Consider the following 113,668-nt stretch of genomic DNA (forward strand, 5'->3'; position numbering starts at 1 on the left):
TTAGGCGTCAGCTGCGCGCACCGTCTGGCTGCGAGTTGCTGACAGCAATTGTTCGCGCTCGAGCGCGCTCAAATATTCGCTGGTACAACGCAAAGCGGATCAAGGTCTCCCTAGGCTCCCTGAGCCCGCTCGAGTACCGGCAGAGTCTTGGAATTGCGGCATAAATCAGTCCAAGAATTTAGCCGCACCCCAAATGAAGCGCGCCACCTTCCGCACACGCGGGGCGACGTCCGGCTCGCGTTCCGAAACGTGCCTCATGCCGAGCCGCTCGCAATCAACCGGTTCCTCGCTGAGTACACCAGCTACAAGAATGTCGGGGCTCACTGCTCCTCATCCGCAGCAGCAGGCTCGGGCTTGCACGCGCAGCTATACGCGGACTTCCCCCAATTGAAGAGCCGCGAAGTCTTTCCGATGCCCGGATTGAACGCGTTGGTCGGATCGAGTTCTTCGTAAAACGCACTGAGGGCCTCACTCGCCTTGTAAAGATGGCCGACATTGTGCTCGGCGGGATACTCGGCGCCGCGCGCATCGAGCAGCGCAAGAATGTCATCCTTGATGCGGTCGCAGTCGACGCCTTTCTTGACGAGATATTCCTGATGCAGCACGTGGCAGAAGAAATGGCCGCAATACATTGCGAGCTCGATGTCTTTCGTGATGCGCGACGGAAGCCGTTCGAACCAGTCGGTCGCGTTGCGCGGCAGCGCGATGTCGAGGGCGACGATATCTTCTACCGTCCTCGGATGAACGGCCCGATATCGAACCATTGCGCCACCGACGGCAAAGCGATTGAGAAACGCTGCCTTGCCTTCTTCTTCCGTGCACTCGAAGAAGTCGCCCTGTTTCGTTGGGAATCGGGATTTCAGGTAGGCGCGCGCCTCGTGCACGCCTTCGTTGCCCATCTTCAACAACAGATGGTGTTCGAATCGGTCGCGATAATCGATCAGCCGGCGAGGCAGATGCTCGGGCAGTAGCCGGCTCAATCCCTGCAATAGCCGATCGCTGACGGCATTGCCCAGGCCCGCCTTTTCGGTGATGCCGTCGAATCGGCTCTTCGCCGCAAACGCGCGCGGCACCTTGTCGGTGCCGAAGGCCTGTATGTACAGGAACATATCCTTGCCGTAGCGGCGGCTGATATCGAACGCGCCGCGGTGCATGTACTCGCCCGCGATCGGCAGGCTGGCGAAGCCGCCCAGAATGTCACGGCGTATCGTTTCCAATTCGGCCGGATCATTGCTGCCGAGATAGAACACCTGCGTATGTTCGTCCGCCGGAAAGGTATCGAGCCGCAGCGCAAAGACGGCAAGGTGTCCGGCCGAACCCGACGCTTCGTAGAGCCGGCGCGGATCGGCATTAAAACGCGCGGGCGTGGACGCGGTGATGTCACGGACATGCGTGCTGTACTCGCGGTCTGACGCCAGTAGCCCGGTGGCCGCCGGAATATCGTCGGGCAAGTCGTCCGCGTCGAGCCGGCCGAGGATGGCTTCGGCGGACTCACCGAGATCGATGCCCAGATGATTGACGAGTTGGAGTTCGCCGTCGGCCGTGATTCGCGCGTGGATCGACAACTGGGTGAACGCGGGGCCCCGGCGGATCAGCGAGCCGCCCGAGTTGTTGCAGACGCCGCCAGTCACCGAAGCGCCGATACAACTGGAGCCGATGACCGAGTGCGGTTCGCGCTTGAGCGGTTGCAGTTGCTTTTCCAGCTGATCTAGCGTCACGCCCGGCTGACAGATCACCTGCTCGCCGTTGCGAATCAGGTGGAGCCGCCGTAGACGCATAGCGTTGATGACGATAACCGGACGATCGTAGCCTTCGTCAGCCGGTGTCGATCCGCCCGTCAGCCCGGTATTGGCGGCCTGGCAGATGACAATGACGCCCGCGCGATGGCAGGCCTGCAGCGCACGCCAGAACTCGAGGAGCGTTCCGGGCTGAACGGCGGCGACGATCTGACCGCCGCCATAGCGATACCCCTGACGAAACCGTCGCGTTTCCGTAGCGCCCGTGAAGACGAACTTGCTGCCAACGATGTCGCCGAGCGACTGGATGAGTGCTTGCATAGTGGAAGATTCGATCTTGTGACGGTCTGCTGCGCCTTCACGCCAAGGCCGTGAATGAACCGATGGTCAAGACGGAGCACTACGCTCCCGCGTTCCCATCAATCTTGCTCGCGCGGATGTATGAGTCTTCCGTGCTGCGAATATGTGCACGCAGTTCCGTGCACGCCTTGCGCACGTTCCCGTCACGGATCAGACGCATGATTTCGGCATGCATGTCGTCACACGTGCCAACGGGCTTGTCGCCGACTGCAAGCCGCGCGCGCAACGCCTGAATCTTATCGGCAACGAGTTGATAGGCGGACTGCAGATATGCGTTGCCGCAGCATTCGAGAATCGCCCCGTGGAATTGAGCATCTTGCTTGCGATGGCGGCTGTCATCGTCGAGACTTTCTTCGCGGCCTATTTTCAGCGCCGCTGTCAGACGTTGTGCAAGCTCATCGGCGTCAAGGCGCATAGCCAGCTCGAGAGCCGACAGTTCGATGATCTCGCGAAAACGACAAATCTCGCGAACCTGATCCTCCGTCGGCTTGAACACCAACGTGCCGGACTGCGGAAGGATCTCGACCAGCCCTTCCAGCTTGAGTTGCAGCAGCGCCTCGCGCACCGGCGTTTTGCTGAATCCGAGCTTGAGCGCCAGCGCACTCTCGGACAACTGACTGCCGAACGGCAGTTCGCCATCGACGATCGCGTTGCGGATCATGTCCTTCGCGATGGCAGTCAATGACTTCGGGCGCTCCACCAGCTTTTCGATCTTCATGTTCAAGGGGCATCGACTATTGGTCGTATGACCGGGGCGGTGCTTGTTTCAAAGCACGGGCAGTTTTTAGGGATATTAGCACGCGCCGCTTGCACGCCCAAGAATTGATATCTAAGATATCAGTTAACGATCGGCGGCAGACGCGCGGCCGGGTCGTCCGAAGAAGATGAAGTCAACCGGAGGAGACACATGCGTAGCTTTCGCAATATCAGACACACGCTGGCGGGCGCCTTGGTCATAACGAGCGGGACGGTTTTCGCGGCGGCATCGTCACCGAACGTGGCACCCAGCGCGCCGCATATGGAAGTGGTGGCCGAGTGGAATCGCTTGCCTTATGACCTTGGCGACGCGCAAGCCGAACAGGCTTACGACAGCAACCAGACGTACAAGAAGGTGCTGCTGCAAGGCGTGAAAGTCGACTCGAAGGGCACGATGTACGTCAGCACCGCGCGCTGGGGCGGTCCTGACGTGCCCGCAACGCTGTCGAAGCTTGTTCACAAGAACGGCCGCTGGGAACTGCAGCCCTTCCCGAGCGCTGCAATGAACAAGGTCGGCGACCGTCAGGCGTTGCAATCCGTGCTTGGCTTCGAGATCGATCGGAATGACGTGATGTGGATTCTCGACCAGGGGCACATTGCCGGACAGCCATCGGCACAAGGTGCGGAGAAACTCGTTCTGTGGGACCTGAAGGCAGACCGCGAAATTCAGCGCTACGAGTTCAACGACGCCGACTCCGATAAGAAGTGCTCGTTCCTGAATGATGTCGTTGTCGATAACGATCGCGGCTTCGCGTATATCACCGACTCGGGAATCTTCTGCGACCATCTGCACGGCGGACTCATCGTGTATGACCAGAAGCACAATCGCGCGCACCGCGTGCTCGATCAGACCGTCTTCACGACCGACGAAGCCGACTTCCATTTCCGCATCGATAATGAGGCGGTGCTCAGCAAGACACCGATGCGCACAGGCGCCGACGGTATTGCGCTGTCGGGTGACAAGCGCACGCTTTACTGGACCAACTTGTCTGGCCATACGCTGTATTCGCTCGATACCGCGTTGCTGCGCGACTTTGATTCCAGCGAATCGACACTGCGCACCGCCGTCAAAAGAGTCGCGTCGTTGCCCTCGAACACCGACGGCATGATCGCCGACCGCAAGGGCAACCTTTACATGACGGCGCTCGAATTGAATGGTCTCATGTTCCGCGACGCAAAGACAGGCGCCATCTCAACCTACGCGATCCATCCCGAGATGGCGTGGCCCGATACGCTCAGCTGGAGTCCGGACGGGTCGCTTTACGTCGTGTCGGGGCATCTGAACAAATGGGTCGACAACGCAATGGATTTCGATAACCCGGCCGTGCCGAATTTCCGTATCTGGAAGGTGCAGGCGAACGGCCGCAGTTATACCGCGAAGTAGACGGCGAGCAGGACTCACTCGATTGACACCCGATGCATTTTCCCGGAATGCAGCGTCAAACAACCGATTAGGTGTACTACAAACGAAAGGAGCATGACATGGAACTGGCAGAGTTGATCAAGGGTTTCGAGAGTGTGGCGACGGCCTCCGTTGCCGATGCGGTGGATCAGATCGCAGGCGTTCGCGGGTACATGGATGAGTCGATCAAGCCGCGTATCAACGACAAGAAGATCGTCGGGCCCGCAGTGACGATCCTAGAAGCGCCGACGCACGAGAAAGTGCCGCCGCAGCACGCGCTCGACGCGATCGACGAATCGCCCGCCGGTAGCGTGATTGTGATCGGTATCTACGGCGAGACGAACGTCGCGGTGTGGGGCGGGCTGATGACCGCGGGCGCGGTGGCGAACCAGCACGTCGGCGCGATTCTCGACGGCGGCGTACGCGATCTGACGGAAATCCGCCGCGACTACGACTTCCCGATCTATTCGCGGTCCGTGTCGCCAGGCACGACGGTCGGCCGTTTCACGACACTCGCGGCGAACGTGCCCGTCGAGTGTGGAAGCGTGAAGGTGCATCCGGGCGACATTATCGTGGCTGATATCGATGGCGTCGTTGTCGTGCCGCGCGTGCATGCGGAAGCGGTACTGAAGCTCTCGCAGGAAATCGATGAGCGCGAACTCGAACAGGCACGTCTCATCATCGGCGAGAAGTCGTTGCGCAAGGGGCTGGCGAAGTATGGCCGCATCTGACATGGCAGCGGAAATCGTCGCGATTGGCGAGCCGATGATCGAGTTCAATCAGACGCAGGCCAATGCCCGCGACTACTTGCAGGGTTTCGGCGGCGACACATCGAACTTTTGCGTAGCGGCAGCGCGACAGGGCGGAAAGGTGGGCTACATCACACGTCTGGGAGATGATGCCTTCGGTCGCAGCTTCCTCGATCTATGGCGCAGCGAAGGCGTCGATACGAGCGGCGTCGCGACGGATCGAGAGGCGCATACCGGTGTGTACTTTGTCACGCACGACGAGCGCGGCCATGCGTTCAGCTATCTGCGCCGGGGATCGGCGGCGAGCCGTCTCTCGCCCGCGAACTTGCCACTGGACGTAATCGGCCGCGCGCGTTATCTCCACGTATCCGGCATCAGCCAGGCCATCAGCGAGAGCGCATGCGACGCGGTTCTTGCGGCCCTCGAGCATGCGAAGCGCGAAGGCATCGCGGTGACGTTCGATTTGAACGTGCGGCTGAAGCTCTGGCCGCTCGCGCGTGCGAGGGCGATCATCGATGCAACGGTGCGTTACGCCGACTACCTGCTGCCGAGTCTCGAAGACGCGCAAACGCTTACGGGTCTTTCCGATCCCGAAACGATCGTCCGGCACTATCTCGCGCTCGGTCCGCGAACCGTTTGCCTGAAGCTGGGCGGCGATGGAGTTCTCGTCGCCCAAGGGGAATCGCGCGTGCGCATCGAAGGGCACAAGGTCGATGTCGTCGATGCAACGGGCGCGGGCGATTGCTTCGACGGTGCGTTCGTCGCGCGTCTGGCGGCTGGCGACAGCGCCGAAGCCGCAGCGCGCTATGCGAACGCCGCTGCCGCGCTGTCGACGCAAGGCTATGGCGCGGTTGAGCCGATTCCGCGCCCCCACGACGTGCGGGCCATGCAGTCCGCGAGCTGATGCGGTGCTAGCCGGTCATTGCGTCTGCGCCGTGGCCGGCTTCTTCGATCAATAACACATCACCGATACCGCCACAGGGCAGGCGAGGGGACATGTCATGAACGACCATAACGACAATCTTGCACTCGAAAAGCGCACGATGAGAAAGGTGACGCGACGGCTCTTGCCGTTTCTGATCCTGCTGTATTTTTTTGCATTCCTGGATCGGGTCAATGTCGGCTTCGCCGCGCTGACGATGAATAAGGACATCGGCCTGTCGTCGTATGCGTACGGCTGGGCGGCGGGCATCTTCTTTATCGGTTATTTCATCTTCGAAGTACCGAGCAACCTTGCGCTCGCTAAAACCGGCGCGCGCGTATGGCTCGCGCGCATTCTCATCAGTTGGGGCCTCATCTCGGCATGCGGTGCATTCGTCACCGGCCCCACAAGCTTCATGATTCTGCGCTTCGTTCTCGGGGCGGCGGAGGCAGGCTTTTTTCCTGGGGTGATCTTGTATCTCACCTTCTGGTTTCCGTCGCGGTATAGGGCGCAGGTCGTGGGACTTTTCATGCTCGCCAACCCGATCTCGACCGCGCTCGGCTCGCTCGTGTCGAGCTTCATTTTGCGCATGGACGGCCTGTTCGGTATCGCGGGATGGCAATGGCTCTTTGTGATTGAAGGCCTGCCGTCGGTGCTGCTCGGTTTCGTGACGCTGCGCTTTCTTGCCGATTCGCCGCGTCAGGCCGTCTGGCTCGACGACGACGAGCGCCGCTGGCTCGATGCGCGTATAGCTGGTGAAGCCGCCGAACGCGAACTTCATCACAAGGCGAGCGCTTTGCAAACGCTCGCGAATCCGCGCGTGTTGCTGCTCGGTGCGATCTACTTTCTGATCGTCACCGCGAACAATGGGCTCGTACTGTGGCAGCCGCAGATCATGAGGATGCTCGGTGTGGCCGATGAATGGATTGGCCCGGCAAACGCAGTGCCGTTCGTCATCGGCGCATTGACGATGGTCGTGTGGTCGCGCGCCGCCGACCGGCGCGGCAAGTACCGCCTGGATCTCGCATGTGCCTGCGTGGTCGCGGCACTGGGCCTGGCCCTTGCCGCCACTTCCTCTTCGTTGCCAGCGATTTTCCTCGGACTGACGATCGCCGCAATCGGCGGTTATGGCGCGTTGCCCTCGTTCTGGGCGTTGCCGACAACCTTCCTCGGTGGCACGGCGGCAGCGGCCGGTATCGCGCTGGCGAATTCCATCGGCAATCTTGGCGGCTTCGCGGGTCCGTATCTGCTGGGGTATGTACGTTCGACGACTTCCGGATATGCGGTGGGGCTCGGCATCCTGGCGGCCGCTGCACTGCTCGCGGCGATCGTTACGCTGCTCTCGGGCCGTTCGCGCGAACGTCGGCAGGCATCGGGAATAGGCACGGACCCTGTCGAAGGCCGGCGCACGAACTGACAAGGGGACGACATGAACAACAGCGCTTCAAGCTTGGGCAAACCGGTGCCGCGTCGCCGCTGGTGGATCGGCATTTTCATCGGCATCGGCATTCTGGTGAATTACATCGATCGCGTGACGCTCTCGGTCGCCGCGCCGCAACTGAGCGAAGCCTTCAACCTGACGCCAGGCGATATCGGCATTCTGTTCAGCGCGTTCTCGTGGGCTTACGCGCTCCTGCAAATTCCGGCCGGGGTCGTCCTCGATCGTTACGGCGTGACGCGCGTGGGCCGCTGGGGGGCGTTTCTGTGGGCGGTGTCGTCAGTGATCACGGCGCTGGCGAGCGGCTTCGGCGGACTCGTCGCGGCGCGCTTTCTGCTCGGCGTCGCCGAAGCGCCCGGACTCGCCGCGAGTTCGAAGGCCACGGGCTACTGGTTTCCGCGCGGCGAACGCGCGCTTGCGACATCGATCTTCGACGCGTCCGCAAAATTCGCCAATGTGATCGGCGTGCCGCTGATCGCTTTCGTCGTCGTCACGTTCGGCTGGCGCTGGGGCTTCTGGGTATCGGCGATGCTGAGTCTCGCGTATTTCGCGGGCTTCTGCATCGTCTATCGCGATCCGTCGAAGGACGCGCGGCTCTCTCGCGAAGAGTTAGCGTACATCCAGCGGGGCGGCGCGACGCCGGAGGGACAACCGGCGTCGAGCACGGCCGGCATGCTGGGCTATCTGCTGACCAACCGGAAAGTCTGGGGGCTAACGATCGGCTATTCCGCATACGACTACGCGTTCTACCTGTTCCTGACATGGCTGCCGAGCTATCTCGTGACGACCATGCACATGAGCGTCTTGCACTCCGCGGGTTACGCGATGATTCCCTGGGCATGGGCGACGTTCACCGATGTATTCGTCGGCGGCTGGATCATCGACCGCATGATCGCCCGTGGTCACGACGAAAGCCGTGTACGCAAGGCGGTGCTGATCTTCGGCATGATCTGCGCGCTTGGCATTCTCGGCGTGATCGGTACGAGCGACCCGCGCTGGGCGATCGCGTGGATCTCAATTTCGCTCGGCGGACTTGCCATCGCGGGCGCGGTGACGTGGTCGATTCCTTCGCTCATCGCGCCGCGCGGCGGCGTCGGCACGGTCTCCGGCATCATGAACTGCGTCGGCAACGTAATGGGAGCGGTGGCGCCTGCGTTGACTGGCTTCATCGTGAGCGCAACCCATTCGTTCGAGAACGCGTTCTGGGTCGCGGGCATGGTGATCTTCGTGGGGATCCTCTCGATCGTCTTCGTGCTGGGTCGCATCGAGCCGATTCCCAGTCCGCCAGACGAGCGCGGGCAGGCCGCGGGTGCCGCGACTTGACGAAGCAGCACGACGCGGCGCGAGTCTCGCGCCGCGCAAGTCGGTCGAAAGTTGCGGAGAAGAAGGATCAGTCCACCGGATCGCCGTTTTGCGGACCCGGATAGCGCGCCAGCCAATACGCATATTGCGCGGGCAACAGCGACGACGACCGGGGCACGTTCAACTCCCGCGCCGCGCGGAACGGGTAATGCGGATCGGCCAGATGCGCGCGTCCCATCATCGCGATATCGAGCTGATGCGCGGCGATGGCGCGCTCCGCGTCAGCCGGATCGTCCATGCCCCACGCCGTCGCCACCGCAATTTGCGCTTCATCACGCACGCGCGCGGCGATCGGCGCCATGAACGCCGACGACCATGGCACCTTCGCCTGCATCGTCGAGAAGCCCATGCTGACGTTGAGCAGGTCGAGGCCGTCATGCTTCATGCGCCGCACGAGTTCGATCGATTCCGCGAGCGTTTGCTCGTCGCGGCCATCGAATTCGATCACGCCGAAGCGCGCGGTCAGCGGCAGGCGCTCGGGCCACACTTCGCGCACCGCACGCAGCGTTTCGATGAGAAAGCGTCCGCGTCCTTCGACATCGCCGCCGTATCGATCCGTGCGACGGTTTGCGTGCACCGAAAAGAAGCTTTGGGCGAGATAGCCGTGCGCGAAGTGAAGTTCGAGCCATTCGAAACCGGCATCGCGGGCGCGGACGGCGGCGGCTACGAAGTCGCGCTGCACGCGCGCGATATCGTCGAGCGTCATTTCGGAAGGCACCTTGTCGAGCTTGCCGCCGAACGCGATGGCCGATGGCGATATCGTCTGCCAGCCGCGCGCGTCACTGTTCGAGATGTGATCGTCGCCGTCCCACGGACGATTCGCGCTGCCTTTCCATCCCGCGTGGCCGATCTGGATGCCGGGCACCGCGTCCGCTTTCTTGATGGATGCGGCAATGCGCGCCATGCCCTGCGCCTGCGTGTCGTTCCATAAACCCGTGCACGCGGGGGTGATGCGGCCTTCCGGCGAAACCGCGGTGGCCTCGACGATCACGAGGCCCGCGCCGCCGCGCGCTAGGCCCGCGTAATGGACGTCGTGCCAGTCGTCGGTGACGCCATCGACCGCGCTGTACTGGCACATCGGCGGGACGGCGATCCGGTTGCGCAGGGTGATGTCCTTCAGTGTGAAAGGGCTGAAAAGCGCTGACATTGAAACCTCTCGAAAAAGGAAAGAAACCGCGTTCACTCGATCGACACGACTGGCTTGCCCGAGAACGCGCGATGCCTCAACGCATCGAGTTGCTGTGGCAAGGCATCGAACGGCGCGCTCAATATGTCTTCTGCGATGAAACGTCCGCTCGCGACGAGGCCGAGAATCTGCTCGCCGGCATCGACGAGGCGCGCCCAGTCGCGGTCGTCGCCATGAAGGTGCAGCGCGCCGAGCGCGACTTCGTGCAACGAGAGCGTGCGGCCGAAGGGCGCGCAGGGCCAGGCATCGGCGCGGCCCTGAATGCAGACGAGATGCCCGCTCGCGCAGAGCGAGGGTGCGAGACGCGCCGCGTGCGACCCGCTCACGCTGTCGATCACGGCGAAGAATTCGCCTGCGTGATCGTGCGACCACAGCGATGCATCGTCGAGCGGGCCTTCGAAACACATACGCGCCCCGAGCGCGCGCAGACGATCCCAATGCCGCGGATGACACATCACGCTGGCATCGAAGCCGCGAAGCACCGCGAGTTGCAGCGCGTAGTGGCCGACCGCGCCGCCCGCACCGCTGATCAACACGCGCGCCCCGGCACGCGTTGGCAACTTGTCGAGCGCGAGCCACGCCGTGAGGGCGGGGCACGGCATGCTCGCGGCCGTGGCGAGGTTGATCTCCGGCGGAACCATCAGCAGCGCGCGTGCCGCGACTGGCGTGTAATGCGCGAAACTGCCGGGCGTCGCGAGACTCGTGTGATAGGCGACGCGCTTGCCGAGCCATCCGCGTTCGACATCGCCGCCGACCGCCACGACCACGCCCGCGCCATCAACGCCGGGCACCTTGGCCGGTTGCCAGTCGACGAGATCGCCGCCGAGCACTTTCCAGTCGACCGGATTCAGCCCGATAGCCACGTTGCGCACGAGAACGTGTCCGCGTTCGAGCGGCGGCGCGTCGATGCGGTTCAGCGCGAGAGCCCTCGGATCGTCGCTGCCAGTGAATGTCCACGCGGGCCACGAGGGTGGAGGCGCATCGTGCGCCGGTGTCGGCGTATGCATCAGCGGTACGCGCCGGCGGAGTACGTCAACTCGTAACTATGGCTGTAAATCTCGACGATATTGCCGAACGGATCTTCCATGTAGACCATGCGATACGGCTTCTCGCCGGGGAAATATTCACGCACCGGCATGCGCTGCTTGCCTCCCGCCGCGACGATCTTCGCCGCGAGCCCTTCCACGTCCGGGTCTTGCACGCAGAAATGAAACACGCCCGTCTTCCAGTATTCGAAGTTGTTCTCGGGCTTCTGCGCATTTTTGAACTGAAAGATCTCGACGCCGATGCGGTCGCCTGTCGAGAGATGCGCGATGCGAAACGACTCCCAGCCCGCGCCGAACACATCGGTGCACATGACGCCGATCGCGCTGTCGTCTTCGTTGATGGTCGTCGGGGGCATGATGAGATACCAGCCCATGATGTCGGTATAGAACTTAACAGCGGCATCCAGATCGGTCACCGAAAGACCGATATGCGAGAAGGCGCGCGGATAGGGGGTGGACATGTTTCGTTAATCCTTTGGGTTAGCGAGAGGGCGAAGCTAAAACGCAAGCGCCGATCGCGAATCAATCGATTGGCGATCGGCTTCAAGACCGCAGCGAGCGGCGTCATGCCGCTGATTGCAGTGGACGACCTTCAGACGATCGCCTGCAAGGTCAGACGCGCGGCCTCTTCGGACGAAGCCGGATTCTGGCCAGTGACGAGGCGGCCATCGCGAATCGCGTGTGCGTGAAAGTCCGGCGCTTTGCGATAAAGCGCACCGAGTTCGCGCAGGCGATCTTCGAGGAGGAACGGCACGCTTTGTGTAAGGCCCGCTGCTTCTTCCTCGCTGTTGCTAAAACCCGTCGCCTCGCGTCCTGCGACGAGCGGTGTGCCGTTTGCGTCCTTGACGTTCACGAGACCCGCCGGGCCATGGCAGACGGCGGCAAGCACTTTCTCTTTCGCCCACGCATCGGACAACAGGTGCGCGAGCGTCGCGCTCGCGGGCAGGTCCCACATCGTTCCGTGACCTCCCGAGAGGAAAATGGCTGCGTAGTTGGACGCATCGGCGGCATCGAGCTTCATTGAGGCTTGTGCCTTTTGCATCGCTTCGGGATCGTTCATGAAGCGGGTCACGCTGGCCGGACGCGCCTCCCCGGCTTCGATCGAATGAGGATCGAACGGAACCGGACCGCCTTTAATCGAAGCAATCTCGACTTCAAGGCCTGCGTCCTTGAACACGTAATAAGGCGTGGAAAGTTCTTCGAACCACACGCCAGTAGAGCGCCCGCTTTCGCCCATCGTTGCGTGCGACGTCACGACCATTAGAATCTTCTTCACGATCATCGTCGTCTCCTTAAGAGCGGGCCACGCGCGCCGCCGCGATCATTCCGTCGAGCCATTCTTGATGACCGTTGATCATGGGATTGGGTCGCGTGGTGGCAAGCGCCTTTGCCGGCGCGCCGTTCTGCGTTTCCTGCGTGAGCACGCGCATGCGTCCTTGCGGAAGGTCTTCGAGCAACCATGCGTGATGCACATCCAGACGGGATTGGGCATCGCCTTCCACCCAGCCGTGCCATGCCACGCGTGCGGGCTGGCCTTCGACGGGTGGCACATATTCGGTCACTTCCGCTTCGACGGGAAATCCGAAAGTCGTAAAGCGAAAGCGTGCGCCGGCAGCAAGTCGCGGACCGTTGGCATCGTGAAACCGGATGTCGGCGCAGTTGCTGTAGTACCTCGGCCACTGAGTCGTGTCGTCAAGCATCGGCCAGACATCGGAGACAGACAAGCCCGCGACGATGACCTCGTTCGACGCAAAATTATCCGAAAGACCTGGAAGGTAGCCTTGCGGCCAGATGATGTCGTGCATGGAGTTTGGCGTTCGTTATTTGACGAAACAAATGATGCGCGTGCGGCTGCAATAAATCCAATCGCATGTCATGATTACAGTCATCATGCAGACTGATATCAAAACCGTCGATCTGAATCTGTTGCGCGCGCTCGATGCGCTGCTCGACGAGCGCAACGTCACCAAGGCCGCGCGGCGTTTGTCGCTGACACAGCCCGCCGTGAGCGGCATGCTCACGCGCCTGCGCGAGAGCTTCGACGATCCGCTGTTCGTGCGCACGCAGCGTGGCATCGTGCCGACTGCCCGTGCGCTGGAACTTGTCGGGCCGCTCAAGCAGGTGCTGGGCGAAATCGAAGCGATGTTGCGCCCGCAGGCGTTCGAGCCATCGACAGCGGACGTGACAATCACCATCGCAGCAACGGATTACGCGTTGCAAGTGGTGATCGTGCCGTTGCTCGCGCGATTGCGGGCGCTCGCGCCGGGCGTGCGCGTGGCGGTCGTGCCGGTGCGCAATCAAACCTTGCACGCGCAGTTCGAGCGCGGCGAACTGGACCTCGCGCTCGTCACACCTGAAACCACGCCCGCCGATCTGCATGCGCGTAGGCTCTTCAACGAGCGCTATGTTTGCGTGATGCGCAGCGATCACCCGGATGCACGAAGGCGCACGCTGTCGCTCAAGCGCTTCTGCGCACTCGATCATGCGCTGGTGTCGCACGACGGAGGCGTGTTTCGCGGCGTCACCGACGATGTGCTTGAACGGCTCGGCCACGCTCGGCGCGTCGCGCTGTCGGTGACGAGCTTTCTCGTATTGCCACGCATCCTTGCATCCAGCGATCTGGTCGCAGTCGTTCCGCGCAGGTTAGTGCAAACCGGCGACGGACTCGTAATCATCGATGCGCCGGTCGAGGTGCCTGGTTTTTCGAAGGTGGCTGCGTGGCACGAACGTACGCATCGATCACCGGCGCATCGTTGGATTCGCGAACTGCTGTCCGAGGTCTGCGCGAGGCTGGACTGATTGCGCGCGGGTTGCGGTGCGGCAGACATCTAGTTTCCCGTGACTGGACCGCCGAGCGATATTCCGTCGAAAAGCTCGGGCAGCACAATCGAGTAGGTGACGAAGGGCGCGGCCACGTTGGCTTGCCCGTGCGGCCGTGCGACGGGCTGTTTCACCGGGATATACAGCCGCCGATCGCGGCTGATGAACGAGCCATCGGGCCGGATCAATGTCGGATGCGACGCCAGCACCGCACGCTTGCCTTCGGGCGAAAGCACGGTGATGTGATGCGTCGCCGTTTCTGAGAAGTACATGTTGCCCCGTGAATCCATCGCGCAGCCGCCGGAGAAGCTGATTTCGAAGACGTGTTCTACGTGCGTGGAGAGTTGCGCGTCGGTGAGAGTCGCATCGCGGAGCAAACGCGTTTCGATGCGATAGAGCGGGCCGGTCGGCGCCGCCCAGAAGAGCCACTTTCCGTCCGCGGTGATCTCGATCAAGTCGCTGTTGGGCGGATGAAACACCTCGCCGCCCTTCACGTGCGCGAGGATCGCCGGCGGCTCGATGGAGGACGCCTTGACCTGCGGATATCCGGAGAGCCGTCGTAGGGTTTTGCCGTTCGATAGTTCATGCACGATCAGTCCGCCTAGACCCGAGTCGGTCAGATACATCGTCGAACCATGGAAGCGGAGGTCGTTAAGTTGCGCGCCGGCGGGCAGGATGGTGTCGTCGAAGCGCAGGACATCGAGCACGCGACCTGAGTGGGGGTCGAGCCGGATCAGCTTTTGCGCGCCTCGGTCGAGCGTCTCATTGACGTACGGAAAGGCTGCCGCGTTCAAGGAACCCTGATCGACACACCAGACGGTGTCGTCCGAGAAGACGTGCAAGGAATTCAGATAGACGAACGCGTCGCGGCCATCGTCGCCTGGCTTCCAAGCGTTCCATGCGTTGCCGGGAAAGGGCTGAAGGGAGCCGTTCGCTTCTCTGCGTGCGATGGACGGCGTCGGTATTTCACGCGCATATCGTGGCAAACCGAGGAACAGCAGATTGCAGCTCGTCAGCGCAACTTGATTCGCCATCCACGGCGAGCGCACGGCGACCTCGAGCGCAAGAGGCCACTGTTCCGCGCGAACTCGTGGGGCGAGACCTGTGCTGCTCGCAAGTGCCATTGCCAAAAAGATTCGACGGTTCATTAAAGGCATCGCCTTGGTATTCGAGGTGTCGAGCAAAAATTGTACGGGTTTTTTCTGATGCGTGAAGTCTGATGCATCAGGCATCATGCATCAATCAATTCACCGAAGCGCGTCGATGTCACTCAATTTCCGATCGCCCGAGGTCGTGCAGGCTTGCCGCAATCAACTCGGCGAGAGCCCGGTATGGGATGAGCGCACGCAGACTCTGCACTGGACCAACATCCACGCGTGTGAGATCTGGTCGTGGGAGGTGTCGGCGTCGGCGCCTGTCGTCCGCACAATGCCGGAGCGCATCGGCGCAATCGGGCTGCGTGAGGGCGGCGGACTGGTGATCGCGCTTGAAAGTGGCTTTGCTACGCTTAAGGCGGACAGCTCGCAACCCGTGCCGATTGCCTCGCTGCCCGATCCTGCCGCGCATACGCGCCTCAACGATGGCCGGGTCGCGCCCGATGGCCGCTTCCTCTGCGGGGGGATGAGCGAGGAACAGCCGCAACGCGCCAACGCCGCACTCTATGCGCTCGACGCCGATTCAAGCGTGCGCACGCTGTTGACCGACATCGCCTGTGCCAACTCCCTGTGCTGGAGCCCGAACGGCAGGACGCTGTACTTCTCCGACATGGCGACGCGCCGCATCGATGCATTCGACTATGCAGACGGCAAGATCGCCAACCGTCGCATATTCGCCGAGCTCACGACGCCGGGCGCCCCGGATGGCTCAATCGTCGACGAAGACGGCTTTCTGTGGAACGCGCAGTGGGGCGGCGGCAAACTGGTGCGTTACGCACCCGACGGATCGGTCGATCGCGAGGTCGCATTGCCGGTGTCGAACCCGACCTGCATGGTTTTCGGTGGACCTGAACTCGACATTATGTACATCACGACAGCGTGGTTCACACTCGATCCCGCGACCCGCGAAAAGGAGCCGTACGCCGGCAGTCTGTTTGCGTGGCGGCCGGGCGTGCGAGGTTTGCCGAGTCCGCGTTTTCAGGGTTGAGCGCGTGGCTGTGATAACGCCGCACGCGCAAACCAGACATATTCGAGGCTAAACAAGATGAAGGTTTTCGACAGAGCATCGCTCAGCGAGCAGGTGGAGACCGCGCTGAAGGAAGAGATCATCGGCGGGAAGATGCGGCCGGGGCAGCGCATCAACGTCAGCGATTTTCAGACCGCATGGAAAGTCAGTTCGACGCCCTTTCGCGACGCGCTGCGCTCGCTTGAAATTCAGGGCTTCGTGACCGTCGAAGCACGCAAGGGCGTGTATGTCGCGCCGCTAGACCAGCAAACCGTCAACGAGATATTCGACCTGCGCATCGCGCTCGAATGTATGGCCGTGGAACGCGCAACGCTCGCCGTACCTACCGAGGAGGCCGAGCGGGTTCGCGCCGCTTATCTGGGCGCCGCAGAGGCGCTACACAGAGGCGACGTGGAGCCGATCGCGCAGGCTGACCGAAAAGTTCATGAACTCGCGCATGTGCACTGCGGCAATGTGCGGCTGCAAAAAGCCCTGTCGTCACATATGGAACTCATTCGCTGGGCACAACGCGCCATCGTCGACAAGCTAACGGGCGCATACGAAATTGCGTTGCCTGAGCACATTGCCATCGTTGAAGCCGTGTGCCTGCGCGACGCGCAGGGCGCGGCGAGAGCCATGCGAGCGCATCTGGAAAACTCGCGCGACCGCTTGAGCGCCAACATCGATCTCGCGGACCTCAACTCCGAAAACTGAACGCTGACAACCTCAAATCACGACATGAAGATCAGGACAATTCGTTCCTACGTGCTACGCGTGCCGCTCGGCGACAAGCTGTTCTACTCGTCGCAGGCCGCGTTCCCTGAGCGCAATAGTTATCTCGTGCGCATCGAGACCGACACTGGCCTTGTTGGTTGGGGTGAAGGCGGGCAGTATGGCCCGCCGGAACCGGTCGCCGCGTGTATCGATCACGTGCTTGCACCGAAACTGATCGGCCGCGATCCGACCGAGCCGGTCCGCATCTGGGAGGAGCTGTACAACTTCTCGCGCGATTTCGGGCAGAAGGGCACTTACGTGGAGGCGATCTCCGCGCTTGATATCGCGCTCTGGGATATCGCGGGCCAATCCGCGGGGCTGCCGGTGTGGAAGATGCTCGGCGGACGCTTCCGCGACGCCGTTCCCGCGTACGCGACCGGCTGCTATTACCCACAGGATTTCAGCCGTCTGCCCGAACTGCTGCGCAGCCTCGAAGAAGAGGCGTCCGGCTACGCCGATGCGGGCTTTGAGATGCTCAAAGTGAAGATCGGTCTGCTGAGCCTGAAGGATGATATTGAACGCCTGAGAGTAATTCGTGCAGCCGTAGGTCCGGATATCGGCATGCTGGTCGATGCGAACCACGCATACAACGCGACGTCCGCGATCCGCATGGGCCGAATGATGGAACCGCTTGACGTACGCTTTTTCGAGGAACCGGTAGTGCCGGAGGACAAGGCGGGGTATCGCCGCGTGCGCGCTGAGAATCCCGTTCCCGTGGCGGGCGGTGAATGCGAGTTCACGCGTTATGGATTTGCCGAACTGATTGGTAGCGGTTGCGTCGATATCGCGCAACCGGATCTGGCGGTGTGCGGTGGTTTCACTGCATTCAAGCAGATTCTCGCGTTCGCGAGCACGCACGGCGTCGGCGTGATTCCGCACGTATGGGGCTCGGGCATCGCGGTCGCGGCGGCGTTGCAGGCCATCGCCACCATTCCGCCGATTCCGCACACGGCCAATCCAATCGCGCTGCAGAACGAGCCGATCGTGGAATTCGATCGCAAACACAATCCATTGCGCGACGACCTGCTCGATCAACGCTTCGCGCTGGCGGAAGGGAAACTCGCCGTGCCGGATGCTCCGGGCCTTGGCGTAACCGTCAACGAAGCCGCGTTGCAGCGCTTCTCTGTTCAATGAAGGAGGACTTCGTGAGTCGATTTGTCAACCAGCGTGTGATTATCACGGGCGCGGCGGCGGGACTTGGGCAAGTCATCGCGACGTCTTTCGCCCGGGAAGGCGCCGATGTTGCCGTACTGGATTTTCAGCGAGCCGATCAGACGCGCGAACTGGTCGAGAAAGAAGGACGCCGCTGCCAGGTGTTTCATTGCGATGTCCGTGATGAGCACGCCGTCGAAGAAGGCGTGAGCGCCGCCGCCCGATTTTTCGATGGGCGCGTGGACGTGCTCGTCAACAACGCAGGCTTCAACGGCCATTACAACCTCGTCAAGGACATGCCGCTCGCGCAGTGGCGCGAGACACTCGATATCAACCTCACCGGCACGATGCTTGTCACACGCGCCGTGCTGCCGCTGATGATCGCGGCGAAGCGCGGCACGATTGTGACGACCGCATCAAACGTTGCGCGGCGCGGATTACCGTTGCGCGCGGATTACGTCTGCTCGAAATGGGCGCTGCTCGGGCTCACGCAGACGCTCGCGCTGGAAAACGCGGAGCACGGCATCCGCGTCAATGCGGTGTGTCCTGGTCCGGTAGAAGGTGATCGCATTGAAGACGTGATGGCGCACCACGCGCAGAAGGAAGGCAAGAGCATCGCGCAGGTCCGCCGCGAATGGGAAAGCGCCGCACCCATGAACCGTTTCGTCACGCCGCAGGAAGTCGCCAACACGATGCTGTTCCTCGCCAGCCCGGATTCCAGCGCGATGACGGGACAGGCGCTGAACGTGACCGGCGGATTTTTGATGACCTGAATCGGGAACTAAGAATACCCAATCAAAGGAGACTAAAAATGTTAGTACGACAAATGAATGCCGCGCGTGTCGCGTTGTCGATCGCATTGGGCGCGGCCAGTTTGATCTTCTCGATGCAGGCCGACGCAAGCAAGGGACTTGTCGCAATGTCGCAATCGGGCATGGAGAACGAATGGCGCGTCGTCAACACAAAGGACATGGAGAAGAGCTGGAAAGAAGCGGGATACGACTTCGTTTGGACCAACGCGAATTGGGACCCTGCCAAGCAGCTTTCCGACATCCAGGATTTGCTCGCGCGCAAGCCCAAAGTGCTGATCGTGGAGCCTGTCGAGTATGAGCCCGCAGCGCCCGTTCCCGGAATGGCAAAAAAGGCGGGCGTTCCGCTCATCGTCGCGGACCGCGCGATGCCAGGGCAACCGGGCAAGGACGGCTGGATCTCGCTTTTGACCATCAGCTATGAAGACACTGGCGTGCGCGTAGGCAACGACGTCGTCGCGCAGATGACAAAGAAAAACGGCAAGCCGCAAGGCAAACTGCTGCACGTCACGGGCAATACGGGCGCGGCGCCGGTACTCGAAGAGCAGAAGGGACTGGACAGCGTCTTCGCAAAACATCCCGATATCAAGTTCGTCGCGAAGTGCGATGGTCGGTATAGCCGCGAGGGCGGCCGCAAGTGCACGGAAGACTTCCTGCAGTCCTTTCCGAAAGGATCCATCGACGGCATCGTGTTCGATAGCGACGATGAAATGATCGGCGGCCTCACCGCGATCAAGGCCGCGAATCGCGACGACCTGAAGGGCTACTTGTGGGGCAAGGACGGCACCGCCGACGGCCTGCGTGCGATCCTCGACGGCTGGGCGAGCTACACCGTGCAGACTCCGCCGACTTTTGGCGCCCTGGCGTTGAAAGTCTTCAACGACTCGCAAGCCGGCAAGCCCGTCGCGCCCGTCGTGTACTCGGACAAGAAGGAGTTCGATGCACATACGCCAGAGCATCGTGCGCTCATCGAGCAGCGTCTGAAAGAACTCAAGGCAATGGGCGTTGGCTGCTGCTGAAGCCGATGATGCCGCCTCATTCCGCTTAACGGAACGTTATTGTCATGAACCACGAGATTACGGTCCCGCTGCTGCGCATGTCGGGCATCGTCAAGTCGTATCCGGGCGTGCGGGCGCTCAAGGGTGTGGATTTCGATTTGCACGCGGGGGAGATCCATTGCCTGATTGGCGAAAACGGCGCCGGCAAATCCACGCTCATGCGCGTCATGTCCGGCGCGGAAAGACCCGACGCCGGCCACGTGTCGATGGCTGGACGCGAATTCGCCGCGCTGGACCCGGTGTTGAGTCATGAACTCGGCATCACGGTGATCTATCAAGAAACTGACCTTGTGCTGCCGCTCACCGTGACCGAGAACGTGTTTCTCGGTCACGAGCTGGCGAAGCGTGGCGGCCTGCTGGATCGAGCGGCAATGCGGGCGCGCGTCGTGGAGTTGATGGAGCGCTTCAACCTGCGCTTTCCCATCGATGAGCCGGTGCGCCATCTCGGCCCCGCGCAACGTCAACTTGTGCAGATTGTCAAAGCGATCTCGCGCGAAAGCCGAATTATCGTGCTCGATGAGCCTACGGCGTCACTGACGGACAACGAGATCGGCCACTTGTTCGAATTGCTGGATGTCTTCAGGAGGCAAGGGATCGGAATCGTGTATGTGTCTCATCGGTTGCAGGAGATCATCACCATTGGCGATCGCGTGACGATCATGCGCGACGGCACGCGGGTGGCGACGCATGACGTGAAGGACGTGAGCGAGGCCAGTTTGATTCAGGCAATGGTCGGCCGTCCGTTGGAAGACGCGATGCCTGCGCGGCCTGAGACGAAAGCCGGCGCGCAGGTCATCCTGGCGGCACGCAACCTGACAGTCGAAGGCCAGTTCGAGAACGTGAGTTTCGACCTGCGCCAGGGCGAAATTCTCGGTCTTGGCGGCCTGGTCGGCGCGGGGCGCAGCGAGCTGCTCGAGTGCCTCTTCGGCATCACGAAGCCGGATTCAGGCGAGATCATGATAGAGGGCAGGGTGGTATCGTTCGGCGCGCCGCGCGATGCGATTCGCGCAGGCCTCGGACTCGTGCCGGAAGAGCGTCGCGAAAGCGGCCTCGTGATTGGCCGTTCGGTAGAGGACAACATCGCCTACCCGATTCTTAAGCGCGTATCGCGTTTGTCGATGATGCGCCGGGGCCGCTTGCGCCAGATCGCAGAGGAACTTGTGAAGAGCATGCACATCAAGACGCCTTCATTGCAGCAGGCCGTGCGTACGCTCTCCGGCGGCAATCAGCAGAAAGTGGTGCTCGCCAAGTGGCTCGCGAACGATACCCGCATTTTGCTGCTCGACGAGCCGAGCCGCGGCGTGGACATCAACGCGAAGTTCGAGATCCATCAACTCATACGCAATCTCGTGGCCGAAGGCATGTCCGTGATCATGGCGTCCTCCGACATGCTCGAACTCCTCGCGTTAAGCGATCGCATTCTCGTGATGGCGGAAGGACGCGCGGCCGCCGTGCTCGAAGGCGAACACGCAACACAGGTCGAGGTAATGCGCCACGCGGTGCCCCGATCGAACGCATACGTGGAGGCCGCGGCATGAGTCACGCCACATCTTCATCGAACGCGGCGGTCTCGTCGCATCACGCGCCCGCGCGGCGCGACGTCAAGCGCGTGCTCGCGCGCTACGATGTCTACCTGATTCTGCTGCTCCTGATTGCGCTTGCCTGCGCGGTGAGCCCGCAATTCCTAACGGCATCGAACATCGGCAACCTGCTCACGCAATCAGCGGTACTGGGGATTCTGTCGGTCGCACAGTTTATCGTCGTGCTGACTGGCGGCTTCGATCTTTCCGTCGCGGCCGTCATGGCGCTTTCATCGATCCTACTCGCGCGTTACGCGGACACGAACATCGTGCTGGCGCTCGGCGGGGCGCTGCTCACGTCCGCGCTTTGCGGATTGGCAAGCGGTGTAGCGGTAGTACGCGGACGCGTGCAGCCCCTCATCGCCACGCTCGCGATGATGGGCGTCGCGCGCGGGCTCGCGTTCAGCGTCAGCGAGAAGAGTGTGCTGACCAGCAACGCGCTGATTCAATCGTTCGGAAGCAGCGGCGGTTTTCTTACACCGCCGACGCTCCTGTGGCTTGTCCTCGTGGCGGTGGCCGCTGTATGGCTCGCGCAAACGCGGTCGGGTCTGCATTGTTACGCCGTCGGGGGCAACGAGACGACTGCGCGTCTCGCGGGCGTGCGATCCGACCGGCTGAAACTCGGCGTGTACACGATTGCTGGGCTTATCTCGGGCGTGGCGGGCATCGCGCTGGTCATCCGTTCGAGCAGCGGCGTACCGAATGGCGGCGCCGGCTGGGAGTTGGATTCGATCGCGGCCATCGTCATTGGCGGAGTGCGTCTGTTCGGCGGCGAAGGACGCTTGCTCAAGGCGATGGCAGGTGTGCTCATCTATCAGTTGATCGCCAACGTGATGAATCTCACGGGGATTGATCCGTATTACCAGAGCATCATTCGCGCGGGGGTCATTGTGATCGCCGTGGGGCTTTCCGTGCTACGGCAGGGACGGCAAGGGCGCCGCACGCTCGGCAACAGGGGATGATCATGACGACCTTAGCTCAATCCGCACACGATCCGTGGTGGCGCTCGCCGGTGGTGCGCAAGAACGCCATCGTCTTCGTGTTTGCGTTGTTTCTAATCGTGGGGACGGCCGTCTCACGGGGTCGTCTGGTGGAACCCGGCAATCTCTCGAACATTCTGTTCCAGAGTTCGGTGATCGGCGTGCTCGCGCTCGGCGAGGCACTGGTCATGCTCACCGGAGGCATCGATCTGTCGATCGTCGCACTGATGGTGGCATCGGCCATTTTCATGGGCGGCGCCGGTTCCGAGTTGCAGCAGCAGATGAGCATGTCCAACGCCCTGCCGTATGTCGGCTTTCTGCCGGCCATCGCCATCGCGATGATCGGAGCGGCGGGAGTGGGCCTAATCAACGGGCTGATGGTAGTCGTGCTGCGCATTCCCGCGTTCATCGCGACGCTCGTCATGGCCTTGGTACTTTCCGGAGTGTCGATGCTCTTTACGGGTGGAGCACCGATCTACAACCCAGACGCATTCTTCGCGGACCTGGGAGCCACGCGCATCTTCACCCTGCCGGTGCCGGTCTACATCTTTTTGGTGCTGACCGCGGTGATCGGCGTGCTGCTCGCGCGCAGCAAGCTCGGCGTCGTGTTGTATGCGCTGGGCGGCAACAGTCGCGCTGCGCGTTTGTCGGGCATCGCGGTAGAGCGCACGACAGTGGCCATTTACACACTCTCGGGTTTGCTCTCGGGACTCGCCGGTTTCCTGTTTCTAGCGCGCACGGGTTCGGTCGCGCCGACCTCCGGCGACAACTTCCTGCTAGGAACGATTGCGGCCGTCGTAGTGGGCGGGGTCAGTCTCGCCGGGGGCAAGGGTTCGATACGCAACGCCTTCGTTGGCGTGTTGTTCCTCGCGACCTTGAGCAACTTCCTGAACATCCTGCTCGTGTCGCCGCACATACAAGATGCGATCAGCGGCGTCGTCATCATCCTCGCCATCGCGATCAACGCGCGGCTGGATCCGGATGCGTGAAGTCACCGTTGTGCCTGTGCGCCGCACGTCGCGCTAATGGGCACCACACGTGGAAAAGGCGGAGGCGGACATGACGAACTCTAGATGGCAGGGGAACGGCGGATCGCTGACGTTGGTAATGCGCGTCGCCTATCTCTATCGAACTACGCTTCGGGTTGGCCTGCAATTGATCGCGTAGGAGCGGGGATTCGCCGGCGAGCTCTTCGCGGTGAAGGAAGGCCTGGCGCACAACCATCTCTAGTGGGGTATCCGGTGGAATGTGCCGGGCAGCGTTCTGACGCACAGGTTCGATCCGAAGTCGCTGGTCATCGGGACCTTCGCGTTGTTCGGCTGGTCCGAGGAACCGGTCCCGCCCGAGGATCGCGAAGGGCATATGCAAGTGAAGCGCGCGCTATCGATTCCGGTCGCGGGCGGCGAGTGCTAGTTCACGCGCCTCGGCTTTCGCGACATGCTGATCGCACGAGCGCTCGACATCGAGCAGCCGACACCTGCGCGGCGCGCGGTCTGTCCGAGTGCAAGAAGTTTGCCGACATGGCGCAGGCTTTCAGCGTCCACTACAACCCGCACGTGTGGGGGCACGGGCATTGCGATGGCGGCAGCGCTGCAACCGCTCGGCGTGCTGCCGACACAAACGCCCACATCGCTCGCGCCCATCGAGCCGATGCTCGAATTCGATCGAACCGAACACCCGATTCGCCGCGCCTTACTAAAGAAGCTGATCGAGCACATGAACGGCGTCGTGCGCATTCCGGACGGGCCGGGACTCGGCATCGAAGTCGACAGGCACGCACTTGCGCGTTTGGCCGCGCAATGAAGCGGGCAGTACTGCACGATCAATAACACAATATAGAAGGAGATAACGATGACGCAATCGAAATGGTGGAGCATAGGCGGCTCGCTGATGCTCGGGCTGTGCGTGGCTTATCTGGACCGCACGACATTGTCCGTGGGACTGCAATCCGTCGCGCAGGAGATGGGCTTCGCGGGGGAGCGCTTCGCTGTAACCGCAAGTCTTGCGCTGACGATCTTTCTCGTGGGCTATGCGCTCGCGAACGTGCTCGGCGGCATCCTCACGCGTCGGTTCGATCCGAAGCCCGTCGTCATCTGGACTTTCGCGTTATGGTCCGCCGCGACGGTGTATGTCGGCTTCACGAGCTCGCTCGTCGTGCTGCTCGCTTGCCGGCTGATTCTCGGCGTGGCTGAAGGCATATACTGGCCGCAACAATCGCGCTTCGCGAAGGCGTGGTTCGCACCGGACGAACGTACAAAGGCGAACGCGATCATTCAGTATTATGGACAATATCTCGCGCTGGCATTCGGTTTCATCGTGCTGACGCCGATCTATCATGCGTTCGGCTGGCGTTCGATGTTCTTCCTGATGGGCGGTATCGGCCTGGTCATCGTCGTGCCGCTCTACATGGCGAAGCTGAAGCCCGAAAGCGAAGCGCCGTATCGCACGCCGCCCGCGCAATCGGCCGCGGCGGGCAAGCTCACATTCGCGTCGCTCGGTGGTGCGCCGTTTCTGCTGCTGCTTCTGAGCTATGTGACGCAAGGCATGCTGTTCTGGGGCGTCACGTTGTGGATCCCGCTCGCGGTGCAGTCGGTGGGCTTCACGGGCATGTCGCAGGCGTTCGCGAGTTCGCTGCCGTATATCGCTGCAGTGTTGCTCGCCTTGCCGATGTCGCGCATCAGCGACCGCACCGGTAAGCGGGTACTGATCGCTGCGCTCGGCTTGCTGATTCCCGGCGTGCTGATGATGCTTCTGCCGATGGTGTCGAGCGGTTATGCGAAGCTCGGGCTCATTACCGTAGCGCTGGGCCTTTATGCGAGCAGCTATACGCCGAACATTTGGTCGATCGTGCAATCGTCCATCGAGCCACAGGCGATCGGCCCGGCATCGGGCATCATCAATGGCATCGGCGCGGGTGGCGGCGGGACGATCGCGGGATTTCTGGTCGGACTGCTCTATCGTTCGACGGGCTCGTACATGTCGGGCTTCGTGGTACTCGGTGCGCTGGTGATACTCGGCGGCATTTCGTTGCTGGCGTATGGACGCGTGCAGAAGTCGCGATTGCATCGCGATCAGGCAGCTCGCTTCGCGCACGGAACGCGAGAAGCAAATTGAGCATGGACCGGCGCGCAGCGTGCCGATCCATCCTGCTATCAGTGTCTTGCGGTGAACGTCGCGCCCGACATCGACCAGGAAAGCAGCACATTAAAAGTCACGATTGCGTCACGGCAACTGGCGGGCGACAGCGGACCATAGAACGGGTGGGTGCGCGCATCGCTGCGCCGGTGCAGACGCATGAACTTTGGGAAGCAGTCGCCACCTTGGTGCCTTGCCACGGCTGCGCAGGCTGCGGCGGCGTCCAGCGCAGGGAGTTCGTGGGGCTGCTCGAAAAGGGCTGCCCTTGAAGAACGCGCCAGGGTCGCCGGGCGGCCGGGGACTTCGCGGTGCCCCTATTGCTTTTCGGTACAACGGGCGCTTCGCTGTTGTAAAACCCTGATGAACATGCTCGTGCTGCGATTGCGGATGCCAGCCCTGGTGCCATTGGCGCCTTCATATTCGATGGCCTGCCCGACGGAGGTCATATGTGTGGGCGCGAGCCGCCGGGCCGTACAGCATCCTTGAATTCAGACGGTTTCCCTCCAAGTGCCGCCTTGTCTAGCTGCTATCAGAAATGACGTGGCGGCAAGAAGTCTCGCCAAAAAGCCGATTCGTACTTAAGAGGAAGACGGCGCCCATCAAGGGACCCGACGCTTCGGACGGGCGTGATTTCGCCTAAGCAAAAATCTATCGCCAAGGCTGTTTTTGAATAACAAGGCGTAGTTCGCCCCGCCTACACTGGTCTCCGATCACTCGCTGAACTGCCGCGAAAGGCAAGTTTCACGCAACTCGAGGTCCCGCGTCGTGCAGTCCGCGTGGACACCGGAATAACAGAGATTGGAGACTCGAATGAAGAACCTGATGCTCGTCGGCACGGCGGCTACGCGCCCCGACGCACTTGGCACGATGTTCACGCTGCGTCCCGGCGGCGAATGGGAAACCGCGGACGGTATTCCTCACGACGCGTCCGTGCAGGCGATCACGCCGCATCCCGAACAGGAGAATCTGCTCTTCGCAGCCACACGTAAGGGCGTTTATCGCTCGACCAACGGCGGCCAGTCATGGGCGCGCTTGAACGTCACCGCCGAAAACGTGCAGTTCTGGTGTGTCGTCGTCAGCCCGCACGACCCGCAGACATTGTTCGCGGGCACCGCGCCGGTCGCGTTCTATCGTAGCAACGATGGCGGCGATACCTGGACGAAATGCAATGCGGATTATCCCGAGCGCTTCAAGATTTCGTTCGGGGCGTCGCGCGTGATGCGCATTGCATTCCACCCGACCGACGCCAACGTGATGTACGCCGTCAGCGAGATCAACGGCTTCCTGCTGAGTGAGGACGGTGGTCTCTCGTGGCGTGGCGAAAACGACGGCCTGATCGCGCTTTCGAAGCATGCGCACCTCAAGAGCAAGATCGAAACCGACGACGACGCCGAAGGCATGTTCGACGCGCACTCCGTCGTGACGACGCCCGCCGATCCCGACGCGCTCTTCTACATCTGCCGGCTCGGCATCTTCGAGAGCCGCGACAAGGGCAAAACCTTCAGGGACATCGAAGTCGGCAAATTCGCGCCGTTCGCTTATACGCGCGATTGCCGCTTTGTAGCGGGCATGCCCGAGAAGATGTACGCGTGCTTTAGCATCTCGTCGCGCAGCAACGCGGGTGCGCTCTACGGAAGCGACGATCTCGGCAAGACGTGGTATCGCGCGGATGCCGCCGTCGATCCGCAAAGCACGATGCTGGGCTTTGGCGTGCATTCGACGGACCCGGACGGCATCGTCACCGTGACGCGCGGCGGACAGGTCTTCTATACGCTCGACGGCGGGTCGAACTGGACCGAGAAGCGCCTTCCTCAACAAGCCGGCGACGCGTTCTGCGGCGCGATTCTCTAAGCGAGAGGAGGCAGGTCAGACATGGCAGAACGACTCAATGGCGTCATCCGCGCGCTGGAATCCGGACGACGCATCGCCTTCACGTCATTCATTCAGGCCGAAGTGGAGAACGCGGTCAGCTTCGCGCAATCCGCGAACGACGGCGTCGTCTTCGAGATGGAGCACACGCCCTGGGACATTCGGGCATTGCGTGAAGCGATGCAGTTCCTGCTCCTGCGCCAGAAGATCGCGCATGCCGGTTCCGTCGCGTGCCAGATGACGCCGCTCGTACGCATCCCGCCGAGCGGCAGCGAGATGAATCAGTGGTTCGCCAAGCAGGCGCTCGACCTCGGTGCATACGGCATCGTATGGCCGCGCATCAGCACGCCGGAGGAAGCGCACAACGCGGTGGCGGCATGCCGTTATCCGCGGCTGAAGACAGCGCCGCTCTACGATCCGGCCGGCTTGCGCGGCGACGCCCCGATGCCTGCCGCGCGCTACTGGGGACTGTCGCAGCAGGATTACTACAAGAAGGCCGATGTATGGCCGCTCGCGCCCGAAGGCGAAGTGCTCGTCGCGTTGATGATCGAGGATACGGCCGCCGTCGAGAACATCGAGGAGATCGTGAGGCGCGTGCCGGGCATCGGCGTGCTGCTGATCGGCGAGGGCGATCTCACACAGGAACTCGGTTGTCCGCGTCAGTATGACAACCCTGAACTGCTGCGCATGATGCGTCACGTGCTCGAAGTCGGCAAGGCATTCGATATTCCCGTGGGTCATCCGCATGTGACCGAGCAGAACGTCGAACGCGTAATCGAAGACGGGTATCGCTTCCTGATGACGTTCCCGAAGCGCGATTTCTCCGCGCTCGACATGGGTCGCAAACTCGCGGACCGCTGAACGACGCGAAACAGACGGAGCAGACATGGCAAAGAAACTGTCCATCGTGCTGGGGCGGCACGGTCAGGTCGCGGACTTGCGCAGCGGCGCGGTGCAGGTCGAAGGCTACGCGCTCGACTTCATCGACATCAAGCGCATGCCCGATGCCTATCGCGCGATGGCGCGCAGCCAGCCCTACGACATTTGTGAAATGGCGCCGACGTCGTATCTGATGGCTGTCGCCGCAGGCGCGCCGATCACCGCGCTGCCGCTGCCGATGACGCGCCGCTTTCGTCATGCGGGGCTGCAACGGCCGGTGTCGTCGGCGATACGCGAGCCGAAAGACCTCGCGGGGCGACGCGTCGGCGTTCGCGCCTATTCGGTGACGGCGGCCGTTTGGACGCGCGGCATACTCGCGGACGAATACGGTCTCGATCCCGAAAGCGTTACGTGGTTCACGGAGGAAGAGGAGAACGTCGAAAGCTTCGTGCCGCCGTCGAACGTGCAACGCGTCGGGCAGGGCAGGACGCTTGCCGGCATGTTGCGCGGCGGCGAACTCGATGCGGCTTTCGCAGGACTCGCGGGCGCGGGAGACGACGCGGGCGAACTCGTCGATGTGGTCGCCGATGCAGAGGCGAGAGAGCGCGACTGGTATCGCAGGACGGGCATCTATCCGCTGCATGGCGTGATCGTCGTGAGAAACGATGTCCTCGAACGATATCCATCGCTCGCTCGCGCGCTGTTCGAAGCGTTCTCTCTTGCGAAGGAAAGCTATCTGGCGTGCGTGCGCTCGGGCAGCGCGGCAGAGGCCGAAGACAAGCGCTATCTCGCGCTCGCTGAACTCGTCGGTGATCCGCTTCCCTACGGGCTCGACGAGAACGCGCAGTCCTTCGAGGCGCTCGTGCGCTATGCATATCGGCAGAAGCTGATTCCTGAATTGCCATCGCTCGAATCGATCGTGCATGACCCGCGCACGAAGGCCATCGCTTAAAAGGAGGCGCGCATGAACGCGACCGAAACCATTCACCTGAGCACCATGCTCGGGACTTACCCGAAGACGCAACCGCTGAAGGACGGGCAGATTCGCTCGCCGCTCGTCACGCTGGAGATCGCGCCCGTGGATACCGCGCAGAAGGCGTTCAAGGATGTCGTGCGCGGCCTCAAGTACGACGTGGCCGAACTGGCGATCGTCACGTTCCTGCAGGCCTATGAAGCGGGCAAGCCTTATCGCCTGCTGCCGTTCGTGATGAACGGCATGTTCCATCACAAGAGCGTTCTGTGCCGCGCGCAGGACGACCTGAAACCCGACGCGCTCGCCGGTAAGACCATCGCGATGCGCTCGTATGCGCAAACGACGCCCACATGGGTCCGCGGCATCCTTTCCGATGAAAACGGCCTCGACCTGCAAAGCGTGAAGTGGCTCAGCCAGGAAGGCGCGCACGTCGCCGAATATTCGGATCCGCCGTGGGTCACGCAGCAAACCGCGGCGCGTGGCCTGGAAGAGATGCTGCTGGCCGGTGAAGTCGACGCGATCATCGCGGGCGGCGCGTTGTCGGGCGATCCCGGCATTCGCACGCTCATCGACGAGCCGAAGGAAGCCGCCCTGCGCTGGCACGAACGGACGGGCGTGGTGCCGATCAATCACATCGTCGCGATCAGGGAAGACGTCGTGCAAACGAGCGACGAGCTCGTGCGCGAAGTCTTCCGCATGTTGTGCGAGAGCCGCGCGGCTGGTGGCGGTGAGACGCCGGCGGGGAGCATCGATTTGCAGCCCGTCGGTTTCGAGAAGTTGCAGGCTTCTCTCGATACCGCGATCCGGTACGCCTGCGAGCAGAAGCTCATTCAAAAGCGTTATACGGTGGACGAGCTCTACGGCAAAGTCGCCGACATTCTCGGCTAGGAAAGAATAAAACGAAGGAGACGGATGTGGCCTCACCCATCAATGGCATGGCATTTGTCAGGCTCAGTGCGCCCGATCTCGGCCGAATGCAGGCGTTCCTCGAAGACTTCGGGATGGTCGTCGCACACAGGGAGGACAAGCGCCTCTTCATGCGCGGCGTAGGCGATGCGCCGTTCCTGCATGTGACCGAGCTCGGCGATCCGGGCGTGCTCAGCTTCGGCTACGAGTTGCGCGATGCATCCCTGCTCGACGATATCGCGAAGCTGCCCGATGCGCACGGCATCGAAACGCTCGATGCGCCTGGCGGCGGCAAACGCGTGCGGCTGCGCGACCCAAACGGCTTCTGGCTGGAGCTTGTGGCCGGGCAGGAGCGTGCGAGTCCGTTGCCGTCACGCGTCGTCGTGCGCGGGCCGGATGGCGAGAGCCGGGCGCTCGGACCGGCGCGCGTCGTGCGTATCGCGCATACGGCCTACGCCACGCCGAATCTCGCCGACGTGATCGGCTGGTATCAACGCACCTTCGGTCTCTTGCCGACCGACGAGCTTTTCGTCGGCTCGCCGGACAACGTGATCGGCCAGTTCGACCGGCTCGACCACGGTGACGGACTCGTCGATCACCACGTCATCTTCCTGATGCGCGGACAGCGCGCGGGCTTGCATCACGTGTCGTATCAGGTGGAAGGCGTCGACGACATCTTCTTCGGCTTCGATCACATGACGCGCGGCACGCATGACCATGTGCGCGGCATCGGCCGCCACGCGCTCGGCAGTCAGATCTTCAACTACTGGATGAGCCCGTTCGAGCAGATGCACGAGCACTGGATCTCGCACGAAAAGATGAATGCGTCGAGCAGGTTCAACCGCATACAGATTGGCGAGGGCATGAGTTACGACACCGGCGAGCGGCCGCCCGAGCGCTTCGTGAAGCAGGTGACGCCGATCGTTCCGTGGCCTCTATAACGCATTCCATCCGATACGAACCAACGATACGACAATCATGATCATCGACTGTCACGGGCACTTCACGACGGTGCCGAAGACGCTGCACGAATGGCGGCGTCAACAACTGGAAAACGCAGGCGGTCGCTACGGCGCGCCGCTCCACATCTCCGACGACGAACTGCGCGAAGCGCTCGAAAGCAAGCAGCTCAACGTGCAGCGCGAGCGCGGCCTCGACATGACGCTGTTCTCGCCGATCGCGGGCCAGATGGGACATCATCTCGGCACGCTCGCGCACAGCATCGAATGGTCGCGCGTGTGCAATGACCTCATTCATCGCGTGTGCTCGCTCTATCCGGAGAATTTCGCGGCGGTGTGCCAGTTGCCGCAATCGCCGGGCGAAGAAATCGATGCCTGCGTGCGGGAACTGGAGCGTTGCGTGACCGAGCTCGGCTTCGTCGGCTGCAATCTGAATCCCGATCCTTCGGGCGGATACTGGACCGGCAAGCCGCTGACCGACCGCCTCTACTATCCGCTCTACGAGAAGATGGTCGAGCTCGACGTGCCCGCGATGATTCACGTCAGCAGTTCGTGCAATCCGTGCTTCCATCATGTCGGCGCGCATTACCTGAACGGCGACACCACCGCCTTCATGCAATTCCTGCTCGCGCCGCAACTGTTCGAGGACTTTCCGACGCTGCGCTTCGTGATTCCGCACGGCGGCGGCGCGGTGCCGTATCACTGGGGACGCTATCGCGGACTCGCGCAGGACATGGGCTTCAAGACACTCGCCGACGGCCTGCTCAAGAACATCTTCTTCGATACCTGCGTGTATCACCAGGCGGGCGTCGATCTGCTGACGAAGGTCGTGCCGCATCGAAACATCCTGTTCGGCTCGGAGATGATCGGCGCGGTGAAGGGCATCGATCCGGAGACCGGCCATCACTACGACGACACCGGGCGCTATATCGCCGCGACGCCGCATCTGTGCGATTGCCACCGGCAGGACGTGTTCAGCAACAACGCGCTCGATGTCTATCCACGGCTGAAGGCATTGCTTCCGGTCTGAGGCCGCGGGAGAAAGAACCATGGACTTGGGAATCGCAGGGAAGAAGGCGCTCGTATGCGCGTCGTCGCGCGGACTCGGGCTCGCGTGCGCCACGGCGCTGTCGCGCGAAGGATGCGAAGTCTGGATCAACGGACGGCACGCTGATGCGCTCGACACCGCCGCGCAGCAGATCGAAGCAGCGACGGGCAGGCGGCCGCACGTCGTTGTCGCCGATCTCGGCACCGAAGCCGGGCGCGCCGCGCTTCAGGATGCTTGCCCGGAACCGGACATCCTCATCAACAACAACGCGGGACCGGAGCCGGGAAGGATCGCGGACTGGTCGCGCGAAGACTGGCTCGCGGCCGTCGAAGGCAACATGCTCGCGCCGGTGTTTCTCATCAAGCATTACGTGCCGGGCATGCGCAGCCGCCGCTTCGGACGCATCGTCAACATCACGTCCGCGATGGTCAAGTCGCCCAGCGCGACGATGGGTCTGTCCGCCGCCGTGCGTGCCGGGCTCACGGCGCTCAGCAAATCCGTGCAGCGCGACTCCGTGATCGACAACGTGACCATCAACAACATGCTGCCCGAGCGCTTCGACACGGATCGTCAGCGCTACATGGCGGATCGCATGTCGAAGAAGGAGGGCATCACGGTCGACGAGGCGAAGAAGCGGATTGCCGCGACCATCGCCGCGAAGCGACTCGGCGATCCGCGCGAATTCGGCGATGCCTGCGCGTATCTGTGCAGCGCGCAGGCGGGCTTCATCTCCGGACAGAATCTGCAACTCGACGGCGGCTCGTACGCGGGCCTCGTTTAACACGCTACAAGGAGAATCATTCGTGAAATACGCGAGTTTCAGTATCGGCAATCGCAACACGTGGGGCGCGGTGACGAGCAATGGCGTCGTCGATCTCGGCAAGCGCTTCGGCGATCGCCACGCGAGCCTGAAGGCGTTCATCGCGGCGGGCCTGCCGCGCGAAATCGCGGAAGCGGCTTCCGGTGCAGCCGATTACCGCATCGACGAAGTGAGCTTCCTGCCGCCGATCGCGGACCCGGTGCATATCTGGTGTCTCGCGCTCAATTATCCCGAGCATCACAACGAAGTGCAGGCGGCGGGACGCGTGCAGGAGTTGCCGAAGTCGCCAGCCTTGTTCGCGCGCGCGAGCGATTCGCTCATCGGCCACGGACAGACGCTGCGTCATCCGCAAGTGAGCGAGCAGTTCGACTACGAGGGCGAGCTCGTCGTCGTGATCGGCAAGGAAGGATTTCAGATCCGCCAGGAAAACGCGTTCGATCACATCGCGGGATACACTGTGATGAACGAGGGAAGTGTGCGCGACTGGCAGTTTCATACGCGCCAGATCACGCCAGGCAAGAACTTCTATCGCAGCGGCGCCATCGGGCCGTGGATCGTCACGAAGGACGAGATCGCGGATGTCGATGCGCTGCGCATCAAAACGACGCTCAACGGCGAAGTCATGCAGGACGAATCCGTGAGCGCGATGGTGCACAAGATCCCGCGTTTCATCGAGTACGTGTCGAGTATCGCGCCACTCTATCCCGGCGATATTCTCGCGACGGGCACGCCGAGCGGCGTCGGCTTCTCGCGCAAACCGCCCGTGTTCATGAGACCGGGCGATGTGTGCGAGGTGTCGATCGAAGGCATCGGCAAGTTGAGCAACCGGGTCGCCGCGCAATAACGGAAGAAGGGCGGCGCTTCGAATTCAGATACGGGATCGCGATGGGAAAGGTCGAGCCGGCAGCCTGCGAGAAGATCGAGAAAGCGGCGCAGGAACTGCCTAGCATCTGGCAACTGAGAGTGTTCGAGGCCGTGGCTCGGCACGAGAACGTCACTCAGGCGTCGCAGGAACTGCTGCGCTCGCAGCCGGCGACCACATCATCCATCGCGGCGTTCGAGGCGCTGCTCGAAGTCACGCTGTTCGACCGCTCGACGACCGGAACTTGGCTCACGCCGGTCGGCGTCGCGGCGCTCGTGCGCGCGCGGCGCATTCTGCAGGCCGCCGAGGAAGCCGTGCTGTTGCTCGGCAGCACGCGCAAGGCGTCGCCGCTCGCGCTCGCAAGCGGCATCACGCGTACGCAGATTCGCTGTCTCCTCGCGATCGAGGAGCGCGGCTCGTTTCGCGCGGCGGCGCGCATGCTCGGCATTACGGAAGCCTCGCTGCAGCGCGCGGCGCGCACGCTGGAGCAGAATCTCGGCGCGCAGCTCTATCGGCATACGGCGGCGGGCGTCACGACGACGGACACCGGCAAGGCCTTCGCGCAGCGTCTCAAACTCGTCTGGGAGCAGATCGCGGCGCTCGTTCAGGCAGTGCGGGCGTATGAGTTTCCGAAGGAGCGCTCGGTCACGGTGGGCGTGCTGCTGCTCGATCCGGCCATTCTCATCGTCAATGCGATCCGCGCGCTTTCGGCGCAGTTTCCCGATACGCGCGTCACCGTATTGAGCGGCACTTACGAGGCGCAGCTCAACAAGCTTTCGCGCGGCGAGATCGATTTCATGATCGGCTTGCTGAAGAATCCGGGCAAGGCCTTCGATTTCGTCGAAGAGCCGCTGTATCGCGAACGCTACTTCGTGGTCGCGAGTCGCGATCATCCGTTGATGCGCGAGCGCGACGTGTCCGTCGAATCGCTCAGGCGGTATCAGTGGGTGTTGCCGCCGAAGGGCTCGCCGCGCCGCGAAGCCTACGAAAACCTCTTCTCCGAAGGCTCGCCGCCGCCCGCGAGCATCGAGACGTATTCGCTCTCGACCATCCGGATCACGCTGACCGATTCCGACATGCTCACCGTGCTCAGCTGGACGGAGATATTGAGCGAACGGCGCTTCGGCTTTCTCGCGCCGCTGCCGGTGGACGTGCCGTGGAAGGGTCCGATGTTCGGCATCACGTTACGGCAAGGCTGGACGCCGAACGAAGTGCAGGGCGCGTTCGTTCGCAACCTGAAGCAGAACGCCGCGGCGATAGCGGGGGATTCGGGCCCAGACTGAGATTTCATCTCCGATGGCCAAGGAAACAAGCCGATCATGTATTTCGGGATCCAAAATAAAATGCAGTAAAGGAGACATATCATGCTACAGGCGCAATTCGGGCGCAGCCCATTTCAGGATCAGGCCACGCTCTCAGGCAATCAACGCATGCTGATCGGCCTCGTCGGAATCGGCAGCATGTTGGAGTTCTGGGACGCGTTTCTCATCGGCTTCATTATGGCGTTCCTCATCAAGCCATGGGGATTGACCTACGGCATCATGGGTGCGGTGCTGCTGTCGTCGGGCGTGGGCGCGATCATCGGCGGCGTAGTCTGGGGCGCGATGGCCGACCGCTTCGGCAGAAAGCCCGTGTTCGTCGTGTCGCTACTGCTGCTCGCGGCGGCGAGCATCGGTCTCGCGTTCACGCCGGAGCGCGGCTGGCTCTACATGGCGGCGCTCAGGACCGTCATCGGATTCTGTTCGGCGGGATACTTCATCCAGATCGCGCTCGTGCAGGAGTTCACGCCTCCGCGCAGGCGCGGCATGCTGACGGGCGTCGTTTCGGCGATCACCACCGGCGGCCTGCTGCTGGGCGCGTTCAGCGGCGCGTGGGTGATTCCCGCGATCGGCTGGCGCTGGACCTTCGTGCTCGGCGCGGCGCCCGCGCTCATCGCGTTGATCGGCGCGTTCTACATTCCGGAGTCGCCGCGCTGGCTCAGTCTGCAGGGACGTCATGACGATGCGAAGCGGTCCGTCGCGTGGGCGCTCGGCAGCACGGATTTCGAACTCGAACGCGCCGTCTTGCAGCCGGCTCGCTCGCAAAGCTGGTTCGAGATCTTCCAGTGCCCGCGCCCGATGCTCACCTCGACGCTCATCAACATCGGCCTGATTTCCGGCTACTACGGCATCGTGCTGTGGGCGCCGACGCTGATGGCGCAGATCCAGCACATGGCGCCGGTGCACGCATCCAAGGTGATGATCGGCTTCAGCGTGCTCGGCATCGTGTCGCGGCTCGCGGCGGCGTCGCTCGCCGACAGGATCGGCCGCAGAAAGACGGGCGGCTGGTTCGCGCTCGCGGCGGCGGCGGCGCTCGTCGTGGCGGGCTATATAGGTCACGGGGATATCGGCTCGCCCGCGTATTTCTGGCTGCCGCTCCTGCTCGCGTTCGTATTCGCGGACGGCAGCCTTTCTGTCTGCGCGGCGTATTCGACGGAAATCTGGCCGTCGCGACTGCGCGGATCGGGCTCGGGCTACGCGGGGCTCGCAGGCTCCGTCGGCAAGATCCTCGGGCCGCTCGGCCTCGCGCTGACGGCGGGATCGAGCAACGTCGTGATGCCTTCCGCGACTGTCTCGGTGATCGTTCCCGCGTTCCAGTTCCTCGCCTTCTGCCTGTGCGTATGCGGAGTGACCTATCTGACGATTGGCATCGAGGCGCGCGGCAAGACGCTCGAATCACTCGACGACACCGCCGAGGACAGCGCTCCCGTGCTCGAAGAATCGCGCCAGCGCGGCTGACGCGCGTCGTTTGCGGATACAGCAAAAACATATGGCGACAGCGCGTTTCCGATTGGGCCTGCAAGCCGCGTCGCCATAGACTGATTTCGAACCTGGCAACACGAAACGAGACAAGAGGAATCCATGAAGCGTTTGCGAGTGGGCATGATCGTGCCTTCGTTGAACACCATCGCCGAGGACGATTTCAGGGCGTTCTGCCCGAACGAGGTGTCGTATCACGTGCATCGCATCAGGCTGCGCAAGGAGGCCGGCCGCGTGACGATGGACGCGCTGACGCGCGCGTATCTCGAAGCAGTCGATGAAGCCGGCTTCGTGAAGGATATGTCGCCCGATGCGATCGCTTTCAACTGCACGGGTGCGAGCGTCGCGCACGGCAAGGGTTGCGACGTCGCGCTGGCCGCGCGCATGAGCGAGCAGCTCGGCGTGCCGTCGACCAATACGATGGTCGCGATCAAGGAAGCGCTCGCCTTCGTGCAGGCACGGAACATCCTGCACGTGTGCCCGTTCGGCGACGAGTTCTCGCGCGTCGAACGCGCATCGCTGGAAGAAGCCGGATTGACGATTCAGCGCACGGTGTCGCTCGGCTTCACCGATGCGAAAGTGGCCGCGCACATGCCGCCGGGCGAGATCGCGGACGTCGTGATGAAACAGGTGGACGACACGACCGGCGCGGTTCTCCTGTCGTGCGCGAACGTGCGCGCCTTCGAGGCTGTTCAGGAACTCGAGGAGTCGCTCGGCATGCCGGTTGTGACGAGCAATCAGGCGATGCTCTGGTCGGTGCTTCAGGCGGCGGGCTGGCGCGGCAGTATCGCGGGCGCGGGCGGGCTCTTCGGCGACAACTGATCCGCTCATACGAATACAACGGACAACAACACTCATGCAGATCGTAGATGCTCAAGTTCACGCCTGGCCAGACGGAGAATCGACCGGGCACCATCGGCGCACGCCCATTACGAAGGACGTGCTCGAGTCCGAGATGAAGCAGGCGGGCGTAGCGCGCGCGGTGCTCGTGCCGCCGCTATGGGATGCGCGTCGCAATGCCTATTCGCTCGAACTCGCGCAAGCCGCGCCGGACCGCTTCGCAGTGATGGGCCTGCTCGACGTGCCGCCCGAAGACACAGAGCGCGCCGCGCAACGTTTGCGCACATGGCGCGAGACGCCGGGCATGCTCGGCATGCGCTTTCTCTTCAATACGAAAGAGCGCATCGCGCCCTTGCTCGACGGCCATTACGACGCACTCTGGCCGATCGCGGAAGAGACCGGCCTCGTCGTCGCGTTGCTGATCCCCGGCGCGCTCGCGGAAGTGGCGAAGATCGCGGAGCGGCATCCGAAGCTGCGGATCGTCGTCGATCATCTCGGCGTGCCGCGCGGCGCGACGGGGCCGGGCGCATTCGATCATCTGCCCGAGCTGCTCGCGCTGGCGCGTTATTCGAACGTGCATGTGAAGGCCGTCGCAGTCGGCGATTACGCACTCGATCCCTGGCCATTCCGATCGCTCGACGCCACGCTTCGCCGCGTCTTCGATGCCTTCGGCCCGGACCGCATCATCTGGGGAAGCGATTTGTCGCGGCTGCATCATCCGTATCGGCAGTGCGTCACGCATTTCAGCGAGAGTCTCGCGTGGCTGTCGGGCGCGGACCTGGAACGCATCATGGGCGGCAACCTGATTCGCCTTTTGGAGTGGAGGCAACGGTAGCGGCCGCTTTTTGAGTTTGATAAAACCATACGAGAAAATGAGCCGGCAAAAGACCGGCCATCCTTAGGAGACGAAGATGCTCACAGCCGGAAGCTGGCCCTGCATCATCCTGTTGTACATCTATGGCACCGTGGCGACGTCGCTCGTCACGCAGTCGGTGCCGGTCATCGGCGATATCGCCACGTATTTTCATCTTTCGCATGCGGCGTCGGGCTGGGTCATTTCGATACCGTCGCTGATCACCGCGCTCGGCGCACTCTTCGCTGGCTGGCTCGTCGACCGCATCGGCGACAAGCGCGTGATTTTCGGCGGCTCGGTGTTCGCGTTCGCGGGCAATCTCGGCGTGTTCTTCGCGCACGATCTGACCGCGCTCTTCGTGAGCCGCCTGCTGGAAGGCGTCGGCTATCTGTCGCTGACGGTCGGCGCGGTGACGCTCATCATGCGTACGACGAGCGGCGCGCGCCGTAGCATCGCGCTCGGGCTGTGGACGTCGCATACTGCGGTGGGCATCGGCATGACGCTGTCCTTCGTCGCGCCGCTCGCCCAGCGCGGCGAGATGTGGCGCTGGGCGTTCGGCGGCCACGCGATGCTGATGGCCGTGCTCGTCGCGCTCGCGTTCCTACTGCCGCGCAAGCACGCGAACACGCAGGACCGGCGTCTCTCCGACATCTGGCTCGTGCTGAGAAGCCGTGCGCCGTATCGGGTCGCGCTGGCGTCGGGCGCGTCGGCATTCATCCAGACGGGCATCATGGCCGCGCTGACCGTCTATCTCGCGAGGCGCTTTCAGATCTCGATAGCTTCGGCCGCGGGCATCGGCACGCTCGCCGAGGTGTTCGTCGCGATCGGCTGTCTCTCGGTCGGGCATTTGCTCAAGGCGGGCGCGAAGACGTGGATGCTGGCGATCACGGGCGGCATCGTGATGCTCGCGGGAGGCATCGTGATGTATCTTCCGGCGACGGCGCTCGTCGGCGCAGCGGTGGCCGTGTGCGCCTTCTCGCTCGGCATCGGCACGGTGAACGGCACCATCTGGACGATGGTGCCCGGCGCCGCGCCCACGCCCGCGACACTCGGGGCCACGAGCGGCCTCGTCTCGCAGGCGACGTATCTCGGCGTTCTGCTCGGGCCGCCCGCGATTTTCGCGAGTTTCTACGAAGGCGGCTGGACGGTACGCGTCACGCTCGTGGTCGTGGCGACCGTGCTGCAACTCGCGCCGATCCTCATGGGATCGCGCTCGAAAGACGCCGACGAACTTCCTTCCGGCGACGTGCAGGCGCTCGGACATCGCTGAGCCGCCGCACGGCGCTATCCACTCACTGACGCGCAGGTCATTTCCGGCGGCTTCGCCGGACGGGCAGGCGCACGCCCGAAAATATCGCGACAAAAAGCGGATTACATAAGGAGACAGAAGGTGAAGGAGATCACGCAACGATTCAATGCAAGCGCGACGCGCGCCATCGTCGGCATTGCCGGCGTGGCGATAGGGCTGTCGATCGCAGGAACGGCACACGCGCAAAGCAGCGTGACACTGTACGGCGTGCTTTCGACGACACTGGAATTCGTGAGCAACGCGAAGGGCAATCACCTGTACGCGCTGTCGAACGGGGGCATGATGCCGCCGCGCTGGGGCCTGCGCGGGGTCGAGGATCTCGGCGGCGGCACGCAGGCGATCTTCACGCTGGAAAACGGCTTCAACATAACCAATGGCGCGATGCTCGGCGGCATGTTCGGACGTCAGGCCTACGTCGGCCTGAGCAACCGGTCGCTCGGCACCGTCACGCTCGGCCGCCAGTACGAAGAGATGACGAACACGATGTGGTTTGCGACATCGGCGAACGTGTTCGCGGGCTACGGCGCGCACATCGGCGACAACGACAACATGTTCTTCACGAACCGTTTCAACAATGCGGTGCGCTATGCATCGCCGAATTTCGCGGGCTTCAGCTTCGCGGGAAGTTTTGCGTTCTCCAACTCGACGGAGTTCTCGAACAATGACGGCTACAGCGGCAGCGTCACTTATGCGCGCGGACGGTTGAAGGTCGCCGCGGCGTTCACGCAGTTCAACCGGCGCAGCAACGCGAATCCGTCTAATCTTACGAGCGGCGCGGTGGACAGCACCGGCTGGGGCTTCAGCTCGCCATTCGTGACGAGCCCGGGCGGTGCGGGTACGAACCAGCAGCGCATCATGGGCGTGGGCGGCACGTATGACTTCGGCTGGTTCAACGTGCTCGGCAACTACACGAACGTCCTGTTCAACTACTCGGATTCGACCGGTCTGCGTCTGCAGAACCTCGAAGGCGCGGCGTACAGGTACATCACGCCGGCGTGGGAAATGGGCGTCGCGTATGTGTACACGCACGGCGACTATTCGATCGGGCGCTCGACGCACTACAACCAAATTGATATCGCCTCGCACTATTTTCTGTCGAAACGCACGGATCTTTTTCTGATCGGCATTTATCAGCGCGCGAGCGGGCCGAACGCATTCGCGCAGATCTACACGACGAGTCCGTCATCGGGGAAGAATCAGACGCTCGTCGAAGCGGGAATCATGCACAAGTTTTGAGCGTCACGATGCCTACTTTCCGTGCCCGGACGCCTGACTGACAAAGGGCGCTCCGCCGAGCGCAGAGTCGACGGAATCGTTCACTTTCGACGCAGCGGCGAGTTGCAAGCGCCGCTGCGCTGCCTCCATGTTGGCCGGATAGGACGGATCGTTTTCTGAAGGCGTGTATCCCATTTGCTCCAGTTGCCGGAGCTCGGCCACAACCTGCGTGCGGTCGATAGTGCTGTTCCCGGCAGCGACGGCGGCGATCGGCAGGCCGACGGAAATGCATAGAGCGATGCGAAGAATCATTTTGAGTAGCGGCATAAGTCGCGAATTAAAGGGGTTTTCATTCTAGGGTTTTCCCTTAATCTGCATAGCAGCTTAAGCATTTATCGATCGCGTCGGGCATGGAATCTATGGTGCACGTCGCTTTTTGCGGGATCCCCCCTCTTGGATGCATCGCGTCCACGGACATAGATCTGGGTCTCACGGTGTAGGGGCGTGTAGGGTTTTTACTTTGAAATGCACGCTGTCGGCCGAGTGGGTCGCGACGCACGGGCCTCATTCGCCGCAGCCGATCTTCAGCCTACGCGTGGATCGGCCCTAGGCCGCCGATATCGAGGCATGCTATGCGAAATCACACCTATCCCATCTAAAACGTTTATCGGCTTCCCTGTCGAAAGAGACGATCAACTGCGGCCGAAAGGCCGGCGACTTGGAACTTGCGGAGCTGCGACGCGAGGTCGACCAGGTATCGCAACTGGTTAACCCCATTCTCTACCGTTAGGCCACTCAAGTTATGTTCTTGCATCAATGAAATCGTGCTCAGTCAGGGGAGGCCGTACAGATGCAAACGCACTCACATACGCCCGGCATCGAGTCATCCGGTCATCGAATTTCCACATCTGAATCGCCTGCGTCGATGCGCATGACGCTCCGTGCCGGTGCGGCCGGCGGCTTCGTCGGCGCCGTGATTATCTGGATCTACGAAGCGCTTATTTGGGTGGGCGTACAGCATCTGATGCCACTCGCGGGCATTCCACGAAACGCAACCGGCTTGGTCTTCGGGAAGGCGTTTCAAGAAGCGATCGGTATATGGTCCTATATGATCGGCACGAGCATTCACTTCGTATTCGCCGCCGCGTGGGGCATCTTGTTTGCGATGCTGTGGCCATACTTTCGTCGACGCGGATTTGAGGCCACCTTTATTGCGCTGTTCTATGGAATGTTCGCGTGGATCGTGATGCACGTCGCCATCATGATCGCGTCGACCAATCATCCGAACTACTACGACCCCAACGTGATCATTGGCGGCTTCATGTCGCATTTCTGCTTCACGGTGCCGCTCGCGCTGGTCGTCAAGCGTATGTTGGGCGGCGCCCAATAGGACAGTCTCGTCGCGAGTGTCTTATCGACGGTGCTGGTGCAAAAGCGATGACGGAACGGGCAATATTTCAGGATGGCAAACACGGCAATCGAAATCTAATCAGCGTTGCAACATTTTTATCTGGCCGCGACAGCCTAGAGAAAAGTGTCGCCGGTTGTCGATGGACAGGAACGTTGTTGGCGAAGTCCGGCAATAAAGAGCTTGGGATGGCGCTAGAAAACTGAGCCGGAGCAGTCATTTCTGGTGGTAGAGGCCATAACGATTGCCGAGAGATTTCGATCACCAGAGCGTGATTTCCGTTTTTTTTCGAAAGCCCTGATCACCGATCATGTGCAGGCCAGAATGAACCACGAAGTTCTTGTCTTTGACAATGATCCCGTCGCCCGCGATCTCCTCTCTCGGTTCCTTCGCGCCAACGGATTTTATGTGTCGGTGCTTCATGAGATCAAAGATCTCCGCCGACGCCTCGAAAAAAAACGCCCATCGGTCATCGTTCTCGACACCATGACGCCCGGCACAGACGGCTTGGCCACTTTAGCAGCACTTCGCAAGTCTCGCGATGATATCCCCATCGTACTTATTTCGGCGCGAGGAGCAGTCGAGGATCGTATCGCCGGACTCTCCCTCGGTTGCTGATGATTATGTCGTCAAGCCATTTGATCCGGGCGAGTTGGCAGCTCGCATTCATGCGGTTCTCCGACGGTGCGGCCCCTCTCCAACAAATGTGCCTGAAGCACTGTCGAGAGCTTGCTTCGGGCCATTCGAGCTTGATTTCACGACACGCACCTTTCTACGTGATGCTCAACGCATTGTTCTGCGCGATAGCGAGTTTGCCTTGCTGAGGGTATTCGTCAAGAACCCTTTCAAGGTTCTGACACGTGAACTGCTTCATGATCTTCTTCACCACGGCGAAGTTCCGTTTCGGGATCGGGGACTCGACGTCCCCATTTGGCGACTTCGGCGTATCATTGAGACCGACCCGTCGAACCCGCACTTCATTCAGACCGTGCGCCGTAAGGGCTTCGTGTTCATGCCGGAGGGCGGGAATACCAGGTAGCAGCAGACGGCTACGCAGTAAGTCGAGTCAATTTTCGTCCGCGAAATTACTGTATTCGCCCGTTTGGCGCCCCAGCGGAAGCAATTTTTGAAAAACGTCGGCGGCGTTCTCGCCTGCACGATCGACATGTACGGCTACTCGCGCAGATTGCGGTCATAGACGAGCGCCGCAGCCGCAAGGTCTTCGAGTGCCGTGCCCACCGCCTTGAATTGGGTGCGTTCCACATCGTTCGAACGGCCCGGCGCCTGCGCGCGGCACAGTGCTCCGAGCGTCGGCCATTGTTCGGGGTTCGCTAGCACGCCGCGCTGCAAAGGCCCGAGCAGATCCCCGACTTCTGGAACGCCTCGGGCGTGTCGACGAAAATCGTCGCGTTCGTGAGAGCAGGCGTCGTCGGCTTCGCGCATAGCGGACGTGAAGCCGCCGATCAGGTCTAGACGTGAAACCCGGTGGGAGCCATTTGCCTTGCACGACGGGCGCGGTGGCGAGGTCGCGCACGTGACCACATCGGCGCGCGCGACGCTCTCCGGCAGATTGTCGACGACGCGCGCGCGAACCCGAGTTCGGCGAGACGGGCGGTCAGCTGCTCCGAAGCCGCGGGCGCCGCGTCCCATAGCCCGACTTCGCGAATCGGCAGCACCGCGCGATACGCCTGCGGCACTACACTGCCGACGCGCTCAGCGCCGAGCAGCGTCATGCGCGAGGCATCCTTGCGCGCCAGATAGCTCTCCGCCAGCGCCGATGCCGCCGATGTGCGGCGCGAGGTGATCTCGTTGCCGAAATATGTGGTCGGCTTCACGTTCGCGCAGTTCGTCGTGCATGTTCCGCTGGTCGTGTTCATGCTGTGGGTGTTCGCGCCGACGCTGACCTATCACTTCCCGGTCATGCCCTGAGATTGCCGACTCGTCGATTGATCAGCGTACTCTTCATGCGCGGCTGAACGGCAGCGGGCACTTGGCGGCTGCCATAGCGGTATCCCTGGCAAAATCGACGCGTTTGCGTTGCACCTGTGAAGATGAAATGATTTCCGACGATATCGCCACGCGATTGAATGAGGTCGTGCATCGTTGATAACCTCCTGGAGGTAGTTATCCGCCTCTTAGGCATTCAGGCGACCGATTTCTGCCCGGCATCCACATGAGCCGGATCCAGCGTATCTCGTTGGATAATCGGGTGTCGCACGAAAAAATGATAGGCGATTGCGCCAAGCACCGACACTACCGCCGACGACAGGAAGACGAAGGTGAAAGAATGCATGGCATCGACGATCATGCCAGCAACCAGCGGCGACAGCGTCGCGCCCAGAAATCCGCCGAAGTTCTGCACGGCGCCTGCCGACGCGACGGTTGAATACGTCGTGACTTCGGCGGGCAGCGACCATGCGTGCGCCACCACGGCGCCGTTGAATCCCAGCGCGAATGCCATCAGGATGACCGCGACAGGCAGGCCCGCTGACTGGCCGAACACCGCGTTGAGCGGCAGCAGTGCGAGTACGATGGCCTGTAGCAGCAGCGCAGCAACAATGGTCACCTTCTTCGCCTTGAGTGTCGTCCATCCCGAACGTTCGGCCAGTTTGCCGGACATGATGCCGCTCACGATATCGCCGATGATCGCGCCCACCCACGGCACGCTGGCCGCAAGACCCAACGAAGAAAACTTGACACCGAACTGCTCGATGATAAACATGGGAATGAAGACCAGAAAGATCTGATACACCCAAAGATTGCAGAAGAAGCCCGCCATCATTCCCCACATGCTCTGGCGCTTGAACATGGCGGTCCAGGGCACGCGCACCGTGTTGTTGGCGGCGGTGGCGGCAGCGCGAACGTCGCCGTCCTTTGCGATATAGGCACGTTCTTCCTTGCTCAAACGCGTGTTTCGATCGACGTCTCGATAGCAGAGCAAAAACACGACGGCTACGATGACGCCGGCCACGCCCGCCGCCATATACATCGTGCGCCAGCCGAACTCGGCGACGACGAAGACGAGCGCGAAGGTCAGAAACGCCGGGCCGACCTTCAGCGCCGCATCCCAACTGGCGTTGGCGATGCCTTGCTCCTTTTTCGGAAACCATTGCGTGACGATCTTGTTCGTCGAGGGCAGCGAGGGCGATTCGGCCGCGCCCAGCCATGCGCGCGCGAAGAGAAACGCGCCGAACGAATGCGCGGCGCCCATTGCCGCGGTCGCGGCGCTCCATACCACGACGGATACGCCCAGCAATTTGCGCGGACCGAAGCGATCGACGAACCATCCGGACGGCAACTGTCCGAATGCATAAAAGAGTGAGAACGCGCTGCCCAGCAAGCCGATGTCGGTCGCCGTGAAGCCGAGTTCATGCTGCATGGCGGGTGCCGCGATCGACAAGGTCAGGCGGTCGATGTTGTTGACGAGCGCGATCAGACAGAGAAGGGCGAGGACCATCCATCGCTGTCGTCCGGCGGTCCAGAACGCAAGCAGCATGAATGCGAAGCCGATGCCCGCCATGACGCGGAACGCGTAGTAGAGCAGCGGCAGTGCGGGCGGCTGATCGTCGCGAGCGAAGTCGGTAAGTCCTTTCACCTGTCCGTGCAGCGAGTGCGTGCCGAGCACGCTCAGCATGCCGGGCACCTCGATGGACCAGTCGTTGCGTTGCGCCTCCCGGTCCGGCCAGGCGAGCAGGGACCAGGACGCGCCTGTGCCCGGCGCATTCGTCTTCCAGTGCCCTTCGATGGCCGCGCCCTTCGCAGGTTGTGTCTCGAACACACTCACGCCGCTCGAATCGCCCAGCCAGATCTGCAAGGGCGCGACGAACACCAGCACCAGCAGCGCGAGACGAAACGAGCGCACGAAGAACTCCGGATGACGCCGCCGGTAGAGATTCCACGCTGATATGCCGGCGATGACGAACATGCCCGTCTCGATGGCCGCGACCCACATGTGCCCCACGCCCCAGACCATGTCGGGGTTGAAGATCGCCGCGAGAAAATCCGTCACGACGATCTTTCCGTCGACGATGGAATAGCCCGCCGGAGTCTGCATCCACGAGTTGGCGACCATGATCCAGAACGCCGAGGTGCTGGAGCCGAGCGCGACCATCGACGTGGCGAACAGGTGCACGCCGCGCGACACCCGTCCCCAGCCGAGCAGCATCACGCCGATGAAACCTGCTTCGAGCATGAAGGCCATCGCGCCTTCGAAGCCCAAGATATTGCCGATGAACTGGCCGCTGAACTGCGAGAAGCCGGCCCAGTTGGTGCCGAACTGGAACTCCATCGGAATGCCGCTCACGACGCCGACCGCGAAGTTCAGCACGAGCAGCTTGCTCCAGAAACGCGCGTGCCGGTAATACGCAACGTCGCCGGTGCGGATCCACAGCACTTCGACGAGCACGAGAAACGCGGAAAGGCTGATCGTGAGAATCGGCCAGAGTATGTGGAAGATCGCGGTCATCGCGAACTGCGCGCGCGACAGGTCGAGTACGTGATCAAGCATGATGTCCGGTTCCGTGTCGTTGATCGGTGGCGCTCGAGGCGTAATCGTCGACACCGCCGCTACGCACGACCTTGACAGGCACCGACTTGTAGGCAGGCGTGCGGCTTTGCGGGTCGAACGCATGAAGCGGCACGAGCGGATTGACTTCCGGGTAGTACGCACCGCAGCACCCGTCGGGAAGCGCGTACTCGACGATCTTGAAGTTGCGGATGACGCGCTCGATACCGTCTTGCGCAATGGCCCGGATATCGACGCGGTCGCCCGCACGCAGCTTGCGTTTCGCCAGCTCGCGCGCGTTCATGAACACCACGTCGCGCTGACCGAACACGCCGCGATAGCGATCCGAATGCGAATAGAGCGTCGTGTTGTACTGATCGTGGCTGCGCATCGTCGTGAGCGAGAGCGCTTCGGGATCGTCCTGCGCGGGATCTTCATCGAGACCGTCGAACACGAGGAAATTCGCGCGGCCGGTGTTCGTGTCCCACACGCGCTCGCGCGCCGGCGAGCTCAGATGGAAGCCGCCCGGCACGCGAATGCGCGCGTTGTACGCCTGAAAGATCGGAAAGACGATCTCGATCGCGTCGCGGATGCGGTCATAGCTCGCGACGAGATGCTCCCAGGGCACGCGTGACTTCTCGCCGAGCGTGGCGCGCGCGATGCCCGCCACGATGGCCGGCTCGCTCATCAAATACGGCGATGCGGGCTCGTTGCGCCCGGCGGACGCATGCACCATCGACATCGAATCCTCGACGGTGATCGACTGCGGCCCGTCCGCCTGAATGTCGATCTCGGTGCGGCCGAGGCAGGGCAGTATCAGCGCGTCCTTGCCATGTACGAGATGACTGCGATTGAGCTTGGTCGCGATATGCACCGTCAGATTCAGCTTGCGAATCGCGCTCTGCATGCGTTCCCAGTCGGGAATCGCCGCCGCGAAATTGCCGCCCAGCGCGATGAAGACCTTCGCTTCGCCGCGCATCATCGATTCGAGCGTGGCCACTACATCGTTGCCATGCGTGGGCGGCGGCGTGAAGCCGAACGCGCGCTCGATGCCCGCGATCAGTTGCGCGCTCGGCTTCTCCGTGATGCCGACCGTGCGATTGCCTTGCACGTTCGAGTGTCCGCGCACCGGACAGATGCCCGCCCCCGGCCGCCCGACATTGCCGCGCAACAGCGCGAGGTTCGCGATCTGCTGCACTGCCTCCGTGCCGCGGCGATGCTGCGTGATGCCCATGCCGTAAACAAGGATCGCATTGTTCGCGCGCATGTAAATGTTCGCCGCGTTCGTGATCTCGTCGCGCGTGAGTCCTGCGTGACGTTCGATCCCGTCCCACGGCGTCGCGCGCAGATCGGCGAGCAGCGCTTCGATGCCGTGCGTATGGCCTTCGATGAACTCGATATCGAGCACGCGCGGCTGATCGCAGGCGAGGGCGGCATCGTCGGCTTCGACGATCGCCTTCATCATGCCCTTGAGCGCGGCCACGTCGCCACCCACGCGCACCTGATAGAGAAACGAGCTGATGTTCGTGTAACCGAGCGTCGCCATCTCGACCGGATTTGCGGCGATGCGAAGCGTTCCAGTGCGCGCTCGCGAAACGGATTGAACGACACGATCTTCGCACCGCGGCGGGCTGCGGCGTGCAGGTCGCTCATCATGCGCGGGCTGTTGGTGCCGGGATTCTGACCGAAGATGAAGATCGCGTCCGCATGCTCGAAGTCTTCGAGCAGCACAGTGCCTTTACCGGCGCCGATGGATTGCGGCAGGCCCACGCTGGTCGCCTCGTGACACATGTTCGAGCAGTCGGGGAAGTTGTTGGTGCCGAATTCGCGTACGAAGATCTGGTACAGAAATGCCGCTTCGTTCGACGCGCGGCCGGACGTGTAGAAGTCCGCCTGATCCGGATGTTCGAGCGCGTTGAGATGACGGCCGACGAGGGCGAACGCATCGTTCCATTCGATCGGCACGTAGCGGTCCGATTCCGGGTCATAGACCATCGGGTGCGTGAGACGGCCCGCCATCTCGAGGTCGTAATCGTTCCATGCCGCAAGCTCGGAGACGCTGTGCTGCGCGAAGAACTCGGGCGTGCAGCGCATCGCGGTGGCCTCCCATGCAACCGCCTTGGCGCCGTTTTCGCAGAACTCGAACGACGAAGTATGTTTCGGATCGGGCCATGCGCAGCCGGGGCAGTCGAAGCCTTGCGGCTGGTTCATGCGCAGCAGCGTCTGCGCGCCCGACACGGCAATGCCCTGGATCTTCAGCGCCTCGCCGGTGGCCTTCAATGCACCCCAGCCGCCCGCAGGCTCGCTATAGATGCGTATCGCTTTCTTCTCGCTCATTTCCTTCGCCTCGCAAACAATGCCATTCGTTGGTTTGGTGAACGTGATGATCGTCGTTCGCATACGAGGGGTTTTGCATAAAAGCCGGGCCGTTTGCGATCCGCACGAATTGCGAAAGCGGGCGTTGCCGCTTCGCCATCGCCGTGCATACGCTAAAACACCGGTTGCATCGAAAAGACCGGGTTTCGATGGCCGTGAATACTCCTTCCCTACGCGACGGACCCGCCGCGTTACGCGCCGTGCCGAACATCGACTGCATGAGCGGCGCGCCTGATCGAGCATTCAAGGAGCTATTGCAATGGCCACATTCACACTGAAAGACGGAACCGAACTGTTTTACAAGGACTGGGGCTCGGGCCAGCCGGTCGTCCTGTCGCACGGCTGGCCGCTCAACGCGGACGCGTGGGACGCGCAAATGATGTATCTCGCCGAGCGTGGCTATCGAGTGATCGCGCACGATCGACGCGGCCACGGGCGCTCGGGCCAGACGTGGGCCGGCAACGACATGAGCCGCTATGCGGACGACCTCGCGGAGCTGATCGATCACCTCGATGTGCAAGACGCCGTGTTCATCGGCCATTCGACGGGCGGTGGGGAAGTCGCCCGCTATATCGGCCGTCACGGCACGAAGCGCGTGAAGAAGGCCGTGCTGATCTCGGCGGTGCCGCCTTTGATGCTCAAGACGGAGGCCAATCCCGGCGGCCTGCCGCTTTCCGTTTTCGACGATATCCGCAAGGGCGTTATCGGGAACCGCTCGCAGTTCTTCAAGGATCTGGCGACGCCCTTCTTCGGCTTCAATCGCGAAGGCGCGCACGCTTCGCAAGGCACGATCGACTGGTTCTGGCTCGCGGGCATGCAGTGCTCGATCAAGAGCGCCTACGACTGCATCGAGGCATTCTCGGAAACGGACTTCACCGAAGACCTCAGGAAGATGACGATGCCGACTCTGGTGCTGCAAGGCGACGCCGATCAGATCGTGCCGCTCGACGACTCCGGCAAGCTCTCCGCGAAGATCGTCCCCGACGGCACGCTCGTCGTCGTTCCCGGCGCGCCGCACGGCATCTGCACAACGCATGCCGATATCGTGAACGAGCAACTGCTCGCGTTCATTCGCAAGTGATGGTGAGAGCCATGAAAGACATTCCGGAATCTCACCCTCCATTTCCACCGTTCTCGCGCGAGACGGCTCTCGAGAAAGTGCGTCAGGCCGAAGACGGATGGAACTCGCGCGACCCCGATCGCGTATCGCACGTCTATTCGCTCGACACGCAATGGCGCAATCGGGCGGAGTTCGTTCACGGCCGCGAGGACGTGCGCGCGTTTCTCGACAGAAAGTGGCGCAAGGAAATGGACTACCGCCTCATCAAGGAGCTGTGGGCGTTCGGCGGCAATCGCATCGCCGTGCGCTTCGCTTATGAATGGCGCGACGATGCGGGCAACTGGTTCCGTTCTTATGGCAACGAGAACTGGGCGTTCGGCTTCGATGGTCTGATGAGACATCGTCATGCGAGCATCAACGACGTGCCGATCGCTGAAAGTGAACGCAAGTTGCATTGGCCGCTTGGCCGAAGACCGGACGATCATCCGGGGCTCAGCGAGTTGGGGCTCTGAGCAAAAGAGGCCGCGCGCCGGGCAACGCGGTGCGGGGTCGCATTCCCTATGCGATCGACGAGAGAGCGCAATGAAAATCGAGCGAGTCTGGAGCGTACTTGCCACAATGGCGCTCTTCCTGATAGCCGCGTTCATCGGCAAGACCTTGTGGGATCACTACATGGATGCGCCGTGGACGCGCGACGGCCGCGTGCATGCCGATGTCGTCACGATCGCGCCCGATGTATCGGGCATGATCGTCGGCGTGCCGGTGCACGACAATCAGTTCGTCAGAAGAGGGGATCTTCTGATGCAGATCGATCCGTCGCATTACCGCATCGCGGTCGCCGAAGCCGAGGCGAAGGTCGCCGCGAGCAGGGCGGAACTGGCACTGCGTCGCGACGATGCGAAGCGCCGCGCGGCTCTCGACAATGAAGTCGTCTCCGACGAAGTCAAGCAGAACTCCGGCCTTCAGGCCGATGCCGCGAAGGCTGCCTACGACCAGGCGCTAGCCGCGCTCGATGCTGCGAAGCTGAATCTTTCGCGAACGCGCGTCGTTTCTCCGGTCGACGGCTACGTGACGAACCTGAACACATGGCAGGGTGACTACGCGAGCATTTCGACGCCGAAGCTCGCGGTGGTCGATCGAAACTCGTTCTGGGTCTATGGTTACTTCGAGGAAACGAAGCTGCCGGAAGTGAAGGTCGGTCGGGCGGCGGAGATCCGCCTGATGAGTGGAACGCTGCTGCGAGGTCATGTGCAAAGCATCGCACGGGGCATCTATGACCGCGACAACCCGCAAAGCATGGACCTCACCGCGAACGTCGATCCCGTCTTCAATTGGGTGCGGCTCGCGCAGCGCGTGCCGGTGCGGATCGGCATCGACAGCGTGCCGGAGGGCGTCGAGCTGACGGCGGGGACGACATGCACGGTCGTCGTCGACAGTGGGCTATCACAAGGGCATATCGTTCGATATGCGAATGAAGTCATCGCGCGTGTGCAGAGTGCGTTGTAATGCGAAACGCGGCGATCGAATCCCGTCGTACGCAACGCAGCACGCTGCGCCTCGGGCTTGCTCACTGGGCGGCGACCGATGGTCTCGTCTGGCTGCATCTGGCAAAGACACTCACTGCGTTCATCGCCATGGGCATCGCGATGAAGCTCGACATCCCCACGCCGCGCACGGCGATGACAACGGTTTTCGTGCTGATGCAGCCGCAGAGCGGCATGGTGCTGTCGAAGAGCTTTTACCGGATGGTCGGCACGATCATCGGAACCATCGTCGCGGTCATGCTCGGTGCGCTGTTCCCGCAGCAACCGCCGCTTTATATCGGTGCGCTGACGCTGTGGGTGTCGCTCTGCACCGCCGCCGCGCTGCGCTATCGCAACTTCCGCTGGTATGCGTTCGTGTTGGCGGGCTATACGAGCGCGCTTATCGGCATTCCCAGCGTGACCGATCCGAACGGGCTCTTCATCGCCGCGCTGAACCGTTCGGCGGCCGTGTTGCTCGCCATCGTCTGTAGCGGGGTGGTCAGCGCGATCGTGCTGCCGCAATGGTCGTCCGCGCGGCTGAAACATATCCGTCGCGAGCGCTTCGTATCGTTCTCGAAGTTCGCGGCGCAAGCGTTGCGCGGCGAGATCGACAACGAACGCTTCCTGACGAAGTACCGCGAGTTTATCGACAGCGTCATTGGCTTCGAAGCCACGCGCGCATTCGCTTCTTTCGAAGACCCCGAAGTGCGATCGCGCTCTCGTCGTCTCGCGCGCCTCAATGCTGCGTTCATGGATCTGTGCACGAGGCTGCATGCGCTGCATCGTTTCCTGGCGACGCGTCGTGGCCATGCGGTCGACGTGGTTGCCGCCTATTGCGCGGAACTCGCGACTTTGCTGGACGTCGCGCGCGATGCCGGAATGATCGATGAGGATACGATCAGCCGCAGAGCCGCGCTCGTCTCGGCTTTTGGCGTGCGTCTGAATGCGCGGGCGGAAGCGGATCGCGAGGAACTCGCGCGCACCGTGAGCGCGCAAGCACTGATGGATTTCGATGCTGCCGTTCAATTGCTGTCTGACTACGTGTCGTCTTGGACGTACTATGCCGACGCGTATGTATCGCTCGTTTACGAGAAGCACGTCTTCGAAGAGTCGGACATCAAGCGCGTCTTTGTCACGAACACGAGCGTGATCGCAGTGACGTTCCTGATGACGTGTGCGGTGCTCGGAACGATCGGCGCCTGGTGGTTGTCGAGCGACTGGCCCGCCGGCGGCTACGCGATCATCGGCGCGGCGGCCGTGTCGGCGTTGGGATCGAATTCGCCGACACCCATCCGGTTCTCGTTGCAGATGGCATCGGGCGCGGCTGTATCGACGCTCGCGGCGTATCTGGTGCTGGACTACGTGTATCCGGCGATCGACGGCTTTCCACTGCTGTGCTTCGTCCTCACTCCCTTGCTCGGGCTCGGCGCATTCCTCGCGACAAGACCGAAGTTCACCGGCTTCGGCCTCAGTTTCTGCATCTTCTTCTGTATCCTCGGCGGACCGGATCGCGTCATCCGTTACGCACCCGAGCCGCTGTTGAATAGCGGCATCGCGCTTACGCTCGCGATGCTTGCATGTGCGGTCGCATGGACGTTCGTGTTTCCTGTCGAGAAGCCGTGGCGCGTCGCTGCGTTGACTCGCGACCTGCGACGTCAGATGAACGTCGCATGCACCGCGCCGCTCGACGACGCGAGGCAGCTCTTCCAGTCGGGCACGTTCGATCTCATCGCTCAGATACGCGCGCTGCTTCCGCAGCCAACGGCACAGTATCGTCAAGCGCTTTCGTGGATTCTGGTCGTGCTGGAACTGGGGCACGCATCCATCGAATTTCGCACCGATAGTCGCGATGTCGATGCGGTTCGCATGGTGGCTGCGGACTGGCGCGCATCGACGGAAGAGACGATGCGGCGTTTGATGCAACTTCTCGATACGCCGTCGCACAACACGCGCGACGCGAGCCTTCGCGCGATCGACAGCCAGATTGAAGTCGCGATGCACGGCATCGAAGCGATGCGTGGCGCGGACCACGAGATCCTGCGCATGCGCAGCTTGCTCGCGCGGCTGCATTTCATGCGTAGCGCGCTGATGGATGTCGATTCGCCCTTTTTACGTAGTTATACGCAAGCCTAAGCAATAGCAAAGCGATCGACGGTCGAGGCGAGACCCGCTGCGGAATGCGGCGCTGCGTCGAAGCGGTTCTGAAATGAGGATGCGAGCAACTCGACGAAGGTTCTGGTCTTCGCATCGATATGCTGTCGCGACGGATAGACCGCAAATACGCACGCCGTTCGCAGCGCGTGATCGGGAAAGACCCGCACGAGTCGCCCGGACGCGATGTCGTCGGCGACGACGTAGTGCGGCATCGCACCGACGCCGGCGCCCGCGAGCAGGGCGGCGCGCATTGCTTGTGCATCGTTCACCATGATCTGACTGTCGTTTTCGGCTCTGCTGCCTGAGTCCGTGGCGAATTCCGAGTGCCAGTCGCACGGGTGTCCGAAAGGCGCGCTGATTCGCGTGCGCGCGTGCGTCGGCAAATCGCCAAGGGATTCCACCGCGTGACGCCTGAGATAGCCGGGCGCGGCGACGAGCACACGCTCGAAGCGCCCGACGATCCTGTACGCGTTGCCCGAATCGGGGAGCGCCGCCGCCGCCAGCACCGAGACGTCGAACTGTTGGTGCACGAGATCCGGCATGCCCGGCAGCAACTTCAGATCGACACTCACCTGCGGATGCGCGCGCCGGTATTCCACCACGGCCGACATCAACTGCGCGAGACCCAGGTCCGGCGAAGCATGCACGCGCAGGCGTCCACGCGGGACGGTGGCGGCGTCGCTTGCCTCGGCTTCGGCGCTGTCGATCTGAGCGAGGATCTCCTTGCACTTCTGGTAGTAACGTTCGCCGCTATCGGTGAGGGACACGCGGCGGGTGGTGCGCTGCAAGAGCCGCGTGCGCAAGCTGTCTTCGAGCGAAACGACCGCGCGTGAGACGATTCCGACGCTGCAATCCATGCTTTTCGCGACGCCGCTGAAACTGCCGGTCTCGGCGACGCGCGAGAACACACGCATGCTGAAGAGCTTGTCCATGTCGGCTTTGTCTCCGGGCTGAAATTCAGGCGCGCTCCTGCCGCGCGATGGACTCACGATACGTTCGCAACGCGCTCGACGCCATCAGTCGTGGATACAGTCAGGTCATCCTTGCGTATAGGGTGAAGACAGATCAACTTGAACTCGAAACGCTGCAGGTGTGGCATATGTACTTTGCAGAAACACGACATTTGAACTTGGGACCTACACTTAAAACTCTGATAATAAAGCTTATGTAAAGTCAGTTAGAAAGGCGGCAGACGAAAGCTGCCGCACACACCGCCGAGGCGCCATGAAGAAAACCGGGATGAGCAGCGACGCTCGCACGGCCCTGCGGATCGATCCGCCGCCTAGTGCCCGAATCGTCGCACGAAACGATAGAAGATCCACGGATGAATCTTCAGCATCGCCATGACCAGCGACAGCTTCGGCCGATGGTCCGAAACCATGCCGAGCAAGTGCCTGAGACGAAGCCTCTGCGCGACGCTATCCAGAATAGGCTCGGCTGACCGATACGTCGGCGCCTTGATCGCTGCCTGAAACGCGATGGTCCGGAAGCCATAGACATATTTCAGCCTGAAGAAGAGCTTCCGGTAATTTCTTATCGGCATGGACGCCGTGCTCTTCTCTACCCGATCCATGATCGCAAAGATGTCAATGATCTTCGGATTGAATCGTGTCGAGATGCCCGATTCGCGATACATGTACGAATACAAGGTATCGGGCATGAGACGAACGACGCTGGCTTTACCGAGCGTCTGGACCGAAACACAAATATCCTCGTAGATCAGCCCCGTCGGATGCTCGATCGCGAGGAAGATCGAGCGGCGTACTAACTTGTTGAAGCAGTACGCCTGCAACGTCAAGTCGAGAATTTTCTCTACGGCTTCAACACCGCTCATGACGGTATCGCCGGCTTCGACGCGATAATTGATCTTGCCGTCCGGGCTAATATTCTCGGCGGCAAAAATTACGATATCCGCATTGAGCTTCTCCGCTTCTTCGGCGACCCGGCGTATGAGATCGTGATGAACGTGGTCATCGCTGTCCACGCAGAGCACATATTCGCCGCTCGCGGCGAGTGCCGCAATCCTGCGAGTCTCTGCGAGCCCCTTGTTTTCAGCGTTTTTGATGAACTTCCAGCGAATTCTGCTTTGCTGTTCGAGGATGCGTAAGGTCATTTCCCCGGAGCGGTCAGGACTGCTGTCGTCGACGGCGATGATTTCGAAATCGGTGGAAGTCTGCGACAGTAGTGAGTCGAGGCATTCTTCGATATACGGCTCGACTTTGTACACGGGCACCAGCACACTGATTTTCGGCGGTTCTGACATGAAGTTTCGTCCCTATAACTGCACGTGAGTGCTTTATTCAGGAAAACGACTAGTGCCAGAGGAGTTTACCCGATGAACGGCGTGAATGTGCGGCTTTGGGCGAAGACAGATCGGAGGCTCGAACGTCTCACGTGCCGAGAAGTCGCCTGCACCACGGCGCGCATGATGTGAAAAAGGGCGCTTTCGCGCCCTTCTTATCCGATGAAGGGCAAATGCCCGCTTACTTCGCCCCCAGCAAATGCGGCAAAAACTGCGGGATATGCGGGAAGAAGATGATCAGCAGCAGGTCGATCACCAGCGCGAAGATAAAGGGAAGAATCGCGCGTGTCGCCTTCTCTACCGACACGCCGCCGATCGAAGCCGCCGTGAAGAGACAGAAACCTATCGGCGGCAGATTGATGCCGATGGCCGAGTTGATCAGCACGATCACGCCGAACACGACCGGATCGATGTGCATCTGCACGACGAGCGGCAGGAACACCGGAATCACGACGGCAATGCTCGAGATCGTTTCGAGCACGGTATGCGCGGCGATGAGAAACAGGTTGATGAGGATCAGCAGCACGATCGCGCTCGTGGTGATCGCGAGAAAACTATTCGCGACGTGCAGCGGAATCTGCGCTTCGATCAGATAGCGCCCAAGCACGAACGCGAGCCCGAGCAGGAACGAGACACGCGTGGTGTTCACTGAAGTTCGCACCAGAATGTCCTTGAAATGCGAGAGCTTCAGCGTCCGAAAGATAAACGCGCTCACCAGCGTCACATAGACGGCCGCGACCACGCCCGCCTCCACCGGCGTGAAGATGCCGCCGAGGATGCCGCCCAGAATGATGACCGGCGTGAGCAGCGCCCAGAACGCTTCGCGGAAGGTCGTCCACAGCTTGCGCCCATCGAACGGCTCGACGGCGCTGTAGCCCTTCTTCACCGCGGTCACGTAATTGACGATCATGAACGACGCGACCACCAGCAGCATCGGAATGATGCCGGCGATGAACATCGTGCCGACCGACACGTTGGCCGTATAGGCATAGACGAGCATGCTCATCGACACGGGCGAGAGCAGCCCGAGCGAGCCCGCCGCCGATTGCAGCGCCACCGCGAACGCGCGGTTATAGCCCTTCTTCACCATGCCGGGAATCATCACCGAGCCGATGGCTGCCGTGTCGGCCGTCGCCGAGCCGGAAAGGTCCGCGAAGAACATGCTCGCAACGATCGTCACCTGACCGATGCCGCCGCGCATGAAGCCCACCAATGCCTGCGAAAATTCGATGATGCGCTTTGACACGCCGCCCGAATCCATGATCGCGCCCGTCAGCATGAAGAACGGAATGGCGAGCAGGCCGACGTTGTTGAGGTTCGAAAAAAGCTGCTGCGGAATCACGAGCAGCGACGTGCCGTTGATCGACAGCGCGAGCGTCGCCGCAATGCCGATGCAGATGGCCACCGGCACGCCGAGCCCGAGCAGCCCTGCTCCAAATGCGATTGCCCACATGATGTTTTTCCTAGAGATGTTCGGACACGCCCTCGACGAGCGTGGCGTCGGTCTGCGTCTGCGGCGCAAGATGCGAGACGGCGATCCGCACCAGCGAATGAAACGCGAGCAGCGCGCCGCACACCGGAATCGAGAGATACGGATAGACCATCGAGATCGGAATCGACGCGGCGGTTTCGGTGCCCATCAGCGCGAGCATGTCCGTGCCGTACAGGACGAACACCGCGCCGAGCGCAAGGATCGCGCAGTCGGTGAAGTCCTTGAGCAGCGGCGCGAATGCAGCCGGCACGCGATCGGCCAGCACGCGCACTTCCGGATGCGCGCGCAGCTTCACGCCGGCCGCGGCGCCGAGGCACGTCAGCCACACGAACAGATACGCCGACACCTCGTCGGACCACGACAGCGAATCGTGCAGCACGAAGCGGAAGATCACCCCGAGCCCCGCGACGATCACCGCCCCGAGCAAAAGGCAGCTACAGACGAACAGATTGATCTTCAGCACGATGCCGTCAACGAACATCAAGCCGCGCGCGAGCTTTTCCATGCGTGTCGCCTCCCGTGATGCCTGGGTTGTGCGGTGGCCGTCGTTCGCATCCGTCATTTCGATGCGACCGCCGGCGCCTGCTTGGCCGAATTGATCTCCTGATACAGCGCCGGGCCGTCCGGAATCTTGCCGATCAGTTCGTCGCGCGCGGTCTTGGTCGCTTGCGCCCACGGCGCGGTATCGACCGTCGTGACCTGAATGCCCTTCGCTTTCATCGCGGCGATCGCGGCGTCGTATTCGCGCTTGTACTCCTTGAGATCGAAGTCCGCCGCGATCTTCGCCGAGTCCTGGAACGCCTTCTGATCGGCGGGCGAAAGCTTGTCCCACGCGCTCTTGCTCATCGCCAGCACGACCGGCAGATAGTTCACATGCGTCACGTAGAAGTGCTTGGCGACGTCGGAGAACTTGTCCTGAACGAACTGCTCGGGCGAAGTATCGGCGCCATCGACGAGACCTTGCGACAGCGCGAGAAACAACTGGTTGTAGGCGAGCGGCGTCGGATTCGCGCCGAGTGCCTTGTAGCCCGCGATATAGCCGGGGCTCTGCATCACGCGCACCTTGAGGTCCTTCATGTCCGCGAGCGACGTGACCGGACGTTTGGTCGTGAACAGGTTGCGTTCGCCGACCGCGAGCCACGTCAGGCCGATCATGTTCACCGGCTTCATCATGTCGAGATACTTACGCCCGACCGGGCCTTGCAGCACGCCGTTCGCCTCGTCCATGCTGGAGAAGAGATACGGCATATCGAAGATCTGCCACTGCTTGATCGTGTTGTCGATCGGCGCCTGCGCGGAGATCATCAACTCCTGCGTGCCGGTGCGCAGCGCCTGCGTCATCTGCACTTCGCCGCCGAGCTGCGATTGCGGGAACAGTTGAATCTCGATGTGACCGTGCGTGCGCGCGGCGACTTCCTTCGCGAACACCTGCGCGGTCAACTGATAGTGATTGTCCGGCGCCAGCGTGTGACCGAGCTTCATCACGACCTTGTCCTGCGCGCTCGCGCCAGACGACGCCGCCACGCACATCGCGGCGAGCGCCGCGCTCATCGCCATGCGCAGCATGCTCTGCGCTCTGAAAAGCGAACTCATGTTGTCTCCTTGCTCGATATGGATACCGCCCGGCGAGTGCGCCGCATCGTTCGGTGCGAGTGCCCGGTGCGAATGCGGAGCCGGCGGGTTGACGCAAGTATTTGTGATCGCGGCGAGGGTGCGTTAGGACCAGTCGTCGAATTTCTTGGACTTTTTTACGCTGCCCTTTCGCATCGCCGGGTCCGATGCAAAAAAGTCCAAAAGATCGCGCGAACCGTCCTACCGGTTGCCTGTAACGCGTCTTTAAAGTGACTTCCAAGCCGGCGATGCAACATCAGCACGCATCGTTCAGCGTTAACCCCAACTCATCCGAGAAGAAACATCGACATGGCCAAACGCCCTCATATGGATTGCTATGCAATCGGCGACACCGCCGATTTCGCCAAGACGGTCTCCGAATACGATATCTACGGCTTTGCCGGCATCGTCGGCGATTTCTACGCCGTGCATCTCAACGAGGAATACGCGAAGGGCACGCGCTTCGAAAAGCGCATCGCGCAGGGCTGCCTGTCGGTCGGCTTCCTTTCCACGGTGATGGGATACATGGCGGCGAAAGCGCCGAGCCCCGGCGCCGTATCGTATCGCTACGACATCACCTTTAACGCGCCGGTGTTCATCGGCGACACGGTGAGCGCGCGTCTCACGCTCGAAGAAAAGGATGAAGAGCGCAACGTGTGCATCTTCGCCGCCGACGTGACGCGCCAGGACGGCGTGGTCGTGGCATCGGGCAAGACCTATCTGAAAGTGCTGTGACGCCATGACGAACGACACGCTTCCCGTTCTCGCGTCGCAGCATGGCGCGCTGCGCCTCCTGACGCTCAATCGCGCCGACAAGCTCAACGCGTTCACGCCCGACATGCTCGCGGCGCTCGAAGCCGAAATCGCCGATGCGCTCGCCGACGACGCGACGCGCGTGATCGCGCTCACCGGCAGCGGCGCAAAGGCGTTCGCCGCGGGCAACGACATCGAGCGGCTCGTGTCGCTCGACGGCGTCTCGGCTTATCGCGACATGGTGGCCGGACAGCGCGCGCTGTTGCGTCTGCATGAAAGCGCGAAGCCGACCATCGCGATGGTCAACGGCTACGCGCTCGGCGGCGGCTTCGAACTGGCGCTCGCGTGCGACTTCATCGTGGCATCGAGCGAGGCGAGCTTCGCATTTCCCGAGATCACCCTGAACACCATGCCCGGCTGGGGCGGCACGCAACTCGCCGTCGCCAAGATGGGGCTCGCGTGCGCGAAACGCTTCGTGATGAGCGGCAGGCGCTTTTCCGCGCGCGAATGCGAGGCGTTCGGCTTCATCCACGAAATCGCCGCGCCCGCGAAACTGTTCGACGCCGTGCGCGCGCTGGCCGACACCCTCGCCTCCTACGATCCGTTCGCGGCCGAGATGGCGAAGCGCGCGCTGAATCGCGCGAGCGACATGCCCTTGTCCGCCGGACTCGACTTCGAGGCCGCGCAATACGCGGTGAATTTTTCGAGCGAAGGCGCGCGCGCGGGCCTGCGCCACTTCGTGGAACGCAAACGCGCGCGCCGCGCCGCGCGAGCCGACACCGCACCGGTCACGCCATGACGACAACCTTCAATCAACCTCACTGGCTCGGCGAAGAGCACACGATGATGCGCGAGGCCGTGCGCCGTTTCGCCGAGAAGGAAATCGCACCGCAATCGGAGACGCTCTGGGAGCAGGAAGCGTTTCCCTACGCGATCTGGCGGCAGGCCGGCGAACTCGGCTTCACGGGCTTGCCGTATCCCGACGAATTCGGCGGCGGTGGCGGCGACTGGCTGTCGTTCGTGATCGTGCTCGAAGAACTCGCGCGCGTGGACTGCGCCGTCGCCAATGCGCTCATGGCGAACTCGACCGTCGCGAGCCTGTTGAACAACTACGGCACGCCGCAGCAGAAAGCGCGTTTCTTGCGCCCCATTCTCGACGGCACGCAGATCGGCGCGATCGGATTGTCCGAGCCCGACGCCGGTTCCGATGCGGCGAATATCGGCACGCGCGCGGTCTTCGACGGCGAACGCTGGATCATCGACGGTGCGAAGACGTTCATCAGCAATTCGGGTACGGAGATCGGCGGGCCGACCGTGATCGCGGCTGTCACCGGCACGCGACCCGACGGCCGCAAGGAGATCTCCAACTTCATCGTGCCGCAAGGAACGCCCGGCTATGGCAAGGGCAGAAAGCTGCGCAAGATCGGCTGGCGCGCATCGATCACGCACGAACTGTTCTTCGAGCAATGCGCGATTCCCGCCGATCAACTGCTGGGCGAACGCGGCGCGGGCTTGCGTCAGACGCTCGCGCAGATCAGCACGGGGCGCGTTCTGATCGGCGCGCTCGCGCTCGGCATCCTGCAGGGCTCGCTGGATCGCTCGGTCGCGTACATGAAGGAGCGCCGCGCGTTCGGACGCGCGATCGCCGAGTTCCAGGCGCTGCAATTCAAGATCGCCGACATGGCGGCCGATGCGCACGCCGCGCGTCTGATGCTCTACGACGCCGCCGCGTCGAAAGATGCCGGCGCGCCCTTCGATGTGCAGGCGTCGCAAGCCAAGCTGTTCGCCACCGAGCACGCGATGAAAGCCGCGCATCAGGCATTGCAGATTCACGGCGGCTACGGCGTCATGGCCGAGTTTCCCGTCGCGCGCGCATTCGGCGATGCGAAGGTGCTGGAGATCGTCGAAGGCACGTCGGAGATACAACGCATGATCATCGCGCGCACGCTGCTCGCGTGATCGCGCGCTGAAACCGAGAGGAGAATGTTCATGCTGGAAGGCATCAAGGTGCTGAGTTTCACGCATTTCCTGCAAGGCCCCGCCGCCGTGCAGATGCTCGCCGATGTCGGCGCGGATGTCATCAAGATCGAACCGCCCGGCGGCGCGTTCGAACGTAGCTGGACCGGCGCGGACGCGTTCATCGAAGGCGTGAGCGTGTTCTTTCTGCTCGGCAACCGCAATCAGCGCAGCATCTCGCTCGATCTGCGCGACGAAGCCGCGCGCGGGATCGTGTGGCGTCTGATACGCGAAGCCGACGTGCTCATCGAGAATTATCGTCCCGGCGTGCTCGACAAGATGGGCTTCGGCTACGCGCAGGTGCACGAAGTCAATCCGCGTCTCGTGTATTGCTCGTGTACCGGCTACGGTTCGTCCGGGCCTTATCTGAAACGTCCGGGCCAGGATCTGCTCTTGCAGGCGATGAGCGGACTGACCATGCTGTCCGGCGATGCCGAATCGCCGCCCACGCCGGTCGGTTCCGCCATCGTCGATCAGCATGCCGCCGTGCTCGCCGCTTTCGGCGTGGTGGCCGCGTTGCAGGCGCGCGAGCGCACGGGCGTCGGCACGCGCATCGAGAGCAATCTGCTCAACGCCGCGCTCGATCTGCAAATCGAGCCGTTCACGTATTACATGAACAAGGGGCCGTTGTGGGCACGCACGCATCCGCCGATGGGCAGCCGTTTTCATCCCGCGCCGTATGGCGTGTACCGGACGCGTGACGGTTATATCGCGATGTCGCTCACGCCGACGCAGAAGCTCGCGAATGCGCTGTCGTGTCCCGCGCTCGCCGAATTCACGCATCCGAAGGACAACGTGCGAAGGCGCGACGAGATCAATCGCCTTGTCTATGACACGCTGAAAACGCGCACGACCGAGGACTGGATGCGCACCTTCGAGGAACACGATATCTGGTTCGCGCCCGTCAACGACTACGAGCAGGTGGAGCAGGACCCGCAAGTCGCCCACAACGAAATGATCCTGTCGTTCGATCACGAGGAAGCGGGACCGGTGCGCGTGCTCGCGCATCCTGTGCGCTACGACGGCGCGGCGCCGCCCTTGCGGCGGCATCCGCCGAAACAGGGACAACATACCCGCGAAGTGCTCGCGGAACTGGGCTACACGCCGCAGGAAATCGACGGCTATGTCGAACGCGGCATCGCATTGACATCGAGGAGAGAAGCATGAGCGCACAACCGAACAACTGGCCGGCGCTCTTGCGCTTCGACGACGTCGAGATCGGCCGTACGCAGGTGAACGTGCACACGGTCACCGAGGCCGAAGTGGACGCGTTCGGGCACCTGTCCGGCGATCTGAACCCGCTGCACATGCAGCACGCCTTCGCCGAATGCTCGCCGTTCGGACGGCGCGTCGTGCATGGCCTGTTGACGGCCGCGCTGGTGTCGGCGGCGCACACCGAACTGACAGGGCCAGGCTTCGTGTATGTCGGACAGGAGCTGCGTTTTCTGGGGCCTGTGTATATCGGCGATACGGTGACGATCGGCGTATGCGTCGTCGAAAAGAAGCCCGCGAAACACATTCTCGTGATGGACACGACCGTGCGCAATCAACAAGGGCACGTCGTGCTGAGCGGACTTTCCGCGCTGAAGGAACTGCGCTTCGATCATGCGCTGATGGCGCGCAGCGCGGCGGCGTGACATCGCCGCGCGGGCCGTATGGTGTAAATGCCAGTTAACCGGCGGGCGCGGGCACGGCTACACTCGTGCAGTCGCCCGCGCAGCGCGGGAATGCAGGCGGGCGCGAAGACACTCGCCGCCGACGGAGGAGACAGTTGGATACCGCATGTTGCTGTCACGTTCCGGTGATTCGGATCGAGGACTACGAATACGGCGCACACGTCAAGACGCCGGACTTTCATCTCGCGCCGATCGAGGCGCTCAAGTCGACGCTGGTCTATCCGCATCGGCACGACTTCTATCACATGATGTGGGTGCTCGCGGGCAGCGGCTCGCATGTGATCGATTCGGTGCGCTACGACGTGCGTCCCAACACGCTCTACTTCATGGCGCCGGGACAGATTCACGATCTGGATCTTTCGGCCGACACGCTCGGCTATTCGCTCAGCTTTTCGTCGGAGTTTTTCGCGTTCCGCGTGCAGAACCGCCATACCGAAACCGAAGTGCCCGTCTACAACTTCGAGCAGCTCGCGCCGTGCGTCAATCTGAGCGACGCGCAGGTGCGCGAACTGGCGCGCGTGATGGACGGCATTCGCCATGAGTATCAGGAGGAACAGGTCGGCTACACCGACGCGATCTGGGCCTACTTGCACGTTTTCCTGATCAAGGTCGCGCGCATGTGCGACGCCGCCGCCATGCGAGATGCCGCCGCGACGCGCAGCGTGCTGCTGTCGCGCCGCTTCAAGAGTCTGCTGGAGAAGCATTTTCGCTCGGTCAACGAGGCGGCCGATTACGCGCGCCTGCTCAACGTCACGGAGCGCGCGCTCAACGAGGCGACGCGTCAGGCGCTCGGCAGCACCGCGCCCAAGCTGATCCGCGAGCGCGTGATGCTGGAGGCCAAACGGTTGCTGCTGCACTCCGAAGTGAATGTCGCGGAGATCGCCGCGATGCTCTCGTTCGACGATCCTGCCTACTTCAGCCGATGCTTTCGCAAGCACACGGGCCGCTCGCCGATCGACTATCGGCGCAGCCTCGACAAGCTGCACATCTGAGCGTCGTCGTGCGCCGCTTCGGTGCGGAAATGTCCAACAGTTCATGCGTTTCATCCTAACGCGCTCGCGCAGGCGCTTCTTAGAATCGTCCTGCGAATGACGAACTCAAGGAGACGCCGTGTCGAACGCAATGAACCCGCTGTCACTCAGCGAGAACCAGGCAAAGCTGTTTCGCGAAACACTCGATAAAACCGCGCAGAAGGTCGCTTCCGACGAGCTGACCTTCGGCGTCGAATTCCCGCAAGTCACCGATCCCGATGGTCAATGGGTGCGTCTGCCCGCGTCGCTCTCTGCGGGCTACGACGGCGACGCATGGAGCCACGGCAACTGGTTCTGCGGCTTCTGGGTCGGCTTGCTGCTGAGTTCGTATCTGCACACCGGCGAGGCGCGCTTTCTCGAATGGGCGCGTGCCCGCATGCTGCTCGTGCGCCAGCGCGCGCAGGATCCGAACACGCATGACATCGGCTTTATCTTCGATAGCAGCGCGGTGCCGGGGCATCACATCACCGGCGACGCGTGGTTCGCCGATATCGCGCTCGAAGCCGCGGACAAGCTGCGCGCCCGGCTCGTGACCACGCGCGGCGGCGCCTATCTCGCGTCCTGGGGGCCGATCTCCGATCCGCGCGGCCGCAGCGCCTCCGCGATCGACACGATGGCCAATCTGTCGCTGCTCTACTGGGCCGCCAATCACGCCGACGACGGCAGCTACCGGCACGCCGCGGACGCGCACGCCGAGATGACCGCGCGCGCCTTCGTGCGCGCCGACGACTCGACCTATCACGCCGTCGAATACGACGTGGAGGGCGGCGCGCGCAAACGCGGCTACACGTTCCAGGGCGCGTTCGACGAATCCGCATGGAGCCGCGGCCAGGCCTGGGCGATCTACGGATATGTGAACTCCGCGCGGGAAACCGGCAAGCGCGGCTATCTGGACCTCGCCGAGCGTCTCGCCGATTACTACCTGCGCCGCCTCGAAGGGCGTCAGGTGCCGCCGTGGGACTTCGATGCGACCGGCCGCGACGCCGAGATCAAGGACACGGCCGCTGCCGCCGTGGTGGCGTCGGCCTTGCTGGAGATGGCACGCGTGCATCCCGATGCGCACGCTGCGGGCAAATGGCAAGGCCACGGCCTCGCGATGCTCGAAGCGCTCTGCCGCGACGAATTCACACGCGACGGTCAGCACGGGCTGCTGCATAACTCGTGTTACTCGAAGCCGCACAATATCGGCGTCGACGGTGCGACCATGTTCGGCGACTTCTACTTCGTCGAGGCGCTATGCCGCGCCGTGCATCCCGGCAAGCTGCGCCCGCTCGACGACACGCGCATATCGCTCGCCTGAGGGTGTCACGAAGCCATCGCCGGCAACGCGGCGCGCGCAATCGATAACCCGCGCGCGCCGGATTGCCGATCTGCGTGGGCAACTGCTCCTCGCATTGCAAAGCTAGCGCGCATTTTCATCGAGCACGAGAAGGTTGTCGTGAGAAAACCCGAGCGCTACCGGCTGCCCGCGCTCCGGCAGGGTCCTGTTGGGATCGTTGAAGACATCGAGCGATACGACCGCGTTGCTGACCCGCGCACGAATGCGCACCACGGCGCCGAGAAAGCTGATCTGCTCGACCGTGGCCGCGAGCGAATTCCGTCCGTTCGACGGCGGCTCCAGGATGATCGCTTCGGGGCGCAGCGCCAGCAATCGTTCCTTGCCGGCATCATCCGGCGGCAGTGGGCGCGACGTCACGAGCTCCTGACCATCGACCGCGATGCGCCCGCTTCCGGGATCGATCACGCGCCCGGCGAGAATGTTCAGCGTCCCGACGAACGATGCGACGAAGCGCGTGCGCGGAAAATTGTAGATGTCGAGCGGCGAGCCGATCTGTTCCACGCGCCCGTCGTTCATCACGACGATGCGGTCGGAGATCGACAACGCCTCTTCCTGATCGTGCGTGACGAAAATCGATGTAATGCCGAGCTCGCGCTGCAGCGCCCGAATGTCCTCGCGCAATGACACGCGGATTTTCGCGTCGAGCGCGGACAGCGGTTCGTCGAGCAACAGCACCTGCGGCTTGCTCGCGAGCGCGCGCGCCAGCGCCACGCGCTGTTGCTGTCCGCCCGACAATTGCCACGGATAACGCGCGGCGAGTTGCGGCAGCTTGATGAGTTCGAGCATCTCGGCGACGCGCGCGTCGATCTCCTTCTGCGAACGCTTCGCGACCTTCAACGCGAAGCCGATGTTCTGCGCCACCGTCATGTTCGGGAAAAGCGCATAGGCCTGAAACACCATGCCGACGGCGCGGTCGCGCGTACGCATGTGCGTGACGTTGCGTCCATTCAGACGGATCGTGCCGCGCGTGGGCGTTTCGAATCCGGCGATCATGCGCAGCACCGTCGTCTTGCCGCAACCCGACGGACCGAGAAACGTGATGAATTCGCCCTGCTCGATCGTCATGTCGAACCGATGCAGCGCGACGTTTGGCCCGAACGTTTTGTGAAGATCGTCGATTTCGAGAAATGGCATAAGTCGCGGCCTCGTCGGCTCAGGTTTTATGGCCGGCCAGTGCGCGCGCCGATCCGAACACCTGGATCAGGCCCATCGATGCCCATGTGACGACGAACGCGATGATCGCCAGCGCCGAGGGCTCGTATGCGCGATTCGCGCCGATCAGTTGCAGATAAGGTCCGAACGCCGGACGGCCCAGCAGGCTCGCGATCGTGAATTCGCCGATCACGACGGCGAACGTCAGGAACGCGCCGGACAGAATGCCCGAGCGCACGTTGGGAAAGATCACGCGGAAAAGGATCGTCGTCCAGCCGGCGCCGAGACATTCGGCGGCTTCGGTCAGCGAGCGGACGTCCACGGCGCGCATGCCCGCATCGACGGCGCGGTACATGTACGGTAACGACAGCGTGACGTAGCCGAAGACGAGCAGCAGATCGGTCGCGCGCTCGTTGCTGGTGAGCGGCAGGATGGAACTGCTGTTATAGATGCGCAGATAACCGAACACGATCACGATGGCCGGTATCACGAGCGGCAGCAATGTGATGAACTCTACGACGGGCCGCAGCTTCGGCAGACGCAATTGCACCCAGTACGCGGTCGGCACGACGAGCAGCACGCCGATCACGATGGTGAGCAGGCCCATGAGCACCGAGTAGCCGAACGAAGCCTGAAAACGCGGATCGCCGAGAACGACGCGATACGCGTCGAAGCTGTAAGCGTCGCGGCGCATCCGCAGGCTGAATTCGAAGGTGGCGGCGAGCGGAATCACAAAATACATCGTGCCGACGATCATCGCGATCCAGGCGCCCGCGCGCGATTGCGTCTTCATGCGCGTCTTCATGTGCGTCTTCATGCGCGTCTTCATGCGCGTCCCCTTTCGGCCCTCGCGCGCAACCAGATGTAGCCGCCGTTCGACAAGCCGGTGACCACGATCATGCCGAGCGCGAGCGCATAGCCGAGGTTCTGGTTATGCAGCACGTCGCCGCGAATCTGCGCATACAGCAGAATCGGCACGATGTTGAGCGAGCTGCCCGTCAGCGCATACGCCGTGGCCACTGCGCCGAACGCGTTGGCGAAGAGCAGCAGCGCCGCGCCGAGCACGCTCGGCCACAGGACCGGCAAACCGACGTATCGCCAGTACTGCGCGGCCGTGCCGCCGAGACAGTCGCACGCTTCGCGCCACTCGCGTTTGAGACCGTCGAGCGCGGGCGTGATGATGAGGACCATCAACGGAATCTGGAAGTACAGGTAGGTAATGGTCAGCCCGACGAAGCTGAGGATGCTGAAGCCGGTCGAATACAGATTGACGCCGAGGTATTTGCGCGCCAGCACCGTGACGAGGCCCACGCGTCCTAACGTGCAGATGAATGCGAACGCGAGCGGCACGCCCGCGAAGTTGGACGCGACGCCCGAGAACGTCATGAGCGTCGGACGGATCCACGCCGGCAGGCGGCCATGCACCGCTGCCCAGGCGAGCAACGCGCCGAACAGCGTCCCGCCGGCGGCGGATGCCACGCTCACCTTCACGCTGATCCAGTAGGCATCGAGCACGGCGGGCTGAAACAGTTCGCGAAGATTCGCCAGCGTGAAGCGTCCCTGCGCATCCTGAAACGCGCCGATCATCAGAAAGGCGGTGGGCAACAACAGAAACAGCAGCGCGAACGCAAAGAATGGCGCGACGCCCGCATACGTGAGCCAGCCCGCGCCGCGGCTCGCGCGGGCGGGGCCGGACTGCGGCGCGGGCGCGGCCGGCGTCAGCAGATCCGGGCCCGAAGCGCCTGGCTGCGGAGATGCGCTCATTCCGGCGAACTCGCGGCTACTTCACGTTCGCGCCGACGACCTGATCCCAGCCTTTGGTGACGGCGTCCTTCGTGGCGTTTTGCTGTTCGAGCGTCGGGAACACGGCGTTGCTGTAAGCCGATGCCGGCGGCAGTTTGGCAAGCAGCGCCTGCGGCACTTTCTTCTGCGCGACCAGCTCGTTATAGCGCATCGGATGGCAATATCCGGCCAGCCAGCCGAGTTGCCCTTCGTCGGAGTAAAGGAATTCCATCCACAATTTCGCGGCGTTCGGATGCGGTGCGTAGGCGCTGATCGCCTGCACATAGACGCCCGCGACGACACCCGTCTTCGGCACGATCACCTGCACTTTCGGATTGCCTTTGAGCGTGTCGCGATCGGCAAGCGCGTTGTAATCCCAACGCACGATGATCGGCGTCGTCCCCTGCGCGAGCGACGCGGCCTTGCCGATCACCGGCACGAAGTTGCCGCTCTTGTTCAGATCGGCGAAGAACTTGAGGCCCGCCTGGTCGGCCTTCGACGCGTCACCCTTCGTCTGCGAAAGGCCCGCCGCATGGACAGCCTGAATCGCCTGATTGGCCGAACGCGGGTCGCCCGCGAGCGAGACCGCGTTGCGATAGTCGGACTTGAGCAGATCGCCCCAATCGGACGGCGGCTTGTCGATCATGTCCGCGTTGACTTCGAACGCGAGCACGCCGTAGTAGTCGCCGTACCAGTAGCCTTCCGCATCCTTCGACGCAGCCGGGATCGAATCCCACGTCGACACCTTGTAAGGCTGCAACAAGCCTTCCTTCTTCGCGGACGGACCGAACGACAGGCCGACATCGATCACATCCGGCGCTTGCGGACCCTTGTTGCCCTTGTTGGCCTTGATCGCTTCGATCTCGTCGCCCGAGCCCGCATCCGGATTCAGCTCGTTGACGTGGATGCCGTACTTCTTCTGGAACGTGTCGATCAGCGCGCCGTATCCGCACCAGTCGTGCGGCAACGCGATCGTGGTCAACTGTCCTTCCTGCTTCGCGGCGGCCACGAGCGCCTCGGATGGCGCGGCCGATGCGGCGTCGATGCCGCCCGCCGCGAGTCCCGCTGCCGTGGAGATCGAAAGGAGACGGCCCGCCCAGATACGCTTCATCGTCATCGCTGTTCCCGAAAGGAAGGTAGTGCGTTGAAGAGAACCGCCGATTGCTGATGCAGGCTAGTTTCAAATCCTCAAATTTGCAAGCTGCCAAAAAAGTACAACTTTCGCTTATGACGGATGTAAGCTGAACAACAGCGTGCCAGCGCAATTCTCATTGTTGCTTCCACCATCGAGCATTCCCTATGTGGCAGAAAGATCGTCATCAGCGCATACGCGCGCTCCTGTCGATGCTCGGCCGTGTCTCGAACGAGAGGATCATGGCGGAGCTTTCCGTGTCGCGCGAAACGGTGCGCCGCGACTTGCTCGATCTGGAGCAGGCGGGTGCGCTACGGCGCGTGCATGGCGGCGCCGTCCCGTCGAGCGACGAGGCGCCCATCGCCGAACGCGCCCGCGCGAACGTGCGCGCGAAGTCGGCCATCGCGCGGGCGGCAATCGGCATCGTTCACGCCGGGCAAACCGTATTCGTCGATGCCGGAACCACGACCGCCATCCTCGCGGACGAGCTTGCGAAGCTCGCCAATCTCACCATCGTCACGAATTCGGTCGATGTCGCGCTGCGGTTGCGCGGCACATCGGGACCGCATGAGCGCGTGCGCGCGATGAACGAAGTCATCCTGCTCGGCGGCATGCTCAGCGAGCGCGCGGCGGCCACGACGGGCGCGACGACCGTGCTCGACATCCGGCGATACCGCGCCGATCTGGCGATGCTCTCGCCCGTCGGCATCGATCAGCGGCACGGGGCGAGCAACTTCGATCGTGCAGAAGCCGAGATTGCCCGGGCGATGGTCGAGAATGCGGACCGCGTCGCGATCCTCGCCGATCACAGCAAGATCGGCCAGCGCAGCCGCATCACGTTTTGCGCGCCTCGCGACATCGACGTTCTCGTGACCGATCGCAAGTCCGGCGAGGCCGCGGATTTGCGTGCGCTCAAGAAGACAGTGGGCGACCTGGTGCTTGCGTGAGCTGCGTCATTCCTTGACGTGCAGCGTGTCGAGCGAGCGCTTGCGCAGACGCGTGTCATGCAGCGCGCCCGCCGCATCGAGCACGGGATACGCCGTCGAACAGAAGAGCGAGTTCAGCCGTTTCATATTGCCGATGAGATCCAGGTGCAGCGCGCTGGTTTCCACGCTGCGCGAGCTTTGTCCCGCCAGCCGGTCCAGATGCTTGTGCGAGTAGGCGCGCTCCAGATCGCGAAAGCGTTCCTTCTCGGCCAGCAACTGCTCGGCGCATCGCAGATCGTTGTTGAGAAACACCGACAATCCGAGCCGCAGGTTACTGATGAGCCGCGCATGCAGATCGTCGAGTTCGCCCAGGCCCTGTTCCGAGAACGCGAGCCGTTGCGAGATTTTCTTCTCTTCGATATCACTGACGATTCGCTCGATGATGTCTCCCGCATGCTCGAGATTGATCGTCAGCGAAATGATGTCCGTCCAGCGACGGCTTTCCGCCTCGTCGAGCTGCTCGCGGGAGATCAGCGTCAGATAGCTTTTCACTTCCGCGTAGAGCTGGTCGACGTCGTCGTCCATGCGCATGGTTTCGCGGGCGACGGCGAGATCATTGCGTCTCAGCAGATCGGCGACGTTATCGAGCATGACGCGCACGATGTCGCCGATGCGAAGCACTTCACGCGAAGCATTCGCCAGCGCGAGGCTCGGCGTCACGAGGCCTGCCGGATCCAGGTACAGCGGGCGCAACTCGCCGGTCGCGACCGTGCGATCCGGCAGCAAACGCCGGCTGATCGCAGCGACCCGTTCGACGAGGGCGAGACACGCGCAGCAGCGCACGGTGTTGTAGATCACATGGAAACCGACTACGGCTTCGCGCGGATTGGCGATCAGAACCGGCAATCCGCGTGCGAGCAGCGATGCGAAAGGCAGAATGATGATCGCGCCGGCCAGTTTGAATGCGAAGCTGCCAGCGGAAAGACGCCGTGCTGCCGCGTTCTGCGGCAGCGCGTTCAAGAGCGCCAGGAGCCCGCTGCCCAGATTCGCGCCGACGACGAGGCACAAGGCGACCTTCAGCGAGATGACGCCCGACGACGCCAGTGTCGCCGTCAACAGGACTGCGGCGAGGCTCGAATACGAGAGCATCGCGAAGCCCGCGCCCACGAGCGCGTCGAGCATCGTGTCGCCTGTGAGCGCGCCGAACATCACCCTGACGCCGGCGCCCTGCATCATCGGCTGAGCCGCTTCGACGATGAGATGCAGCGCCAGCAGAATCAATCCGAGTCCGATGATGGTTCGGCCCACCTGCCCCGCCCGCGTCTGCTTCCGGGTCAGGAAAAGCGGCACGCCGAACAGGATCAGGATCGGCGAAAGCCATGACAGGTCGAGCGTCAGCACTCGCGCCATCAACGCGGTGCCGACATCCGCGCCGAGCAGAACCGTTAGCCCGGCCGCGAGCGGCACCAGTCCCTGCGCGGCGAACGATGTAATGATGACGGCTGTGGCGTTGCTACTCTGCACGAGGCTCGTCACGCCGATGCCCGCCAGAAATGCGCGCGTCTTGCTGCCGGTGCTACGGCCCAGAATGGCGCGGAGATCGGCGCCGAGCACCCGGAGAATGCCGGTGCGAATGATATGTGAGCCCCAAACCAGGAGGGCGACGCCAGAGAGCAGATTGAGAAGAACCAGCACGGCGAATCGATTTCCTTTGAATGGACGTGACGCTGACGCCAGGCTGTCGAAAATTAGATTGTGACAATAGTGTTACACAGTTCCCACGGCAATTGAGTGAAGTCAATCTTCCATGCAATGCGGCGTTGCGTGCATGCCGCAACTCGCGCATCCGCTTGAAACCAGCGTCTCGCGGGTTTCGCGTCCGCGGCTAGAATCGGCGCTGGCGCATGGAGACCTCGATGGGATACCTGATCGTATTGAGCGTGGGTTGGATGGCGGGTGTTTTGAGCGGCGTGATCGGCACCGGCTCGTCGATGCTGTTGATGCCCGTGCTCGTGCTCATCTACGGCCCGCAGCAGGCCGTTCCGATCATGGCCATCGCCGCGATCATGGGCAATCTCGGCAAGGTCCTGTCCTGGTGGCGCGAGATCGACTGGAAAGCTTCCATTGCCTATGGCGCGACAGCCGCGCCCGGCGCGATATTAGGGGTTCACACGCTGCTTGCGCTCCCGCCGCACGCGGTCGAGCTAGCGCTTGGTCTCTTCTTTATCGCGATGGTGCCCACGCGCCGATGGCTCGCCCGCCGGGCCATGCGCCTCTCGCTCTTCCAGCTCGCGCTGATTGGCGCACCGGTCGGCTTCCTGACGGGCATCGTCGTTTCGACCGGACCGATCACCGTGCCGGTTTTCATGAACTACGGCCTTGTGAAGGGCGCGTTTCTCGCGACCGAAGCTACCGGTTCGCTGATCGTCTACGGTGCGAAAGTCGCGGCCTTTCAGCAGTTCGGCGCCCTGCCCGCTCAAGTGGTCGCTCAAGGGTTGATTACCGGCGCGGCGATCATGGCAGGCACGTTTTGCGCGCGCGGGATCGTCGCGCGCATGTCCGCTAACACCTTCCGGTTCATCGTCGATGCGCTGATGGTGTCGTCGGGTGTGTCATTGCTATGGGCCGCAGTCCGCTGAAGTGAAGTGCGTCGCTGTGAACCAGCGCCTGCGCCCGATGCAAATCCCATCGCATTCCCGCAAGTCATACGTCTCTCGTGCTCTGCTCCACTGACGCACGCTTCCCTCCCGCCGCGAAGTGACGCCCCGAGCAGGCGGATCCATCGATCAGACGGCGTCTGAATCACTCGCATTTACGCGCCGATTCAAAACTTGCGCGCGGCACAGCGCTTGCGCATCAGTGCCGCGCGCATCGACGCCGCAACTCTTCCTGGAGACATCATGAAACTGCTTACTACTCAAGAAGGCCTGCCGCGCCTGTCGTGGGGTTCGATCATCGCGGGCGTCATCCTTTCGATGATCGTCTATCTCATCATGAGCGTGCTCGGCACGGCGATCGGCGCATCGCTCCTCTCGCCGTTGTCGAAGCCCGATACGTTGCACGGCTTCGGTTTCGGCTCGGGCGTATGGGTGATCGTCACGACCGTGCTCGCGGTTTTCGTCGGCTCCTATTACGCCGGACGCTGCGCGCCCGTCCTCGGATGGCTCCACGGTCTGCTGTCATGGGCGGTGATGACGCTGCTCGTCGTGTTCGGCATGACCTCGCTGATTACGGGCGCGGTGAGCACGGCCGGCAGCATCGTCGCAACCACCGCGCAAGTCGGCGCACAAGCCGGCGCGACCGCCGCGAATCAGGCGGGCGGGAACAATCAGCTCATCGACTCCGCGAAGCAGCAAGTGCAGGCGGCGATGGCATCGGCGGCGTCGGCTGCATCCTCTCCGGATGCCGAACAGAACGCGCGCCAGGCCGCCGACACCGCCGCGCGTGGCGTCGCTCGCGCAAGCTGGTTCTCGTTCGCGGCGCTCGTCGTCGGCGCGATCATCGCGATCGTTTCGGGCGGCGCGGGCTTTCGTCATCAGCCGCCGGTCGAGGAAGGCGGCGGCTCCGCGCTGGATCGCAAGAACGCGGCCCCTCGCAATCGCACCGTGCAGGCAGGCGCCCGCCTTTGAGCGCGCCCGGCCGACGACCTGACCACGCTTCAACGGAGACGCCGATGAGCGCCGATGACAAGCCCACGACCCCGAACGCGACGAACGCGGACTCGTCCGGCACGTCCGACGCGCTCCGGCTTTCCGCCGTGCAGGAGGAATTGTCCGTCGACGTGAAGCGGACGGAGACCGGCGCCGTGCGCGTTCGCAAGGTGGTGCATGAAGAGATGCAGCCGGTCAGCATGCGCCTGAGCGCCGAAAAGGTGGAAGTCAGGCGCGTGGCCGTGAATCGTCCGGTCGAGGAACGTGCCGAGCCGCGTCGCGAAGGCGACACGCTCATCATTCCTGTGTACGAATACGTGCCAGTCGTTCGCATGCAGCTCACGTTGAAAGAAGAGGTGCATGTGACGACGCGAGAGACGCAACAGGACGTCGTCCACCAGGTTCTTCTGAACTCCGAAGAATTGGTGGTCGAACGCCGCGAAGGCACGAGCGGCAAGTGGAAGCCCGATCCGGATGCCGGCTAGATTCACCCGCACCCGAGGCGGGAACGGCCGTTGCGCATATGGACCGGCGCACCTCTCGATACCCGAATCACTCTCACGGAGATAATGCAATGAGCCAGACCATCATCGGTGTATTCAATACGCTTCAGGACGCGGAACTTGCTCAGACGCGCCTCGAAACGGAAGGCGTCGCCCGCACGAATATGAACGTGCATGCGAACGATATGAGCGCGTCCGCGTCCGTGTCCGGCGATGCCACCGACCGTCCCGCCGGCGAGCATCACGAAGGCGCGATGGCGCGCATCGAGCACTTCTTCAAGAACCTGTTCGGCGATCACGATCAGCCCGAGGAAATCGGCCACTATCACGAAGCGGTCCGTCGCGGCGGCGCGCTGTTGACGGTGGATGTGATCGACGAATCGTCGATCGAACGCGTGCGCGACGCGCTCTATGCAGCCGGCGCCATCGACATCGACACGCGCGTCGAGCAATGGCGCAGCACGGGCTATAGCGGCTATGACCGCAATGCGCCGGCTTATACGGCCGATGAGATCGCCGCTGAACGGCAGGCCTTTCCCGTCGTGAAGGAATCCGTCGAAGTCGGCAAGCGCGAAGTGCAGACGGGCGGCGTGCGCGTCTATTCGCGGGTGACCGAAACGCCGGTGAGCGAATCGGTGAATCTGCGTGAAGAACACGCGAACATCGAGCGTCGGCCGGTGGATCGTCCGGCGACGGTGGCGGATCTGAAGGAAGGCTTCGTCGAGATCAGGGAAACGGCCGAGCAGCCCGTCGTGGCGAAGACGGCGCGCGTGGTCGAGGAAGTGGTCGTCGGCAAGGAAGAAACGAACCGCACCGAAACCATTCACGACACGGTGCGCGGTACCGAAGTGGAAGTCGAGCGGACGGCGGGCAACCGGGACGTAGCCGACGGCGCGGTTCCGCCGGCGAAAAAGACGCCGCTGTAACGCGTAGTGAGATCGGCCGCTCCCTGCGGAGCGGCTGATTCCGAACGTCTGCGTCCGCTACATTCCCGTTCGCTCAGTCGACGAAAGGCAGCTTGCGGTCGCGCGCTTCCGTCAGCATGGAAACGGTGATCTTGCGCACTTCCAGCTTGCTTTGCGTGATATGCGCGCGCAGCAGCATCGCCGCTTCGCCGCACTTGCCGCGATCGATGAAGCGCAGCATTTTCGCGTGCTCGTCGTAAGTTGCGCTAGTGCGATGCGGCTTCAAGAAATCCAGCCGCCGCACGATGCGGATGCGCTCCGTCACTTCGTTATGCACGCGCAGCATCTCGCCGTTGCCGCTTGCGCGCACGAGTCCGCGGTGAAAGTCCTCGTCCAGGCGAAACATCGCGACGGGATCGCTTTCCTGCGCATCGGGCGAAACGCACCACACCGACTTGAGCGCATCCACTTCCGGATGCGGTGGCGCGCTGCTCGCGAGTTTGTCGAGCGATGCGGTCTCCAGCACGATTCGCAAGTCATACAACTGATCGAGCTGCGCGAAGTTGATCTCCGACACCTTCCAGCCACGCCTGAAACCGACTTCGAGATAGCCTTCGCGCAGCAGGCGGAACAGCGCGTCGCGCATCGGCGTACGCGACACCCCGTAGTATTGCGCGATGTCGGTCTCCGAGAAGCGGTCGCCGGGAAACAGGCGAAAGCTGAAGATGTCCTGCTTCAACTGCTGATAAACCTGCTCGGCAAGCGGATTGGCGCTCTGAATGGCGCGCACGGCACTGCGCTCCGTGAGTTTGGGCGAGTTGATTCGATGTCTCCGTGTAATGCCTCTTCAGGGCGTTTCGATCAGGCTCACGTGCGCCGCGACGATGGTCCACCCCGCGAACGCATTCGATGCATTGCCGATGCGCGCCCACGTCTGCATCTGACGTCCGAGCAAAGGCGTGGCATCGCTCGTGAATTCGGTGCTGATCGAAGCGTAATCCGTGCCGAAAGTCGTGACCACCGTTCGATGCAAACGCCGCGAACGCGGCACCGGCGCGCACGTCTCGCGCCAGCGGCGAATTTCATCGCCGCCATGCTGCACTTCGGCGATGCCGTATCGTACCGTTTCCGGCGCGTGCCAGAAGAGCGCGTTCATGGTAGCCACATCGTTATCGACGAGCGCCTTCTCATAGGCGATGAACGCGCGCTCGACTTCAGCCACCGTTTCCGGACGATTCAGTTCCATCAATTCTCCAGCACATCGGCGAGCGTGGCCGTCCATCCGACGATGCCGCCCTGCGAGCGAATCATCTCGATGGTCGCAGTCTTGAACGACGGTATGTAGCTCGCCGTCGCGTCTTCTATCAGCACGCATTCGTAGCCGCGATCGTTCGCTTCGCGCATGCTCGTCTGCACGCATACTTCGGTCGTGACGCCTGCGAACACGAGATGCGTGATGCCGCATCGCGCAAGCTCTTCGCCGAGGCGCGTTGCGTAAAAGGCCCCTTTGCCGGGCTTGTCGATGACGATCTCGCCCGTAATGGGCGCGACCGCATCGACGATGGCGTTGCCCGGTTCGCCGCGAACGAGAATGCGGCCCATCGGTCCCATATCGCCGATGCGCGCTCGTGGCGCGCCGCGCAGCCGCTTCGCATCCGGACAATCGGAGAGATCGGGCGCGTGCGATTCGCGCGTATGCACGACGAGCCAGCCGCGATCGCGCGCATGTTCGATCAGTTGCGCAACGGTCGGCACGATCGACGTCAGCAGCGACACATCGTTGCCGAGCGCTTCGCCGAAGCCGCCCGGCTCCACGAAGTCGCGCTGCATGTCGATGACGATCAACGCCGTATGCGCTACATCGAACGTGAACGGAGACGGCCGGGCGCGGGTCAGGGTAGGCATGGCGTCAGCCCTCGTATCGGCGTTCGGGTTTCGAAAAACCGCATGACGTCCCGTCTTTCACGACGACTTCGTCCTCCCACGGCAGACGATATTCGCCACGCACCATGTCCTGCATGAACGTGTAAGGACAATCCTGCGCGCCGCCCTTCACGGCGACATAGCCGCGATGTCCGAACTGATAGATGTTGTTTTCGACGCCCCAGTGAATGCGCGCTTCGCGCACGAGATCGGGGCGCATTTCACAGGTGATGATCTCATCCGGGCGATGACTGCCTTCGACCAACACCGTGCCGTCGAAATCGCAGAACATGCCTTCGCCCATCGAGTCGAACGTGCCGTCGCTGCCGCACAGACACACGCTCGCGGTCTGCGCGAGATTCTGGAATGCGTTCGACTGATTGGTGATTTGCCAGGCATGGCGAATGGGCGCGGTATAGCCCGCCGTGCGCAAGATGATTTCCGCGCCCTTGTAAGCGGCTTCGCGCGCCATCTCCGGAAACATGCCGTCGTGACAGATGATGAGCGAGAGCTTCGCGCCCTTCGGCCCGATGCACACCGGCACGCCGAGATTGCCCGGCTCCCACGGCTCGACCGGCACCCACGGATGCATCTTGCGATAGTAGAGTCGCACCTCGCCCCGATCGTCGATGATGATCCCGCTGTTATAGGGATTGCCGCCTGGATTGCGCTCCATGATGGAGAAGCATCCCCAGATGCGATGCTCGATGCACGCCGCCTTGAACGCGGCCACTTCGGGACCGTCGAGCGAGCACATGATGGCATCGTTCGTATCCATCGACAGGCCGTGCAGCATGTATTCGGGAAACACGACCAGATCCATCGACGGATTGTTGCGGCGCGCCTTGCCGATCAGTTCGACGATGCGCCGTGTCTGCGCGGCCAGTTGCTCCGGGGTGGCGACAGCCGGATTCTGCAACTGCACGAGACCCACGACGATGCCTTGCGGCGACTTGTTCAATCCACCGAGACCGCTCGAACTCATTCTTCCTTGCTCCTTTATGCGTGAACGGCGAGCGGCTCTGACGCAGCGCGCGTGGCGCTTTCGACATGACCCGCCATGTGTCTTCCCAACGCGACGCGATCCGCGCCGCTCGCAGCCGTTTCGTGTACCAGCCGCCCTTCCGCGATCACCGCGATGCGATCCGCCAGTTCCAGCAGTTCATCGAGGTCTTCGCTGACGAGCAGCACTGCGGCGCCTGCATCGCGTGCGGCGAGAATGCGCGCGTGGATGTCCGCGACCGATGCGAAGTCCAGTCCGAATACGGGATTCGCGACGATCAGCACATCCACCGCTTGCCCGAGCTCGCGCGCGAGCACGGCGCGCTGCACGTTGCCGCCCGACAACGTGCCGATGGCGCGCGCCGGCACCGGCGGTTTCACGTTGAATTCGGCGATGAGACGTTCGGCGCGTTCGCGCATCGCACGGCGATCGAGACGCCAGCCGTGACGCTTCATCGGCGCACGGTCGAAGTCGCGCAAGGCGAGGTTTTCCGCGATGCTCATGTTCGCGACGCACGCATTGCGCAGCGGTTCTTCGGGGAGCGCAAATACGCGCAGCCGCGTCATCTCTTCACGCGTCGCGCGGTATGGCTCGCCATGCATGTGCATTTCACCGCTTTGCACGCGGCGCTGGCCGACGAGCGCTTCGATCAGTTCCTTCTGCCCGTTGCCCGATACGCCCGCGATGCCGAGTATCTCGCCCGACTTCACGCTGAGCGAAACATCGCGCACCGCCCGATGTCCACGATCATCGACGACGTTGAGACTGGACAGCGCGAGACGCACGGGCGAAGCCGCATCGAGCGGCTTGCGTCCGGGCTGCATTCCGGCGAGTTCGGGATCGTCGTGCTTCGCGGATTCACCGCCCATCATCCACGCGGCGAGCTTGTCGCGGCTCGTATCCGCGACCGCGCTCGTCCCGACGAGCCTGCCCTTGCGCAACACGGTCACGTCGTCGGCATACGCCATCACTTCACGGAACTTGTGCGTGATCATCAACACGGTCAGCTCGCCGCGCGTGGCGAGATCGCGCATCAGGCCGAGCACTTCGTCTGCTTCCTGCGGCGTGAGCACGGACGTGGGTTCATCGAGAATGAGGAAACGCTGCTGCAAATAAAGCTGTTTCAGAATCTCGAGCTTCTGCTTTTCTCCTGCGGCGAGACCGGCGACGGGCGCATCGAGAGGCAGACGAAAGGGCATCGAACGCATGAAGGCATCGAGCGCCGCACGTTCCTTCGGCCAGTCGATCTTCCACGGCAATCGCCCGCGCGCGAGCAGCAAATTCTCTTCGACCGACAAGCCCGCCGCCAGCGTGAAATGCTGATACACCATGCCGATGCCGAGCGCCTGTGCATCGCGCGGCGACGCGATTCTCACCTGCCGCGCATCCGCGATGATCTCGCCGTGATCGAGCACGCCATAACCGACGAGCCCTTTCACGAGCGTACTCTTGCCCGCGCCGTTTTCGCCGAGCAGCGCATGCACGGTGCCCGCGCGCACTTTGAGCGTCACGTCGTCGAGCGCGGTGAAAGCGCCGAAACGCTTCGTCGCGCCGAGCACTTCCACGCTCATCGCTTTGGTCGGTGCGTTCATGGTCAGCGTCCCAGCGTCGCGAGCAAAGCCTTCGAATCCGACACCGTGCCGAATACGCCGCCCTGCATCAGCACCATGTTGAGCGCGGCGTCGTGATTGCCCTGATCGGTCGCGCCGCAACAATCCGCGAGAATGGTGCATTCGAAGCCGCGATCGTTCGCTTCGCGCATCGTCGTGTGAACGCAGACATCGGTCGTGATGCCCGTGAGCACCAGATTCACGATGCCGCGCGTGCGCAATACCATTTCGAGGTCCGTTGCGCAGAACGAGCCTTTGCCTGGCTTGTCGATGACGATCTCGCCTTCGATCGGCTTCAGTTCATCGATGATTTCCCAGCCCGGTTCGCCGCGCACGAGTATCTTGCCGCAGGGTCCTTCATCGCCGATGCCGATGCCGTTCGTGCCCGCGCGACGGCTTCTCCATCGCTTGTTGGCGGGCAAATCCGACAGATCGGGCCGGTGCCCTTCGCGCGTATGAATGATCGTGAAGCCTTGCTCGCGCATCAGCGTGAGCACGTTCCTGATCGGTTCGATGGGCGCGCGCGTCATCGAGAGGTCATAGCCCATCTTGTCGACATAGCCGCCGATGCCGCAAAAGTCCGTCTGCATGTCGATGATGACGAGCGCGGTGTTCTCCGGCCGCAGATTGCCGTCGTAGGGCCACGGATAGGGACGTGCTTCGATGAAGCGGCTCATGTGTTCGACTCCATGAAAATAGGGTTCAACGCGTGAGACTCAGTTCGCCGGGCGCACCCGCGAGCGTGCGGTCGGGACGGCAATTGACGATCATGATGACGAGGGTGAGGACGTAAGGCGCCGCATTGAAAAGGTAGTAACCGCTCGTCACGCCGATGGCCTGCAACGCGGGTCCGAGCGCGCCCGCTGCGCCGAAGATCAGCGCGGCCCACAGGCATCGCAACGGCTGCCAGCGCGCGAAGATGACGAGCGCGACGGCCATCAGGCCTTGTCCGCTCGACAAGCCTTCGTTCCAGCTTCCCGGATACACCAGCGACAGATACGCGCCGCCTACGCCCGCGAAGAAGCCGCCGACCGTCGTCGCGAGAATGCGAACGCGCGTGATCGGATAACCCATCGCGCGGGCGCTTTCCGCGTTCTCGCCGACGAGACGCAAAGCCATGCCCCAACGCGTATGTCGCAAGCCCCATTGCAACGCGAACGCCAGCGCGACGCCGATGATGAAGAGCGGATTGACATGCAACGCGTTATGCAACTGCGGCGACGAAGCCCAAGCACCGAGATCGATCGATGACAACATCGGCGCTTGCGGCTCGATGAACGGCTTGCCGAGATAGAACGCGAGGCCGGTGCCGACCAGCATCAGCGCGATGCCGAACGCGATGTCCGACACGCGCGGCAACGAGCACACGAGACCGTGCAGGCAGCCGAGCAGCAACCCCGCGCAGCCGGCCGCCAGCACGCCGAGCCACGGCGAGCCGGACAGATACGCGGCCGCATAACCGGTCATCGCGCCGGATACGAGAATGCCTTCGAGGCCGAGATTGACGCGCCCGCCCTTCTCCGTCAGACATTCGCCGATGCTCACGAACAAATACGGCGTGCTCACGCGGATGGCGCCCGCGAACAACGACAGCAGCAGCACCGCGACGGGTGAATGTGCGTCAAACATGAGTGCCCTCCAGTCGAACCGACGAGCGCGCGACGGTCATCGCCTGCAGCCTGATGCGCCACGCCGCGAGACGACCGCCCATCGCTTCCCACGCGAGCAGGTTGGCAAAGAGCAGACCTTGCAGGACGAGCGTGGTGGCATCGGGCAGACCCAGGCGGCGTTGCAGAAGCGAACCGCTCGCTTCGATACCGCCGACGAGCACCGCGCACAGAATGATCGCCAACGGGTTCTGACGCGCCGCGAACGCCACGAGAATCCCCGCATAGCCGTAACCCGCCAGCAGCGATGCGTTCGCGCTGCCCTGCACCGCCGCGACTTCGAACATGGCCGCGAGACCGGCCGCCGCGCCGCCCATCGCGCAGGCCGCGATCGCGAGCTTGTTCACCGGCAGCCCGACGAGCTTCGCCGCATGGTTGTTGCCGCCCGCGATGCGCATCGCGAAGCCTTTGGTGCTGTGGCGCACGAAGACCCATGCCGCGACGCACGCGAGCGCGCCCCAGAACAAGCCCCAATGCACGTCGAGACCCGGCAACGAACCGATCGAGAACGCGTCGGGAACGGGCAGCGTCGAAGGCTTGTTGAGACTCGCGGGATCGCGCAACGGTCCTTCGACGAGATGCTTGAACAATGCAATCGCGATATACGACATCAACAGACTGCTGATCGTCTCGTTGACGCCGCGCAGTTGCCGCATTGCGCCGACCGCGCCGATCCACACGCCGCCCGCGATCATGCCGGCGAGCGCCATCAACGGAGCGACGACGAACCACGGCATCGCGGCGGGCACGACCGTCGCCACGACCGCCGATGCGAGTCCGCCGAGCGCGAGCGCGCCTTCGCCACCGATCACGATCAGCCCGACCTGCGCAGGCAACGCGACGCACAACGCGGTGAGCATCAGCGGCGCGGCGCGCAGCAACGTGCTCTGCCACGCGAACGACGAGCCGAATGCGCCTTGCGCGATCAGCACGAGCGCATCGTCGGCGGGCTGGCCCTGCACGAGCAGGAATAGCGAGAACAGCACCAGCGTGCCGATGAGCGCGCACAACGTCGGCAAAGCGGGCAATGCGCCCAGCGCCACGCGCGGTAACAGAGGATAGGAACGCATGCCGGCTCCGCGAAGGAATGAATCAGATCTGCCCGACGACGCCCGCGACGAGATAGTTCATGCTTTCCAGCTTGATATCCGTCTGCGCGTAAGCCGTGCCCGATGCGATGGCACTGCCGCCCTTGTTGTCCTTCATCGGGCCTTTGAAGATCACGTAATCCCCCGCGGCCATCTTCGTCTTGATGGTGTCGGCATTGGACTTCGCATCGGCCGTGACTTTCGCGCCGTAGGGCGACATCTTCACGAAGCCTTCCTTCAGGCCGCCGCGCAGAATGTTGGGCTGCGGCTTGCTGGTCTGCGCATCCGTGACGAGTTCCTTGAAAGGCGTCGCCCAATCCCACTCCGCGCCCGTCAGATAACCCTTCGGCGCAAGCGCGGCCTGACTCGCGTGATAGCCGCAACTCATCGCGCCGCGCTTCTCCGCCGTTTCGATGACGACCTTCGGACCGTCGACGTGACAGGTCAGCACATCGCACCCCTGATCGACGAGACTGTTGGCCGCTTCGGCTTCCTTGACCGGCATCGACCAGTCGCCGGTGAAGATGACGTGCGTGGTGATAGACGGATCCACCGATTGCGCGCCGAGCGTGAACGCATTGATATTGCGCAGCACTTGTGGAATCGGCTTGGCGGCGACGAAACCGAGCTTCTTGCTCTTGCTCACGTGTCCAGCGACGACGCCGTTGAGGTACTGACATTCATCGATATAGCCGAAGTAGCTCGCGATATTCGGCGGATTGCCCTGCTTCCACAAACCGCCGCAATGCGCGAAGCGGACCTTCGGATACTTCGCGGCCATCTTCAGCACATGCGGATCGAAATAGCCGAACGAAGTCGCGAAGATGAGCGTCGCGCCGTCCTGTTCGATCATCGCTTCCATCGTCTTTTGCACGGCCACGGTCTCGGGCACGTTCTCTTCCTCGACCACCTTCACGCCCGGCATCTTCTTGATGATCGCGGCGGCCTGAGCCTGCGCCTGGTTATAGCCGTAATCGCCCTTCGCGCCGACATAGATCACGCCGACGGTGAGATTGCTTGCGCCGAAGGCGAGATCGAAGGGCAGCGCGCTGCCGAGCGCGAGCGCGCCCGCGCCTTGGATGAACTGGCGGCGATTGGTCATGATGTAGCTTCCTGTTTGAGTTGATCGCTGGATGAAGAGACGAGGCTGTGCCGATACGCGCGCCAGCCGCCGAAGGAAGTGATGTCGCGTGCGCCGCTGTCCGGCGCGACGGCGGCCGGTTCGCAGATGAAGCCTTTGACGATGCGGCCATCGGCGGTCGTGACCGTGCCGATACCGAGCGGCGCGGGAATCGCCGCGACGAATGCGCCGAAGGTCCGCATAGGCATCTCCCATATCTCGATGGCGATCGCGGCACCCTCGTTTTCGGTGCGCACGAGTCCGGGCTTCGGCGGCTGCGTATCGGCTAATGCGTAGAGCGTGTAGTGCGGCGACGTCATCGTTTCTTCGATGAACCGCGCGCCCGCCTGCTTCATCTGCCATTCGAGCGGCATGCCGCGCAGATGTGCGCCGACTACGGCGAGCTCGATGCTTGGCTCCTGGATCGGCAGCGGATCGATGCTGGCATCGGAAAGTGCCTGAATCTTCGCGCCCAATGCCGCGAGTCTCCGATCCGCGCCCGCTGGCCCAATGAGCGTGATGCCCGCGGGCAAGCCGTCGGCGCGCGGCGGTCCCGGCACGGCGAGCGCGCACAGGTCGAGCAGATTGACGAAGTTCGTATAGACGCCGAGACGGCTGTTCACTTCGACCGGGTTCGCCTGCACTTGCGCGATGGTCGGATGCGTCGGCGTCGTGGGAACGATCAGGATATCGAAACGTTCGAACAACGCTTCCGCCTCACGCTTCAGCAGCGTGAGTTCGTATTGCGCGTTGAATGCGTCGGCGGCGGAGAATGCGTCGGCCTTGCCGATCACTTTCGCTACGGTCGGATCGATGTCATCGCGGTTCGTGACGAAGAAATCGCCCAGCGCCGCGCGGCGTTCCGCGACCCACGGACCGTCGTACAGCAACGCGGCCGCGCGTTGCATCGGCGCGAAGGGAAACGTCGCGGGTTCGAGTTGCAGACGATCCAGCGTCGCCGCGAAGGCGTCGGCCGCGTGCGTGTCGCCGAAGAATTCCAGCGTGTCGGGAATTGCGACGCGCGGCGCATCCGGCAGCAAGCCGAGCGCTGCGACGCGGCGCGAATAACCGTCGAGCGCATCGAAAGTGGCCATCTGCTGCAGCACGATCCAGGCATCGGCGACGTCGTGCGCGAAGATCGATAGCGTATCGAGACTCTTGCACGCGGGCACGACCCCGCGCTTGCTGACGAGCCCCAGCGACGGCTTCAATCCGACGATGCCGTTGAAACCCGCCGGCACGCGGCCCGAGCCGGCGGTATCGGTGCCGAGCGAAAACGCGACGATGCCCTGCGCCACCGTCACCGCCGAACCGGAACTCGATCCGCCCGACACATATTCCGGATGACTAACGTGTTGCACGGCGCCATGCGGCGAGCGCGTGCCGACGAGCCCGGTCGCGAACTGATCGAGATTCGTCTTGCCGATGAGCATCGCGCCCGCATCGATCAAGCGCTGCACGGCGAACGCCGTTTCGCCGGGCGTATAGGCGAACGCCGGACATGCGGCGGTCGTCGGCAAGCCCGCAATGTCGATGTTGTCCTTCACCGCGAACGGCACGCCGAATAAAGGCTTGCGCTCGAAGATCGCGGGTCCGGCTTCGGCGAGCTCGCGTGCAAGCGACGCTGCCGTCGTTTGCAGATCCGCTGCCGGAACGACGAGCGTCCATGCTTCCGGGCGATCACTCGCTTCGATACGAGCAAGCGTCGCTACGGCGATTCGCTGCGGGTCGGTATCGCCGCGCGCGTACGCATCGAGAAGTGCGCGAACGGTGAGCGGTGCGTGATCGCCGGCAGATGCGGTCGCGTTCATGAGTTCAATCTTGAATACAAGTTGAACGCACAATGCACTGTCCGTGCCAGTGACAGATTCCGCCGTTAAATCAACGATTTGGCATCAGCGTCGCGACTAGCGGCGACCGGGCGTGATCCACGCCGGTTCAGCAATGACCCAGCCGTGGTGCGATAAATCCCGCTGACGGTGCAGCGGTCCACGGCTCCGGGCCGACAGAGTCCGCGTTACTGCGTGTCGCCGATTTCCGGCGCAATGGCCGCATGGTTGACGATCGCGACCATCGATATCCCGCCGATCATGTTCCCGAGAAGCGTCGGCAGCAGGAACACGCCGAAGTAATCGCCGATGCTCGCGGCGTGCGTCATCACGGCATACGCGGCCTCGGCCGAACTGGCGATGACGTGCGTCAGCTTGCTCACGCCGACGGTGTAAGTCACGAGCAGGATGGTGAGCAGGCGCGGGGACCGCGCGCTCGGCAAGAGCCAGACCATCAGCGCGATCAGCCAGCCGGCGAAGACGGCGCGTACCAGTGTGACGCCGAAGCCGGCGCTGAAAGGCGCACGCGCGACCTCCGCGAGCGCCGCGTTGACGTCGGGATCGAACACGTCCTTGAACTGCAGAAGCGCGGCGAATACGGCCGTTCCGACGAGGTTGGACAACAACACGATCGACCATAGGCGCAGCGTTTTACCCACTGTCCGCAAGTCACGCCGCGTGAGCACGGGCAGCACCGCTGTCAGCGTGCTTTCGGTGAAAAGCTGCTGACGCCCGAGGATGACGAACACGAAGCCGATCGTATATCCCAGGCTTGCAATCAGATGCTGCGATTTGGATGCAGGCAGCTCGCTTTGCAAGATCGCCTGAACGAGAAAGGAGAAACCCATCGAAAGACCGGCCGCGAGCCCGGACCATATGAGCGCCGAGGCCGTGCGCTCCATCGCGGTTTCGCCCTCTTCGCGCACGATTTCGTGGATGACGAGCGCATGCGGCGTCGAATGATCCGCGGCTTGCTCGCGCTGATCGTGGTCGAGGTGGGGCGACTCGGCGCCTGCTTGCGATTCGGACATTGACTCTTCTCCTGAGGCCGCTGCTGCGTGCGTCGTGCACGATGCGATGCGTGCTTACAGCAGATTCGATGCCTGTCGGGCATAGGGCCTGCTGCTGCGACCTCGTTCACCCGAAACAACCGATCCAACCGATACAAGACCGACGATGAAAACCGAGACCTTTTCCCTTGGCGGCTACGACGTCGAGGTATCGACGAAACAAACGCCAACCGGCGACTGGACACCCGAGCTGCGCGTCACCCGCAACGGACGGCCGGTCGCTCTGCCTCGAGTCGAGACGGTCGAACCCAACTGGCTGACGAGCGCGGAAGCGCTGCGCGGCGGCGTCGAACAGGCGCGCCGGCTGATCGATCGATATCTCGCCGGCCACGACAATCAGCACACCGGCGGCGCAATCGGCCATCCGGCGAAGCCCGGCGTCCAGGACAAATGATCTGAATCGCGGCGGCGACGTGCCTGCTTCGAGCGCGACCCGCGATCGTCGCGCGTGTGGCCCTTCGATTGCTCGGCGAGCTTATCCGTCATCCGCAAGCAATCGGGCTTGCAGCGAACGGCCCGCAAGGACCGCAAAATGAAGATCGCACAAGTTGCACCGCTCTATGAAAGCGTTCCCCCCAAAGCCTATGGCGCGACCGAACGCGTCGTTTCCGCGCTGACGGAACAACTCGTCGCGTGGGGTCACGACGTCACATTGTTCGCTGCGGGCGACTCCAAGACCCAGGCGCGCCTTCGCGCGACACATCCGGTGGGACTCTGGCGTGACGAACGCGTGTGGGATACGACGAGCCATCATCTGCGTCAGCTCGACGCCGTCGTGCGCCGCTCCGCGCAGTTCGACCTCGTTCACTTCCACGGCGAGCCGTTTCATCTGCCATTGCAGCGGTATATGTCGTGTCCGTCGCTTACGACCGTGCACGGCCGACTGCTCGTGCCCGATCACGGTCCGCTCTACGAGGCTTATCCCGATGCGCCGCTCGTTTCCATCTCGGACAGCCAGCGCAAGGACACACCGCACGCCAACTGGATCGGCACCGTGCATCATGGCCTGCCGCTCGATGCCATGCGCTTCTCTCCGAACGGCGGCGACTATCTGCTTTTCGTGGGCCGCATGATGCCCGAGAAGGGAATCGAGCGCGCCGTCGATATCGCGCGGCGCGCGGGGCTGCCACTCAAGATCGCCGCGGCCGTGCATCCCGGCGAACGCGCGTGGTTCAGGGAAGAGATTTATCCGATGCTGGAGGCCTCGCAATCGTTCGTCGAATATCTCGGCGAAGTGGGCGGCGAGACGCGCCTCGAACTCTTCTCCCACGCGCGTGCGTTGATGTTTCCGATCGGCTGGGAGGAGCCCTTCGGCCTCGTGCTCATCGAGGCGATGGCTTCCGGCACGCCCGCGATCGCTTTCCGGCGCGGTGCGGTGGCGGAGATCGTCGAGCATGGCGTGACGGGTTTCATCGTCGACGATGTCGAACAGGCCGTGCGTGCAGTGCAGAAACTCGGCACCATTCGTCGCAACGATTGCCGGCGCAGCTTCGAGCGGCGCTTCAGCGCCGAGCGCATGACGCGCGATTACCTCGCGATTTATCGCACGCTGCTCGCGGATCCAGCGCGCGGCGGCGAGGAATGGGCACCCGGCGACCCGATGCAGGCATGACGATTGCCGTTCCCGGTTGCATTCACTCGCGTAATTGGCCATGCGCATCGCCCAGGTTTCCACTCTTTATGAGAGCGTGCCGCCGCGACGTTACGGCGGCATAGAGCGCGTCGTGTCCTGGCTCACGGAAGAACTCGTGAAGATGGGACACGACGTCACGCTCTTTGCAAGCGCCGACTCGCGCACACGCGCGAAGCTCGTCGCGAGTTCGGACTGCGCCGTGAGACTGCTCGAAGACACCGCCGATCCGCAAGCCTTCCACTTCGCGATGCTCGAGGACGTCGTGCGCGCGTCCGGCGATTTCGACATCGTGCATTTTCATACGGACTACATGAGCTTTCCGTACGCGCGCCGGCTCGATGCCGCGCACGTTACGACGCTTCACTGGCGGCTCGACGTGCCCGGCCTCGACGCGCTTTACCGGCGTTTCGCCGATGTGCCGCTCGTGTCCATCTCCGATGCGCAGCGCGAGCCGATGCCGTGGGCCGGCTGGACCGCGACCGTGCATCACGGCATGCCCGCGGCGTTGCTGCCGTTTCAGGCGCAGGCGGAACAGCATCTCGCGTTCGTCGGACGTATCGCGCCATCGAAGGGACCGGACGCGGCCATCCGCATCGCGCGGCGGGCGAACGTGCCGCTCAGGATCGCGGCGAAGATCGACGAAGCGGATCGCCCCTACTTCATTCGCGATGTCGAACCGCTCATCGAGGCGCCGCACGTCGAATTCGTCGGCGAACTCGACGATCACGGCAAGCGCGGACTGCTCGGCCATGCCCGCGCGATGCTCTTTCCGATCGCCTGGCCGGAGCCCTTCGGCATCGCGATGATCGAAGCGCTCGCGTGCGGCACGCCGGTCATCGCGTTCGGGCGCGGTTCGGTGCCGGAGATCATCGAGCATGGCGTGAGCGGGTTCATCGTGCGCGACGAGGACGAGGCGGTCGAAGCCGTCGCGCGATTGCCGGAGATCGACCGGCGCGCATGCCGCGCGCGCTTCGAGCAGTTTTTCACGGCGGAGCGCATGGGGCGTGCTTATGTCGAGGTCTACGAGCGGCTCGTGCGCGAGCGCACCGCGCGGCTCACATTGACGGAGGTTTGAATGCGCTGCATGGTGCTTGCAAGCGATTACGACGGCACGCTGGCGCAGCATGGCCGCGTCGATGAAGCGACGTGGCGCGCCGTCGACCGGCTGCGCGAATCCGGCCGCCATATGGTGCTCGTCACCGGCCGCGAACTCGACGATCTGCTGAGTCTGTGCGACGGCATCGACCGGTTTTCGTATGTGGTCGCGGAGAACGGCGGCGTGCTCTATCACCCGGCGACGCGCGAACGCACGCTTCTCGCGCCGCCGCCGCCCGCCGCGTTCGTCGAAGCGATGCGGCAACGCGGCGTGAAGCACCTGAGCGTGAGCGAGACGCTCGTCGCCACATCACGCCCGTACGACGAACAGGCGCACGAAGCGATCCGCGAACTCGGCCTCGATCTGCACGTCGTGTTCAACGGCGACGCGGTGATGATTCTCGCGCCCGGCATCAGCAAGGCGACGGGGCTCGATGCCGCCCTCGATGCGATGGCGCTCTCGCCGCGCAATGCCGTCGGCGTCGGCGATGCGCAGAACGATCATCCGCTGCTGGACGCGTGCGAGTTCGGCGCCGCGGTCGGCAACGCGCTCGATGTGCTGAAGGCGCACGCGGATATCTGTCTCGAAGGCGTCGCCGGGGCGGGCGTCGCGGAACTCATCGATAAGATTCTGGCCGACGACCTCGCACACCTGAGCCGATGCGACGCGCGGCACAACCTGCTGATCGGGCATCGCACCGTAAGCGGCGATGGCGGCGATGGTGACGATGAAGACACCGCCGAAACGCTCGAACAGCAAGGCACCGTCGCGCTGCTCGCCGGGCAGTCGGGCGGCGGCAAGTCGACCTTGTTGACCGGACTCATGGAGCGTCTGTGCGCGGCGGGATATCAGTTCTGCGCGCTCGATCCGGAAGGCGATTTCGACAACCTCGAAAAGACGCTCGCCATCGGCAATGCGGAGCACGCGCCCAAAGGCGACGACATCATGAAGTTGCTGCGTCAGCCGCGCCAGCCTGTCGTCGCGAATCTGATGCACGTTGCGTTCGCCGAGCGGCCTTCGTACTGCGCCGAACTGCTCGCCGAGCTGCAATCGACGCGCGCGCTCAACGGGCGGCCGCACTGGATATTGTTCGACGAGGCGCATCAGCTTTTCCCGAACGCCGCGAACGCCGCCGACGAAACCCTGCCGGAGCAACTCGGCCCGGCCATTTTCGCGACGGTGCATCCGAACGCGATCTCGCAGCGCGTGCTCGAACGCGTCAACGTGTTCATCGGCGCAGGTCCCGGCGCCTGGGAAGCGCTCGAGGAGTTCGCGCGCGCCGCGGGCATCGCGATGCCGCGCCGGCTATCGGGCGCGCCCGAAGTCGGTCAGGCGCTCGTCTGGCGGCGCGAGCCGCTCAGCGGCGACGCCTGGGGCGATCCGCGCATCGTTCGCGTGGAGCCGGCCAAAACGCAGCGTCGCCGTCATGTGCGCAAATATGCGGCGGGCATGCTTATCCCCGAGCGCAGTTTCTACTTTCGCGGGCCGGAGAATCGGCTCAAGCTGCGCGCGCACAACCTCACGCTTTTCCTCGAACTGGCCGATGGCGTCGATGAAGACACATGGCTCTTTCATCTGCGGCGCGGCGACTATTCGACATGGTTCCGCGATGTAATCGGCGACGCCGAACTCGCCGACGAAACCGCCGCCGTCGAGCGCGAACATCGGGATTCCGCCGAGGAGAGCCTCGCTGCGATCACCCGTCTCGTGCAGGTGCGCTATACGCAGCCCGAGAATCCGGTGTTGCCGAACGTGCTCGCGCCCGGCGCGAAAGGCGGCGAACGAACGCCGCCATGAGAACCGGCTTGCAAGCGTCGCTCCCTTCGAGCGCGCGACCGCATCGCACGATCAGTCTTCTTCGAAGAGATGCCGGTACTGATGCGGCTGCGAGCGCAGATACTGCTTCGGCGCGCGCACCTGTGCGCCCAGCTCCGCCGCGGCGTGCCACGGCCAGCGCGGGTCGTACAGGGCCGTGCGCGCGAGCGCGATCATGTCGGCATCGCCGGTTCCGACGATGGCCTCCGCCTGTTCGATGCCCGTGATCAGCCCGACCGCGATGACCGGCATCCCGACCGCCTGCTTCACGGCGCGCGCGAGCGGCACCTGATAGCTCGGCCCGACCGGAATCTTCTGCGCCGGATGAAGCCCGCCGCTCGATACGTGAACGGCATCGCAGCCGCGCGCTTCGAGCGCTTTGGCGAATGCGACGGTCTGCTCGATGTCCCAGCCGCCGTCGACCCAATCGGTGCCGGACACGCGGATCGTCACCGGCCGCTCGGCGGGAAATGCGGCGCGCACGGCGTCGAACACTTCGAGCGGAAAACGCATGCGGTTCTCGAGCGAACCGCCGTATTCATCGTCGCGCCGGTTCGACAACGGCGACAAGAACTGATGCAGCAAGTAGCCATGCGCCGCGTGGATCTGAACGAGATCGATGCCGAGACGCGCCGCGCGCGTGGCGGCCGCCGTGAACGCATCGCGGATGCGCGCGAGTCCGGCCGCATCGAGCGCGACCGGCGGCGCTTCACCGTCCTCATAGGCGACGCTCGAAGGCGCTTCGGTCTGCCAGCCATGCGCGTGATCGGCTGGAATCTGGGCGCCGCCTTCCCACGGCACATCGGTCGATGCCTTGCGTCCCGCGTGACTCAACTGGATCGCGACCGGCATGTCCGACCATCGCCGGATGCCGTCGAGCGTGCGCTTCAGCGCCGCTTCGGTTTCGTCGTTCCAGAGACCGACATCCGCATATGTGATGCGTCCCTCCGGCAGCACGGCCGTTGCTTCGATGGTGAGCAAGGCCGCGCCGGACAGCGCGAGCTGACCGAGATGAATCAGATGCCAGTCGTTCATGCAGCCGTCTTCGGCGGAGTACTGGCACATCGGCGCGATCACGATGCGATTGGCGAGGGTCAGATTGCGCAAGCGCGCAGGTTGGAACAGTGCAGGCTGTGACATGGACAGGTTCCTTGGCGGTTGTGACGTCGCGAGGGGCGCGACCCATGCCGTCGTCGCCAGCAATGGCTATTCCGTGCGACATTCAAGCCGGGCGCGCGGACATCACAGCAGCGTCGACAACACAGGCAGCAGAACGGGCACGACGAACGCGGTAAACACGCCGTTCAGCCCCATGCCGAGGCCGGCGAACGCGCCCATCTCTTCGCTGACCTGAAAGGCGCGCGCCGTGCCGATGCCATGCGACGCCACGCCGAGCGCGAAGCCGCGCGCCTCGACGTCGGAAACGCGCAGCACATTGAGGATACCCCGCGCGGTGACGGCGCCGAACACGCCCGTCGTGATGACGAGCACCGCCGTCAGCGAAGGCACGCCGCCGATCTCCTTCGCCACGGCCATCGCGATGGGCGTCGTCGCGGACTTCGGCGCGAGCGATGCAATCGACTGACGCGACGCCCCGAGCAAGGCCGCCACGGACACGGCGGATACGATCGCGGTCAGCGAGCCGGCGGCGAGACTCACGAGAATCGGCCACGCGAGCCGCTTCAGATTCGCCCACTGCCGATAAAGCGGCAACGCCAGCGCGACCGTGGCCGGCCCGAGCAGAAAATGCACGAACTGCGCGCCGTCGAAATACGTTTCGTAGGCCGTGCCGCTCGTCTTGAGCACCACGACGACGATGGCCACCGAAATCAGCACCGGATTGGCGAGCGGATTGAAGCGGCACGCCGCGTAGATGCGCTGCGCGATGAGGTACGCGAGCAGCGTGATGGTAAGGCCGAGCAGCGGCGTGGCCGCCAGATAGACCCAGATCGCTCCGAAGTGCGGCACCGGGATCATGTGCGGTCTCCGTGTTCATGGGCGACGCGGCGGCGGCCGCGCAGCATCGCACGCATGACGAGCGCGGTGACGGCGATCGCGAGTGTGGTACTGACTGCAACGGAGAACACGACGGCAAGCACGTCGCCGCGCAGCGCATGCGCCGAAACCATGATGCCGACGCCCGCCGGCACGAACAGCAGAGACAGGTGCCGGAGCAGTTCGAGCGCCGTGGGTTCGAGCGTGGCCGCGGCGGCCGGACGCAATGCGCAGTATCCGGCGAGCAGAAGCATGCCGATGACCGGGCCGGGCACCGGCAGGCTGAAGAGATAGGAAAGCCCTTCTCCGAGACACTGGAAAACGAGCAATGTAGCAATTGCGGCGAGCATGGGAAAAACTCCTGGTGCGTGCGATGTTCATGCCTTCTTTCGGCAGCGGACGAAGCGTACCCGAGATGCTCGGGAAGCGCGTGACTCGCCCGCACATCGGGCACGGGCTGGTCGATCCATCTGCCCCGCTCGATGCGACTTTGTGCAAAAAAAAGGCCCGCCTGAAAACGGCGGGCTGAAGCCACGGAAGATAACGCGCCATTCAAGGCGCGCTTAAAGTATCGCGCTTTATTTTCATGTCGCAACAGTACGAAGGGCATCCTAACTATTCGTCGTCATGCCACGAACATGCGCGGCATGACGATTGCGAGTCATCGGGCAGCGCGAAGCGCGATTGCTTCGCTCATCCGTTCACATCGATCCGGGAGACACCATGGCTCAACCGACCGAACACCTGCTCGACTGGCTTCGCGACGCGCACGCGATGGAACAGCAAGCCGAGCAAATGCTGCGCGCGCAGTCCGGGCGCCTCGAGCACTATCCGCAACTGAAGGCGCGTATCGATCAGCATCTGGAAGAAACGCTGGACCAGCAGAAGATCGTCGCCGCGTGCATCGAGCGGCTCGGCGGCAGCACATCGACGGTCAAGGATCTTGCCGCCAAGATGATGGCCTTCGCGCAAGCGGCGGGCGGCATGACGATGACCGACGAAGTCGTGAAAGGCGCCATCATGAGCTATGTGTTCGAGAACATGGAGATCGCGTCCTACACCTCGCTGATTGCGGCAGCGACGCGCTGCGGCGATGCCGAAACCCGGGCCGCGTGCGAACGGATCCTGCCTCAGGAGCAGGCAATGGCGCAATGGCTGCTCGAACACATCCCTTCCATCTCGACCGAATATCTCGACCGCTCGGCATCCGGTCAGGAAGCGAAGAAATAAGCCTTGCAGAAGGCTTCGACATGTTCGTTCATCCAGTCGTCATACCTAGCCGGAACACACCATGAGCCAGTATCCCGCGACCGACAACCAGCAAGCGAAGGGCCACTCGCTTGCCCGTGGACTCGCATTCTTCAGTCTCGCATTGGGAACCGCCCAACTGCTTGCGCCCCGTACCGTCGCACGCATGTCCGGCCTGCGCGTCAGCCCTGGCCTCGTCAGGCTGTATGGGCTGAGAGAGATTGCCTGCGGCATCGGCATACTTTCGTCGCGCGATCCGTCTCCGTATCTGATGGCGCGCATCGGCGGCGACGCGCTCGATCTGATGACCGTGGCGACGGCGCCACGCGAACGCCGGCAAGGCGCGCACACGCGTGCGCTCGGCGCCTTGCTCAACGTCGCGGGCGTCACCGCGCTCGATGCGCGCGCGGTGACTTCGCTGTCCGATGACCGGGCGCGGCAGCGCAGCGAACGCTCGGAGCATTACGCCCAGCTTTATCTTGACCGCACGGGCTTTCCGCGTCCGGCGGACGAGATGCGCGGCGCAGCGCGAAGCGATGGCAACGGCGCCTGAGTGCGGAGTCGGCAATGCATGCGCTCGTCACGCTGATGGAATAACGCTTGCTCGATCTCACTACCTTCAGCCAATCGAGCGATCACCATGACCCACTTCTTCATGCCTGCATCGCAGTACACAGCGCGTCTGCCGCTGCTTCAATGGCTGTCGGCTCCCGACGAGGATGCCGACGACGATCCCGACGACGTCCTCGACGAAACCGGCGAGATCACCAACCGCAGCAATGGCAAGAGCGGCACCGATACCACGGCGGAACCCGATCCCAAGCCGGACAACCATCAGGCATCGACGAGGCAATCATGACCGACGAACAGACGCCGCAGCATATCGAAGGGCAGCCGGTGCCGGGACACACCGAGAACATCCCGGCGAACCCGAAGGAGCCGGCGCCGCGCGGCCCCAACGAGGATCGCGCGCCGGACGCCGGTCCCGCTACCAAGCCGGGAACACCGCCGGGCACGCAAAGCGAAGGCGACCGCCTGAAGTCACCCGACTGACATCGGCGCTGCCGGTCGAACGCAGCGCCATTTGACTCGATAAGTCCATGAGGAGCACGCCATGAACCGAACCATCACGATCAGGGCCATGTTGATCGCCGCAGTGACGGCGTCCGTCTGCTTGACGTCGGGCTGCAACCGCAATACGAGCGGCGGAGGCACCGCGGCAAGCGACAGCGCAGGGTCATCCGCGCCGGCTGCCGCCAGCTTCCCGGCGACCGCCGCCAGCGACGCACCCGCGGGTGCGAGCCAGTAAGCGAACAGGTACGACTGGCGAGGCGGCGTCGCGCCGCGCATTGCCAGATCGGCTTCGCCCGCGCCGGGGTTGACCGGCTTCGCCGTCGGTCGGATGCGGTGCGGGTAAGTCGTCGATTGCTGCGCAATTGAATCGGCATCCGAAACATTCACATCGCGAGAACGTCGCCGCCCGCTTCCAGTCGATTACCCGATACCCTATTCTCCCGGTGCCATCGACATATCGGGCGTACCCGCCGACGTCGAGCGCGCTTTGGCATCCGTCGAATTTACCTCTCTCGGCATGTCCCCCGGAACTCGATTCCAAGGGCTCGATACCGGCTCACTGTGATACGTCATGCCCGACGTGGCGGCACCGTGAGATCCGCCGCTGCCATTTCCACCGTTGCCATTTCCACCTGCAACTGCCGAGCTTGCAGCTAACAACGTCGCGATGGAAACCGACAACGCAAGGGTTCTACGGACATCGAGTTGGTGAAGCATGGGAGTTCTCCAATCTTGTTCAGATTCAAGTAAGTTTTACGGCGTCGGCCACAAATCTAGCGACGTATCAGTCAATACGAACGCTCGCCAAACACAGACGCACGGCTTCAAGAAATCGCCGCGCCAACGGTAAGTTTGACGTCGTACGAACATCTGAATAGACTTCGCCTTCGCGCCCCGCCCCGAAGTCCCATGATTGCCCATCAGGAAACATCTGTCCCGGACAGCACTGCGCTCGATATCCCCGTTCCGCCACGCGACTTTGGCGTGACCCGGCGCATGCTGCTCGCGGTGCTTGCAGCATCAATCATCACACCATTGCTTTTTCTCGCCACGTACGGTTATTTCGGTTTTCAAACCAGAATCGCGGATTCGACTGAAGGAATCGACAGACTCTCGCGAGTTGCCGAGGAGCAGGCCGTAAAAGTCCTCGACGTGAATCAGGAGGTATCGCTTCGAATAATGGCCTTTCTCGGTGACGACGGGGATGTCCCACTTCGCGCGCGACAGCAATCTGTTCATCGCTTTCTGAGGCAAACCGCCGAGCGGGTGCCATCGGTTTTCTCGATTGCTGTCTTTAGCCGGAAAGGAAATTTGCTTGCCAGCAGCAGCACCTATCCGGTCGGCCTTCAATCGATTGGAGACCGCTCGGATATCTGGTCTGCACGCCATGCCGCTTCTGCGGCAGTTGGCATGCTGCGGCCCGAACAAATATCCGACCCGGCTCGGGACGTTTTCGATGTGACGTTCCCTCGATACGACTCGAGTGGCCAGTATCTCGGTGTCTTGGCCATATCCCTTCGACGCGATTATTTCTCGTCGTTCTACGACCGGCTGACCGCACATGACCGGGCTTTGACGGTGGGCCTTTTCCGAAGCGACGGTACTACGCTCGTTCGATTTCCCGAGCCAAAAGCGCGACGCGCACCGACAAGCAGTCAACCCTTGCTGGAAGCTATTCAGGCTAATCGGCAAAGCGGACGTCTCAAGGGTTTCTCGACGCTCGACGGCGTCGAGAAGCTCCTGGTGTATCGAGAGGTCGGCTCATACCCGCTTTACGTGACCTCCGGAATCCCGGTCTCGACGGTTACATACAGATGGTTGCGACACGACGGTCTTATCGCCATCGCGACGCTGGTTCCATGCGTAGGCATCTGGTTTCTGGTCGTGTTCAGTTTGAGCCGTCTGAAACGTGAACGAACGGCGTGGGACAGATGGAAAGCCGAGTTCGGGATGCGCGTTTCCGCGGAAGCAACAAGCCGTCAGATGAAGCGTATGGGCGCACTCGGCAATCTCGTGGCAAACGTCGCGCATGACTTCAACAATCTCCTCATGGTGGTCAAGGCGAACATGGAACTGGCCCGTCGCAAGCACTTCAACGGACTGGAGAAAGAAGTCATCGCAGTGGAACGGGCTTCCGCTTCGGCGGAGGTCCTGGCAAGGCGGCTACTCAGCGTCGCTCGCAAGCAACCGCTGCGTGAGGAGTTCGTGGATGTCAAAGATTGGCTCGAACGGGAAGCCTCTCTGATTCAGATGTCGCTCAATGAGCGCATCCGCTTTCACATCAGGTCTTCTGACGAAATCTGGCCAATCTACGTTGACCAAACCGAACTTCAATCGGCGCTGATAAACCTTGCGGTGAATGCCAGGGATGCAATGCCCGGCGGCGGCGACTTTACCATTCGCACCAGGAACATCACGCTCGATACTTCGAAAGGAAGCCTGAAGCCCGGTGACTATGTTGTCATCGCTTGTTCCGATACCGGCGTCGGCATGCCGGCATCAGTGATGCAACGCGCATTCGAGCCGCTTTTTACGACCAAAGCCGCGAACGCTGGCACGGGGCTCGGCCTTGCGCAGGTCATCGCAATGTGCGAGCAGGCGCGCGGAACAGCACGCATCGAGAGCGAGGAAGGTAAAGGAACGACCGTGTCGCTCATTCTTCCCCGTGGCTCCGGGCAGGCCGAAGCCAAAGCCAAAGCGACGACCGTGTCTCCCTCACCACCCGTCACGGTGACGGAGGCGACCAAGGGTTCCATTTTGCTGGTCGAAGACAACGAGGAAGTGGCCGCGGGACTTTCGGCCGTACTGGAGGTGTTCGGCTGGCAATCCCGACACGAACTCACCGGAGATGCAGCGCTAGGTCTGCTGGAGGACGGCGCGAAGTTCGATCTCATTCTCTCCGACATTCAAATGCCTGGGCTCAACAACGGAATCGATGTTGCGGAAAAAGTGCGGCGGAAATGGCCGAAGCAGGCTATTGCGCTGATGACCGGCTATGCCGACGAGTTCGAACGAGCAAAAAACGCCGGTGTAACGATTCTTTCCAAGCCCTTCAACATCGACGACCTTCAGGCTTTGCTGCAGAGCGTAGCACCCGCGATCAGGTGATTCGTCACTCTCGCCCATCGCCGCCAACGCGATGAACATCGTCGCTGCCGCAGCAAATGGAAGCGGAGTCAGCCGCTTCGCCGACTTAAGCCGTCACCGCCGTGCGCTGACGACTGACAAGCTGATTGTCCTTGCCTTCGACGAGGCGAGTCAGCGCGATATCGAACTGAATTTCCTTGTAAGCGTCCGCCTTTAGACCGAGCGCAAAGCCGCCCTTCTTTTCGACGACATGAGGAATCAATTCCTCGCGCGTGGCATACGCGAAGTCATCCCAAATGAGCGGATCGCCCTCGATGTTGATCTGCGTGGTCAGCTTGCGGAAGTTATCGCTCGTCACGAAGAAATGAACGTGTGCAGGACGATTGCCATGCCGTGCAAGCGCGTTCAGCAATTCTTGCGTCGAACCGTGAGGCGGGCATCCATAGCCTACGGGCATGAGCGTGCGGAACTCGTACTTGCCGTCTTGTCCTGTTCTCACCGCGCCACGCAAGTTGAAGTCACTCTGTGCGCCGGTCGGATCGAAATGCGAGTAGAAGCCTTTCGAGTTTGCATGCCAGCACTCCACGACGGCATCCGCGACAGGCTTGCCGTCGGGACCGGTTACGGTGCCGCGAATGACAAGCGGCCCGGCGTCATCGTCCGGATTGAGGTCGATCTTCGCCACACCATCGCGCAACGGTGCGCCCGCCACATACAGCGGACCTTCGATGGTACGCGGTGTGCCGCCGTGAATGTCCGCGTGACGGTCCTGCGCATCCATGCGAATGTCGAGAAACTTCTCGAGACCGAGACCCGCCGCGAGCAAGGCCGCTTCCCCGTCGCGACCGAGCCGGTTGAAGTAGTTCACGCCTGCCCAGATTTCATCGGGCGTCATATCGAGGTCGTCGATGGCCTTGAACAGGTCGCTTAGCAGCCGATGCGTGATCTGCTTCGCACGTGCATTGCCGTTATCGCTGCCGAGATTGGCGGCGGCCGAAAGCAGGCCCTGAACTTCCTTCGTATCGAATACTTTGACGCTCACGATGTTGTCTCCATAGGTATGGGGGGTACGACACAGCTCTTCCGTTCCGCGGTACCACGCGCGGACTCACGCGTCGTCTCGACGACAAATTAGGCCGCACCCGCATATCCGTCAAATAGATCAAATGTGGTTGATGCCATCCATGAAATGGATGACATCCCGGCGCGAATGTCGGCTGGCTTCAAAACTTGTGGCGGATGCCCACGCGGACCGTGCTTTGACGATCGCTCGTCGACGGCGTGAGGTTGTTGATCGCCGCAACCGCCGCTGTGCCGGTGGAATCGATGCCGGATGCCTTCTGGTACACGCCGATCAGATAGACATCGGTGCGCTTAGACAGGAAGTAATCGGCGCCGAGCGCGCCTTGGTAATACTTGGCGCCGGGATTGTTGCCGGTGGCCGAATCGACGTCGCCGCCCTTCGTGTAGTCGAATGCCGCGCCGAGCAGGAGCGCCGGCGTGAGCTGATACCTGAAGTTGACTTCGACGTTATTGAAGTTCGCATTGCCGGAATAGCCGCGCGGATTGGGACCGGAGTTCGCGGTATCGCCGAGGTTCTTGAACTGCACGTTGGAATACGTTGCACCCACCGTGGCCGCGCCGAATGCATAAGCAGCGCCTGCCGCGACCACCTGATAGGTACGAGCCGATGCATAGCCGCTATAGACGGGCGAAGAGATAAAGTTCGCGCTCGCAGCGGGCGGCGTGCTTGCGCCGTTGTCGCCGAAGAAGCCGACGTTCGGATTGCGCGCGTTCAGGTAACCGACGCCCAACGTCAGCGGGCCGTTCGCATAGCCCGCACCGAGCGACCACAATTGGTTGCGCGAGACCGCACCCGCGACGCCGCCCAGACCGTAGACGCCGCCGAAGGTAACGCCGTAGTAAGCCTTACTGACGAACTTGATCGCGTTGTTCACGCGATACGCGTTGTTGAGGTTATCCAGATCGCCTGGATGCGCGCCGATATATCCCGCCCACTGGGTACCGGACTCGAACGGGCCCACATAATCCACGACCGAATCGTATTGCCGCCCGAGCAACACGGTGCCGTAAGCACTGGACAAGCCCACGTACGCCTGCCGGCCGAACATCAGACCTTGCGTGCTGCCGCGGTTCTTCTGCGCAAGCGAGCCGTTATTCAGGTCGAAGCCGTTCTCGAGTACGAACAGCGCAGCAAGCCCGCCGCCAAGCTCTTCCCTGCCCCTCAATCCCCAGCGGCTGGCCTGCATGACGCCGCTCGACAGGTTGTAGAGATTGTGGCCGCCGGCGTTCGATGTCCAGTTGAAGCCATCGTCGACGATGCCGTACAGCGTCACCGCACTTTGTGCGTGCGCCGTGCCTGCAACTGCAAGCAGCGCCAGAGAAGTTCCCAAGGCGAGTTTCATACGTGCGTGTTCCATGCGAGTCGTTCTGTTGATTGACGCAATGAAGGCTCATTGCGGTGATGAATGCGATGCGCCACGCAGTCTGCGGCCGCTCGTTTCACGCGGCAAATAAGCCAAAAGCATGACCGGCGATAAGCGCGATCGATATGTCATGCGAGGCAAGGGCTATTCCGTACGACATGCAACGGCACATGCACCAGATTCATGTCGCGCATTTTTGTCTCGAATTTGACCGCGATTATCGAGGCTCATATCGTGGGCCCATCGCATCGCATCGATACGACTCGCACCGCTTCTTGAGCATCAGGGAAGCGGGAACCATCACCTCATGTCTTCCCCAACCATGAACCCTGAAGCTCTGAATTCCGACCTGAGCGCGCTCGCTCAAACCCGATCGGCTCGTCGCCCAAGCAACGTGCGCCGTGCAGTCACGACGGCAGTGCTCGGCCAGATCCTCGAGTGGTATGACTTCTTTCTGTACGGCACCGCCGCCGCGCTCGTCTTCGGCAAGCTGTTCTTTCCGGTCGGCACCGATCCGCTCACGGGCACCATCGCCGCATTCGGCGGCTTCACGGTCGGCTTCATCGCGCGACCCATCGGCGGCGTGCTATGCGGACATATCGGCGACCGTTACGGCCGCAAGGTCGTGATGATGCTGACCCTTCTCACGATGGGCACCGCCACGGTCCTGATGGGCGTTTTGCCGACCTATCAGCAGGTCGGCATTGCGGCGCCCGTGATGCTCGTTCTGTTGCGCATTCTTCAGGGACTGGCCGCCGGCGGCGAATGGAGCGGCAGTATCCTGCTGATCCACGAGAACGCGCCGCAATCGAAGCGCGGCGCGCTCGCGGCGTGGAGCCCGTGTGGCGCGGCACTCGGCTTCGTCCTGTCCACCGGTGCGTTCCTGCTGGTGCAGAACTTGCCGGCGGGCGACTTCCAGAGCTGGGGATTGCGCCTTCCGTTTCTCGCGAGCGCCGCACTCGTTCTTCTCGGCTTGTGGATGCGCCGCTCCGTCGGAGAAAGTGCCGCATTCGCCGAAGTCAAGGCGACGCGCCACGAAAGCCGGATGCCTGTCATCGAAGTGCTGCGCCAATGTCCGCGCGAAGTGCTGACCGTGTTCGGCCTGCGCTTCGGCGAGGGCGCGGCGTCCTACCTCTTCTTCGCATTTTCGATCGCCTACGGGCAGTTTCTGGGCATCAAGTCGAGTTGGGTTCTGAGCGGCCTGTGCATTTCGATGCTGCTGATGATCCCCGTTTCGCTCTTCTTCGGCTGGGTGACCGACAAGGTCGGACGCAAGCCGGTGTATCTCGCCGGCGCAATCGCCATCGTGCTGGTCGCGTGGCCGTACTTCGCGCTGCTCGGCTCGGGCGAGTACTGGAAGGTGGTTGCGGCGCTCGTCCTCGCGAACAGCATCACGCTTGGCATTCTCGAAGGCGCGCAACCCGCGTTCATCAGCGAGATGTTGCCGGTGCACCTGCGTTTCTCGGGACTCGGCATTGGGCGGGAAGTCTCTTCCGTACTCGGCGGCGGCCTCTCGCCGATGATCGCCACCGCGTTGCTTGCCCACTATCACAGCGCCGTGCCGGTCGCCATTTATCTGGGCGTACTCGGCCTGATCACCGTCGTCGCCACGCTGCTCGCACGCGAGACGTATCCCAAAGCGATGCGCGCCGCTGCACGCCGTCAGCCCGAATGACATCGACACACATCGACCGAGAGGTATCACCTATGCAAGCCCTTCGAAGCGAAGCCATCATCGATTCGCAAAACGACTATCCCGAGTACGCTGGACCGCTGCACCTCGATACGCTGATCGAGGAAGTCGAGCGCCGCCGCGACGAGTTCGACGCCCTGTCCCACGTGCCGCGCGATATGGTCGGCAAGATGAAGCGCGCGGGGATTTTCCGCGCGAGCACGCCCAAACGTTTCGGCGGCGATGCGCTGCCGCCCGCGCGCTTCCTCGAGATGCTCGAACGTATCGCGATCGCGGACGGATCGGCCGCCTGGGTCGCGGCGTTCGGCTCCGCGAACACGTACCTGGCTTCACTGCCTGTGGAGACCCAGGCGCGAATCTATGCGGCCGGTCCCGATCAGGTCTTCGCCGGCGGCTTGTATCCGCTGCAAAAGGCCGAGCGCGCGCCCGGCGGATTCCTCGTGTCGGGACAGTGGCGCTTTGCGAGCGGCTGCAAGGGCGCGGACTGGATCGGCGTGGGAATCGGCGGGGCGCCGGCCGGCACCGACGACAAGAACGCCGGCAAGCCTTTTACTGCGGTTTTCCCGGCGAGCGAAGTGGAGATCGTCGATAACTGGAACGTGGTCGGCATGCAGGGCACGGGCAGCCATGATCTGCGCCTGAAGGACAAATACGTCGAGGAACAATGGACCTTCGTGCGCGGCGGCACGCCGCTGATCGATGAACCGCTGTACCGGTATCCCGCCGTCGCGTATCAGGCGCAGGTGCATGCGGCAGTGAACATAGGCCTGGCGCGCGCGGCGCTCGACCTGCTGGCGGGGATGTCCGGCGTGACGAAAACCACGACCGGTGCGCCGCGTCTCGCCGATCGCGCCTACTATCGTTCCGGGCTCGCGCAGGCGGAAGCACAACTGCGCAGCGCGCGGGCGTTCTTCTTCGAGTGCGCGGAAGCATCGTGGCGCACGGTGCTCGCGGGCGACCCGGTGTTGCCTGCCGAAGCAAACTTGCTGCGTCTGTCGGCGACGCACGCCGCCCACACCTGCGCCGATATCGTGATGCAGGCGTACAAGATGGCGGGCATCGGCGCGATCTACCGCGAGAACCGGATGCAGCGTCTGGTACGCGATTCGATCGTCGTCACGCAACACGCCTTTCTCGGCGAAGGCAATTACGACGCATCGGGCGCGATCTTCGTCGGCATTCCGCCCGTTACGCCGTATCCCTGAACCCGCGAATCCTGAAAGGACATCTGCCATGACACACGATCAAGCGCGCACACAGTTTCGCAACGCGATGGCCTCGCTCGGCGCCGCCGTCAACGTCATTACCACCGACGGCCCGCACGGACGCTGCGGTATCACGGCAAGCGCCGTGTGCTCCGTGACCGATACGCCACCCACGATGCTCGTCTGCATCAATCAGTCGAGCTACGTTCACGATGTGTTGCTCGCTAACGGCCGGGCGTGCATCAACGTGCTGGGCGCGCACGCGCAGGAACTGGCGCGCGCGTTCGCGGGCATGGACGGAGGCTCGATGGACGAACGCTTTGCGCGCTGCGGTTCGCGGCCTGGCGCATTGCAACTTCCCGTGCTCGACGATGCAATCGCGAGTCTCGAAGGCCGTATCGTCGACGACAAGCAGGTCGGTTCGCATTCAGTGCTTTTCGTACAGGTAGAACACATCGGCTCGCGCGAAGACGGCGATGGGCTTGTGTACTTCGGCCGGCAGTTTCATCGGCTCGCGCGCGCGGCTGCTTCCTGCGAGGCGGCGTAAGCATGCAAATCTGCCTGTTTCTGATCGGTGCGGGCGGACAGCGCCCGTTGGTCGATATTGCGCCATTGCAGCGCATCGACGGCTTACGCAGTCTGGTCGTGCACGAGCCGATGGCGCAACACGTCGATCCGCGCATTCCGCCCGCGGCCGATGCGCCATCGTGCGTGCTTCAACTGTATTTCGATGAACTCGCCGCGCTCGAAGCTGCCGCGAGACTCGATGGCCCGATCCATCGCGCGCTTCGAGAACCTTTGATCGCCGGGCGCTTCATGCAGCAAGTCATGGCCGTGCGCGCGCTGGCCTCGCACGCGCCATCCACCCAAGCGCGCATTCAGCGCTGCACCTATCTCGTCGCGTACGAAGGGCCCGCCGAGGACTTCGACACATGGCTCGCGCATTACCTGCGGCATCACGCGCCGTTGATGTCCACCTTGCCGCGATTGCGCGAGCTGGAGATCTACACGCGCATCGATTGCACCATCGGCCTGCCTTGCACGCGCGCGAATGCGATGCAGCGCAACAAGGTCGTCTTCGACGATGCGCCCGCGCTCGCCGACGCACTCGCCTCGCCGGTGCGCGAATCGATGCGGCGCGATTTCCATACCTTGCCGCCCTATCGCGGAGCCACGCCGCATTTTGCAATGCACAGCACATACGGTAATCTCGCCACACATTGATGGCCGCATGGCGCGACCAGCGCTCGTTCGTGAGTCAACCGTGTATGACGAAGCCCAACTCCGGTATCGCCGATCTCAATCTGCTGCGCGTGTTCCTCGCCATCTGGGATTTGCGCAGCCTGACCGCCGCCGGCGAACGTCTCGAACTGACGCAGCCCGCGGTCAGTCATGCGCTACGGCGCTTGCGCACGATCTTCGGTGATCCGCTTTTCGTGCGCACGCCCACCGGCATGGTGCCGACCGATGCCGCGCATCGGCTGTATCCGCCGCTCGCGCAGGCGTTGTCGATCATCAACGAGGCGGTCCAGCAACTCGCCAGCTTCGATCCCGCGACCGCCCGGCGCGTGTTTCGCATTTCGATGTCGGACATGTCGGAATTCTTTTTTCTGCCGCCGCTCGTCGCGCTGCTCGACCGCGAGGCGCGCGGCATTCGAATCGAAGCGGTCAATGTTCCGGTGGAATCCGTAAGCAGCGCCATGCGCGCCGGAGAAATCGATCTTGCGCTCGGCTATGTACCGGGTCTCGACGCGGGATGCGTGAGCGAGACGCTATTCGTCGACGAGCATGTATGCGTCGTGCGCGCCAATCATCCGTTACGCAAGTCGCGGCCGACACGCGACGACCTGACCGCCTTGCGCTACGTCTACGCGAGCACCAACGCGACGGGCCATCGCATGGTCGAGCAATGGCTCGACGAGCTGAATTTCAAGCGCGATGTCGCGGTCCGGCTGCCGCATTTCGTCGTGGCGCCCGAAATCGTGATGAACACGGACCTTGCCGTGCTCTTCCCCAAGAGCATCGCGCTGCGCTTCAATCGTAGTAAGGCCTTTCGCATTCTGCCATTGCCTTTTGCGCTGCCGCCCATCGAGATTCAGGTGCACTCGCACACGCAATTCACGAGCGATCCGGGCGTAGCGTGGCTGCGCAATACGATCCATTCGATGTTTCGCCAGCCCGACGCGTGACGCTCATTTGCTGGGCTGATATCACGCGTTCTTTTCGGCGAATTTGACCGGGGTGAGTGTCGCCACGACACTGTTTGTCATGCGAAGCCTCAAGGAGGCTGCAGCCCTTCTCATTCAATGCGAGCAGACATGGCAACAGTTCATACCTCGACCGCCGAAACCAGCGCGGCAATGCCGGATCGCACGCTCAGACGTATCGTCATTGCGTCGGTCGCGGGCAACGCGATGGAGTGGTACGACTTCTTCGTCTACGGAACGGCGGCCGCACTCGTGTTCGGCAGTTTGTTTTTTCCGGCCAATGCGGACCCGCTGATCGGCACGCTCGGCGCGTTCGCGGCATTCGCGATGGGCTTCGTCGCACGGCCGCTCGGCGGTATCGTGTTCGGCCATATCGGCGACCGTTATGGACGGCGCGCGTCGCTCGTCTGGACATTGCTCATCATGGGCTTCGCGACGTTCGGCATCGGCCTGTTGCCGACTTACGATCACGTCGGTCTGTGGGCGCCTGTTGCGCTCGTCGCACTTCGCCTGCTGCAAGGCATCGCGTCCGGCGGCGAATGGGGCGGCGGCGTGCTGATGATCAGCGAGAACGCGCCGCCTGAAAAGCGCGGCTATTACGCGGCGTGGAGTCAGCTCGGCGTCGGCGGCGGTTTCGTTCTTTCCTCGGCGGCGTTTCTCGCGGTGCAGGCCTTGCCGCACGATCAGTTCATCTCGTGGGGATGGCGCCTGCCGTTTCTCGCGAGCATCGTGATCTTCGCGCTCGGCGTCTACATTCGTCATAGCCTGCCTGAGAGTCGCGACTTCGAGAACGCGGAAGAAGCGGGCAAGACGTCGCACATGCCGGTGCTCGAAGCGATCAAGCGTCATCCGAAGGAAATACTGATGGCGATGGGCCTGCGCGTCGCGGAGAACGGCGGCGCGTACATCTTTCTCGCGTTTTCGCTGGTGTACGGCAAGTTCATCGGCATTCCGAATTCGACGATGCTCACCGGCGTCATGCTCGCGATGGTCGTCGAAATGATCGCAATGCTGCTGTGGGGCAAGCTCTCCGATCGCATCGGACGCAAGCCCGTGTATATGATCGGCGCCGCATCGCTCGCGGCGATGGCCTTCCCGTTCTTCTGGCTGCTGGACACGCATTCGACACCGCTCATCTGGCTTGCGCTGGTGCTTGGCACGGCCGTCTGTCACGGCGCGATGATCGGCACCTTGCCTGCGCTCGTCGGCGAATTGTTCAGCACGGAAGTGCGCTACTCGGGCGTTGCGCTCGGGCATGAAGTGGCTTCGATTTTCGCTGGCGGTCTGTCGCCGCTCCTCGCAACCGCGTTGCTTTCACACTATCACGCGTCCTGGCCCGTCGCGGTGTTTCTCATCGCGCTCAGTCTCGTGACGGTCGTCACGCTGCGCTTCACGCACGAAACGCGTCATCAGTCACATTGATGCGATACACGATTTTTAGCCTATTTTTCTTATTCGGCGTGCGGCTCTAAGATCGATGCATGGTTGTGGGAAACACATCGAAAGGAAGGCGATCATGCAAGCTCAAACCGTGAAAGTCCGAGTCGACGCGTTGCGCGAGGAAGCGCACGGCGTGCGCTCGTTCAGCGTCTCGCGAATCGACGGCGCGCCCTTCGAACCCTATGAGCCCGGCGCGCATATCGATGTGACCGGCCCCTCGGGTGTCACGCGTCAGTACTCGCTCTGCGGCGATCCGGCATGTCTCCGGACGCAGATCTTCGCGGTCAAGAAGGAAGCGCAATCGCGCGGCGGTTCACGCTCGCTTCACGAGGAAGTGACCGTGGGCTCCGAGCTTTCCGTCGGCGCGCCGCGCAGTCTGTTCCAGCTTCACGCGGCCGCAAGCGAGCACATTCTGATCGGCGCGGGCATCGGCATCACGCCCTTGCTGTCGATGGCTTATCGCCTCGTCGCGAGCAATGCGCGCTTCACGCTGCATTACTTCGCGCGCAGCGAGGCGCATGCGGCATTCATGACCTTGCTGACGCGTGCCCCGTTCAACGCGTACGTGAAGCTGCATTTCGGCGTCGAGCGGCACGAGCAGCGCGACAAGCTCGACGAATGTATCCGCGATGCCGGTCCGAACGCACACGTCTACACATGCGGGCCGAGCGCCTTCATGGATGCCGTGGTCGAGACGGCGCAAGCTCGCCTGCCCGCGGACGCGATCCATCTGGAGCGCTTCAAAGCCGAGCCGATTGCCACGGCCGAAGCCTCGTTGGACAGCTTCGAGGTGCAACTCGCAAGCAGCGGACAAACGGTTCGCGTGGACAAGAGCACGTCGATCGTCGATGCGCTCGCCTCCATCGGCATAGAAGTCGATACCTCGTGCGGCGAAGGCGTTTGCGGTACGTGCATGGTGGATGTCGTGAGCGGCGAGCCCGAGCATCGCGATCACTGTTTGAGCAAAGCGGAACGCGCGAGCAACAGCGTGATTTGCTGCTGCGTGTCGCGTTCCCGTTCGCCCGTGCTGGTGCTCGATCTCTGAGCGAAATCACATCGTCTTGAAGCTCGCGAGGGTGTCGGTCATCAGGGCGCGCATCCACGCGTTGCCTTCGTCGTCGTGAAAGTGTTCGTGCCAGTGCATCGTCACGGCCACTCTCGGCAACGGTACAGGCAGCGCGTAAATGTTGAACGCCTCGCCTCTGTTGAGGATATGCGCGAGCTTTTCCGGCAGCGTGGCGAACAGATCCGTTGCAGCCAGCACGCCGGGCACCGCCACGAAATGCGGCAACGCCAGCGCGATATTGCGTCCGACGCCTCGTCCGCGCAGCGCATCGTCGAGCGCGTCATGGCTGTGTTCGAGCGAGCGAACCTGAACGTGCGACGCGGCAAGGAACTGCGCGAGTTTCAGCTTCGTGCCTTCGGGCAGATCGTCGCGCTTGCGGGTCATGCATACATACGATTCCTCGAATAGCACGCAATGGCGCGTGCGCGGCAATAGCGACGGCAAGTTGCCGATCGCGAAATCCAGCCGGCTCGCGCGCAACGCTTCTTCGATTTCTTCGACCGGCAACGGCTCGACCACCAGCTTCGCGCGCGGCGCGGCATCGTGCAACGCGGCGCAGATCGCCGGCAGATACGCCATCTCCCCCGCATCCGAGAGCGACAGGCGAAAGGTACGCGTGCTCGTCGCCGGATCGAAACGCTCGGCGTAACGCAACGCCTGGCGCACGGTGTCGAGCGCGCGCCCGACGATTTCGGCCAATTCCAGCGCGACGGGCGTGGGCTGCATGCCCGTGCGCGTGCGGATGAATAGCGCGTCGTCGAACAAGGTGCGTAATCGCCCGAGCGAATAGCTGACCGCCGGTTGAGAGAGCGCGAGACGCTCGCCTGCGCGCGTCAGGCTGCGCTCTTCCACGATAGCCTGGAAAACGCGCAGCAGATTCAGATCGATATGGTCGATGGATGTCATGACGGGCCGTCCGAGATATAGGCCGCACTGATTGAGCGACCCGTTTTTAATCGATTTGACGCATGATCCTCGAAAAGCGAGACTGATGTCAACGAGAGGATTTGCCGAGCGCCCAGCCAAGCTCGCGTCAGTCGTTCGATCAGCCACTCAACTTCTCCGAGGAATACGATGAGTACGCCGACCTATCAGACCATCGACACCAGCGCGCTCGCCAGGCGCGCGGAGTCCGATCGCATTGCGCCTTCGCTTTACTACGATCCGGAGTTGTTCGAGGCCGAACTCGAACGCATCTTCTACAAGACGTGGGTGTGGGTTGCGCATGACAGCGAGTTGCCGAAGCCCGGCGACTTCGTGACGACGACCATCGGCCGTCAGCCGGTCATCGTCGTGCGCGACAAGACCGGAACCGTGAACGTGTTGCAGAACCGTTGCCGTCATCGGGGCGCGACCGTCTGCGAAGAGCACAAGGGCAACGCCAAGGGTTTCACATGCCCGTATCACAGCTGGTCCTATGCGCTCGACGGCACGCTGCGCGCCCTGCCCTACGGCGATGGTTATGAAGGCGTGTGCGAGAAAGGCGATCTGCCGCTCAAGAAGCTGCGCGTGGGCGTTTATCAAGGGCTGATTTTCGCGAGCTTCGATGAATCGATCGAACCGCTCGAGGACTTCCTCGGCGGCGCCAAACCGTGGATCGATCTTTTCATGAAGCAGGGCGCGGGCTACCCCATCAAGGCGAATGGCGAGCACAAGTTCAGGTTCAAGGGCAACTGGAAGATCCAGCTCGAGAACACGACGGACCTGTATCACTTTCCCGTCGTCCATAAGTCATGGATGAAGTCCATCGACGATGAAACGGCCGCCGTCATCACGAGCTTCATGACGAGCGACAAGGCGTTCTGCCGATCGCTCGGCAATGGTCACAGCCTTGCCGTGCTGATGCCGGAATTCGTCGATCTCGATCAGGACGACGGCGCGCCGCTGCCCGAACGTTTCAATGAACTCGCCGCGCAACTCGCAGAGAAACACACGCCCGAAGAAGTGCGCCGCATCGTGCGTTCGCTGATGGGCGTCGGCTTCAACCTCAATCTGTTTCCGAACCTCGCGCTTTCGATGGCGTTCTTCCGCGTGCTGCGCCCGATCTCCGCGGTGGAAACGGAAATCCGCCATGTCGCGCTGGGAATGGACGGCGGCCCCGAGGAAGCCAATCGCGCGCGCTTGCGCATGCACGAGCACTTCCAGGGCCCGTTGGGCTTCGGCAGCCCTGACGACGCCGAAGCGTGGGAGCGCGTGCAGCGCGGCTCATACGCCGGCCCTGACGTACCTATCCTCGTGAACCGCGGCCTCAACCGCGAAACGACCGCACCGAACGGTGAGAAGACCGCGCATTCGACCGACGAAACCGGCATGCGCGAAGCGTACAGACAATGGCGCGCGATGATGGAGCAAGCATGATGGACGAACGCAACGCACTCTTCACGGACCAGACCTTGGCGCGCGCGATCGCATTCATCTGGCGGGAAGCGGAACTGCTCGACCGCCGGGACTATCGCGCCTGGCTGGATATGTGGGACCCGAAAGGCCATTACGTCGTGCCGATCGATCCGCGGACGACCGACTACGCGTCCACGCTCAACTACGCATACGATGACCATCACATGCGCGAGTTGCGCGTGCAGCGTATGACGTCCGGCTTTTCGGCGTCGGCCTCCGATGCGGCGCGCACGGTACGCACGGTGTCGCGCTTCACGCTCTCTGGCGACAGCGCGGACCTCGTCGAGGTCAAGTCCTCGCAGATCGTGATTGCCTACAAGCGCGGTCTGTCCACGATCTTTGCTGCCGACCTGACGCACAAGATCGATATGTCGAGCGGCGAGCCGCGTCTGTCGGAGAAGGTGATCCGCCTGATCGACTCGACCGAGGCGCTGAGCGCCATCGGCTTTCTGCTTTGAAGTCATGCGCGCGTCGTGTCGATGTCGGTCGTCCGGCATTGCCTTCAGCGATGCGCGCGCTATCCATTCGCTACGTTCATGCCAACACTCGAAGTCTATTTGCCTCAAGGTCACGCCGACGAACGCAAGGCATCGCTCATTCAAGGGCTCACGCAAGCGACCGTCGACGCGATCGGTGCGCCGGCCGAATCCGTGCGCATTCTGCTGTCGGAGTTGCCCGCATCCAATAGCGGCCTCGGCGGCAAAGTCAGCGCGGCGGGATTGCCCGTCATCATCGCGATCCTGATTGCTGGCCGCACGCAGACGCAGAAAGAAGCGCTGATCGCGCATCTGTCGGAGACCGGCGCTTCCGTGCTGAATGTGCCCTTGCAGTCCACGCGCGTGTTGATCAAAGACATTCCGAATACCGATTTCGGCCTGGGCGGAAAGACCGCTCGCGCCTTGGGCCGATAAGAATACGTGAAGCCATGACGGACAAAATCATCGAGAGCCTGCAGGCGCGCTTGCGCGTGCTCGAAGCGCAGAACGCGGTGCGCAAGACCATCGCCCGATACATGGCGCTCTGCGATGTGCCGGCACGCGCGCTCAAAGGTGAATCGCTGACGGCACTCTTCAGCGATGACGCCGTGTGGGAAGGCATCGGTCCACAGTATGCGGACAAGTTCGGCCGCTTGGCGGGGCCGAACGCTATCGTCGCGATGCTGCAACGCTACCTGCCGCCCACGCCGCACTTCGCGACCAACGTCCACTTCCTGACGAGCGAGCATATCGAAGTGAACGGCGATACGGCGAAGGGCCGCTGGATCATGTTGCAGGCATCCGGATATGTCGATGCAAACGCCGAGCTCATCTCGGCGCGGCTCGATGTGGATTTCACTCCGTCGCCTCACGATGAAGACGTTTGGCTGATTCGCCACTTCCGCACCGAACGCCTTTTCGACGCGCCCTGGCAACTCAACCCCGCGCAAGGAGTCCGTGCATGAGCGCCTTTTTGCAGCGATTCGATCTCGCGACGCATGCCGCCGCCGATGCACCGACCATCGCGATCAAGGACAGTATCGACATAGCCGGCTATCCGACGACCGCGGCCAGCCGCGCACTCGCCGATGCGCCGCCCGCACCGCGCCACGCGCAAGTCGTGCAGCGGCTGCTCGATGCGGGCTGGCGCATTACAGGCAAGGCGAACATGCACGAACTGGCGTTCGGCATGACAGGCCTCAACGACTTCAGCGGCACGCCCGTCAATCCCCAAGATCCGGCGCGCATTCCCGGCGGATCGTCGAGCGGCTCGGCATCGGCGGTGGGGCTCGGGCTCGTCGATGCCGCCCTCGGCACCGATACCGGCGGCTCCGTGCGTTGCCCCGCGGCATGCTGCGGCGTGATCGGCCTGAAGCCGACTTTCGGGCGCGTGTCGCGTGAAGGTGTCGCGCCGCGCCAGACGTCGCT

General features: G+C 62.7%; 108 protein-coding genes and 5 pseudogenes (1 of these 113 cut by a window edge). 71 read left to right on the plus strand and 42 right to left on the minus strand.

The genetic code is table 11. From position 1 onward, the window contains the following. Window positions 1–71: 71 nt before the first annotated feature. Window positions 72–164, plus strand: a pseudogene (locus NCS67_RS25870) (IS3 family transposase); the annotation flags it as partial. Window positions 165–320: 156 nt separating this feature from the next. Here NCS67_RS25870 and dld read toward each other — a convergent pair. Further along, complete coding sequence (dld, locus tag NCS67_RS25875; RefSeq protein WP_250437196.1) at window positions 321–2,057, minus strand: D-lactate dehydrogenase; 1,737 nt, start codon at window positions 2,055–2,057, stop codon at window positions 321–323. 79 nt (window positions 2,058–2,136) lie between these two features. Continuing rightward, window positions 2,137–2,814, minus strand: coding sequence for a GntR family transcriptional regulator (locus NCS67_RS25880; protein WP_250437197.1), 678 nt, complete (start codon window positions 2,812–2,814; stop codon window positions 2,137–2,139). Between the two features lie 279 nt (window positions 2,815–3,093). On the opposite strand from NCS67_RS25880, the gene NCS67_RS25885 reads away from it, so the two are divergent. From NCS67_RS25885 to NCS67_RS25905, 5 genes are all read left to right on the plus strand, one after another. Further along, window positions 3,094–4,236 carry an L-dopachrome tautomerase-related protein gene (locus NCS67_RS25885; RefSeq protein ID WP_250437199.1) on the plus strand — a complete coding sequence of 381 codons (1,143 nt, stop codon included), beginning with the start codon at window positions 3,094–3,096 and terminating at the stop codon, window positions 4,234–4,236. A gap of 98 nt (window positions 4,237–4,334) precedes the next feature. Further along, window positions 4,335–4,985 (plus strand): RraA family protein, encoded by a 651-nt coding sequence (locus tag NCS67_RS25890; RefSeq protein WP_250437200.1) that lies wholly within the window; start codon window positions 4,335–4,337, stop codon window positions 4,983–4,985. Further along, window positions 4,972–5,907, plus strand: coding sequence for a sugar kinase (locus NCS67_RS25895; RefSeq protein ID WP_409017238.1), 936 nt, complete (start codon window positions 4,972–4,974; stop codon window positions 5,905–5,907). The genes NCS67_RS25890 and NCS67_RS25895 overlap by 14 nt, the downstream gene beginning before the upstream one ends. Before the next feature lie 97 nt (window positions 5,908–6,004). Further along, the gene (locus tag NCS67_RS25900) at window positions 6,005–7,342 is read left to right on the plus strand and encodes an MFS transporter (RefSeq protein ID WP_250437201.1); all 1,338 of its coding nucleotides are present in this window, start codon (window positions 6,005–6,007) and stop codon (window positions 7,340–7,342) included. Between the two features lie 12 nt (window positions 7,343–7,354). Then, window positions 7,355–8,686, plus strand: a complete 1,332-nt coding sequence (locus NCS67_RS25905) for an MFS transporter (RefSeq protein ID WP_250437202.1) — start codon at window positions 7,355–7,357, stop codon at window positions 8,684–8,686. 67 nt (window positions 8,687–8,753) lie between these two features. On the opposite strand, the gene NCS67_RS25910 is transcribed toward NCS67_RS25905, so the two are convergent. From NCS67_RS25910 to NCS67_RS25930, 5 genes are all read right to left on the minus strand, one after another. Then, window positions 8,754–9,872, minus strand: a complete 1,119-nt coding sequence (locus NCS67_RS25910) for an NADH:flavin oxidoreductase/NADH oxidase (RefSeq protein WP_250437203.1) — start codon at window positions 9,870–9,872, stop codon at window positions 8,754–8,756. A gap of 32 nt (window positions 9,873–9,904) precedes the next feature. Then, window positions 9,905–10,918 (minus strand): alcohol dehydrogenase catalytic domain-containing protein, encoded by a 1,014-nt coding sequence (locus NCS67_RS25915; RefSeq protein WP_250437204.1) that lies wholly within the window; start codon window positions 10,916–10,918, stop codon window positions 9,905–9,907. Continuing rightward, window positions 10,918–11,418, minus strand: coding sequence for a lactoylglutathione lyase family protein (locus NCS67_RS25920; protein ID WP_250437205.1), 501 nt, complete (start codon window positions 11,416–11,418; stop codon window positions 10,918–10,920). The genes NCS67_RS25915 and NCS67_RS25920 overlap by 1 nt, the downstream gene beginning before the upstream one ends. Before the next feature lie 131 nt (window positions 11,419–11,549). Then, on the minus strand, window positions 11,550–12,233 hold the full coding sequence (locus NCS67_RS25925) for a type 1 glutamine amidotransferase domain-containing protein (RefSeq protein ID WP_250437206.1): 684 nt from the start codon (window positions 12,231–12,233) through the stop codon (window positions 11,550–11,552). Between the two features lie 16 nt (window positions 12,234–12,249). Then, window positions 12,250–12,762 (minus strand): SRPBCC family protein, encoded by a 513-nt coding sequence (locus NCS67_RS25930; protein WP_250437207.1) that lies wholly within the window; start codon window positions 12,760–12,762, stop codon window positions 12,250–12,252. 85 nt (window positions 12,763–12,847) lie between these two features. On the opposite strand from NCS67_RS25930, the gene NCS67_RS25935 reads away from it, so the two are divergent. Beyond that, window positions 12,848–13,756, plus strand: coding sequence for a LysR family transcriptional regulator (locus NCS67_RS25935; RefSeq protein WP_250437209.1), 909 nt, complete (start codon window positions 12,848–12,850; stop codon window positions 13,754–13,756). Window positions 13,757–13,785: 29 nt separating this feature from the next. Here NCS67_RS25935 and NCS67_RS25940 read toward each other — a convergent pair whose 3' ends face one another. Further along, window positions 13,786–15,012 carry an L-dopachrome tautomerase-related protein gene (locus NCS67_RS25940; RefSeq protein WP_250437211.1) on the minus strand — a complete coding sequence of 409 codons (1,227 nt, stop codon included), beginning with the start codon at window positions 15,010–15,012 and terminating at the stop codon, window positions 13,786–13,788. Here NCS67_RS25940 and NCS67_RS25945 point away from each other — a divergent pair. The 11 genes and pseudogenes from NCS67_RS25945 to NCS67_RS25995 all read left to right on the plus strand — a co-directional run bounded on the left by NCS67_RS25945 (window position 14,987) and on the right by NCS67_RS25995 (window position 25,404). Further along, window positions 14,987–15,919, plus strand: coding sequence for an SMP-30/gluconolactonase/LRE family protein (locus tag NCS67_RS25945; RefSeq protein WP_250437213.1), 933 nt, complete (start codon window positions 14,987–14,989; stop codon window positions 15,917–15,919). The genes NCS67_RS25940 and NCS67_RS25945 overlap by 26 nt on opposite strands. A gap of 57 nt (window positions 15,920–15,976) precedes the next feature. Continuing rightward, window positions 15,977–16,651 (plus strand): GntR family transcriptional regulator, encoded by a 675-nt coding sequence (locus tag NCS67_RS25950; RefSeq protein WP_250437215.1) that lies wholly within the window; start codon window positions 15,977–15,979, stop codon window positions 16,649–16,651. Between the two features lie 24 nt (window positions 16,652–16,675). Beyond that, on the plus strand, window positions 16,676–17,845 hold the full coding sequence (locus NCS67_RS25955) for a mandelate racemase/muconate lactonizing enzyme family protein (protein WP_250437216.1): 1,170 nt from the start codon (window positions 16,676–16,678) through the stop codon (window positions 17,843–17,845). Continuing rightward, window positions 17,842–18,636 (plus strand): SDR family NAD(P)-dependent oxidoreductase, encoded by a 795-nt coding sequence (locus NCS67_RS25960; protein WP_250437217.1) that lies wholly within the window; start codon window positions 17,842–17,844, stop codon window positions 18,634–18,636. The genes NCS67_RS25955 and NCS67_RS25960 overlap by 4 nt, the downstream gene beginning before the upstream one ends. A gap of 38 nt (window positions 18,637–18,674) precedes the next feature. Further along, window positions 18,675–19,691 (plus strand): substrate-binding domain-containing protein, encoded by a 1,017-nt coding sequence (locus NCS67_RS25965; RefSeq protein WP_250437218.1) that lies wholly within the window; start codon window positions 18,675–18,677, stop codon window positions 19,689–19,691. Between the two features lie 107 nt (window positions 19,692–19,798). Then, entirely contained in the window at window positions 19,799–21,268 is a 1,470-nt protein-coding gene (locus NCS67_RS25970) for a sugar ABC transporter ATP-binding protein (protein WP_250437219.1), read from the plus strand. Next, on the plus strand, window positions 21,265–22,272 hold the full coding sequence (locus NCS67_RS25975) for an ABC transporter permease (protein ID WP_250437220.1): 1,008 nt from the start codon (window positions 21,265–21,267) through the stop codon (window positions 22,270–22,272). The genes NCS67_RS25970 and NCS67_RS25975 overlap by 4 nt, the downstream gene beginning before the upstream one ends. Then, a complete protein-coding gene (locus tag NCS67_RS25980) occupies window positions 22,269–23,279 on the plus strand; it encodes an ABC transporter permease (protein ID WP_250437221.1) in 1,011 nt (336 codons plus the stop codon). The genes NCS67_RS25975 and NCS67_RS25980 overlap by 4 nt, the downstream gene beginning before the upstream one ends. Before the next feature lie 259 nt (window positions 23,280–23,538). Continuing rightward, on the plus strand, window positions 23,539–23,703 hold the full coding sequence (locus NCS67_RS25985) for a hypothetical protein (protein WP_250437223.1): 165 nt from the start codon (window positions 23,539–23,541) through the stop codon (window positions 23,701–23,703). A 15-nt stretch (window positions 23,704–23,718) separates the two neighbouring features. Continuing rightward, a pseudogene (locus NCS67_RS25990) lies at window positions 23,719–24,093 on the plus strand (enolase C-terminal domain-like protein); the annotation flags it as partial. Window positions 24,094–24,141: 48 nt separating this feature from the next. Further along, window positions 24,142–25,404, plus strand: a complete 1,263-nt coding sequence (locus tag NCS67_RS25995; RefSeq protein WP_250437227.1) for an MFS transporter — start codon at window positions 24,142–24,144, stop codon at window positions 25,402–25,404. Window positions 25,405–25,501: 97 nt separating this feature from the next. On the opposite strand, the gene NCS67_RS32045 is transcribed toward NCS67_RS25995, so the two are convergent. Next, complete coding sequence (locus NCS67_RS32045; RefSeq protein WP_350029141.1) at window positions 25,502–25,843, minus strand: carboxylesterase family protein; 342 nt, start codon at window positions 25,841–25,843, stop codon at window positions 25,502–25,504. A gap of 392 nt (window positions 25,844–26,235) precedes the next feature. On the opposite strand from NCS67_RS32045, the gene NCS67_RS26000 reads away from it, so the two are divergent. The 14 genes from NCS67_RS26000 to NCS67_RS26065 all read left to right on the plus strand — a co-directional run bounded on the left by NCS67_RS26000 (window position 26,236) and on the right by NCS67_RS26065 (window position 40,777). Beyond that, window positions 26,236–27,276 carry a WD40/YVTN/BNR-like repeat-containing protein gene (locus NCS67_RS26000; RefSeq protein WP_250437229.1) on the plus strand — a complete coding sequence of 347 codons (1,041 nt, stop codon included), beginning with the start codon at window positions 26,236–26,238 and terminating at the stop codon, window positions 27,274–27,276. Between the two features lie 21 nt (window positions 27,277–27,297). Beyond that, window positions 27,298–28,155, plus strand: a complete 858-nt coding sequence (locus NCS67_RS26005; protein WP_250437231.1) for an aldolase/citrate lyase family protein — start codon at window positions 27,298–27,300, stop codon at window positions 28,153–28,155. A 25-nt stretch (window positions 28,156–28,180) separates the two neighbouring features. Beyond that, window positions 28,181–29,125: an ABC transporter substrate-binding protein gene (locus tag NCS67_RS26010; protein ID WP_250437233.1), complete on the plus strand. Its 945-nt coding sequence runs from the start codon at window positions 28,181–28,183 to the stop codon at window positions 29,123–29,125. Window positions 29,126–29,137: 12 nt separating this feature from the next. Continuing rightward, window positions 29,138–30,034 carry a substrate-binding domain-containing protein gene (locus NCS67_RS26015; protein ID WP_250437234.1) on the plus strand — a complete coding sequence of 299 codons (897 nt, stop codon included), beginning with the start codon at window positions 29,138–29,140 and terminating at the stop codon, window positions 30,032–30,034. Window positions 30,035–30,060: 26 nt separating this feature from the next. Continuing rightward, window positions 30,061–30,993: a VOC family protein gene (locus NCS67_RS26020; protein WP_250437235.1), complete on the plus strand. Its 933-nt coding sequence runs from the start codon at window positions 30,061–30,063 to the stop codon at window positions 30,991–30,993. A gap of 37 nt (window positions 30,994–31,030) precedes the next feature. After that, window positions 31,031–32,041 (plus strand): amidohydrolase family protein, encoded by a 1,011-nt coding sequence (locus NCS67_RS26025; RefSeq protein ID WP_250437236.1) that lies wholly within the window; start codon window positions 31,031–31,033, stop codon window positions 32,039–32,041. Between the two features lie 19 nt (window positions 32,042–32,060). Beyond that, window positions 32,061–32,840 (plus strand): SDR family oxidoreductase, encoded by a 780-nt coding sequence (locus NCS67_RS26030; protein ID WP_250437237.1) that lies wholly within the window; start codon window positions 32,061–32,063, stop codon window positions 32,838–32,840. Between the two features lie 22 nt (window positions 32,841–32,862). Continuing rightward, the gene (locus tag NCS67_RS26035; protein WP_250437238.1) at window positions 32,863–33,723 is read left to right on the plus strand and encodes a fumarylacetoacetate hydrolase family protein; all 861 of its coding nucleotides are present in this window, start codon (window positions 32,863–32,865) and stop codon (window positions 33,721–33,723) included. Between the two features lie 41 nt (window positions 33,724–33,764). Next, window positions 33,765–35,024 carry a LysR family transcriptional regulator gene (locus tag NCS67_RS26040; protein WP_250437239.1) on the plus strand — a complete coding sequence of 420 codons (1,260 nt, stop codon included), beginning with the start codon at window positions 33,765–33,767 and terminating at the stop codon, window positions 35,022–35,024. 81 nt (window positions 35,025–35,105) lie between these two features. Continuing rightward, on the plus strand, window positions 35,106–36,518 hold the full coding sequence (locus tag NCS67_RS26045) for an MFS transporter (protein WP_250437240.1): 1,413 nt from the start codon (window positions 35,106–35,108) through the stop codon (window positions 36,516–36,518). A 123-nt stretch (window positions 36,519–36,641) separates the two neighbouring features. Further along, on the plus strand, window positions 36,642–37,361 hold the full coding sequence (locus tag NCS67_RS26050) for a maleate cis-trans isomerase family protein (RefSeq protein ID WP_250437241.1): 720 nt from the start codon (window positions 36,642–36,644) through the stop codon (window positions 37,359–37,361). A gap of 34 nt (window positions 37,362–37,395) precedes the next feature. Continuing rightward, window positions 37,396–38,214 carry an amidohydrolase family protein gene (locus NCS67_RS26055; RefSeq protein WP_250437242.1) on the plus strand — a complete coding sequence of 273 codons (819 nt, stop codon included), beginning with the start codon at window positions 37,396–37,398 and terminating at the stop codon, window positions 38,212–38,214. Between the two features lie 76 nt (window positions 38,215–38,290). Then, window positions 38,291–39,502, plus strand: a complete 1,212-nt coding sequence (locus tag NCS67_RS26060; protein ID WP_250437243.1) for an MFS transporter — start codon at window positions 38,291–38,293, stop codon at window positions 39,500–39,502. A 120-nt stretch (window positions 39,503–39,622) separates the two neighbouring features. Next, on the plus strand, window positions 39,623–40,777 hold the full coding sequence (locus NCS67_RS26065) for a porin (RefSeq protein WP_250437244.1): 1,155 nt from the start codon (window positions 39,623–39,625) through the stop codon (window positions 40,775–40,777). Window positions 40,778–40,789: 12 nt separating this feature from the next. Here NCS67_RS26065 and NCS67_RS26070 read toward each other — a convergent pair whose 3' ends face one another. Beyond that, a complete protein-coding gene (locus tag NCS67_RS26070) occupies window positions 40,790–41,083 on the minus strand; it encodes a DUF4148 domain-containing protein (RefSeq protein WP_250437245.1) in 294 nt (97 codons plus the stop codon). Window positions 41,084–41,681: 598 nt separating this feature from the next. On the opposite strand from NCS67_RS26070, the gene NCS67_RS26075 reads away from it, so the two are divergent. Together NCS67_RS26075 and NCS67_RS26080 are read left to right on the plus strand one after the other, a co-directional pair. Next, the gene (locus NCS67_RS26075) at window positions 41,682–42,146 is read left to right on the plus strand and encodes a hypothetical protein (protein ID WP_250437327.1); all 465 of its coding nucleotides are present in this window, start codon (window positions 41,682–41,684) and stop codon (window positions 42,144–42,146) included. Between the two features lie 342 nt (window positions 42,147–42,488). Beyond that, window positions 42,489–43,203, plus strand: a pseudogene (locus NCS67_RS26080) (response regulator). 134 nt (window positions 43,204–43,337) lie between these two features. Here the strand turns inward: NCS67_RS26080 and NCS67_RS26085 are convergent. The 4 genes and pseudogenes from NCS67_RS26085 to NCS67_RS26105 form a co-directional block, all read right to left on the minus strand. After that, window positions 43,338–43,999 (minus strand): annotated as a pseudogene (locus NCS67_RS26085) (hypothetical protein). 83 nt (window positions 44,000–44,082) lie between these two features. Beyond that, entirely contained in the window at window positions 44,083–44,265 is a 183-nt protein-coding gene (locus NCS67_RS26090; RefSeq protein WP_250437247.1) for a hypothetical protein, read from the minus strand. A 42-nt stretch (window positions 44,266–44,307) separates the two neighbouring features. Then, window positions 44,308–46,671 carry an MFS transporter gene (locus NCS67_RS32115; RefSeq protein WP_502801876.1) on the minus strand — a complete coding sequence of 788 codons (2,364 nt, stop codon included), beginning with the start codon at window positions 46,669–46,671 and terminating at the stop codon, window positions 44,308–44,310. Next, window positions 46,664–49,005 (minus strand): annotated as a pseudogene (locus tag NCS67_RS26105) (FdhF/YdeP family oxidoreductase). The gene NCS67_RS32115 and the pseudogene NCS67_RS26105 overlap by 8 nt, the downstream one beginning before the upstream one ends. A 298-nt stretch (window positions 49,006–49,303) precedes the next feature. On the opposite strand from NCS67_RS26105, the gene NCS67_RS26110 reads away from it, so the two are divergent. From NCS67_RS26110 to NCS67_RS26125, 4 genes are all read left to right on the plus strand, one after another. Further along, window positions 49,304–50,125, plus strand: coding sequence for an alpha/beta fold hydrolase (locus NCS67_RS26110; RefSeq protein ID WP_250437248.1), 822 nt, complete (start codon window positions 49,304–49,306; stop codon window positions 50,123–50,125). 11 nt (window positions 50,126–50,136) lie between these two features. Then, entirely contained in the window at window positions 50,137–50,616 is a 480-nt protein-coding gene (locus NCS67_RS26115; RefSeq protein WP_250437249.1) for a nuclear transport factor 2 family protein, read from the plus strand. 70 nt (window positions 50,617–50,686) lie between these two features. Continuing rightward, window positions 50,687–51,610 carry an efflux RND transporter periplasmic adaptor subunit gene (locus NCS67_RS26120; protein WP_250437250.1) on the plus strand — a complete coding sequence of 308 codons (924 nt, stop codon included), beginning with the start codon at window positions 50,687–50,689 and terminating at the stop codon, window positions 51,608–51,610. Next, complete coding sequence (locus NCS67_RS26125) at window positions 51,610–53,760, plus strand: FUSC family protein (protein ID WP_250437251.1); 2,151 nt, start codon at window positions 51,610–51,612, stop codon at window positions 53,758–53,760. Before NCS67_RS26120 ends, NCS67_RS26125 begins: the two co-directional genes overlap by 1 nt. Here the strand turns inward: NCS67_RS26125 and NCS67_RS26130 are convergent. From NCS67_RS26130 to NCS67_RS26150, 5 genes are all read right to left on the minus strand, one after another. Next, a complete protein-coding gene (locus NCS67_RS26130; RefSeq protein ID WP_250437253.1) occupies window positions 53,757–54,713 on the minus strand; it encodes a LysR family transcriptional regulator in 957 nt (318 codons plus the stop codon). The genes NCS67_RS26125 and NCS67_RS26130 overlap by 4 nt on opposite strands. 350 nt (window positions 54,714–55,063) lie before the next feature. Next, window positions 55,064–56,044 carry a glycosyltransferase family 2 protein gene (locus tag NCS67_RS26135; RefSeq protein ID WP_008346637.1) on the minus strand — a complete coding sequence of 327 codons (981 nt, stop codon included), beginning with the start codon at window positions 56,042–56,044 and terminating at the stop codon, window positions 55,064–55,066. A 220-nt stretch (window positions 56,045–56,264) separates the two neighbouring features. After that, the gene (locus NCS67_RS26140; protein ID WP_008346639.1) at window positions 56,265–57,536 is read right to left on the minus strand and encodes a TRAP transporter large permease; all 1,272 of its coding nucleotides are present in this window, start codon (window positions 57,534–57,536) and stop codon (window positions 56,265–56,267) included. 10 nt (window positions 57,537–57,546) lie between these two features. Next, on the minus strand, window positions 57,547–58,080 hold the full coding sequence (locus NCS67_RS26145) for a TRAP transporter small permease (RefSeq protein WP_008346641.1): 534 nt from the start codon (window positions 58,078–58,080) through the stop codon (window positions 57,547–57,549). A gap of 53 nt (window positions 58,081–58,133) precedes the next feature. Further along, window positions 58,134–59,168, minus strand: coding sequence for a TRAP transporter substrate-binding protein (locus NCS67_RS26150; protein WP_008346643.1), 1,035 nt, complete (start codon window positions 59,166–59,168; stop codon window positions 58,134–58,136). Between the two features lie 327 nt (window positions 59,169–59,495). Here NCS67_RS26150 and NCS67_RS26155 point away from each other — a divergent pair, with 327 nt between their 5' ends. From NCS67_RS26155 to NCS67_RS26185, 7 genes are all read left to right on the plus strand, one after another. Beyond that, the gene (locus NCS67_RS26155; RefSeq protein ID WP_033535795.1) at window positions 59,496–59,921 is read left to right on the plus strand and encodes a MaoC family dehydratase; all 426 of its coding nucleotides are present in this window, start codon (window positions 59,496–59,498) and stop codon (window positions 59,919–59,921) included. A gap of 4 nt (window positions 59,922–59,925) precedes the next feature. After that, window positions 59,926–60,738 (plus strand): enoyl-CoA hydratase/isomerase family protein, encoded by an 813-nt coding sequence (locus NCS67_RS26160; RefSeq protein ID WP_008346647.1) that lies wholly within the window; start codon window positions 59,926–59,928, stop codon window positions 60,736–60,738. Beyond that, window positions 60,735–61,898 (plus strand): acyl-CoA dehydrogenase family protein, encoded by a 1,164-nt coding sequence (locus NCS67_RS26165; protein ID WP_250437255.1) that lies wholly within the window; start codon window positions 60,735–60,737, stop codon window positions 61,896–61,898. The genes NCS67_RS26160 and NCS67_RS26165 overlap by 4 nt, the downstream gene beginning before the upstream one ends. A 24-nt stretch (window positions 61,899–61,922) precedes the next feature. After that, complete coding sequence (locus tag NCS67_RS26170) at window positions 61,923–63,122, plus strand: CaiB/BaiF CoA transferase family protein (RefSeq protein WP_250437258.1); 1,200 nt, start codon at window positions 61,923–61,925, stop codon at window positions 63,120–63,122. After that, window positions 63,119–63,592: a MaoC family dehydratase gene (locus NCS67_RS26175; RefSeq protein ID WP_175981670.1), complete on the plus strand. Its 474-nt coding sequence runs from the start codon at window positions 63,119–63,121 to the stop codon at window positions 63,590–63,592. The genes NCS67_RS26170 and NCS67_RS26175 overlap by 4 nt, the downstream gene beginning before the upstream one ends. A gap of 134 nt (window positions 63,593–63,726) precedes the next feature. Next, window positions 63,727–64,623 (plus strand): helix-turn-helix domain-containing protein, encoded by an 897-nt coding sequence (locus NCS67_RS26180; protein ID WP_175981668.1) that lies wholly within the window; start codon window positions 63,727–63,729, stop codon window positions 64,621–64,623. A 118-nt stretch (window positions 64,624–64,741) separates the two neighbouring features. Further along, entirely contained in the window at window positions 64,742–65,962 is a 1,221-nt protein-coding gene (locus tag NCS67_RS26185; protein WP_250437259.1) for a glycoside hydrolase family 88 protein, read from the plus strand. Window positions 65,963–66,064: 102 nt separating this feature from the next. On the opposite strand, the gene NCS67_RS26190 is transcribed toward NCS67_RS26185, so the two are convergent. The 4 genes from NCS67_RS26190 to NCS67_RS26205 are packed head-to-tail and all read right to left on the minus strand — an operon-like array spanning window position 66,065 to window position 70,052. After that, window positions 66,065–67,135, minus strand: a complete 1,071-nt coding sequence (locus NCS67_RS26190; RefSeq protein ID WP_008346656.1) for an ABC transporter ATP-binding protein — start codon at window positions 67,133–67,135, stop codon at window positions 66,065–66,067. A 19-nt stretch (window positions 67,136–67,154) separates the two neighbouring features. Beyond that, window positions 67,155–67,946, minus strand: coding sequence for an ABC transporter permease (locus tag NCS67_RS26195; protein ID WP_250437329.1), 792 nt, complete (start codon window positions 67,944–67,946; stop codon window positions 67,155–67,157). A 32-nt stretch (window positions 67,947–67,978) separates the two neighbouring features. Further along, entirely contained in the window at window positions 67,979–68,917 is a 939-nt protein-coding gene (locus NCS67_RS26200) for an ABC transporter permease (RefSeq protein ID WP_175981666.1), read from the minus strand. Between the two features lie 16 nt (window positions 68,918–68,933). Beyond that, window positions 68,934–70,052, minus strand: coding sequence for an ABC transporter substrate-binding protein (locus tag NCS67_RS26205; protein ID WP_175981664.1), 1,119 nt, complete (start codon window positions 70,050–70,052; stop codon window positions 68,934–68,936). 182 nt (window positions 70,053–70,234) lie between these two features. Here NCS67_RS26205 and NCS67_RS26210 point away from each other — a divergent pair, with 182 nt between their 5' ends. Further along, window positions 70,235–71,014 (plus strand): DeoR/GlpR family DNA-binding transcription regulator, encoded by a 780-nt coding sequence (locus tag NCS67_RS26210; protein WP_008346661.1) that lies wholly within the window; start codon window positions 70,235–70,237, stop codon window positions 71,012–71,014. A gap of 6 nt (window positions 71,015–71,020) precedes the next feature. Here NCS67_RS26210 and NCS67_RS26215 read toward each other — a convergent pair whose 3' ends face one another. Then, entirely contained in the window at window positions 71,021–72,688 is a 1,668-nt protein-coding gene (locus tag NCS67_RS26215; RefSeq protein WP_250437260.1) for a Na/Pi cotransporter family protein, read from the minus strand. Between the two features lie 221 nt (window positions 72,689–72,909). Here NCS67_RS26215 and NCS67_RS26220 point away from each other — a divergent pair, with 221 nt between their 5' ends. From NCS67_RS26220 to NCS67_RS26235, 4 genes are all read left to right on the plus strand, one after another. After that, a complete protein-coding gene (locus tag NCS67_RS26220) occupies window positions 72,910–73,632 on the plus strand; it encodes a sulfite exporter TauE/SafE family protein (protein ID WP_008346663.1) in 723 nt (240 codons plus the stop codon). A 261-nt stretch (window positions 73,633–73,893) separates the two neighbouring features. Then, window positions 73,894–74,622: a YrzE family protein gene (locus NCS67_RS26225; protein WP_250437261.1), complete on the plus strand. Its 729-nt coding sequence runs from the start codon at window positions 73,894–73,896 to the stop codon at window positions 74,620–74,622. Window positions 74,623–74,666: 44 nt separating this feature from the next. Then, a complete protein-coding gene (locus NCS67_RS26230) occupies window positions 74,667–75,128 on the plus strand; it encodes a YsnF/AvaK domain-containing protein (protein ID WP_250437262.1) in 462 nt (153 codons plus the stop codon). Between the two features lie 89 nt (window positions 75,129–75,217). Beyond that, window positions 75,218–76,072, plus strand: a complete 855-nt coding sequence (locus NCS67_RS26235; RefSeq protein WP_250437263.1) for a YsnF/AvaK domain-containing protein — start codon at window positions 75,218–75,220, stop codon at window positions 76,070–76,072. Between the two features lie 73 nt (window positions 76,073–76,145). Here the strand turns inward: NCS67_RS26235 and NCS67_RS26240 are convergent, their stop codons facing one another. The 11 genes from NCS67_RS26240 to NCS67_RS26290 form a co-directional block, all read right to left on the minus strand. Then, window positions 76,146–76,841 carry a GntR family transcriptional regulator gene (locus tag NCS67_RS26240; protein ID WP_008346667.1) on the minus strand — a complete coding sequence of 232 codons (696 nt, stop codon included), beginning with the start codon at window positions 76,839–76,841 and terminating at the stop codon, window positions 76,146–76,148. Window positions 76,842–76,898: 57 nt separating this feature from the next. Continuing rightward, entirely contained in the window at window positions 76,899–77,297 is a 399-nt protein-coding gene (hpxZ, locus tag NCS67_RS26245) for an oxalurate catabolism protein HpxZ (protein ID WP_250437264.1), read from the minus strand. Further along, window positions 77,297–77,956, minus strand: coding sequence for a cysteine hydrolase family protein (locus NCS67_RS26250; protein WP_033535797.1), 660 nt, complete (start codon window positions 77,954–77,956; stop codon window positions 77,297–77,299). The genes hpxZ and NCS67_RS26250 overlap by 1 nt, the downstream gene beginning before the upstream one ends. Window positions 77,957–77,960: 4 nt before the next feature. Then, complete coding sequence (locus NCS67_RS26255) at window positions 77,961–78,959, minus strand: formamidase (RefSeq protein ID WP_008346670.1); 999 nt, start codon at window positions 78,957–78,959, stop codon at window positions 77,961–77,963. Window positions 78,960–78,973: 14 nt separating this feature from the next. After that, the gene (locus tag NCS67_RS26260) at window positions 78,974–80,569 is read right to left on the minus strand and encodes an ABC transporter ATP-binding protein (protein WP_250437266.1); all 1,596 of its coding nucleotides are present in this window, start codon (window positions 80,567–80,569) and stop codon (window positions 78,974–78,976) included. A 2-nt stretch (window positions 80,570–80,571) separates the two neighbouring features. After that, window positions 80,572–81,264 (minus strand): biuret amidohydrolase, encoded by a 693-nt coding sequence (gene biuH / locus NCS67_RS26265; protein WP_008346673.1) that lies wholly within the window; start codon window positions 81,262–81,264, stop codon window positions 80,572–80,574. 25 nt (window positions 81,265–81,289) lie between these two features. After that, entirely contained in the window at window positions 81,290–82,216 is a 927-nt protein-coding gene (locus NCS67_RS26270; RefSeq protein ID WP_008346674.1) for an ABC transporter permease, read from the minus strand. Continuing rightward, window positions 82,209–83,324, minus strand: coding sequence for an ABC transporter permease (locus NCS67_RS26275; protein ID WP_250437268.1), 1,116 nt, complete (start codon window positions 83,322–83,324; stop codon window positions 82,209–82,211). Before NCS67_RS26275 ends, NCS67_RS26270 begins: the two co-directional genes overlap by 8 nt. A gap of 22 nt (window positions 83,325–83,346) precedes the next feature. Continuing rightward, on the minus strand, window positions 83,347–84,444 hold the full coding sequence (locus NCS67_RS26280; RefSeq protein ID WP_250437269.1) for a BMP family ABC transporter substrate-binding protein: 1,098 nt from the start codon (window positions 84,442–84,444) through the stop codon (window positions 83,347–83,349). After that, complete coding sequence (gene atzF, locus NCS67_RS26285) at window positions 84,441–86,273, minus strand: allophanate hydrolase (protein WP_250437270.1); 1,833 nt, start codon at window positions 86,271–86,273, stop codon at window positions 84,441–84,443. Before atzF ends, NCS67_RS26280 begins: the two co-directional genes overlap by 4 nt. 206 nt (window positions 86,274–86,479) lie before the next feature. Beyond that, the gene (locus tag NCS67_RS26290; protein ID WP_250437271.1) at window positions 86,480–87,322 is read right to left on the minus strand and encodes a formate/nitrite transporter family protein; all 843 of its coding nucleotides are present in this window, start codon (window positions 87,320–87,322) and stop codon (window positions 86,480–86,482) included. Between the two features lie 145 nt (window positions 87,323–87,467). Between NCS67_RS26290 and NCS67_RS26295 the strand changes: the two genes are divergently transcribed. The 4 genes from NCS67_RS26295 (at window position 87,468) to NCS67_RS26310 (ending at window position 91,887) form a co-directional block, all read left to right on the plus strand. Beyond that, the gene (locus NCS67_RS26295) at window positions 87,468–87,755 is read left to right on the plus strand and encodes a DUF6566 family protein (RefSeq protein WP_008346683.1); all 288 of its coding nucleotides are present in this window, start codon (window positions 87,468–87,470) and stop codon (window positions 87,753–87,755) included. Between the two features lie 138 nt (window positions 87,756–87,893). After that, window positions 87,894–88,973: a glycosyltransferase family 4 protein gene (locus NCS67_RS26300; RefSeq protein ID WP_250437272.1), complete on the plus strand. Its 1,080-nt coding sequence runs from the start codon at window positions 87,894–87,896 to the stop codon at window positions 88,971–88,973. A 40-nt stretch (window positions 88,974–89,013) separates the two neighbouring features. Next, window positions 89,014–90,069: a glycosyltransferase family 4 protein gene (locus tag NCS67_RS26305; protein ID WP_250437273.1), complete on the plus strand. Its 1,056-nt coding sequence runs from the start codon at window positions 89,014–89,016 to the stop codon at window positions 90,067–90,069. After that, window positions 90,070–91,887, plus strand: a complete 1,818-nt coding sequence (locus NCS67_RS26310) for an HAD-IIB family hydrolase (protein ID WP_250437274.1) — start codon at window positions 90,070–90,072, stop codon at window positions 91,885–91,887. Between the two features lie 51 nt (window positions 91,888–91,938). On the opposite strand, the gene NCS67_RS26315 is transcribed toward NCS67_RS26310, so the two are convergent. The 3 genes from NCS67_RS26315 to NCS67_RS26325 form a co-directional block, all read right to left on the minus strand. After that, a complete protein-coding gene (locus NCS67_RS26315) occupies window positions 91,939–93,045 on the minus strand; it encodes an NADH:flavin oxidoreductase/NADH oxidase (RefSeq protein ID WP_250437275.1) in 1,107 nt (368 codons plus the stop codon). 102 nt (window positions 93,046–93,147) lie between these two features. After that, window positions 93,148–93,882: an LrgB family protein gene (locus tag NCS67_RS26320; protein WP_250437277.1), complete on the minus strand. Its 735-nt coding sequence runs from the start codon at window positions 93,880–93,882 to the stop codon at window positions 93,148–93,150. Beyond that, window positions 93,879–94,250 (minus strand): CidA/LrgA family protein, encoded by a 372-nt coding sequence (locus NCS67_RS26325; protein WP_008346694.1) that lies wholly within the window; start codon window positions 94,248–94,250, stop codon window positions 93,879–93,881. Before NCS67_RS26325 ends, NCS67_RS26320 begins: the two co-directional genes overlap by 4 nt. A 373-nt stretch (window positions 94,251–94,623) precedes the next feature. Here NCS67_RS26325 and NCS67_RS26330 point away from each other — a divergent pair, with 373 nt between their 5' ends. The 4 genes from NCS67_RS26330 to NCS67_RS26345 all read left to right on the plus strand — a co-directional run bounded on the left by NCS67_RS26330 (window position 94,624) and on the right by NCS67_RS26345 (window position 96,201). Continuing rightward, on the plus strand, window positions 94,624–95,130 hold the full coding sequence (locus tag NCS67_RS26330) for a ferritin-like domain-containing protein (protein WP_008346696.1): 507 nt from the start codon (window positions 94,624–94,626) through the stop codon (window positions 95,128–95,130). Window positions 95,131–95,191: 61 nt separating this feature from the next. Next, complete coding sequence (locus NCS67_RS26335; RefSeq protein ID WP_008346698.1) at window positions 95,192–95,701, plus strand: hypothetical protein; 510 nt, start codon at window positions 95,192–95,194, stop codon at window positions 95,699–95,701. 87 nt (window positions 95,702–95,788) lie between these two features. After that, on the plus strand, window positions 95,789–96,007 hold the full coding sequence (locus NCS67_RS26340; RefSeq protein WP_250437279.1) for a hypothetical protein: 219 nt from the start codon (window positions 95,789–95,791) through the stop codon (window positions 96,005–96,007). Next, window positions 96,004–96,201: a hypothetical protein gene (locus tag NCS67_RS26345; protein WP_008346702.1), complete on the plus strand. Its 198-nt coding sequence runs from the start codon at window positions 96,004–96,006 to the stop codon at window positions 96,199–96,201. Before NCS67_RS26340 ends, NCS67_RS26345 begins: the two co-directional genes overlap by 4 nt. On the opposite strand, the gene NCS67_RS26350 is transcribed toward NCS67_RS26345, so the two are convergent. After that, a complete protein-coding gene (locus NCS67_RS26350; protein ID WP_250437280.1) occupies window positions 96,190–96,609 on the minus strand; it encodes a hypothetical protein in 420 nt (139 codons plus the stop codon). The two genes, NCS67_RS26345 and NCS67_RS26350, sit on opposite strands and share 12 nt — an antisense overlap. Before the next feature lie 522 nt (window positions 96,610–97,131). Between NCS67_RS26350 and NCS67_RS26355 the strand changes: the two genes are divergently transcribed. Next, window positions 97,132–99,330: a hybrid sensor histidine kinase/response regulator gene (locus NCS67_RS26355; protein WP_250437281.1), complete on the plus strand. Its 2,199-nt coding sequence runs from the start codon at window positions 97,132–97,134 to the stop codon at window positions 99,328–99,330. A gap of 85 nt (window positions 99,331–99,415) precedes the next feature. Here NCS67_RS26355 and catA read toward each other — a convergent pair whose 3' ends face one another. Further along, a complete protein-coding gene (gene catA / locus NCS67_RS26360; RefSeq protein WP_175981631.1) occupies window positions 99,416–100,351 on the minus strand; it encodes a catechol 1,2-dioxygenase in 936 nt (311 codons plus the stop codon). Between the two features lie 181 nt (window positions 100,352–100,532). After that, a complete protein-coding gene (locus tag NCS67_RS26365) occupies window positions 100,533–101,735 on the minus strand; it encodes a porin (protein WP_250437282.1) in 1,203 nt (400 codons plus the stop codon). 343 nt (window positions 101,736–102,078) lie between these two features. On the opposite strand from NCS67_RS26365, the gene NCS67_RS26370 reads away from it, so the two are divergent. From NCS67_RS26370 to NCS67_RS26400, 7 genes are all read left to right on the plus strand, one after another. Next, window positions 102,079–103,431: an MFS transporter gene (locus NCS67_RS26370; protein ID WP_250437331.1), complete on the plus strand. Its 1,353-nt coding sequence runs from the start codon at window positions 102,079–102,081 to the stop codon at window positions 103,429–103,431. 32 nt (window positions 103,432–103,463) lie between these two features. Continuing rightward, entirely contained in the window at window positions 103,464–104,654 is a 1,191-nt protein-coding gene (locus NCS67_RS26375) for an acyl-CoA dehydrogenase family protein (protein ID WP_008346712.1), read from the plus strand. A gap of 28 nt (window positions 104,655–104,682) precedes the next feature. Further along, window positions 104,683–105,201, plus strand: coding sequence for a flavin reductase (locus tag NCS67_RS26380; RefSeq protein ID WP_250437283.1), 519 nt, complete (start codon window positions 104,683–104,685; stop codon window positions 105,199–105,201). 2 nt (window positions 105,202–105,203) lie between these two features. After that, a complete protein-coding gene (locus tag NCS67_RS26385; RefSeq protein ID WP_250437284.1) occupies window positions 105,204–105,878 on the plus strand; it encodes an ethyl tert-butyl ether degradation protein EthD in 675 nt (224 codons plus the stop codon). 44 nt (window positions 105,879–105,922) lie between these two features. Continuing rightward, entirely contained in the window at window positions 105,923–106,843 is a 921-nt protein-coding gene (locus NCS67_RS26390; RefSeq protein ID WP_250437285.1) for a LysR family transcriptional regulator, read from the plus strand. A gap of 129 nt (window positions 106,844–106,972) precedes the next feature. Continuing rightward, window positions 106,973–108,283: an MFS transporter gene (locus NCS67_RS26395; protein ID WP_033535799.1), complete on the plus strand. Its 1,311-nt coding sequence runs from the start codon at window positions 106,973–106,975 to the stop codon at window positions 108,281–108,283. A gap of 94 nt (window positions 108,284–108,377) precedes the next feature. Continuing rightward, window positions 108,378–109,346, plus strand: coding sequence for a PDR/VanB family oxidoreductase (locus NCS67_RS26400; protein WP_008346721.1), 969 nt, complete (start codon window positions 108,378–108,380; stop codon window positions 109,344–109,346). A 6-nt stretch (window positions 109,347–109,352) separates the two neighbouring features. Here NCS67_RS26400 and NCS67_RS26405 read toward each other — a convergent pair whose 3' ends face one another. Continuing rightward, window positions 109,353–110,273, minus strand: a complete 921-nt coding sequence (locus NCS67_RS26405; RefSeq protein WP_008346723.1) for a LysR family transcriptional regulator — start codon at window positions 110,271–110,273, stop codon at window positions 109,353–109,355. 168 nt (window positions 110,274–110,441) lie between these two features. On the opposite strand from NCS67_RS26405, the gene NCS67_RS26410 reads away from it, so the two are divergent. The 5 genes from NCS67_RS26410 to NCS67_RS26430 form a co-directional block, all read left to right on the plus strand. Beyond that, window positions 110,442–111,725 (plus strand): aromatic ring-hydroxylating oxygenase subunit alpha, encoded by a 1,284-nt coding sequence (locus NCS67_RS26410; protein ID WP_008346725.1) that lies wholly within the window; start codon window positions 110,442–110,444, stop codon window positions 111,723–111,725. Then, complete coding sequence (locus NCS67_RS26415; protein WP_008346726.1) at window positions 111,722–112,222, plus strand: aromatic-ring-hydroxylating dioxygenase subunit beta; 501 nt, start codon at window positions 111,722–111,724, stop codon at window positions 112,220–112,222. Before NCS67_RS26410 ends, NCS67_RS26415 begins: the two co-directional genes overlap by 4 nt. 78 nt (window positions 112,223–112,300) lie before the next feature. Further along, window positions 112,301–112,675 (plus strand): tautomerase family protein, encoded by a 375-nt coding sequence (locus NCS67_RS26420; protein WP_250437286.1) that lies wholly within the window; start codon window positions 112,301–112,303, stop codon window positions 112,673–112,675. A gap of 14 nt (window positions 112,676–112,689) precedes the next feature. Further along, on the plus strand, window positions 112,690–113,205 hold the full coding sequence (locus NCS67_RS26425; protein WP_250437287.1) for a nuclear transport factor 2 family protein: 516 nt from the start codon (window positions 112,690–112,692) through the stop codon (window positions 113,203–113,205). Next, a protein-coding gene (locus NCS67_RS26430) for an amidase (protein WP_250437288.1) crosses the window boundary here: on the plus strand, window positions 113,202–113,668 show its 5' end (the start). The gene runs 676 nt beyond the window's last position; only the first 467 of its 1,143 coding nucleotides appear in the window; it begins with the start codon at window positions 113,202–113,204; the stop codon falls past the right edge of the window. The genes NCS67_RS26425 and NCS67_RS26430 overlap by 4 nt, the downstream gene beginning before the upstream one ends.

The organism is Caballeronia sp. ATUFL_F2_KS9A (assembly GCF_023630765.1).
Taxonomy (GTDB): Bacteria; Pseudomonadota; Gammaproteobacteria; order Burkholderiales; family Burkholderiaceae; genus Caballeronia; species Caballeronia zhejiangensis.

Bases quoted from the DNA above. Each gene is read 5' to 3' on its own strand.
- dld (WP_250437196.1), bottom strand. From the start codon at position 2,057: ATGCAAGCACTCATCCAGTCGCTCGGCGACATCGTTGGCAGCAAGTTC.
- NCS67_RS25880 (WP_250437197.1), bottom strand. From the start codon at position 2,814: ATGAAGATCGAAAAGCTGGTGGAGCGCCCGAAGTCATTGACTGCCATC.
- NCS67_RS25890 (WP_250437200.1), top strand. From the start codon at position 4,335: ATGGAACTGGCAGAGTTGATCAAGGGTTTCGAGAGTGTGGCGACGGCC.
- NCS67_RS25895 (WP_409017238.1), top strand. From the start codon at position 4,972: ATGGCCGCATCTGACATGGCAGCGGAAATCGTCGCGATTGGCGAGCCG.
- NCS67_RS25900 (WP_250437201.1), top strand. From the start codon at position 6,005: ATGAACGACCATAACGACAATCTTGCACTCGAAAAGCGCACGATGAGA.
- NCS67_RS25905 (WP_250437202.1), top strand. From the start codon at position 7,355: ATGAACAACAGCGCTTCAAGCTTGGGCAAACCGGTGCCGCGTCGCCGC.
- NCS67_RS25910 (WP_250437203.1), bottom strand. From the start codon at position 9,872: ATGTCAGCGCTTTTCAGCCCTTTCACACTGAAGGACATCACCCTGCGC.
- NCS67_RS25915 (WP_250437204.1), bottom strand. From the start codon at position 10,918: ATGCATACGCCGACACCGGCGCACGATGCGCCTCCACCCTCGTGGCCC.
- NCS67_RS25920 (WP_250437205.1), bottom strand. From the start codon at position 11,418: ATGTCCACCCCCTATCCGCGCGCCTTCTCGCATATCGGTCTTTCGGTG.
- NCS67_RS25930 (WP_250437207.1), bottom strand. From the start codon at position 12,762: ATGCACGACATCATCTGGCCGCAAGGCTACCTTCCAGGTCTTTCGGAT.
- NCS67_RS25935 (WP_250437209.1), top strand. From the start codon at position 12,848: ATGCAGACTGATATCAAAACCGTCGATCTGAATCTGTTGCGCGCGCTC.
- NCS67_RS25940 (WP_250437211.1), bottom strand. From the start codon at position 15,012: ATGATGCCTGATGCATCAGACTTCACGCATCAGAAAAAACCCGTACAA.
- NCS67_RS25950 (WP_250437215.1), top strand. From the start codon at position 15,977: ATGAAGGTTTTCGACAGAGCATCGCTCAGCGAGCAGGTGGAGACCGCG.
- NCS67_RS25955 (WP_250437216.1), top strand. From the start codon at position 16,676: ATGAAGATCAGGACAATTCGTTCCTACGTGCTACGCGTGCCGCTCGGC.
- NCS67_RS25960 (WP_250437217.1), top strand. From the start codon at position 17,842: ATGAAGGAGGACTTCGTGAGTCGATTTGTCAACCAGCGTGTGATTATC.
- NCS67_RS25965 (WP_250437218.1), top strand. From the start codon at position 18,675: ATGTTAGTACGACAAATGAATGCCGCGCGTGTCGCGTTGTCGATCGCA.
- NCS67_RS25975 (WP_250437220.1), top strand. From the start codon at position 21,265: ATGAGTCACGCCACATCTTCATCGAACGCGGCGGTCTCGTCGCATCAC.
- NCS67_RS25980 (WP_250437221.1), top strand. From the start codon at position 22,269: ATGATCATGACGACCTTAGCTCAATCCGCACACGATCCGTGGTGGCGC.
- NCS67_RS25995 (WP_250437227.1), top strand. From the start codon at position 24,142: ATGACGCAATCGAAATGGTGGAGCATAGGCGGCTCGCTGATGCTCGGG.
- NCS67_RS32045 (WP_350029141.1), bottom strand. From the start codon at position 25,843: ATGAAGGCGCCAATGGCACCAGGGCTGGCATCCGCAATCGCAGCACGA.
- NCS67_RS26000 (WP_250437229.1), top strand. From the start codon at position 26,236: ATGAAGAACCTGATGCTCGTCGGCACGGCGGCTACGCGCCCCGACGCA.
- NCS67_RS26005 (WP_250437231.1), top strand. From the start codon at position 27,298: ATGGCAGAACGACTCAATGGCGTCATCCGCGCGCTGGAATCCGGACGA.
- NCS67_RS26010 (WP_250437233.1), top strand. From the start codon at position 28,181: ATGGCAAAGAAACTGTCCATCGTGCTGGGGCGGCACGGTCAGGTCGCG.
- NCS67_RS26015 (WP_250437234.1), top strand. From the start codon at position 29,138: ATGAACGCGACCGAAACCATTCACCTGAGCACCATGCTCGGGACTTAC.
- NCS67_RS26025 (WP_250437236.1), top strand. From the start codon at position 31,031: ATGATCATCGACTGTCACGGGCACTTCACGACGGTGCCGAAGACGCTG.
- NCS67_RS26030 (WP_250437237.1), top strand. From the start codon at position 32,061: ATGGACTTGGGAATCGCAGGGAAGAAGGCGCTCGTATGCGCGTCGTCG.
- NCS67_RS26040 (WP_250437239.1), top strand. From the start codon at position 33,765: ATGGGAAAGGTCGAGCCGGCAGCCTGCGAGAAGATCGAGAAAGCGGCG.
- NCS67_RS26045 (WP_250437240.1), top strand. From the start codon at position 35,106: ATGCTACAGGCGCAATTCGGGCGCAGCCCATTTCAGGATCAGGCCACG.
- NCS67_RS26050 (WP_250437241.1), top strand. From the start codon at position 36,642: ATGAAGCGTTTGCGAGTGGGCATGATCGTGCCTTCGTTGAACACCATC.
- NCS67_RS26055 (WP_250437242.1), top strand. From the start codon at position 37,396: ATGCAGATCGTAGATGCTCAAGTTCACGCCTGGCCAGACGGAGAATCG.
- NCS67_RS26060 (WP_250437243.1), top strand. From the start codon at position 38,291: ATGCTCACAGCCGGAAGCTGGCCCTGCATCATCCTGTTGTACATCTAT.
- NCS67_RS26070 (WP_250437245.1), bottom strand. From the start codon at position 41,083: ATGCCGCTACTCAAAATGATTCTTCGCATCGCTCTATGCATTTCCGTC.
- NCS67_RS26075 (WP_250437327.1), top strand. From the start codon at position 41,682: ATGCGCATGACGCTCCGTGCCGGTGCGGCCGGCGGCTTCGTCGGCGCC.
- NCS67_RS26090 (WP_250437247.1), bottom strand. From the start codon at position 44,265: ATGCACGACCTCATTCAATCGCGTGGCGATATCGTCGGAAATCATTTC.
- NCS67_RS32115 (WP_502801876.1), bottom strand. From the start codon at position 46,671: ATGCTTGATCACGTACTCGACCTGTCGCGCGCGCAGTTCGCGATGACC.
- NCS67_RS26110 (WP_250437248.1), top strand. From the start codon at position 49,304: ATGGCCACATTCACACTGAAAGACGGAACCGAACTGTTTTACAAGGAC.
- NCS67_RS26115 (WP_250437249.1), top strand. From the start codon at position 50,137: ATGAAAGACATTCCGGAATCTCACCCTCCATTTCCACCGTTCTCGCGC.
- NCS67_RS26120 (WP_250437250.1), top strand. From the start codon at position 50,687: ATGAAAATCGAGCGAGTCTGGAGCGTACTTGCCACAATGGCGCTCTTC.
- NCS67_RS26125 (WP_250437251.1), top strand. From the start codon at position 51,610: ATGCGAAACGCGGCGATCGAATCCCGTCGTACGCAACGCAGCACGCTG.
- NCS67_RS26130 (WP_250437253.1), bottom strand. From the start codon at position 54,713: ATGGACAAGCTCTTCAGCATGCGTGTGTTCTCGCGCGTCGCCGAGACC.
- NCS67_RS26135 (WP_008346637.1), bottom strand. From the start codon at position 56,044: ATGTCAGAACCGCCGAAAATCAGTGTGCTGGTGCCCGTGTACAAAGTC.
- NCS67_RS26140 (WP_008346639.1), bottom strand. From the start codon at position 57,536: ATGTGGGCAATCGCATTTGGAGCAGGGCTGCTCGGGCTCGGCGTGCCG.
- NCS67_RS26145 (WP_008346641.1), bottom strand. From the start codon at position 58,080: ATGGAAAAGCTCGCGCGCGGCTTGATGTTCGTTGACGGCATCGTGCTG.
- NCS67_RS26150 (WP_008346643.1), bottom strand. From the start codon at position 59,168: ATGAGTTCGCTTTTCAGAGCGCAGAGCATGCTGCGCATGGCGATGAGC.
- NCS67_RS26155 (WP_033535795.1), top strand. From the start codon at position 59,496: ATGGCCAAACGCCCTCATATGGATTGCTATGCAATCGGCGACACCGCC.
- NCS67_RS26160 (WP_008346647.1), top strand. From the start codon at position 59,926: ATGACGAACGACACGCTTCCCGTTCTCGCGTCGCAGCATGGCGCGCTG.
- NCS67_RS26165 (WP_250437255.1), top strand. From the start codon at position 60,735: ATGACGACAACCTTCAATCAACCTCACTGGCTCGGCGAAGAGCACACG.
- NCS67_RS26170 (WP_250437258.1), top strand. From the start codon at position 61,923: ATGTTCATGCTGGAAGGCATCAAGGTGCTGAGTTTCACGCATTTCCTG.
- NCS67_RS26175 (WP_175981670.1), top strand. From the start codon at position 63,119: ATGAGCGCACAACCGAACAACTGGCCGGCGCTCTTGCGCTTCGACGAC.
- NCS67_RS26190 (WP_008346656.1), bottom strand. From the start codon at position 67,135: ATGCCATTTCTCGAAATCGACGATCTTCACAAAACGTTCGGGCCAAAC.
- NCS67_RS26195 (WP_250437329.1), bottom strand. From the start codon at position 67,946: ATGAAGACGCAATCGCGCGCGGGCGCCTGGATCGCGATGATCGTCGGC.
- NCS67_RS26200 (WP_175981666.1), bottom strand. From the start codon at position 68,917: ATGAGCGCATCTCCGCAGCCAGGCGCTTCGGGCCCGGATCTGCTGACG.
- NCS67_RS26205 (WP_175981664.1), bottom strand. From the start codon at position 70,052: ATGACGATGAAGCGTATCTGGGCGGGCCGTCTCCTTTCGATCTCCACG.
- NCS67_RS26210 (WP_008346661.1), top strand. From the start codon at position 70,235: ATGTGGCAGAAAGATCGTCATCAGCGCATACGCGCGCTCCTGTCGATG.
- NCS67_RS26220 (WP_008346663.1), top strand. From the start codon at position 72,910: ATGGGATACCTGATCGTATTGAGCGTGGGTTGGATGGCGGGTGTTTTG.
- NCS67_RS26225 (WP_250437261.1), top strand. From the start codon at position 73,894: ATGAAACTGCTTACTACTCAAGAAGGCCTGCCGCGCCTGTCGTGGGGT.
- NCS67_RS26230 (WP_250437262.1), top strand. From the start codon at position 74,667: ATGAGCGCCGATGACAAGCCCACGACCCCGAACGCGACGAACGCGGAC.
- NCS67_RS26235 (WP_250437263.1), top strand. From the start codon at position 75,218: ATGAGCCAGACCATCATCGGTGTATTCAATACGCTTCAGGACGCGGAA.
- hpxZ (WP_250437264.1), bottom strand. From the start codon at position 77,297: ATGGAACTGAATCGTCCGGAAACGGTGGCTGAAGTCGAGCGCGCGTTC.
- NCS67_RS26250 (WP_033535797.1), bottom strand. From the start codon at position 77,956: ATGCCTACCCTGACCCGCGCCCGGCCGTCTCCGTTCACGTTCGATGTA.
- NCS67_RS26255 (WP_008346670.1), bottom strand. From the start codon at position 78,959: ATGAGTTCGAGCGGTCTCGGTGGATTGAACAAGTCGCCGCAAGGCATC.
- NCS67_RS26260 (WP_250437266.1), bottom strand. From the start codon at position 80,569: ATGAACGCACCGACCAAAGCGATGAGCGTGGAAGTGCTCGGCGCGACG.
- biuH (WP_008346673.1), bottom strand. From the start codon at position 81,264: ATGAGCCGCTTCATCGAAGCACGTCCCTATCCGTGGCCCTACGACGGC.
- NCS67_RS26270 (WP_008346674.1), bottom strand. From the start codon at position 82,216: ATGTTTGACGCACATTCACCCGTCGCGGTGCTGCTGCTGTCGTTGTTC.
- NCS67_RS26275 (WP_250437268.1), bottom strand. From the start codon at position 83,324: ATGCGTTCCTATCCTCTGTTACCGCGCGTGGCGCTGGGCGCATTGCCC.
- NCS67_RS26280 (WP_250437269.1), bottom strand. From the start codon at position 84,444: ATGACCAATCGCCGCCAGTTCATCCAAGGCGCGGGCGCGCTCGCGCTC.
- atzF (WP_250437270.1), bottom strand. From the start codon at position 86,273: ATGAACGCGACCGCATCTGCCGGCGATCACGCACCGCTCACCGTTCGC.
- NCS67_RS26290 (WP_250437271.1), bottom strand. From the start codon at position 87,322: ATGTCCGAATCGCAAGCAGGCGCCGAGTCGCCCCACCTCGACCACGAT.
- NCS67_RS26295 (WP_008346683.1), top strand. From the start codon at position 87,468: ATGAAAACCGAGACCTTTTCCCTTGGCGGCTACGACGTCGAGGTATCG.
- NCS67_RS26300 (WP_250437272.1), top strand. From the start codon at position 87,894: ATGAAGATCGCACAAGTTGCACCGCTCTATGAAAGCGTTCCCCCCAAA.
- NCS67_RS26305 (WP_250437273.1), top strand. From the start codon at position 89,014: ATGCGCATCGCCCAGGTTTCCACTCTTTATGAGAGCGTGCCGCCGCGA.
- NCS67_RS26310 (WP_250437274.1), top strand. From the start codon at position 90,070: ATGCGCTGCATGGTGCTTGCAAGCGATTACGACGGCACGCTGGCGCAG.
- NCS67_RS26315 (WP_250437275.1), bottom strand. From the start codon at position 93,045: ATGTCACAGCCTGCACTGTTCCAACCTGCGCGCTTGCGCAATCTGACC.
- NCS67_RS26320 (WP_250437277.1), bottom strand. From the start codon at position 93,882: ATGATCCCGGTGCCGCACTTCGGAGCGATCTGGGTCTATCTGGCGGCC.
- NCS67_RS26325 (WP_008346694.1), bottom strand. From the start codon at position 94,250: ATGCTCGCCGCAATTGCTACATTGCTCGTTTTCCAGTGTCTCGGAGAA.
- NCS67_RS26330 (WP_008346696.1), top strand. From the start codon at position 94,624: ATGGCTCAACCGACCGAACACCTGCTCGACTGGCTTCGCGACGCGCAC.
- NCS67_RS26335 (WP_008346698.1), top strand. From the start codon at position 95,192: ATGAGCCAGTATCCCGCGACCGACAACCAGCAAGCGAAGGGCCACTCG.
- NCS67_RS26340 (WP_250437279.1), top strand. From the start codon at position 95,789: ATGACCCACTTCTTCATGCCTGCATCGCAGTACACAGCGCGTCTGCCG.
- NCS67_RS26345 (WP_008346702.1), top strand. From the start codon at position 96,004: ATGACCGACGAACAGACGCCGCAGCATATCGAAGGGCAGCCGGTGCCG.
- NCS67_RS26355 (WP_250437281.1), top strand. From the start codon at position 97,132: ATGATTGCCCATCAGGAAACATCTGTCCCGGACAGCACTGCGCTCGAT.
- NCS67_RS26365 (WP_250437282.1), bottom strand. From the start codon at position 101,735: ATGAAACTCGCCTTGGGAACTTCTCTGGCGCTGCTTGCAGTTGCAGGC.
- NCS67_RS26370 (WP_250437331.1), top strand. From the start codon at position 102,079: ATGAACCCTGAAGCTCTGAATTCCGACCTGAGCGCGCTCGCTCAAACC.
- NCS67_RS26375 (WP_008346712.1), top strand. From the start codon at position 103,464: ATGCAAGCCCTTCGAAGCGAAGCCATCATCGATTCGCAAAACGACTAT.
- NCS67_RS26380 (WP_250437283.1), top strand. From the start codon at position 104,683: ATGACACACGATCAAGCGCGCACACAGTTTCGCAACGCGATGGCCTCG.
- NCS67_RS26385 (WP_250437284.1), top strand. From the start codon at position 105,204: ATGCAAATCTGCCTGTTTCTGATCGGTGCGGGCGGACAGCGCCCGTTG.
- NCS67_RS26390 (WP_250437285.1), top strand. From the start codon at position 105,923: ATGACGAAGCCCAACTCCGGTATCGCCGATCTCAATCTGCTGCGCGTG.
- NCS67_RS26395 (WP_033535799.1), top strand. From the start codon at position 106,973: ATGGCAACAGTTCATACCTCGACCGCCGAAACCAGCGCGGCAATGCCG.
- NCS67_RS26400 (WP_008346721.1), top strand. From the start codon at position 108,378: ATGCAAGCTCAAACCGTGAAAGTCCGAGTCGACGCGTTGCGCGAGGAA.
- NCS67_RS26405 (WP_008346723.1), bottom strand. From the start codon at position 110,273: ATGACATCCATCGACCATATCGATCTGAATCTGCTGCGCGTTTTCCAG.
- NCS67_RS26410 (WP_008346725.1), top strand. From the start codon at position 110,442: ATGAGTACGCCGACCTATCAGACCATCGACACCAGCGCGCTCGCCAGG.
- NCS67_RS26415 (WP_008346726.1), top strand. From the start codon at position 111,722: ATGATGGACGAACGCAACGCACTCTTCACGGACCAGACCTTGGCGCGC.
- NCS67_RS26420 (WP_250437286.1), top strand. From the start codon at position 112,301: ATGCCAACACTCGAAGTCTATTTGCCTCAAGGTCACGCCGACGAACGC.
- NCS67_RS26425 (WP_250437287.1), top strand. From the start codon at position 112,690: ATGACGGACAAAATCATCGAGAGCCTGCAGGCGCGCTTGCGCGTGCTC.